The organism is Bradyrhizobium sp. HKCCYLRH3061 (assembly GCF_051168015.1).
Classification (GTDB): Bacteria; Pseudomonadota; Alphaproteobacteria; order Rhizobiales; family Xanthobacteraceae; genus Bradyrhizobium.
In genome coordinates this window covers 1-112,709 of record NZ_JBNPUE010000011.1, presented here as the reverse complement: position 1 = coordinate 112,709, position 112,709 = coordinate 1, and the positions used below count along the sequence as shown (strand labels likewise).

The following is a 112,709-nucleotide window of genomic DNA, read 5'->3' as shown; positions in this document are numbered from 1 at the left end:
TAGATCGAGCCGGTGCGGCTGTTCTTGACCTTGGAGTTGCCCTTGAGGTCGTGGATCGCCAGCAGGCCGGTGACGGCGGCGTCGAGAATGCCCTCCGGCACCTCCTTGCCCTCGGAGTCGAACACGGCGTCGGTGAACATGTGGTGCCCGCAATTGCGGATCAGCAGCAGGCTGCGGCCGTGCAGGGTGAGCGTGCCGCCGGCCGGCGTGGTGTAGCTGCGGTCGCTGTTCAGGGCGCGCGTCAGCGTCTTGCCACCCTTCTCGAAATCGGCCGACAGCGTGCCGTTCATCAGGCCGAGCGTGTTGCGGTAGACCAGCACCTTGTCCTCGGCGTCGACGGCGGCGACGGAATCCTCCATGTCGAGGATGGTCGAGACCGCGGCTTCCAGGATCATGTCGGAGACGCCGGCCGGATCGTCCTTGCCGATGACATGGCTGCGGTCGATCACGACCTCGACGTGCAGGCCGTTGTTGGCGAGCAGGATCACGGACGGCGTCTCCGCCGAGCCCTGATAGCCGGCGAACTGCGCGGCGTCCTTCAGCGCGGTGGCGTTGCCGCTCTTCAGCTTGGCCGAGAGCTGGCCGGCAATGACGCTGTAGGCGGTGACGTCGGTGTGGCTGCCGGTGGCGAGCGGCGCGGCCGTATCGAGGAAGGCCTTGGCCTTGGCGATCACCTTGTCGCCGCGGGCCTTGTTGTAGCCCTTGCCCGCTTCGCTCGGGTCATGCGGGATGGCGTCGGTGCCGTAGAACGCGTCGTACAGCGAGCCCCAGCGCGCATTCGCCGCGTTCAGCGCGTAGCGGGCGTTGGTCAGCGGCACCACCAGCTGCGGTCCGCAGATTTTGCCGATCTCCTCGTCCACATTGGCGGTCTCGACCTTGTGGGTCGCCGGCTCGGGCAGTAGGTAGCCGATCTCCTTCAAGAACGCCGTGTAGGCGCCGAGGTCGAACGCCTTGCCCTTGTTGGCGAGGTGCCAGGCGTCGATCTTGCCCTGCAGGGCGTCGCGGACCGCGAGCAGCTCGCGGTTCTTAGGGCCGAGATCGCGCAGGATCGCGGCCACGCCGGCCCAGAACGCGTCCGGATCGATCCCGGTCTTCGGCGCGGCCTCCTTGGCGATGAAGTCGAACAGAACGGGGGCGATCTTCAGTCCATGGGCGTCGATACGGGTCATGATGAGACGTTTCTCTCTCGGAGGGCGCGGCGTTGCGCGCGAATTGGGCATGCTGAATGGCCGCCTCGAAGGCGGCGTGTGCAGTGCATTTAGCGCCAAAGCGGGAGCCACGGAAGGGGGGGAGGGGTATCGCAGTTGGTCGGGGAGGGCGTCGGTTCCGAGATCGGGGGCGAGGGGCCGATCCTGTCGATCCGGTGTTGCGGAAGCCCGCGGCCCTTGCCCCGGCCTCCGCCGTCATTGCGAGGAGCGAAGCGACGAAGCAATCCAGACTGTCGCTGCGGAGATGGTCTGGATTGCTTCGCTTCGCTCGCAACGACGCCTGAGGTTGCATCTCGCTGCTCATTTGGATCGTGCGCTTGCGAACAGTCGCCAACGTTCTCGCGGCGCCTGTTGGCGTCCGAGCTTTGCCAGTTGAACGCCTCTGCTAACGAGAGGCGCAGGGAAGGCCGGGTGCAGGCTGCACCCATGGCCCGCCTGCAGAAAAAAATGCAGGCGGCAGTCACCACAGGTACGAGCCGGACATCCGGCCTTCCCTGCGCGATGGTCTTACGGTTGCTCCGTGGTCTCCCCGGTGCGCCGGGCTTTCTGGTCACCGTTGCCCGCGCAGCGCGTTGGCGCTGTCGCAGACGTGGCATCAGCGTCGGGATGCCAGGACCCCACGGCTTGGCCGTGCGCCTCGGGACTGTCCGTCGACATGATCGCTCACGCCGCAGCCCAAAGCGCCCACCGCATCCCGCACCCGACGTCCGTGACGGTCGCGAACTGTCCCTCGTGTGGGACGGGATGCGGAGAGATATACATGATTTCCGAAAAAAAGAAAGTAGAATATTTTCGGACAAGGACTGGACAGGGCAAATCAGGTTGAGGGGATTGTGAATTCGGTTTTTCGGAGCAGGCGAATTTGAATAGTGCGCCGTTCATGAAAGTCCGAACGTGCTCCGCTTATCATGAAGTCGACAGCTTCTGACCTCTCAGGATCGGCTACGGCGGAAAACGTATTCGGTCTCTGACGTCGCGCCTTGAAAGCGAGCCGCAGTGCCCCATGAATGGACCCTCTCCCCTTGCGGGAGATGCGAGGTCCCGAATAGTCTCATAAAAACAACGCGATGGACATCCACGGCCCGCCGTTCTGTCCAGGCTGGCCGAGCGCGGGAAAAGCTGTTGATGACGTCGCCGAGCATCGATTCCCCGCCCGTTTAGCGCGTCGCCGGGGACCGGGTCACCCCCGAAAGTCAGTGCGCGCATTGGTGGTATTGTTAAAATCCCTCTGCTTTACTGGGGTCTATACAGGTCTCCCTTCGCTGAGTTCTCCATGGCCACGCCTCGCAAGCGGAAAAGCCGCGCTGACGGCACCGAGCATTACCGGTTCAAGATCGATGCCTATACCCCGGCGACGATCCCGATGGGCCGCCTTGCTCAATACATGAATGAGCTGGCGATCCTGCTCGGCGAGCGCGACTCCGTCCACTTTCGCGGTCTCACCAAGGGCAGCACCATTCTGAACGCGCGCGTTGACCGTGAAGCCGCGCCGAAGGTTCACGATCGTATGGTCGCGGTGCGGGCGGGAGACGCTAACGCTGACGCTCAGCGTGCCTTCAATGCCTTGAACACACTTCTCAGGGCCGACAATGCTGTTGGCGTGTTGCGGGATGCCGCGCCTCGTGGCGCGGTGGTGATCCGCTTTCCCGGCCGCGAGCTGACCGAAGAGAAGTTAACCGTGCGCCAGCAGGGCTCGATCGACGGATTCGTCACCGGGGTGCGCGGCAAGGATGCGACTATCCACGTGACGCTTCAATCAGAAGGTCGGCAGATCAGCGGCTGCGAAACTACCCGCGCTATCGCAAAGCAGCTTGGTGCCAAGCTGTTCGAGCCCGTGCGCCTGTTCGGGCGAGGCCGCTGGGTGCGTGAGGGCGATGGCGAGTGGACGCTTGAGCATTTTCGGATCGAGAGCATTGAGCCTCTGCAGGATGCCTCGCTCGCTGACGCGCTCGCGGCTCTTCGCGACATCCCAACGGAATGGGGTGACGACGCATATACCGAGCTGACCGATGAGCGGAAGGGACGGGGGAGCCGAAAAAATGGTGGTCATTGATTCCACCAACCTGCTGCTGATGCTCCGGCCTGAGACGCGAGTCCCCCGCGGCGCTGACGGAAAGCCGATCGATCGCGCCAAAGAGCGGATCGACTATTTGGTCGCGCGGCTGAACAAGGCAAAATCAAAAATCATCATGCCGACACCTGCGTTGGGTGAGGCGCTCGTAAAGGCAGGAGCTGCGGCCTCGCAGCAGATCGTTGATGAACTGCAAAAGTATGCGGTGTTTAGCATCGAGCCTTTCGATACGCGGGCAGCGCTGGAGGTTGCGGCGATGTCCCGCACAGCTCTTGCAAACGGCAACAAAAAAGCAAACTCAACAGCTCCGTGGCAAAAGGTGAAGTTTGATCGTCAGATTGTTGCCATAGCGAAGGTCCACGGCGTGACTGAAATTTACTCTGACGATAGCGACATTGCTGCTCTTGGCGCGCGTGCGAAGATCAAGGTCATCCGATTGGCAGACTTGCCGCTGCCACCTGAGAAGGACCAGCTCGACCTTCAACTTGAACCGGCGACTGCGGGCGTTGAAGCCATATCCGGCGACGAAGGTTGAGGCGAGTCCGTCTACTCCTTGAGCCAAAAAACGACGACGGATGCCACTTTGGGATCCGGAGTATCCCCCGCATACCAGTCCCACGTCTTGCCATCGTTGTAAGAGATGATGGGGCTTCCGGTTTTGCTATCGCGCCCGTATTTTGGCGCGTCTTCCCCACCGACCAACGCACCGCCTGCATTATAGGCCTTCACGTGCACCTTGTAGCTGCAGCCTTTGTCACCAAGAGGCGCGTGCATGAAGTCGCAGTCTTTTGGCTTGGTGCTCGTCTGAATTTTATCGAAGCCAACTTGGTATTTTACGCCATACCAAAGCGCATTCGTCCAACTGTCCGGAGCAAAGAACCAAAGAGCCGCCAACCCGAAAAGAAAATATACGGCACCGCCATCGTCAGATTGAGCCACGTTTTCAGCTCCCCTAAATAGCTATGCGTCCCGCGTGAAGCCGGCGCAGAGCCAGCCAATGCACCAGAAGCCGAGATAGGCCACGACGGCAATGATGCCGGTGATCATCAACCCGATGCCGAGGTTTGTCACGCCATCGCTTGTCAGGAGGGTCGGCGCTGGCGCGTCGGCGATGGCGATCACTTGGGCGACGGAGTTGTAGGAGAACCTGTATCCACCGGAGCATCCGCCCACGTCATAGTCGAGATCTCTGCTGTATTCGTATTTCGGCTTGAACGTGACGCCACTGCGCGCGAGCCGCGCGATACACTGTGCAGCTTCGTGCTTGTCTACATCAGAGTTGTAACTGTTGATGCCGGCCATAATGGAGGCCGAGACGCCGATCACCACCGTCAGCACAGCGATAACCGCGCCGATCCGCGTGAAGCCGCGAATGAAGCGCGCGCCGGCCGTGAGCGTCAGGCTCGGCTTTTGATAGGGTTTCAGATCATTCATTGATTTTCCCTGCCCCGTGATCGCAGCCTGCATCTCCTTGCGCCGGAATGCCATTGACGGCGCGCTCCAGCTTGGCTCGGCGGTCGTAACGACCGACCACCTTTGAGGCCCGTCGCGGGCCGGTATGCAACCGATGGATGCCGTTATCCCCGGAATACCGCGCGCACAGCTCCTGTCGCCAGCCAACCGAGCCGCCGCCGAGCGTGCGGATGGGCCTGAGATGCCCTCTCCCGCAAGGGGCGAGGGCGCTGTATTGCGTATCGCTGTTGGTCTCATACTGAGGTCGTACGGTGGGCAAAGACGCGCCCGCGCATCGCGCGGGAGCGGCCCGGCCAACATTTGCTTGCTCGGTTTGAGACGGCGGGCACGCGCCGCCGTTTCGGCGCCGCTTTGCCCACCCAACGAATACGAACGAACGCCAGTGCAGCGGACGTGGCCCGCGTGAGCTCTTGTGCGGCTAGTCCTGGATGTCGCTGCGCTCGTGCGGGCTACGGTCGATCCCGGACTACTCCGCCCTCACGCGCGCGACGGCGCCAAACGGAACTCGACGACGTCTTCGGCGCCGGAGAGGTCGCGCGCCATCTGCGCGGTTTCGAACCGGCCGGCGGCCTGCAGCACCAGCTCGAAATGGAATTGGCGCTTCGTCTCGCTGTATTCGTAGCACCAGTCCAGCACGTCGAAGCCATAAGCCCGCATGCATTCGCGCAATTCGGCCTCGCTCGGCTGCAGGCCGTGGCGATAGACGACCGACAGCGACAGCGTGGTCTGGTGCGGCAGCCATTGCTCGACCGCGCCGAGCAGGGTCATCGCAGCCAGAGACAAGGCCGTAGCGCACAGCGCGGTGCCGTAGAGGCCGATGCCGATGATGATGCCGATCGCCGACGTCATCCAGATCGAGGCGGCGGTCGACACGCCGCGGATGGTGAAGCCGTCCTTGATGATGACGCCAGCGCCGAGGAAGCCGATGCCGGTCATCAGGCCCTGGATCACGCGTGTCGGATCGGACACGGTCGGCGACACCGCGATGCCGCCATACCAGCTGCCGGGAAAACCGTTGATCGCCGTCAGCAAGGTCGATGCGACGCAGACCAGCGCATAGGTCCGCATGCCGGCCGCGCGTCCGTGATAGGTGCGCTCGTAGCCCAGCAACAGGCCGACGGCCGCCGCACCCATCAGGTGCAGCAGCAGAATTCCGTTCGTCTCCAGCTCCGCCCTCGACCAATAGGCCGCCAGATGCTCCATCATGCGCCTCGACAGCGTTGCTGCGCGTGCCGTGAACTGTGCGGATGAAGTGCTAATTTCTGCTTGCGGATCGTCCGGCGGCCCGATGGCCAGGCTGGCGTCCAAGAGCGAACCAGCGCACTCCTCCGTAGTTCTTCGGGCAGGATGTGACCACGCTTGGCTGCGGCGATCGCTGTGCGCCGATGTCGCGCGTCATGTCACGAGGCCGACTCGTGGCCGCGCCGCGGACGGCACCTCGGCGAGGCGCTCGCAGGCGGGTGCGATGTTGTCGCTCGATCCCGCCTGCGCCGATTCATTGCCCCCGCACAGTCCCACTTCGGACGTAAAGGCTATCGATAACTAATTGCATCTAGCGGGGTGGGGAGACGCATCATGTCGTTCACTGGGCTGCGGTCGATCGTCCTGTGCCTCGGTCTGCTCGCCGTGCCCGCCCTCGCCGCCGACATGTCGACGGCGCCATACCTTGCGGCGGCTCCGGAAAAGCCGACCTTGCTGCAAATGCTCGCGTCGGCGCTGAAGCCGAAATCCGCGCACCCGGCCGTGCCCGAGTACAGGCCGAGACTCCGCCAGGCCGCGGCGAAGAGGAGGCCGAAGGCCTCAGCACCTGTCGTGACCGAGGAGCCGGTGGCCTCGCCCACTACGGTCGGTGCGGCCGTGGCGGCACCCGCGCAGCTCTCCGAAGTGGAGCTCGCCGCCAAGGGGCTGGAGCTGTTCAACGACGCAAGCCTCTCCGGCGGCGGCAAGGCATCCTGCGCCACCTGTCACTTCTCGACCGGGCACACCAACAACAAGACCTATGTCGGCCTCGACGTGGTCGCCGACGGCGATCCCAACGGCCGCAATACGCCGACGCTGTGGGGCGTCGGCGAGCGTGCGGTGTTCGGCTGGGCCGGCCAGGCGCCGACGCTGGAGGACAGCATCCGCGGCATCATCGTCAACCGCATGAAGGGGCCGGAGCCGTCGCCGGAGACCCTGGCGGCGCTGGTCGCCTATGTGCGCACGCTGAACTATCCGGCCAACTGGCAGGTCAAGGAGGACGGCACGCCGCGGGAGGATGCCAGCGCGGCCGTCAGGCGCGGCTATGAGCTCTATATCGGCGACGGCGGCTGCGGCACCTGTCACCAGCTGCCGAGCTTCGACAAGAAGAGCAAGGACGACATCGGCACCGGCGGCAAGTTCAAGGTGCCGACCCTGCATGCGGCCGCGTCGACCGCGCCGTATTTCCACGACGGCCGCACGGCTTCGCTGCGCGACGCCGTCAAGCTGATGTGGGAGTTCTATGCCAAGAAGATGGAGACGCGGCTGCCGACCGAGGCCGAGCTCGACGATCTCACCGCCTATGTCGGAGCGCTCTGACGCGCCGGACACAAGCGGCATGAGCTCTTAGATGTTGGCGCCGAGATCGGCGATGTCGTCGAACAGCACTCCCGTTCGCGACAGCAGCGCCTCGAGCTCGTCGGTCGCATCGGCGATCCCGCGCGTCGCGGTGTCGATGACGAGCTCCGCATCGAGCGGCGGCTCGTAGTCGGTGCCGATGCCGGTGAAGTTCTGCAAGGCGCCGGCGCGGGCCTTTGCGTAGTGGCCTTTGGGGTCGCGGCTCTCGCAGATCTCGGCGGCGGTGGCGACGTAGACCTCGCGGAACAGGTCGCCGGCCACGCGGCGCGCGGCCGCGCGGTCCTCGCGCGCCGGCGACACCGCGGCGACGATCGCGATGTGGCCGTTGCGGGCGAGATGGGTCGCGACCTCGGCGAGGCGGCGGATGTTCTCGGCGCGGTCCTCCGGCGTGAAGCCGAGATCCTTGTTGAGGCCGGCGCGCAGGGTGTCGCCGTCGAGCAGCACGGGCGCGCCGCCGCGGCTGAACAGCCGCCGCTCCAGCGCACGCGCCAAGGTCGACTTGCCGGCGCCGGGCAGGCCGGTCATCCAGACCACCGCGCCCTTGTGGCGATAGCGGTCGGCGCGCTCCTGCGGCTGCAGGGCCGATTCCACCGGCATGATGTCGACCGGCGCGGCGCGCTTGCCGGCTGCGATCGACAGCACCAGTCCGCCGCCGGCGATGCGGCCCTGCACCTCGATGACGAGGCGGCCGGTGCGCGCATTCTCGGTGTAGGGATCGACGGCGACCGGCTGGGTCAGCGCGATCTCGATCTCGCCGACATGGTTGCGCGCGATCGACGCGTTCTGCTCGTTGGACAGCGAGCCCGGATCGACGGCTTTCTCGATCGCGACCACGCTGCCGCGCGCCTCGCGGGTGCCGAGCCGGACCAGAATGTTGTCGCCCTTCGCGAGCGGCTGGTCGTGCAGCCAGAAGATGCGGGCGTGCAGCCGGCGCGCCGCCTGCGGCTCGCGGCCGACATGGGCGATGACGTCGCCGCGCTCGATGAACAGCTCGCGGTCGAGGGTGATGCCGACCGAGCGGCCTGCGCCTTGCGGCGTGGTCACGGGGGTCTGCGGCCAGCCCTCGACGGTCTTGATCTTGGCGATCTTGCCGGCCGGCATGATCACGATCTCGTCGCCGGCGCGCAATTCCCCGGCCTCGACGCGGCCGGCGACGATGCGGCGATCGTCGAACTTGTAGATCGCCTGCACCGGCAGGCGCAGCGGCAGGCTCGACAGCGGCTTGGCCGGCTCCAGCCCATCGAGCGCCTCGACCACGGTCGGGCCGTCGTACCAGCCGATCCGCGACGTCAGCGCGGCGACGCCATCACCGTCGCGCGCGGAAATCGGGATCACGGCGACCGGCTTGACGCCGAGGCCTTCGAGATGCGCCGAGATCTCGGCTTTGATCGCATCGAAGCGGTCCTCGCCGAAATCGACACGGTCCATCTTGTTGACGACGACCGCCACCTGCTTCACGCCGAGCAGATGCAGCAGATAGCCATGGCGGCGGGTCTGGTCGCGCACGCCCTCGAGCGCGTCGATGATCAGCACCGCGCCGTCGGCCTGCGCGGCGCCGGTGATCATGTTGCGCAGGAATTCGGCATGGCCGGGCGCGTCGATCAGCACGACCTCGCGCGCATTGGTGCGGAAGCGGATCTGCGTGGTGTCGATGGTGATGCCCTGGTCGCGCTCGGTCTGCAGCGCGTCGAGCAGGAACGACCATTCGAACGGCATGCCGCGGCGGGCCGAGACGGCCTGCAGCATTTCGAGCTTGCCCTCGGGCAGGCTGCCGGTCTCGTGCAGCAGGCGTCCGACCAGGGTCGACTTGCCGTGATCGACATGGCCGACGATCACGATGCGGACCTGGGGACGGGTGGTGCCGTTCGGTGTGGCGGGAGCGGCGGCCGGGACTCTCATGTTCATTGCCTCAGGCTCCGCTCACAGATAGCCGGCGACGCGCAGCCGCTCGAAGGCGTCCTCGGTCTCGTGGTCGAGCGCGCGTCCGGCGCGCTCGGGCACCTTGGTGCTTTCGAGCTCGGCGAGAATCTCGGGGATGTTCGAGGCGGTGGACGCGACGGGGAAGGTGATGTCCTGGTCTCCGAGCGAGCGATAGCGCTTGCCGTTCTTCGAGAGGTACAGCGGGATGATCGGGATGTTCTCCCGCGCCGTGTAGGCCCAGATGTCGGCCTCGGTCCAATGCAGGATCGGATGGATGCGCAAGTGAGCGCCCTGCGGCGGCGAGGCGTTGAAGTGATCCCAGAATTCCGGCGGCTGGTCGCGCACGTCCCAATGGCCTTCGGCGCCGCGCGGCGAGAACACGCGCTCCTTGGCGCGCGTCGCCTCTTCGTCACGGCGGATGCCGGCGATCAGGCCATCGAAGCCGTGCTTGGCGAGCGCCATCTTCAGGCCTTCGGTCTTGCGCGCAGCCGAGCGCGCCGCGGGCGGCAAGGTCGGATCGACGGCATCGATCGGCGGGCACGGCTCGATCTTCAGGTCCAGGCCCCATTCCTTCGCGTAGGTGTCGCGGAAGGCGTACATCTCCGGAAACTTCTTGGCCGTATCGACATGCATGGCCGGAAACGGCACGCGGCCGAAGAACGCCTTGCGCGCCAGCCAGATCATCACGTTGGAATCTTTTCCCAGCGACCACAGCAGCGCCAGCTTCTTCAGCCGTGCAAAGGCCTCGCGAAGGATGTAGATGCTCTGCGCCTCCAGCTCATCGAGATGGTCCATCGTCGGCGCGGCGTTGAGGACGCGCGGCATGGAAGATGCTTGCTCGATCTCGGAGGAGGGCAACCGATCTCTGGAAACGTCGTTGGTGAGAATGTGCATGCTATCAGCCATCGCCTGCCTGGGAGAAAATTCTATGGCGAAGCCAAGGAATAATTTTCTCTTTACGTCGTAGGTGAGACACTTATATAGAAAATAATTCCAGTCAACCCCGAAGTGCCGAAGCTGAAGAACGCAATGCAATATCTGCCGGTGTTTCTCGACCTGAAGACCGGCCCCGTGCTGCTGATCGGCGCGGGCGAGCTCGTGCGCGCCAAGCTTCGCGTGTTGCTGTCCGCGGGCGCGCGGATTCGTTGGTTCGCCACCGACGGCGACTTCGATCTCGCGGGTCTGCGCGATGAGCACGGCCAGATCGAGCGCGCCGAAGGCGACCCGCTGAGCGCCGATCTCACTGGCGTCATCGCCGTGCTGTGCGCGGGCGCCGGCGACATCGGCGTGGCGATGTCGGCGCGGGCACGCAGCGTCGGTCTGCCCGTCAACGTGATGGACGACCTCGCGCATTCCAGCTTCATCTTTCCGGCGATCGTCGATCGCGGCGATGTCGTCGTGGCGATCGGCACCGGCGGCTCGTCGCCCGTCGTGGCACGCCGCGTGCGCGAGCGCATCGAGGCGCTGCTGCCGGCGCGGATCGGCGAGCTCGCGGGCTTCATCGGCGACTTCCGCAAGACCATCAATCCGCTGATTGCGGAGATGCCGCTGCGCCGCCGCTTCTGGGAGCGCATCGTCGACGGCCCGATCGGCGCGCTGGTGCTGGCGGGGCGCAAGCAGGAGGCCGAGGCGGCGCTGCACGGCATTGCCGATCCCAGTGCTTTTGCGGGCGCCGATCATGCCGGCCGCAGCAACGGGCATGTGACCCTGGTCGGCGCCGGTCCGGGCGATCCCGATCTTCTGACCATCAAGGCGCTGCGGGCGCTGCAGGACGCCGACGTCGTGTACTACGACGAGCTCGTCACACCCGAGATTCTCGACCGCATTCGCCGCGATGCTTCGCGCGTGCCGGTCGGCCGCAGGGTCGGCAAGCCCGGCATCGGCCAGGATGCCGTCAACAAGCTCTTGATCGAGGCGGCGCGCGAGGGCAAGCGCGCGGTCCGGCTGAAGGGCGGCGATTGCTTCGTGTTCGGCCGTGGCGGCGAGGAGGTCGACGCGCTGCGCAAGGCGGGCGTGTCCTACACCATCGTGCCCGGCATCACCGCCGGCCTCGGCGCCGCCGCGCAGTTCGAGGTGCCCTTGACCTTCCGCAGCAAAGCGCTGCGCATCACCTTCCTCACCGCGCACAAGGAGCGCGATGCCGAGGCGGTCGACTGGTCTGCGCTGACCGACACCAAGATGACCGTCGTCGTCTATATGGGCATGACCGCGGCGCCGGCGGTGCGCGCGGGGCTCCTCGCCGCCGGCCGCTCGCCGCAGACGCCGGTCGGCGTGTTCGCCAAGGTGACGCGCCCCGATGCGCAGGCCGCGGTCGGCACGCTCGATCAGTTGCCGGATCTCGTCGGCCAAATCGATGGCGGCCCGGCCATCCTCATCATCGGCGATGTCGTGGCGCACTCCGCGCCGTGGCGTCAGCAGACCCTCAGTGGCGTGATCGCACAACTCCTGGAACCCGTCTGAATGACCTCCCCGCTGCAACAGAAGATCAAGATCGCCGGTCCCTCGATCATCACCGCGAACCGGACCTGGGACGGCGCGGTGATCTACCGCACCGGCGCCAAGAGCTGGTCGGATGAGCTCTCCGATGCGGCCATCGTGCGCACCGCCGACGAGGCGCGCGCCCTGCTGACCGAGGCGGTGGCCGACGATCTCGGTGCGATCGGTCCCTACATCGCCCCGGTCGAGGTGGGCGCCGACGGTGCGGTCAAGCCCGGCAACATGCGCGAACACATCCGGCTGACGGGCGCCTCCATCGCGCTCCCGGCTCAAGCCTGAAGGCCCTGTCATGTATGCTTATGACGAAATCGACCGCACTTTGGTCAACGAGCGCGTCGCCGAATTCCGCGACCAGGTGAAGCGGCGCCTCTCGGGCGAATTGTCCGAGGACGAGTTCAAGATGCTGCGGCTGCAGAACGGCGTCTATCTGCAGCTGCACGCCTACATGTACCGTGTCGCCATCCCCTATGGCACGCTGGCGTCGAACCAGCTGCGCAGGCTGGCGCATGTCGCGCGGCGCTACGATCGCGGCTATGGCCACTTCACGACGCGGCAGAACATCCAGTTCAACTGGATCAAGCTCGCCGAGCTGCCGGATGCGATGGCCGATCTGGCGGAAGTGGGCATCCAGTCGATGCAGACCTCCGGCAACAACATGCGCAACGTGACCTCCGACCAATGGGCCGGCGTCGCGCCGGGCGAGATCGAGGATCCCAGGATCTGGGCCGAGCTGCTGCGCCAGTTCACGACGCTTCATCCGGAATTCTCATTCCTGCCGCGCAAGTTCAAGATCGCGATCACGGCGTCCGAGCACGACCGCGCCGCGATCAAGATCCACGACATCGGCCTGCGGCTTCTGAAGAACGAGCAGGGCGAGACCGGCTTCGAGGTGCTGGTCGGCGGCGGCCTGGGACGCTCGCCCTTCATCGCCAAGACGGTCAAGCCGTTCGTGCACGGCCATGACATCCTGAGCTATGTCGAGGCGATCCTGCGCGTCTACAACCAGTACGGCCGCCGCGACAACATCTACAAGGCGCGCATCAAGATCCTGGTCCATGAGCTCGGCATCGAGAAGTTCGCGGCCGAGGTCGAGGAGGAGTGGCAGCAGATCCGCGACGGCGTGCTCAAGCTCGACCAGGGGATCATCGAGGACATCCGCTCGCGCTTTTTCTATCCGGCCTATGAGACGCTCCCGCACATGCCGGACGAGCTCAGGCAGGCCGCGCATGATCAGAAGTTCGAGGCCTGGCGCAAGAACTCGGTGGTCCCGCACAAGGTGCAGGGTTATGCGATCGTCACCGTGTCGCTGAAGCCGATCGGCAAGCCGCCGGGCGATGCGACCGCCGACCAGATGGATGCGCTGGCCGACATCGCCGACAAATACTCGTTCGGCGAGATCCGTGTCGGGCATGAGCAGAACCTGGCGCTGCCGCATGTCCGCAAGCGTGATCTGCCGGCGGTGTGGAAGGCGCTCGAGGCGATCGGGCTCGCCATCCCCAACGTCAATCTCGTCTCCGACATCATCGCTTGTCCGGGCCTGGACTACTGCTCGCTGGCGAACGCCCGCTCGATTCCGATCGCGCAGGAGATCACGCGGCGCTTCGCCAACCACGACACGGCGAACCTGATCGGCCGGCTGCACATCAACATCTCCGGCTGCATCAATGCCTGCGGCCACCACCATGTCGGCCATATCGGCATCCTCGGCGTCGAGAAGAACAACGAGGAATTCTATCAGATCACGATCGGCGGCCGTGCCGACGAGGGCGCCGCGCTCGGCACCCTGATCGGACCCGCGGTGCCCTATGCCGAAGTGGCCGATGTCGTCGAGGACATCGTCGAAGCCTATCTTGCGCTGCGCGCGCACCCTGAGGAGCCGTTCGTCGACACGGTGAAGCGGCTCGGGGTCGAACCATTCAGGGAGCGGGTTTATGCCACTCGTTAAGGGCGGACACATCATCGCGGACGCGTTCGTCCGCATCACCGACGATGCCGAGCTGCCGGCAGAGGGTGCGATCCTCGTCCCGGAGACGCGCTTCCTCGCCGGCCCCGACGCGCTGGTCAGCCGCGCCCCCGGCAAGCTCGGCGTGATCTGGCCGAACAATCGCGATGTCGACGATCTCGTGCCCTATCTCGACCGGCTCGCGCTGGTCGCGCTGGTGTTTCCGAGCTTTCGCGACGGCCGCGCCTATACCCAGGCGCGCCTGCTGCGCGAGCGCTATGGCTATCGCGGCGAGCTGCGCGCGACGGGCCAAGTGCTGCGCGACCAGTTCGTGTTCATGCTGCGCGCCGGCTTCGACGCCTTCGAGGTCAAGAAGCAGGCCGACGCCGAGGCCTTCACCGAGACCGTGAAGCGCTATTCGGTGTTCTACCAGCCGGCCGGCGACGGCCGGATCTCCGCGCTGCATCAGCGCCTGCAACTGCGCCATTCGGAGAGTGCCGGGCTGTGAGCACGCTGGCTGCATCGCCTTCCGTTGCGGAGATCCCAGTCGCGGCGCTCGACGCCGCGTTGCGCACCGCTGCGCCGCAGGAGATCATTGCTGCCGCTCTCGGGGCGATCGGGCGCGAGCGGCTCGCCGTGGTGTCGTCGTTCGGCACGGAGTCGGCGGCGCTGCTGAAGGTCACGGCCGATGTCGATCCGGCGATTCCGGTGATCTTCCTCGACACCGGGCACATGTTCGCAGAGACGCTCGCCTATCGCGACCAGCTGATCGAGCTCCTCGGCCTGCGCGACGTGCGCTCGATCAAGCCGGATGCCGCAGCACTGAAGCGTGAGGACGCCGACAACGAGCTGTGGTTCTCCGACCCCGACGCCTGCTGCCGGATCCGCAAAGTCGAGCCGCTGGCGCGCGCGCTGGCGCCGTTCGCCGGCTGGATCAATGGCCGCAAGCGTTTCCAGGGCGGCCTGCGTGCCGCGATTCAAGTCGTCGAGCAGGACGGCGCCCGGGCGAAGTTCAACCCGTTCGCCAATGTCACCCGCGAAGACATCGCGGACATCTATCGCTCCGCGAACCTGCCGCAGCATCCGCTCATGGCCGCCGGCTTCCGTTCGATCGGCTGCATGCCCTGCACCAGCCGCTCCGACACCGGCGAGGACGACCGCGCCGGACGCTGGCGGGGCCGCGGCAAGACGGAATGCGGCATCCACACGGTGGTGACGTCGTCGAGCTAAGAGACACCACAGGATTTCAGGACCGTCGGTAACACTTGTTCGCCGTTGTCGGCCCGGATCACAAAGGTGAAGTTGGTCACAGTGTCCGCCCATATGATCTTGTCGGCGGTCGCGCTGAGATCTGCAGAGTCAGGCGGCGCGAGATCCCAGAGCATCAATCCGGTGCCTGCGAAAGACGAGGCCTTCAGCCCCTCAACCTTGAACAGCATGACGCCGTCCTTCGCCGTCTTGCCGGGCAGATAGGTCGCAGACGCTTTCAGCGTGCGCTGCTTGGCATCCTGCAATTCCGCGGGCCTGTCCTTGAGATTGCGGAGAGGCGGAGGGACAGCACCATCGCGGTCGACGATATAGAGCGCTATGGATTGATCGAGGCAGCGCAGCATTCCCGGATATTTCTTCGTCTTTAGCCGAACGTCGATCCGGGCAACCGGGCCGCCGTCGATCTCGCCGACCCGGAAGCCGGTCCGATCGTCGGCCCGGGCGACCGTGGACATCACCAGCAGAGCGGGGAAAGCGGGCAACACGATTGTCATGATGGCCAGCTTCAGCCAGCGTGCGAGTGCGCTCCCGTCGATCACGTCCCTCGTTGCCACCGCTCTGTTCTCCTGCTGAGGTTGCCGGCTATTTTGCGAACATAAAGTGAACAATGTCAAGCCTCGCCCTGTTGCAATCTTTTCGAGATCGCGCCCTATCGTGGTCACCAGCGCGCCGATGACGGCAATGTGTCGCGGCAAAGAATGCCAATCCCGTTGCGCGGCGCTTCATAGCAAAATGCCCATGTCCTGCCGGAAACAAGAAAATCCGCTTTCGTTGACTCTGACGTGCACATCCGGCGATCTGGCGTGCGCGCCTGCAACATCGCGGGGCCTGGAAATGGAGTGCTCGAATGATGCGGCGTGTTCTGGCTGTGGTCGCGGGTCTGGCATGGGCGGGGTCGGCCTATGCTGCCGACGTGAACCTGCTCAACGTGTCCTACGATCCCACTCGCGAGCTGTATGTCGAGTTCAACAAGGCGTTCGCGGCGAGCTATCAGAAGGAGACCGGCAAGAGCGTCGAGGTCAAGCAGTCGCATGGCGGCTCCGGCGCGCAGGCCCGCAGCGTCATCGACGGGCTGCAGGCCGATGTCGTGACTCTGGCGCTTGCCTATGACATCGGCGCGATCGCCGGCAGGGGGCTGCTCGACAAGGAGTGGCAGAAGCGGCTGCCGCAGAATGCATCGCCCTACACTTCGACCATCGTTTTCCTGGTGCGCAAAGGCAATCCCAAGGGCATCAAGGACTGGGACGATCTGCTCAAGAAGGGCGTCGACGTCATCACGCCCAATCCGAAGACATCCGGCGGCGCGCGCTGGAACTACCTGGCCGCCTGGGGCTATGCGCTGAAGAAGTTCGGCTCGGCCGACAAGGCCAAGCAGTTCGTCGGCGACCTCTATCAGCACGTCCCTGTGCTCGATACCGGCGCCCGCGGCGCCACCGTGACCTTCGTGGAGCGCGGGGTCGGCGACGTTCTGCTTGCCTGGGAGAACGAGGCGCATCTGGCCCTGCGTGAGTTCGGCAAGGACAAGTTCGAGATCGTCGCGCCGCAGCTCTCCATCCTGGCCGAACCGCCAGTTGCGGTGGTCGACTCGGTGGCCGACAAGAAGGGCACGCGAAGTGTGGCTGAATCCTACCTGAAATACTGGTATACAAAGGAAGGTCAGGAAATTGCCGCACGCAACTCCTACCGTCCGCGCGATCCTGAGGTCGCGAAGAAGCATGAGGCTGACTTTGCCAAGGTCGAGCTGTTCACCATCGACGAGGTGTTCGGCGGCTGGACCAAGGCTCAGAAGGAACACTTTGCGGAAGGCGGGATCTTCGATCAAATCTACAAGAATTGATCGAATCATAGGGAACGAGTTGGTGACCGCCGGTCTGCTACGGCCTCGACGGCAAGGCAGAAAAAACGAAGGCAGTAAGCTGGTGTTGCGGCGATCTGCGACATTGCGCGTGAGACGCTGTCCCCGGTCTCGATCGACAAGACGAGACGGGGGGCCGCGGGCGGACACCGACTATCGACACTGATCATCAACGGACCAGGCCTTTTTTTGAACGTACTTGCACCACGCCGCAGCACCTTGCCGGGCTTTGGTCTCACCATGGGACTGACGCTGACCTGGCTGTCGCTGATCGTTCTGATTCCTCTGGCGGGACTGTTCGTCCGCTCGACTGATCTCAGCCTCGACCAGTTCTGGGGCATCGTCACCAGCCGGCGCACCTTGAGCGCGCTCAAGATCTCGTTCGGGCTCGCCTTCGCCGCGGCCTGCGTGAACCTGGTGATGGGCACCATCGTCGTGTGGGCGCTGGTGCGCTACCGCTTTCCGGGGCGCCGCCTGTTCGACGCGATCGTCGACGTTCCCTTTGCGCTGCCGACCGCTGTGGCGGGCGTGGCGCTGACGGCGCTGTTCACCCAGAAGGGCTGGCTCGGCGCGCCGCTCGCCGCAATGGGCATCAAGGTGGCGTTCACGCCGCTCGGCATCTTCGTTGCGATGATCTTCATCGGCATCCCCTTTGTCGTCCGCACCGTGCAGCCGGTGCTGATCGATCTTGATCCGGAGATCGAGGAGGCGGCGGCGAGCCTCGGCGCCGGGCGCTGGCAGATCGTGGCCCGCGTGATCCTGCCGAGCTTGACGCCGGCGCTGCTCACTGGCTTCGCACTCGCCTTTGCGCGCGCGGTCGGCGAGTACGGATCGGTGATCTTCATCGCCGGCAATCTGCCGAACGTCTCCGAGATCGCGCCGCTGCTGATCGTGATCCGGCTGTCCGAATTCCGCTACGCCGATGCCACCGCGATCGCGGTGGTGATGCTCGTCGTGGCGTTCCTGATCATCTTTGCCGTGAACCGGTTGCAGCGCTGGGCGCAGAGCCGGGCGCCCTTGAACTAGGACCCGACATGAGCGTGGAGATGACCCTGCAGGCGCCGTCCGTGGCATCGTCCGCGACCAGCCGGCGCGTCGCGCAGGCAGGCCGACCCGATCCGCGTACCGAGCCGCGCCTGGTCCGCATCGTCATCACGACGCTGGCATTGGCGTTCCTGTCGGTGTTCGTGGTGCTGCCGCTGATCGTCGTGTTCGTGGAAGCGTTCGGCAAGGGCATCGCGGCCTATTTCAGCGCGCTCGCCGATGCCGAGGCGTGGGACGCGATCCGCCTGACCCTGCTGGTGGCGCTGGTCTCGGTCGGAACCAATCTCGTGTTCGGCCTGTGCGCCGCCTGGGCGATCGCCAAGTTCGACTTCCCGGGCAAGACGTTCCTGATCACCCTGATCGATCTGCCGTTCTCGGTGAGCCCGGTGATCTCGGGCCTCGTGTTCGTGCTGTTGTTCGGCGCGCAGGGTTTCTTCGGTCCATGGATGCAGCGCCATGGCCTGCAGATCCTGTTCGCCTTTCCCGGCATCGCGCTCGCGACCGTGTTCGTGACGTTCCCGTTCGTCGCCCGCGCGCTGATTCCGCTGATGCAGGAGCAGGGCACGCAGGAAGAGGAGGCGGCGGTCTCGCTCGGCGCGTCCGGCCTGCAGACCTTCTTCCGCGTCACCTTACCGAACATCAAATGGGGCGTGCTGTACGGCGTGCTTCTCTGCAACGCACGTGCGATGGGCGAGTTCGGCGCCGTCTCGGTCGTGTCCGGCCACATCCGCGGCGAGACCAACACGATGCCGCTGCTGGTCGAGATTCTCTACAACGAATACCAGATGGTCGCCTCGTTCGCGATCGCCTCGCTGCTGGCGATGCTCGCGCTGATCACGCTGGTCGTCAAAACCGTCCTCGAACGGCAACTCGATGAGGGAGGTCCGCGTGACCATTGAAGTCAGGGGTGTCGTCAAGACGTTCGGCACCTTCAAGGCGCTCGACGGCGTCGATCTCAAGGTCGCTGACGGCGAATTGCTGGCGCTGCTCGGGCCGTCCGGATCGGGCAAGACGACCCTGCTGCGCATCATCGCGGGGCTGGAATGGCCCGACTCCGGCGAGATCCTGTTCGACGGAGAGAGCGCGCTCGATCGCGGCGCGCGCGAGCGCCACGTCGGCTTCGTGTTTCAGCACTACGCGCTGTTCCGGCACATGAACGTGTTCGAGAACGTCGCCTTCGGCCTGCGCGTGCAGCCGCGCCGCATCCGCAAGAGCGAGGCCGAGATCCGCGCGCGCGTGAAGGAGCTGCTCGATCTCGTCCAGCTCGACTGGCTCGCCGACCGCTATCCGAGCCAGCTCTCCGGCGGCCAGCGCCAGCGCATCGCATTGGCGCGCGCGCTCGCGATCGAGCCGCGCATCCTCCTGCTCGACGAGCCGTTCGGCGCGCTCGATGCCAAGGTACGCAAGGAGCTGCGGCAATGGCTGCGCACCCTGCATCACTCCATCAACGTCACCTCGATCTTCGTCACCCACGACCAGGAGGAGGCGCTCGAGGTCGCGCACCGCGTGGTGGTGATGGACAAGGGCCGCATCGAGCAGGTCGGCTCGCCGAGCGACGTCTATGACGCGCCGGCGACCGCCTTCGTCCACGGCTTCATCGGCGAGTCGATCATGCTGCCGGTGGAGATCACCGGCGGCGCCGTGCATCTGAACGGACGGCCGCTGGACATTGCTGCGCCTGGCGATGCCGCGGGCGCCTCCACTCTGTTCGTGCGTCGTCACGACATGCTGATCGGTCCGGCTGACAGCGGCACGCTGCATGGTGCCGTGACCCACGTCCGCAGCTTCGGCCCGGTGCAGCGCGCCGAGATCGCGCTGACGGAGGGATCCACCATCGAGATCGACGCGCCACGCGACCGCGACCTCCGCATCGGCGAACGGGTCGGATTGAAGCCACGGCACTATCGGATTTTTGCGGGCGGGTGACGACACGCTGAGCTCAGCCCCGACTATAGGTAGTTGGTCCAAGACAGTCGGCCAAACAGGAAGCCCGGCAACGTCCTAATTGGCGCAGCCGCGCGCCGTAGCCTCCGCTGTCGTCCCGGCGAACGCCGGGACCCATACCGGGTGATGTCGCAGCTAGAAACGGCTGGTCGTCCCGCCTGCCTCGAACCACTCCCTGGGGTTATGGGTCCCGGCGCGGAGGTCGGGACGACACCGGCTTTGGGGCGCCTTGCTCGTCACACGATTGGCAGGGCTAGAGAGGCTTTGTCCCACCCGGCAGGCTTGACCGCGCCGCTCTTATGGTCAACGAACCGTAACCGGCGGGAATGGCCGCAATTGTACCGACGGAACTTACCGCCGATTCACCTTTCAGCCACGGTTGATGTGCAACAACCCGCCTCTCGTATCGGCATAGGGACTGGTTCATTGAAGCATCGGGCACTCGCTTTCTTCTTGGCATTCCTGCTCGCCGGCTGCGCGGCCGAGACGCCGGTCGTGCAGGCGCCGACGATGTATGCCGACATGGCGGTCGCAGGCGCCAAGCTCGATGCTGTCGCTGCCGCGACGATGATCTCGCAATACCGCCAGAACAACGGGCTCGGCACGGTCGAGGTCGATCCCGAGCTGATGCGGCTGGCGGAGTCGCAGTCGCAGGCGATGGCCGACAAGAACAAGCTCGATCATGACGTGCGCGCCCCGCTGGCCAAGCGGCTGAACGGCGCGGGCTACGACGCCACCGTCGCGGTCGAGAACGTGTCGGCCGGCTATCACACGCTGGCGGAAGCGTTTTCCGGCTGGCGCGACTCGCCGCCCCACCGCGCCAACATGCTCAAGAGCGGTGTCACAAAAATAGGCATCGCCGCGAGCTATGCTCCGAACACCAAGTACAAGGTGTTCTGGACCATGATCCTCGCCGCGCCGGACGGCAAGAAGCCGTCATAACGGGCAGGCCCGCTCCGGGCCTGTGCAGCGGAGGCGCGCTCGACGCCGACACGCGTCCCGGTGCAGGGTGCTATCCCTGGGGGTGGATTGACGTCACCGCGAAGTGACGCCACGGTGGCGCCTTGCTTTGCTAATGACCGCAGTAATGACGCAACATCCATTTCCCCCGCTGCCTGCAACTCCAGCCGAATCGCAACGCGTGCTCGTCCTGCAGGGCGGTGGCGCGCTCGGCTCCTATCAGGCCGGCGCCTATCAGGCGCTGTGCCATTTTGATTTCGAACCGGAATGGGTTGCCGGTATCTCGATCGGCGCCATCAATGCCGCGATCATCGCCGGCAACGACCGCGAGAAACGCATCGGCCGTCTCAAGGAATTCTGGGAGATGGTGTCGTCGCCGGTGCCGTGGAAGCCGCTGCTCAATGGCGATCATCACCGCTCGGCTTTCAACGAAGTCAGCGCCGGGCTGATCGCAGCGTTCGGCGTGCCCGGCTTCTTCACGCCGCGCTTTCCGCCGGCGCCGCTGTGGCCGTCCGGAACGCCGCAATCGGTCAGCTATTACGACACCTCGCCGCTGAAGCGGACCCTGGAGCGGCTGGTGGATTTCGACCGCATCAACGATCTGAAGACGCGGCTCTCCGTCGGCGCCGTCGGCGTCACCACCGGCAATTTCACCTATTTCGACAATGTCGAATTCAGCAAGCGGGGCAAGCGGATCGGGCCCGAGCATATCATGGCGTCGGGCGCGCTGCCGCCCGGCTTCCCGCCGGTCGAGATCGATGGCGAGCACTATTGGGATGGCGGCATCGCCTCCAATACGCCGCTCGACTACGTGCTCGACATGGAAACCGATCGCGATCTCCTTATATTCCAGGTCGATCTGTTCTCCGCGCGCGGCGATCTGCCGCGAACGCTGCTGGAGGCCGCGGAGCGCGAGAAGGACATTCGCTATTCCAGCCGGACGCGGATGAACACCGACAAGAACCGCATGATCCACAACACGCGCAAGGCGCTGCGCGAGCTCTACGCCCGGCTGCCGGACGAGCTGCGCAACGATCCGTCGCTCGAGATCCTGTGCAAGGCGGCGCAGGAGAACACGGTGACGGTGGTGCACCTGATCTATCGCAGCAAGAGCTACGAGAGCTCATCGAAGGACTACGACTTCTCCCATGTCGCGATGGTCGAGCATTGGGAGGCGGGCGTGCGCGACGTCCACCAGTCGATGCGCCACAAGGACTGGCTGCAGCGGCCGCAGTCCGGCGAGACCATGGTCACCTACGATCTCACGCAGGACGGCAGTCCCGCTGCCGCCAAGAAGGAGTGAAGCAATGACGACGAATCTGAAGGGCAAGACCGCGGTCGTGACCGGCTCGACCAGCGGCATCGGGCTGGCCTATGCACGCGCCTTCGCCTCCGCCGGCGCCAACATCGTGCTCAACGGCTTCGGCGCGCCTGCCGATATCGAGAAGGAGCGGGCGGCGATCGAGAGCGACTACAAGGTCAAGGCCGTGCACTCGCCGGCGGACATGAGCAAGCCGGCCGAGATCGCCGGCATGATCGCGCTCGGCGAGACCACGTTCGGCGCGGTCGACATCCTCGTCAACAATGCCGGTATCCAGTTCGTCTCGCCGGTCGAGGACTTCCCGCCGGAGAAGTGGGAGCAGATCATCGCGATCAACCTATCCTCCGCGTTCTACGGCATCCGCGCCGCGGTGCCCGGCATGAAGAAGCGCGGCTGGGGCCGCATCATCAACACGGCGTCCGCGCACTCGCTGGTCGCCTCGCCGTTCAAGTCGGCCTATGTCTCGGCCAAGCACGGCATTGCCGGCCTGACCAAGACCGTGGCGCTCGAGCTCGCGACCTTCAAGATCACCTGCAACTGCATCTCGCCGGGCTATGTGTGGACGCCGCTGGTCGAGAAGCAGATTCCGGACACGATGAAAGCGCGCAACCTCACCAAGGAGCAGGTCATCAACGACGTGCTGCTGGCGGCGCAGCCGACCAAGGAGTTCGTGACATCCGAGCAGGTCGCGGCGCTGGCGCTGTTCCTGTGCGGTGACGATGCGGCTCAGATCACCGGCACCAATCTGTCGATCGACGGCGGCTGGACCGCGGCTTGATCGCCGCGCAAGCGCCGGACAAAGCGCCAGTTTCGCGCCGAGGCGGGTTTCGCTTCGGCGCGGTCCGTTCTACAAGCGTGCTTCTCTTGGACGCACGCCCACGGACCTCACCTTGCTGACCACCATCATCGGCCTCGGCGCCGCCACCTGCACCACATGCTCGTTCCTGCCGCAGGTCATCAAGGCCTGGCGCTCGCGCTCGACCCATGACATCTCGATGGGCATGTTCGTGCTGCAGACCACCGGCAACTCGATGTGGCTGCTGTACGGCGCGCTGATCAGCGATCTGCCGCTGGTCGTCGCCAACGCCATCACGCTCGGCCTGGTGGCGGCGATCCTCGGCTTGAAGCTGCGCTACGGCTAGCGGGACGCCAGCCGATCAGCTACGGCGCGCGAAGACGTTCGGTGTGGTGGAGGCGACGCTCTGGCCCGGAGGCAGCACGACCACGGTCGAGCCGAGCTGGACGTGGGTGTAGAGGTCGGCGACGTCGGTGTTGGTCATGCGGATGCAGCCCGACGAGATCGCCTGGCCGATATATTCGGGCTGGTTGGTGCCGTGGATGCGGTACAGGGTGTCCTTGTTGCCCTCGTACAGATAGATCGCGCGGGCGCCAAGCGGATTCGCCGGGCCGCCGGCGACGCGCTTGGGATACGGCCCGAGGCGCGCCTGGATGTCGGCGGTCGGAACCCAGTCCGGCCATTCGGCGAGCTTGCCGACCGTGGCGACGCCGGAGAATGCCATCGCCTCCTCGCCGACGGCGACGCCGTAGCGGATCGCCTTGCGGTCCGGCAGAACGTAGTACAGGAAGCGCGCATCGGTATCGACGACGATCGTGCCCGGCTGCTCCTGCCTTGTGTAGTCGACGATGTGCCGCTGGAACTGTTGCGGGATCTGCGCCTCGGCATAAGGCGCGCGCGACAGCAACTGGCGGTCGCGAGGCGTCAACGCCGCGTCCGACGTCGGCGACAGCGTCGCTTCCATGCAGCCGGCCAGCATCACGGTTCCGGCCAGCGATAGTGCGACCCCCAGTCTCGACATCTCATTCTCCCCCAGCGCGATCAAATCATGTGCCGGGAGGATCGCGCCGATATCAAGGCGCTGCACCCAACACTTGCGTGATCGTCGCGCACGGCGCGTTGCGGCGGCGCTGTGCGCGCAGTTCCGCCAAGGCGAGGCCAAGATGACGCAACAGATGCGTCAACATGGTTTCCTCAAGATGCCTTGCCGAAGGCGAGGACATGCAGCCCGAGCCGCTGCTTGACGATCCGGAACAGCAGCACGGTCTCGAACGCCAGCGACAGCGAGGTCGCGGCCGCGGCGCCGTGACCGCCGAACTGCGGCACCAGCAGGATGCAGAGCACGAGGTTCATGACGAAGGCCGCCGCATAGGCCATCGCGCAGGCGCGCTGCTGGCCCAGCATGTTCAAGAGCCGCTCGACCGGTCCGATCGCGGCGCGCACGACGAGGCCGATCGCGGCGATGAACATGATGTCGTAGCCGGCGGTGAACTGCGCGCCGAACAGAAACAGCAGCGGCTTGCCGAGCGCGAGCAGCACCAGCGTCGCCGCGAGCGACGGCCAGAACGTCCACTTGATGGCATGCGCGACGTAGGCCGACAGCCGCACCTTGTCGCCGAGCGCGTGATATTCGGCGAAGCGATGCGCCGTCGTCGCCGACATCGCGTAGTGGATGAACGACACCAGCGCGAGCGTCTTCACCACCGCGAAATAGATGCCGACCTCCTCGGAAGAGCGGAACTGCTGCAGCACCAGCACGTCGGTGTAGGACAGCAGCAGATAGAAGCTCTCGACCAGGAGGATCGGCAGCGAGATCGCGAGCCAGCCGCGCAGATCATATTGCTTGGGTCCCGGCGCGATGTGGCGGCGGAGCCTGTCGTTCAGCACCAGCATCTGGCCGAGCATCGCGAGCCACACCGCGGCCGCGCTCGCGGCCATCGCCGCGGTGGCGCCGAGATCGAGACCGAGCACGACGGCGCCGGCGGTGAAGCCGATGATCAGCGTCTGGCGGATGATGAATTGCGGCATCAGCCCGAGCGTCATCCAGTCGTGCGAGCGGGCGATGCCGTCCTGGGTGTTGGCGACGACGAAGGCGGGCAGGGTGAGACAGCCGATATAGAGCGGCATGCGCTCGCCGGCGTCGATCCAGGGCGACAGCAGCGCGACCAGGCCGGCGAGCAGCAGCGCGGCAGCCATGGAGGTCGCCAAGGTCAGCCAGCGTCCGCCGGAGAGGAAGCCGCGCAGCAGCGCCTGCTGGCCCGAGGTGCGGTAGTCCGGAATGATCTTCTGCGCCGAGGAGGCGATGCCGACATCGAGCATGCTGCCGAGCAGCAGCACCCAGGTCCAGACATAGACGTAGGTGCCGTAGTCCGAGCCGCCCATCCAGCGCGCGAGCAGTATCTGGCTGAGATAGGCCAGGCCGGCGCTGAGCACGCGGATCAGGAAGATGGTGCCGGCGAGGCGGCGCGTCAGCGATGCCTCGCCGCTGCCGCCGAGCGCGGCCAAGCGCGCCTTCAGGCGGGCCGCGAGGCCGGTCGGTGCGGGGTCATTGCGGGCATCCATCACGGCCACGGCGGGGGTCCGGCTCCACGGCCGCGCGGATGGCGGCGATGGTCCTCCCTATCAACGCAACGTTAAGATTGAGTTGGACCGGCGCCGCGTCGGTCGCGCGGCGCACCAGCCGTCACGGCAGAGTGAAATTGAACTCGTAAGACTTGTCGGGGCCGACCAGCGTGAATTTCAGCGCCGCGCCGTCCGGCTTCACCCCCGGCGGAACGCCGTCGAGCTCGAAGGCGAAGCGCTTGATGCCCGGCATGCCGCTGTCGCGCACGGTCGGGATCGGCAGCGCCCAGTCGGGCGTCGGACCCTCGACATAGAGCTGGACGCTGCGCGGATCGGCGACGGCGACGTCGACGACGACGTCCTTCTGGCCGTCGCGCTTGACGTCGCGGATCGTCAAGGGATTGGCATCGCCGACAGTGGCCGGCTTCGGCACCGTGTCGAGGGCCGCCGAGAGCGTCGTATCTTCGGTGCTGGCGACGCTGGTGAAGGCGAGCTCGGCCTTTGCCTCGACGGGAATGCAGATCTTCTCGCAAACCGCGTAGCTGATGTCGGCGCGCAGGGTCATCGGCTTGTCGGGGGTCTTGGCGACGATGCGCAGCGGCAGCACGACCTGATCATGATAGCCGAGCGAGTGTCCACCGGCGCCGTCATCGAACTTTGTCGGCGCGGGCCACAGAACCGTCACCGCTTCGACGTTCTCCGACTTGGAAAAGTCGAAACGTGGCGGCACGCCGGAATCGCCGGGCGTCCGCCAATAGGTCTTCCATCCCGGCTGCAGCGCAAGGGCGATGCCGCCCAGCATGACCGGACCGCTGCGCGAGCCCGCGAGCAGGCGCACCGCGGAGTGGCTGTCGCGCTGCCAGGGCGAGGAATCCTGCGCCTGCGCGCCGAACGCAAGGCAGGATGATACGACGGTCGCGACCAGCAGTGTGGCAGAGTGGTGAGGAACCAAGGCGGACATGAGACGTCTTTAGAGTGCGGTTCGGGCGCAAACCATTGAAATGCTTGTGAGCAGATTTCCTCGCGAGGACCTGAACCTTGATTGACAGATGCGCATCCCAATATCAGGATATCGATGATCATGAGAGTCCTTGCGGATGAATCCTGAGGCAAAAAGGCTGGGCGACATTCGCCGCAAAGTGACGGGGATCGGGGATCACACCTCTCACGGTGGTTACCTCGACGGCCAGCTGCTGGTTGCAATGCCCGTGATGGGCGATTCCCGGTTCGAGCGCTCGGTGATCTATCTCTGCGCGCACTCGGCCGAGGGCGCCATGGGTATCATGGTGAACCGGCCGGCGGGCAGCATCGACTTCCCTCAGCTCCTGATGCAACTGAATATCATCGAGAAGAGCGATCAGATCAGCCTGCCCGACAGCGCCGAGACGATGAAGGTGCTGAGCGGCGGCCCTGTCGATACCGGCCGCGGCTTCGTGCTGCATTCGAGCGACTACTTCATCGCCAACGCGACCTTGAAGATCAACGACGGCGTCTGCCTGACGACGACCATCGACATCCTCAAGGCGATCGCCAAGGGCGACGGTCCAAAGCACGCGATCCTCGCGCTCGGCTATGCCGGCTGGCGCGCCGGCCAGTTGGAGGAAGAGATCCAGGACAATGGCTGGCTGCATTGCGACGCCGATCCGGAGCTGATCTTCGGCGACAATGTCGACGCCAAATACGATCTCGCGCTGCGCAAGATCGGCATCGATCCCGGCATGCTCTCCAACGCCGCGGGGCACGCGTAGAGGCGATCATCCTGCTGATGGTCCGGCGCGCGCCGGGATCGAAGAAGCGCGTTATCGAGGTATCGCCTGTTTCTCCAACCGTCATTGCGAGCGAAGCGAAGCAATCCAGAGTCCCGCCCGCGACTCTGGATTGCTTCGTCGCTTCGCTCCTCGCAATGACGGCATCTCTCACGACAGTGTGTGAAAGGGCGCTACTCCGCCGCCTGCTGCGCCACCGTCGGTTCGGTGCCGGCGACCGTGGCGCGGCGCATGTCGCGCGGCTGCGACTGGTCATAGCGGCGCACGCGGTGCATGGTCTGCCTGTTGTCCCACATGATCAGGTCGTGCAGCCGCCATTTGTGGACGTAGACGAACTCGGGCTGTGTCGCATGCTCGGTGAGGTCGCGCAGCAAGAGCCGGCCCTCCGGCATGCTCATGCCGATGATGGCGCCGGCATGCGATGACAGATACAGCGACTTGCGGCCGTGCGCGGGATGCGTTCGCACCAGTCGCTGCCTGACCGGCTTGAACATCTCCTTCTCCTCATCGGTGTAGTCGAGGAAGCCGAGCGCGCCGCGCGAATACATCAGCGAATGTTCGCAGACGAGATCCTCGATCTCGTCCCTGGTCTCCTGGTCGAGCGCGTCATAGGCGGCGCGCATGTCGGCGAATTCGGTGTTGCCGCCCTTCGGGTTCACGATGCGCGCGGAGAGAATCGAGTATTTCGCCGGGATCGGCCGGAACGAGCTGTCGGAGTGCCACAGGCAGTTGCCGAGATTGAACAGATGCGTGCGATGGTCCGGTGGCAGCGGCTTGCCATCCTTGCCGAGATTGGAGACGTCGTTGAGGCCAGTGGTTAGGCGGTAGTCTTCCTTCTTGGTGACGGTGCCGCCGCGCGCCTGCTCGCGCTCGCCGAAGCTGAGCGCAAAGCCGAGCTGCTGCGCGTCGGTGAGGTCCTGATCATGAAATACGAGAACGGCGTAGTGATCGATCGCGGCCTGCAGCTGCGCGAGGTCGTCCCCGGCGAGAGGCTTGCGCAGATCGATACCGGACACTTCGCCGACGAAATGCGGGTGCAGCTGTCGGATGGCGATTGCCATGGTGTCCTCCTCGCGTCCTCATGAGGGCGGACTCCTGTCCGCTTCTTCTGATGGAGGCTACGCCGGCGATGTGCGAAGTCAACGCAAGGCGCGGAGCGCCGCGTGCACGGCTGTCATGCCGGGGCGGCAGACATCACGCATTGCGGGCCATCAGCCCGCCATCCACCGGGATCACCGCTCCGGTGAGGAACGAGGCGGCCGGCAGGCTCAGGCTCAAGGTCATGTGCGCCACTTCTTCGGGGTCACCATAGCGGCCAAGCGCGGTGCGGCGCCGCGCATAGACCGCCTTTTGCTCGTCCGGAATGCGCGCGGTCATGGCGGTCGTGATCGGTCCCGGACAGATGCAGTTGACGGTGATGCCATCGCGGCCGAGCTCGACCGCGAGCGCGCGCGTCAATCCGGTCACCCCGGCCTTCGCAGCCGAGTAGGCGCTGTGCAGCGCGGTTGCACCGAGCGCCTCGGTGGAGGCGATGTTGACGATGCGCGGGCTGCTCGAGCGGCGCAGATGCGGCAGCGCGGCACGGATGACGCGCTGCTGTGCCGTCAGCATGATCGCAAGCCCTCTTGTCCAGGCCTCGTCGTAGGCCACGTCGTCGATCGCGACGCGCACCGAGATGCCGGCATTGTTGACGACGATGTCGAGCCCGCCGAAATGCGCCGCGGCCTCGCCAACGACGGCGCTGATGGCGTCGCGGTCGGTGAGGTCGAGCCGCCAGGCACGTGATGTTCCGCCGCAGGCCAGGATATCCGCCACCACCGCGCGGGCTCCGTCCTCATCGATATCGGTGACTGCGACCCTGGCGCCTTCATCTGCGAACACGTGCGCGGTCGCGCGCCCCATCCCCGATGCTGCGCCGGTGATCAGGACGATCAATCCCTTGACCGAGCGGCTGAGTTGCCTGTGCTGGTGCATATTTGCGGCTCACGGAAAAATGCGCATCGCATGCGCGCCGTTGAGATTATCACTGATCGAACGCATTCGGTAGGCACCGATCCGGCATGGCCGAATTCTCGTTGCTGACGACACGGATCAACAAACCGGAGTGATCATGGTGCTCTCCACGACCTTCATGCGCTTGGCATTGGTGATGGGACTCGTTGCGACCACGGCTGCGCGAGCCGAGAGCATCAACGCCGGCGATCGCAAGGCAAGCGCGGTGCGGCCTTTCGAGGCGCGGAGCGTTGCCGAGTTCGATACGCCCTGGGCCATCGCCTTCCTGCCCGACGGGCGGATGCTGATCACGGAGAAGCCCGGCCGGATCTTTCTGGTCACGCAAGGTGGAAAGAAGATCCAGATCGGCAACGTGCCTGCGGTCGCGGCGCGCGGACAGAACGGTCTCCTGGACATTGCGGTGTCGCCGAGCTTCGCGACGACGTCGCAGATCTATCTCACCTACACCGAGCCGAGCAGCGAGGGCAGCCGGCTCGTGCTGACCCGCGCCGTGCTGTCGCTCGCAAACGACAGCGCCGGCCTGACCGACCCCGTCGTCATCTGGCGCCAGACGCCGGCCGGTGGCGGCGGCCAGCCCGGCGGCATCATCGCGTTCGATCCGTCGGGAACGCATCTGTTCCTGACCGTCGGCGACCGCATGCAGCCGAACAGCGCACAGGATCCACGCCAGGCGCGCGGCAAGGTGCTCAGGCTCAATCTCGACGGCGCGACTCCGTCGGACAATCCCATGGCCGAGGACAAGGGCGTGCCGGCCCAGACGTGGACCAGCGGCCACCGCAATCCGTACGGGCTCGCCTTCGCATCAGATGGCAAGCTCTGGCTGCACGAGATGGGACCGCGCGGCGGCGACGAGCTGAACCTGATCGAGCCGGGCAAGAACTACGGCTGGCCGCTGGTGTCCAACGGCGACAACTACGACGGCACGCCGATCCCGCGGCATGCGACGCGGCCCGACCTCGCGCCGCCGCCGCTGTATTGGGATCCCGTGATCGCGCCGGCCGGCCTCGTCTTCTATGATGGTCCGATGTTTCCGCAATGGAAGGGATCGGCATTGATTGGAGGCTTGCGGGCGCAGGCGCTGGTCCGCGTTGCCTTCCGGCCCGATGGTCAGCCTGACGAGGCCGAGCGCTGGGACATGGGCGAGCGCATCCGCGATGTCGCCGTGGCGCCGGACGGGGCCGTCTGGGTCATCGAGGACGATTCGCCCGGCCGCCTGCTTCGGCTGACGCCGATGAATTAGCTGCGCAGCAGCATTGATGCGAAAGGTGCCGATGCCGGTGTCGCCACAGCCGCGATGCCGTTGACAGGGCCTGCGCCGATCCCCACACCATCCGACAAACAACAATGGAAGGAGTGGGGAGATGAACGCACTCGATTTCACGGGACGTTCGGTGCTGGTGATCGGCGGATCGAGCGGCATCGGCAACGGCATCGCGCAGGCGTTTCGCGCGCAGGGCGCGCGCGTCGACATCAGCGGCACGCGGGCGAGCGCTGCCGATTATGCCGAAGGAGAGGGCTCCGATCTCGCAGGGGTGAACTACCATCAGCTCGATGTGAGCGATCCCGGCGCGATCGAAAGCTTCGTGCCGCGGCTCGATCGGCTCGATGTGCTGGTGCTGGCGCAGGGCGCGGTGTTGTACCGCCGCGGCGAATTCGCCATGGAGGGCTTCCGCAAGGTGGTCGAGGTCAACCTCATCAGCCTGATGGCCTGTGCGACGAAATTTCACGGCCTGCTGCGCGATGCCAGGGGCGCGCTCATCATCGTCTCGTCGACTGCGGCCTATCATTCGACCATGGGCAATCCGGCCTACAACGCCTCGAAGACCGGCGCGATGGGATTGACGCGAACCCTGGCTGAGGCGTGGGCGGAAGACGGCATCCGCGTCAACGGGATCGCGCCCGGGCTCGTCGACACCAAGATGACCAAAGTGACGACCGCCAATCCGAAGCGCCTCGAGGGCGCGCTGCAGCGCATCCCGCTGCGGCGGCTGGGGACGCCGCAGGACATGGCCGGTGCGGCGCTGTTCCTGGCCTCGCCACTGTCGTCCTACATCATCGGCCAGACCCTCGTCGTCGACGGCGGCCTGATTTTGTAGTCGTTCGGAACCTGCGCCGCGCTGGCCGGTTAGCAGGCCAGCAATCCCGCACAGTGCAGAGAAGGAGAGCGGCAATGGATCAGGATCGGCTGACCGGTACGGCCAAGGATGTCTCAGGCAAGATCGAGGGCGGCGTCGGCGAGATGTTGGGCGACAAGAGCACGCAGGCCTCGGGCCGTGCACGCGAGGCCGCGGGCGTCGTGCAGAACATGTATGGCCAGGCCAAGGACGCGGCGCGCGAGGCCGGCGATGCGGCGATGGATTTCGCCAAGGATAAATTCGGTAACGGCTCCGAGACGCTGCGTGACGGCACGCAGGCCCTGACCAAGCGGGTTCAGGACAATCCGATGGGCGCGCTCCTGGTCGCCGGCGGCATCGGCTTCCTGCTGGCGATGCTGATGCGCTCGCCGAGTCGGCCGCAGCCGCCGCAGCGCTGGCGCTACTGAATCCGTAAGTCCCCCTGACGATCAGATGACAATCGGCCCGCATTCGCCGCGAATGCGGGCCGATCTTGTTGTGGGCATTTCGTTTCGGACGATCGCGTCGATCACCCCTGGCGCTCAGGCGCGGCCACGATCAGCGTCCCTGGGACTCCAGCGCTGCCGCCGAGCGGCCGACCGATGCTGGCGGCCGCGGCGGCACGTTCGGATTGCGCGCGGCAGGGGGCCGTGCCGGCTGCTGAGGCGCGCCGAAGCCGAAGAATTCACGGACGCCCTGACCTGGCTGATTCGGCTGCTGTGCCTGGGCTGGCGGCTGCTGGCCGGGGGCCGTCGGCGCGGTCAGCCGCTTCTGTCTCGGTGGCGCCGGTGTCGGCGCGGCCGGCGTTGCTTCCGCCGGCGTGGTCGCTGCCATCGGCGCTTCGGGCCGGGTCAGCTCCTTCGGCGGCTCCTTGGCCTGTTCGCGGCCGACCTCGCGGCGGGGCCAGACGAAATCGTCGGCGCGGCCGGCCGGCGGGCTCAGGGCCTCGCCCTTGACCAGGGTTCGGGCCGCCAGCGCGTCGACCGCCGCAGGTCGGGAGCCGGGGCCGCCCAGCAACTGGTCGGTGCCGACGGATGACGCCACCAGCGGCAGGATCGGGCCGGCGACCGGCCGCGGCGCCGGCTGGCCGGGCACGGCATTGGCGTCCGGCGTCGCCGGCTCGTTTGGCAGCTCGAGCGGCGCAGAACGGGCCGCGAGCAGCCGGTTGATCTCTCGCTCGGCATAGTGGGCGAGCTTGCGCGCGCCCGGCTTGGTGAAATAGACGCCGTCATAGGAGCGCAACTGGCGGATCTGGCCCTCGAAGTCCGGGCCCTTCTGCAGGAAGCGGCCGGACTCGTCGACGAAGCCGTCCCAGACATCGACATAGGTGATGCCGGCCTTGCCGGCGGCATCGCGATACAGCGAGTCGAGGAACAGCGTGTCCGCGGTGCCCTTGGGACCGCGAACCGCGGGCAGGCCGACCCAGAGCACGGGCACGCCCTTGCTCTTGGCGATCGCGATCATCTCTTCGATCTTCTTCGCATACAGCTCGACCCAGCGCTCGTCCCGGAACTCATAGAGGCCGCCCGGCGAGCGGGCGGCCTTCTCCGGTGCCGCGACCGCGGGCGTGTCGTTGTCGACCTCGTCCTGCGGCAGATCGGTATCGGCAGCCTTGTCGTCGGGCTTGGCCGCCGTGTCGGCCTTGCCGTCCGGCTTGGCTTCGCCCGGCTTGGCCTCACCGGGCTTTGTCTCGCCGGGCTTGGCCTTGGCATCCTTTTTGGCCTTGTCGCCCTTCTTGTCGTCCGGCTTCTCGGTCTTCTCCACCGCAGGCTCGCGCAGCGAGATGCGGTCGTTGAGGCCGAGCATGATGACGATGGCGTCGGCGCGCTCGGTCGCCAGGATGCCCTTGGCGGCGGCGGCCCAGTCGGCCGGCTCGCCCCTGGGCTGGTACTTGATGAGGCCCGACGTGGTCCTGATCCTGCGGGTCACGCCCATGTCGGGCTGCTCGGCATAGGCCTCTTCCAGGCCATAGGCGAGCCAGTCGGCCATGGCGTCGCCCAGCACCAGCACGTAGCGGTCCGGCGCGCCGTCACGCTTTTCCGGCGGCGGCGCCTTGGAATAGTCCTGGATCACCCGCTTGGGCTGTTGCTGCGGGAACGGAGCGAAGAAGTCGCCGCCGAACCAGCCTCCGCCACCTCCACCGCCGCGCGGGGCCGGGCGGGGCGAAGCGAACGGGTTGAAGTTGAAGAACTGGGCCGAGGCGGGGCCGGCGATGCCGACGAGCATGGCGATGACGACCGCCAGCACGACCAGCGGGCCGGGCTCGTTCAACAGCTTGAGGATGGACTTCAGCTTTGACATGCGCACCCGTCGCGCGGCGTGATCGTGACGATCCATATAATAGGACGCGAATCAGGCCGCAAACGGGCATTCACCGGATGGTGTTGACGGCGCCGGTAATCACCCCAGAAGGTTACCGGCAGGGCAGGTTGGGCTGCGATCAGCGCGCCCGCAGCCGTTCGAGCACGTCCGAGGTGGCAAATCCGTCCGCCGGCGCCCCGATCGAGGCCTGGAAGTTCCGCAGCGCCTCGCGCGTCTGCCCACCGAACTGGCCGTCCGGCGTTCCGCGGTAAAATCCGCGCTCGGCGAGCAATTGCTGCAGCTCGAGCCGCTCGCCGCGCGACAGCGTTCGCTCCTCGCGCGGCCAGGCCTGAACGAACGGCGGCGCGCCGCGCAGGCGGTCAGCGAAGTGTCCGATCGCCAGCGCATAGGCTTCCGCAGGGTTGTATTTCATGATGACGCGGAAGTTCTGCAGCATCAGGAAGCCGGGGCCCTGGGCGCCGGCCGGCGCCAGCAGATAGGCCTTTTCGGCGCTAGTCGGGAACGGCTGACCATTGGCCCGTCGCAGGCCGAGCTGTTCCCACTGGCGGAAGCTCATGCTCTTGGCGCGGTCGGCGAGCATGTAGTTGAAGCCCTGGGGCACCACGACCTCGTAGCCCCAGCTCTGGCCGCTCTGCCAGCCGTCCTTCTTCAGATTGTTGGCGGTCGAGGCGATCAGGTCGGCCGGATTGTCGACGACGTCGCGGCGGCCGTCACCATCGGCATCGACGGCGAAGCGCTTGAACGCGGTCGGCATGAACTGGGTCGGGCCGAAGGCGCCTGCCCAGGAGCCGCGCAACTGCTCGGGGCGCAGATCGCCGCGATTGAGGATTTCCAGGGCGGAGAGGAACTCATCCTTGAAATAGGCCTGGCGGCGGCCGATGCAGGCGAGCGTCGCGGTCGACTGCAGCACGCTGCGGTCACCGATCTGGGTCGAGTAGTTGGACTCGATGCCCCAGATCGAAGCGACGATGTAACGGTCGACGCCGTAGGCACGCTCGGCCGCATCGAACTGCGGCTTGTACTTCGCCAGCACCTCGCGGCCCTTCGCCAGCCGGTTGTCGTTCACCAGGATGTCGAGATAGTCCCAGATCGATTTGGTGAATTCGGGCTGCGCGTCGAGCAGGTCCATGATGCGCAGGTCCGGCGACAGGCCGGCGGTAAAGCGCTGGAAATTGTCCTGCGTGATGTTGCGCCTTGCGGCATCTGGCCACATGCCGGCGACGCAATTGTCGAAATTGCCGGCGGCCTCGCGGATCGCCGCCGCCGTCATCAGCGGATGGCCGGAGGCGCCGTCCTCGCCGCTCCACGGCTGCGGCCCGCCGGCGGCAGGGGGCTGGTTGGGGGCGGGGTTGCCCTTGGTCAAGGTGCCCGTGAACAGGCCGTCGAGAAAGTTCAGCGGCCCGCCGCCGGATTGCGCGACAGCGGAACCGGACACCACCGTCAACGCCGTGACCAGAACCGCCGCGCCGGCACCCGCCTTCAGAGCTGTCAGCATCACGTTCCGTCGCATCATGTCTCGATCCAGATCGCATGGAAGATCGGCCTCCACGAGGCCCGGTCCTGCTTAACGGGAGATTAACAAGGTTAACGATTTCCGTAGCGAAATTTAGCCGTTCGGTCCATGTCGAGCGGAACACCGGACCAACATCCGCCTTTGTTCTCGGCTGCAAACGAGCTACCTAAAATGCGATCGATTTCGCATTCATATCGCCACAAGGTCTAGTCATCCCCATGAAGATCCGCAAAGCCGTTTTTCCGGTCGCCGGTCTCGGCACCCGCGTCCTTCCCGCCACCAAGGCGATGCCGAAGGAAATGCTGACGATCGTCGACAAGCCGCTCATCCAATACGTCTTCGATGAAGCCAAGGAGGCGGGCATCGAGCATTTCGTGTTCGTGACCGGGCGAAACAAGACCGCGATCGAGGATCATTTCGACCGCATGTACGAGCTCGACGCGACGCTCGCGGCGCGCGGCAAGAAGACCGAGATGGAAATCCTGGCGCGCGACCAGCCGGAGGCTGGCGCCGTCAGCTTCACCCGCCAGCAGGCCCCGCTCGGGCTCGGCCATGCCGTGTGGTGCGCGCGCGACATCGTCGGCGACGAGCCGTTCGCGGTGGTGCTGCCGGACGAACTGGTGCTGAACGCGCCGGGGTGCCTGGCGCAGATGATCGCCGCCGCGAACAAGCTGCCCGAGAAGAGCAATGTGCTCGCGGTGCAGGAGGTGCCGGCCGACCAGACCCATCAATACGGCATCTGCGGCGTCGGCAAGCGTGACGGCAAGATCTTCGAGGTCGACGGCATGGTCGAGAAGCCGGCCAAGGGCACCGCGCCGTCGAACTTCTCGATCACCGGCCGCTACATCCTGCAGCCGGAGATCTTCAAGATCCTGGCGACGCAGGAGCGCGGCGCCGGCGGCGAGATCCAGCTCACCGACGCGATGATCGGGTTGTCCAAGACGCAGAAATTCTACGGCGTGGATTTCGACGGCGAGCGGCACGATTGCGGCTCGAAGTCCGGCTTCCTGAAGGCCAACATCGCCTTCGCCATGGCGCGGCCCGACCTGCGCGATGGCCTGCGCGAGGACATGAAGCGCTATCTCGACGGCAAGGGCTGAGGCCAAGCCGACGAGAAATGCCGCGCCTTCGAGACAGTTGGTGGCATCACGCCGCCAGCGAGGCCGCGGGTGACGGGTTATGCACCGCTGCGCTGGCGCAGCGGTTGCGGCCCGCGGCCTTGGCCATGTAGAGGGCGCGGTCGGCGGCATTGAGCAGGCCGGTCCAATCCGTGTCGCGCGACGGCGTGACACTGGCGGCACCGATGCTGATCGAGGTGGTGCACGCCTCTCCCGCCCACAGCTTGACCTTACTGCGGATCGTCTCCGCGACGCGCAGCGCATCCGCTTCCGAGGTCCCCGGCAGCAGCACCGCGAACTCCTCGCCGCCATAGCGCGCGGCGCAATCGCCGGCGCGCCGCACCGAATCGGAAATGCACACGGCAATGCCGACCAGCACCTGGTCGCCGGCCTGGTGCCCGTGGGTGTCGTTGTAGCTCTTGAAGTGATCGGCATCGATCATCAAGAGCCCCAGCGGCGCGCCGGCGCGCTGCGCCCGCCGCCATTCGAGCTCGATAGTCTCGTCGAACTTGCGCCGATTCTTCAGACCCGTCAGCGGATCGGTGGTCGCGAGCTGCTCCAGTCTGGATTCGACCTTCGCCCGGAGCTGGATCTCGCGCGCGGCGACCTGCGTCGCGGCCAGGACGAACACGATCAGCGCCAGCATCATCGCGCCGATCTGCGCAGCTTCGTTGCGCCAATAGGCGAAGACGCTGTCCCACGACTTGCTGGCGATCACGACCAGCGGCTCGGTGCCGTTGCGCCAGACCAGGAGCCGCGGCAGATCGTCCAGCGCGCCATGGCTGCTCGACCAGCCGGCCGGCTCGGTGAGCGCGCGGGTCACGGCCGGCGCCCGCGCCAGGTTGCGTCCGATCGCGGCAGGATCGAATGGCGCGCCGACGATGACGGTGCCGTCGCGCCGGAGCACGGTGATGTTGTCGCCCGTTCCGAGCGTGAGCCGCGCGAACAGGTCGCGGAAATAGCCGAGGCGGATCGAGCCGGCGACGACGCCGGCGAAGCGTCCGTCCGGCGTCGAGATGCGGCGACTGAGAACGATGGAATATTGGCCATGATGCTGGGCGGGCCGCCCGACATAGAGCCCGGTGTCGGGCCCGTCGCGATGCACCTGGAAGAAATCGGCGTCGCTGCGGTCCTCCGGCAGCGGGTCGAGCGTCGACGATTCGAGCGACAGCCGCCCGCGGGCGTCAAAGACCTGGATGATGCCGAAATTCTTCGCGGTCGACGAACGGTCGAACAGGATCAATTGGCGGACCGGCTTGCTGACCTCGTTGATTTCGGGCAGCAACATGTTGCTGGCCACAGCCCGCAGCGAGAGATCGTAGAGCTCGACGTTGCGGCTGATGTCGGCGCCGATGCTGGCGGCCATGTTCTCCAGCGCCTGCCGGGCGCGGACCTCCTCGCTCCGGCGCAGGTCGATCATGACGCTGGCGCAGATGGCGGAGAAACCGATGATGGTCGAGATGGAGCAGGTGATCAGCGTGCGCGCCGAGAGCCGCCAAGGCTGCGTCGCCCGGCCCGTTCGGCGTGTCCAGCGCATCGGCTCGTCCCGTCCCCGTGAAACCCCGTCCGTAGACTGACGGATCAGGCCGAAGTAACGCATGTTAGGTTAACGAGCGGTTGCGTTCGCTGCGCCTGTCGTCAAGGCGGCCGCACACACGCTGGTATGAGGGAGTCGAGACTTGCCGGACTATGATGCGCTTCGAGACTATCTCAAGCGGCAGACCCGCCCCGAACTGGTGCTCAGCCTCGAGGAGATCGAGGAGCTGATCGGCGACGGCCTGCCGCGCGCCGCGCAGCGCGCCTCGTGGTGGGACAGCCTGCGGAGTCCGCAGGAGAAGATGCCGCAGCGCGAGGCCTGCCTGGCGGCAGGCTATGTCGCGACCCGGCTGCCCGATGGCAAGGGCGTCCGCTTCCGCAAGCTGAAGCCGGAGCGCTGAGCTGCATCAGTGTCCGCGCAATTGGCCTGCATCCTGCTTTCCGGGCGGTGCTGCAGTGTGGTTGAGCTTTCAGGGCGCGATCGAGCCCGCATTGTGACTGAGGATCTGGAGAGACGGACATGAACGAGCAGGACCTGCGCCACGAGATCGCCGCGGTCAAGGACGGGCGGCTGTCGCGCCGCGACTTCGTGCAGCGGATGCTGGCGGCCGGACTGACGGCGCCGCTGGCCGGCATGATGCTGGCGCATTCGGGAGTGGCAATGGCGGCGCAGGAATTCCCCTACAAGCCGACCAAGGCGGGCGGCGGCGGCGCGCTGAAGCTCCTGTTCTGGCAGGCGCCAACCCTGCTCAATCCGCATTTCGCCATCGGCGCCAAGGACCAGGAATCCGCGCGCGCCTTCTACGAGCCGCTGGCCGGCTGGGACGCCGACGGCAATCTCGTCCCGGTGCTGGCGAGCGAGATTCCCAGCGTGGCCAACGGCACCGTCGCGGCCGACGGCACCTGGGTCATCTGGAAGCTCAAGCAGGGCGTGAAGTGGCACGACGGCCAGCCGTTCACTGCCGACGATGTGATCTTCAACTGGCAATATGCCACCAATACCGAGACGTCCGCGGTCACCATCGGCGACTACAAGGACATCAAGACGATCGAGAAGATCGACGACCACACTGTTCGCCTCGTGTTCAGCCAGCCGACGCCGCAATGGTTCACGCCGTTCGTCGGCGGCCGCGGTGCCATCATTCCGAAGCATCTGTTCGGCGACTACGTCGGCGCCAAGTCGCGCGAGGCGCCGAACAATCTCAAGCCGGTTGGAACCGGTGCCTATCTGTTCGTCGACTTCAAGCCGGGCGACATCCTGACCGGCAGGCTCAATCCCGACTACCACGTTCCGAACCGGCCGCACTTCGACACGCTCGAGATCAAGGGCGGCGGCGACGCGGTATCGGCGGCACGCGCCGTGCTGCAGACCGGCGAATATGACTACGCCTGGAATCTGCAGGTCGAGGACGAGATCCTCGTCAAGCTGGAGACCGGCGGGACCGGGGTCGCCGAGATCGTGCCGACCGGCAATCTCGAATTCATCCTGCTCAATGCCACCGATCCCAATGTCGAGGTCGACGGCGAGCGGTCGAGCCTCAAGACCAGGCACCCGCTGTTCTCGGACCCGGCGGTGCGCGAGGCCATCAACCTCCTGATCGATCGCGCATCGATCCAGAAATTCGTCTATGGCCGTGGCGGCATCGCCACGGCGAACTGCGTCAACAATCCCGCGCGCTATCGCTCGCCCAACACGCGCTTCGAGTTCAACATCGACAAGGCGAACGAGATCCTGGAGAACGCCGGCTGGAAGAAGGGGGCGAGCGGGATTCGGGAGAAGGACGGCAAGCCGCTCAAGCTCGTCTTCCAGACCTCGACCAACGGGCCGCGGCAGAAGAACCAGGCGATCGTCAAGCAGGCCTGCCAGAAGGCCGGCATCGAGCTCGAGCTGAAGTCGGTGGTGGGTTCGGTGTTCTTCTCCAGCGACGTCGCCAATCCCGACACCTACACGCACTTCTATTGCGACATGGAAATGCTGATGATCACGATGGCGTCGCCGGAGCCGCAGGCCTTCATGACCCAGTACGTGTCGTGGGAAGCGGCCAGCAAGGCCAATAAATGGCAGGGCCGCAACGTCTCGCGCTGGCAGAGCAAGGAATATGACGATCTCTACAACGAGCTCACGCGCGAGCTCGATCCGGTGAAGCGTGCGGCGCTCTACATCAAGCTCAACGACACGGTCTGCGCCGGTCGTCACGTGCTGCCGGAGCTCAATCGTCCGCGCGTCAGCGGCATCCGCAAGGGTCTGCAAACCCATTCCTCGGGATGGGACAACGACCTCTGGCAGCTGCCCAACTGGTATCGCGAGAGCTGAGCACTCCTTACGGCGTCCCGGTGCGGGGCGACCGTCGTTGACGATGTAGTTCCATTTTCCGGGATGCTCTGGCAGTCATTCTTCCCGCATCTGCGAAGTGCGACAATCGATCCATTCTTTATTGCGGAATTGGCCCGGATTCTGCTTTGACAGTCGCTTCGAAGGCTGATCCAATTTTGTGCAGTTCCCGATCGATGCATGACGGGGACGCGTTTTTGGCATTCAGCACCACTTTGGAGTCGATGAATGAACGAGCGTGACCTCCGTAGCCAGATCGCTGATGTCAAAGCAGGACGCCTGTCACGGCGCGAATTTGTGCAGCGGATGATTGCCGTGGGGCTGACCGCGCCGCTGGCCGGCGCGATGCTCGCCCATTCCGGCGTTGCGATGGCCGCCGAGCCGATCGCATACAAGCCGACCAAGGCCGGCGGCGGCGGCCCGCTCAAGCTGCTGTTCTGGCAGGCGCCGACTTTGCTCAACCCGCACTTCGCCAACGGCACCAAGGATCAGGAGGCCTGCCGGCTGTTCTACGAGCCGCTCGCCGGCTGGGACGCCGACGGCAATCTCGTGCCGATTCTCGCGGCCGAGATTCCGAGCAAGGAGAACGGCCTGCTCGGCGCCGACGGCCTGTCGGTCACCTGGAAGCTGAAGCAGGGCGTGAAATGGCACGACGGCAAGCCGTTCACCGCAGACGACGTGATCTTCAACTGGGAATATTCCGTCAATCCCGACACCGCTGCGGTTTCGATCGGCAGCTACCGGGGTATCAAATCGGCAGAGAAGATCGACGACCATACTGTCAAGCTGACGTTCAAGCAGCCGACGCCGTTCTGGGCGGATGCCTTCGTCGCAGCCTACGGTCCGGTGATTCCGAAGCATCTGTTCGCCGACTATATCGGCGGCAAGTCGCGTGAGGCGCCGGCAAATCTGAAGCCGGTGGGCACCGGCCCGTACGTCTACGTCGATTTCAAGCCCGGCGATTCCATCTCCGCCAAGCGCAACCCCGATTATCATCAGGAAAACCGGCCCTATTTCGACACGGTCGAGGTCAAGGGCGGCGGCGACGCGGTGTCGGCGGCACGCGCGGTGCTGCAGACCGGTGAATACGACTACGCCTACAATCTCCAGGTCGAGGACGAGATCCTGACCAAGCTGGAGGCCGGCGGCCAGGGCAAGGCGCAGCTCACGGTGACCGGTCACATTGAATATATCGCGCTCAACGTCACCGATCCCTGGACCGAGGTCGACGGCGAGCGCGCGAGCATCAAGACCAAGCATCCGGTGTTCTCCGATCCGGCCGTGCGCAAGGCGATCAACCTGTTGATCGATCGCGCCTCGGTGCAGAAGTTCATCTACGGGCGCGCTGGCGTCGCGACGCCGAACTTCCTCAACAATCCCGAGCGCTTCCGCTCGCCGAACAACAAGTTCGAGTTCAACATCGACAAGGCCAATCAGATCCTGGAGGAGGCGGGCTGGAAGAAGAACTCGTCCGGCATTCGCGAGAAGGATGGCAAGCCGATCAAGCTGGTATTCCAGACGTCGATCAACGCGCCGCGCCAGAAGAACCAGGCGATCATCAAGCAGGCTTTTCAGAAGGCGGGCATCGAGGTCGAGCTGAAATCGGTCGTCGCGTCGGTGTTCTTCTCCTCCGACGCGGCCAATCCCGACACCTACACCCATTTCTACTGCGACATGGAGATGTACCAGACCACCATGCCGCAGGCGGATCCGCAGTTCTTCATGAACCAGTTCACCTCATGGGAGGTCTCGAACAAGGAGAACAAGTGGCAGGGCCGCAATGTCTCGCGCTGGCAGAACAAGGAATACGACGAGACCTACAAGCAGGCCTCGAGCGAGCTCGACCCGGTCAAGCGCGCGGCGCTGTTCATTAAGCTCAACGATCTCGTCGTTCAGGACAATTACATCCTGCCCGAGATCAATCGCCGCAACTGCATCGGGTTGAAGAACGGGATGGTCGCCAACAAGAGCGGTTGGGACAACGATCTCTGGCAGATCGCCAACTGGTATCGCGAGACCTGATTGCGCCACCAGCATGATTAGACATCTGAGAGGCTGAGCGATGGGAAACTACCTCCTCAGGCGCCTCATCGTCGCGGTGCCGAGCCTGCTCGGCATCAGCGTCATCCTGTTCGTGCTGCTGGCGCTCGCACCGGGCGATCCGTTCGGCGAGCTCGCGAGCAACCCGAACATTCCCCCGGAGGTCCGCGAGGCGCTGCGCGTCAAGTTCGGCATGGATGACCCGATCATGGTGCGCTACTTCCACTGGCTGATTGCGATGATGCATGGCGACTGGGGCTTCTCCTTCGCCAGCCGCGTCAACGTCGACACACTGATCCTGCAGCGCATTCCGGCTACGCTCTACGTGGTCGGAACCGCTCAGCTCCTCGCGCTGATCGTGGCGATTCCGGTCGGCGTGCTTGCAGCACGCCGGCCCTATTCGATCTTCGACCAGATCGCCAACACCTTCGCCTTCATCGGCTTCTCGCTGCCGACCTTCTTTACCGGGCTGCTGCTGATCCTGATCTTCAGCGTCAATCTCGGCTGGTTGCCATTCGTCTATCGTGCCGACATCCAGGCCACGGGCTGGATGTGGTGGTGGGAAAACTTCAAGCAGGCGGTGATGCCGGTCACCGTGCTCGGCCTCTACCAGGCCGCGTCGTATACGCGCTACGTGCGTTCGGCCGTGCTCGACGTCATCAAGCTCGATTATGTCACGACGGCTCGCTCCAAGGGGCTCGACGAGAGCAAGGTCATCGTCAAGCACGTGGTGCGCAACGCGCTGATTCCGGTGGTGACGCTGGTGGCGCTGCAGATGCCGACTGTGTTCGGCGGCGCCATCGTCACCGAGCAGATATTCCGCATTCCCGGCATCGGCTCGCTCCTGATCAGCGCGATCCTCGCGAACGATACGCCCGTCATCATGGCGGTGACCTTCGTGTTCGCCTGCCTCGTCGTCCTCTTCAACCTTATCGCCGATATCCTGTATGGCTGGCTTGACCCACGCATCTCCTTCCGTTGAGACGCCGCTCGCGCCGGCTTCGACGAAGCGCCGATTCTCGCCCGGACGAGATGCGGTCAGGCGCTTCCTGCGTCACCGCCTCGCGGCCGCCAGTATTGTCGTGCTGGCGCTGCTGGCGCTTGCGATCGTCGTTGGCCCGTGGATCTGGCGCGTGCCGATCAACGAGATCGATTTCACCGCGCGGCTCGCGGCGCCGTCCTGGGACCATCCGTTTGGCACCGATGATCTCGGGCAGGATCTCCTGGCGCGCATGATCTATGGCGGCCGCATCTCGCTCGCCGTCGGCTTTGCGGCAATGGCGGTCGGCCTGTTCGTCGGCGTGGTCATCGGCGCCATTGCCGGCAACTCCAAGGGGCCGGTCGATGCCGCGCTGATGTGGCTGACCGACCTGTTCCTGTCGCTGCCGCAACTGCCGCTGCTGCTGCTCGTGATCTATCTGTTCCGCGACCTGCTGAAGGGCCTCGTCGGGCCGGAGGGCGGCACCTTCGTCCTGATCGTGCTCGTGATCGGCGGCTTCCGCTGGATGCCGGTGGCGCGGCTGGTGCGCGCCCAATTCCTGTCGTTGCGCGAGAAGGAGTTCGTCGAGGCCGCGCGCGCGCTCGGCGCCTCCAACGCCCGTCTCGTCGTCCGTCACATCCTGCCGAACGCGCTGGGACCCGTGATCGTCGCCGGCACCATCGACGTCGCGGCGGCGATCATCGCGGAATCGACGCTGTCGTTCCTCGGTCTCGGCTTCCCGCCGGACATTCCGACCTGGGGCCGGCTGCTGTTCGACGCCAAGGACTATCTCGACATCGCGCCGCATTGGGCACTGTTCGCCGGCGGCGCGATCTTCCTTACGGTCATCGCGATCAACTTCATCGGCGATGGCCTGCGCGATGCGCTCGATCCGCGGAAGGTGATGTGATGGACGCGCGCGTAGCTCCGCTGCTCGAGATCAAGGGGCTGAAGACCTATTTCAACACCGACGAGGGCGAGGTCCAGGCCGTCGACGGCGTCGACATCTCGATCGGCAGCGGCGAGACCCTGTGCGTGGTCGGCGAGTCCGGCTCCGGCAAGACCGTCACCGCGATGTCGGTGCTGAAGCTGATCGCGATGCCGCCCGGCCGCATCGCCGGGGGCCAGATCCTGTGGCAGGGTCGTGACCTGGTGTCGCTCGGCTCGTCCGAGATGAACAAGATCCGCGCCAGCGAGATCGCGATCGTGTTCCAGGAGCCGATGACCTCGCTCAACCCGGTGTACACCGTCGGCGACCAGATCGCCGAGGTGATCCGGCTGCATCAGGGCCTGTCCAAGAAGGCGGCGATGGATCGGGCGGCGGAGATGCTGGCGCTGGTGCAGATCCCCAATCCGAAAGCCCGCGTGCACGATTATCCGCATCACTTCTCCGGCGGCATGCGCCAGCGGGTGATGATCGCGATGGCGCTGTCGTGCAACCCGAAGCTCCTGATCGCCGACGAGCCGACCACCGCGCTCGACGTCACGATCCAGGCGCAGATCCTCGATCTGCTGCTCGACATGAAGGACCGGCTCGGCATGTCGATCATGCTGATCACCCACGCGATGGGCGTCGTCGCCGAGGTCGCCCAGCGCGTCGTGGTGATGTATGCGGGCCGGGTGGCCGAGGAGGCGCCGGTCGATCGTCTGTTCGCCAATCCGCGCCATCCCTATACGCAGGGCCTGATCCGCTCGATCCCGCGCATCGATCTCGACGCGGTCAGGAAGAGCCGGCTGGAGAGCATTCCCGGCAGCGTGCCGAAGCTGGTCAATCCGCCGGAGGGCTGCCGCTTCGCCTCGCGCTGCCGCTTCGCCATTCCCGATTGCAGGACCGCGCAGCCTCTGCTGCGCGAGATCGAGCCCGGCCACAAGGTGGCGTGCATCCGCGCCGAAGAGACGTTGCTGTGATGACCGAAGCTGCCATTGCCACGCCCGCCGCACCCGCGCCGCTGCTCAGCGTACGCAACCTGACCAAGGCGTTCCCGATCCGGGGTGGGCTCTTGAAGCGCCAGATCGGCAGCGTGCGCGCGGTGGACGGCGTCAACTTCGACATCGAGCCGAGCGAGACCTTCGGCCTCGTCGGCGAGTCCGGCTGCGGCAAGTCGACCACCGGGCGCTGCGTCCTCAGGCTGATCGAGCCGAGCTCGGGCGAGCTGAATTTCGAAGGCAAGGACGTCATCGCGCTGTCCGGCGAAGGCCTGCGCGCGCTCCGCCGCGACATCCAGATCATCTTCCAGGACCCCTATGCCTCGCTCAACCCGCGCATGACCATCGGCGCCATCATCGGCGAGGCGCTGACGATCCACGGGCTGGCGACTTCACGCGAGCAATACGAGGCGCGCATCGTTCATCTCTTGGAGACCGTCGGCCTGCAGGCCGATCACATGACGCGCTATCCGCACGAGTTCTCCGGCGGCCAGCGCCAGCGCATCGGCATTGCGCGTGCGATCGCGGTCGAGCCCAAGCTGATCATCTGCGACGAGCCGGTGTCGGCGCTCGACGTTTCGATCCAGGCCCAGGTCATCAACCTGCTCGAGGACCTGCAGCAGAAGTTCGGCATCGCCTATCTGTTCGTCGCGCACGACCTCTCGGTCGTCGAGCACATCAGCCGCCGCGTCGCGGTGATGTATCTCGGCCGCATCGTCGAGACCGCGCCGTCACGCCAGCTCTATTCGGCGCCGAAACATCCCTACACGGAAGCGCTGTTGTCGGCAGTGCCGATCCCGGACCCGAGCATCAAGCGCAAGCGCGTGCGGCTCAAGGGCGAGGTGCCGAGCCCGATCAATCCACCATCGGGCTGTCACTTTCACACCCGCTGCCCGATCGCCAAGGACGTCTGCAGCAAGGAAGTGCCGCCATTGAAGGCGAGCGCCGAGGGGCATCTCGTCGCCTGCCATTTCCGTTGAGGCGGAGGTCGGCGCGCTACGCCGCCTGACGGTCCGAGACCAGCGCCGTCAGCCGCGCCGATTGTTCCGGGTTCAGTGCGAACTGCACCAGCGCGGTGCGGTCGCCGACGCGGGTCACGGTCCCCGGCAGATCGGACACCATGCCGGTGATGGCAAGCGTCACCGACGTGTTCATCGTCAGACGAACCGGAACGGCTTCGAGCAGGGCGCCGCCGAGCGAGAGGTTGCGCACGGTGACGGGGATCGCTTCGCCGTTCACCTGCAGCGTGCCCGGGCGATTGATGTTGAGCCGCGTCGACAGCCGGCGATCGACGTCGGCCGTCGAGGTCCGGATCACCCGCACCAGCTCGGTGCGCAGTCGCTGTACCTTGTCGGCGACAACGGTCGAGCCGTCGCGGATGTCGGTCGAGCGCCGGCCGGCCTCGCTGGCCTCGCGCGAGACCTCGGCGATCTGGCTCGCGACCTCGCGCGCGGCGGCGGACGTCTCTTCGACCGTGCGCGAAATCTCGATGGTCACACCGTTCTGCGCCTGGATCGCATCGGCAATGCCGGAGGATACGGCTTCGACGTTGCGGATGACTTCGCCGATCGCCCCGATCGAGGTGACCGAGGCGCGCGTCGAGTCCTGAATCTCGGCAATCTGCTGCGCGATCTCGCTGGTCGCCTTGGCGGTCTGTTCGGCGAGCGATTTCACCTCGGAGGCGACGACCGCAAAGCCACGGCCGGCATCGCCGGCCCGGGCGGCCTCGATGGTGGCGTTCAGCGCCAGCAGATTGGTCTGGCCGGCGATCTCGCTGATCAGACTGGTCACGGCGCCGACCTTGTCGGCGGCCTCCGACAGCTTCGCGATGGTGGCCTGGGCGTCGGACGAGGCGGCGACGGCCTTGCGCGTGAGCTCGCGCGACGAGCTGACCTGGCTGGAGATCTGCGAGATCGAGGCGGCGAGCTGGGCGGACGCCTTGGCGACCGTCTGGGTGGTGGCGAGAGCCTGCTCGGCCGCCGCCGCAACGCTGCTCGAGTTGCGCTCCAGCGTCAGCGCACTGTCGGTCATCGACTTGGCATTGTCGGCCATGTGGCCGGTGCCCTGCGCGACCTCGCCGACCGCGTTGCTGGCGGCCTGCTCGACGGCTTCGGCCATCTCCTGCAGCGCCCTGGTCTTGATGCGCTCGGCGACCTGGCGCTGCTCGTCTTCGAGCATCGCGGTCTGCCGCGCCTTCTCCTCGGTCTTCTGCCTGAACTGCTCGATCGAGCGCGCCATGTCGCCGAGCTCGTCGCTGCGGTTCTGACCCGGCAGCTTGATGTCGAAGTTTCCGTTGCCGAGCTCGGTCAGCGCGCCGCTCATCGCGGCCAGCGCCGATGACATCCGCCGCGCGATGATCAGCGTGATCGATCCGATGATCAGCATCACCAGCATGGCGGCAATGAACACGCTGCGCTTGCTCTCCCACATCTGGGCTTCGAGATCGTCGACATAGACACCGGTGCCGATGATCCAGCCCCAGGGCTCGAAGCCGGCGACATAGGACATCTTCGGCTGCGGCGCATCCTTGCCGGGCTTCGGCCACATGTAGTCGACGACGCCGGCGCCCTGACGCTTGACGACATCGACCATTTCGACGAACAGCCGCTTGCCGGTCGGGTCCTTGTTGTCAGCGAGGTTCTGGCCATTCAGCTCCGGCTTGATCGGATGCATGACCATCTTCGGACCCATGTCGTTGATCCAGAAATAGTCGCCGCTGCCGTAGCGCAGCTTGCCGATCCGCTCGGCCGCCTTCTTCTGCGCGACCTCGGGCGCCACCTTGTCGCGCGCGATCGCGTCATATTCCTCGCGGGCGATGCTGACTGCCGTCTGTGCCAGATGGCTCAGCTCGCTCTGCCGCTGATCCTTGAGAGCGGTCTCGAGGTTCTGGCTCTGCGTTGCGGCGAGCCCGACCAGTCCACAGAATGACAGGCCGATGATCGCGTAGATGCGGAGGGCGAGAGAGAAACGCGGCTTGGCCATGGGGCGGTCCGGACAAATGAGGGAGCTAGATGCAAGCCATTTTAAGGATTCGCAGTTGATGCCCGGTTAAGTGTGACTGGTAGCTAATTGCCGTATTCGCGAGGCGTTTCCGTAATTATACGTGCGACATTTTGTGAGTGAGTCGAGTAGTCGTGTAGTTCCGGATCAGGACATGTCGGGCCTGATCAGCTCGGTCGCGGTTTCATCCTTCAGTCGTGCGACCAGATCGGCGCGGCGGCTGAGCACCGCGCGCTGGTTGATATAGCCCTTGTCAGTGATCTCGCCGGCATCGAGCAAGGGCGGCTCCGCCATCAACAGCGCACGGCTCGCATAGCGCGACGAGCCGACCGCGTCAGTGCGAAGCCTGGCCAATCCTCGCGCGATGGCGGTGCGCACCGACGGATGCGCCAGAACGTCGCTGGCCGGGACCGTCTCGGCCAGCCCAGCAGCGCTGCGGCACGCTGCGATGTTGGGCACGACGAGAAAGTGCACCTCGTCGGTGCCGTGGCCGGCGATCACGATATCCTGCGCCAACGGTGCCAGCGCCGCGATGCCGGCGACGCGTAGCGCGCCGACGTTCACCCATGTCCCGGAGCTGAGCTTGAAATCCTCGGTGATGCGGCCGTCGAAGAACAAGCCGCGCTCCGGATGCTCGGGATTGGCGAGCTTCACCGCGTCGCCGATCCTGTAGAAGCCCTCCTCGTCGAAAGCCGCGGTCGTGATCTCGGGCGCCTTCCAATAGCCGGGCATCACGTTCGGCCCGCGCACGCGGACCTCCAGCTTCTCGCCGGTCGGCACCAGCTTGAGCTCTGTGCCGGGGATGGGCACGCCGATGTTGCCGGCGCGCTCGGCGAAGAAGTGGCAGTCGGTCGCGAGCGGCGATGTCTCGGTGGCGCCCCACGCCGACACCAGCGGTGCAGGACGGCCGATCGTGGCCCGGCTCATCTCATTGAGCGCATCCCACAGATTTTGCGGCAGGGCCGCGGCCGCATAGAGGATGCACCTCACGCCGGAGAAAAATCTGCGGCGCAGATCGTCATCGGACCTGAGTGCCGCGACCAGCATGTCGAAGCCGCGCGGCACGTTGAAATAGATCGTCGGCACCAGGCTGCGTAGATTGGCGAGCGACGTCTCGAACAGGCCGGGCGCCGGCTTGCCGCTGTCGATGTAGATCGACCCGCCGTGGCTCAGCACCAGGTTGAAATTGTGGTTGGCGCCGAAGGTGTGACTCCATGGCAGCCAGTCGACGATGACGGGGCCGCCCTCGACCTCGCGCAGGAACGTCCATAGCTGCGCCTTGGCCTGCTGGCTCATGGTCAGCATCCGGTGCGTGTTGATCACCGCTTTCGGCTGCCCGGTCGAGCCCGAGGTGAACAGCAGCTTGGCCACCGTGTCCGGCGTGACCGCGGCGAAGGCGCGGTCGACCTCGGCGCCTGGCTTCGTCGCGAGCAGGGTCTGCAGCGGCACCGCGCTCGTTCCATCGCCATCGCCGGCGATGATCGTTGCCCGGTGCAGGCCGTCGATGGCCGCGAGCGCGCTCGCGAACGGCTCGCGCTGCGCGACGAAGATGGCGCCTGGATCGAGCAGACGGATCATCGCACGCAGCTTCTCGTGATCCGTCGACATCAGCGAATAGGCCGGCGAGATCGCGCAGACGGGGACACCGACATGTTGCGCGGCGAGCGCCAGCACGGCATGGGCGATGCTGTTGTCGGAGAGGATCGCGAGCGGACGCTCGGGACCCAGGCCCTGGGCGAGCATCCAGGCCGCGGCGGCGCGGACCTGCATCAATGTTTCGCCGTAGGTGAGCCAGGTCCAGTTGTCGCCACGGCGTTCGGCCAGGAACGTGCGATCCGGGAAATGGCGGCCCCAATGCTCCAGCCATTCGCCGGTGCAGCGCGCGGCCGGCTGCAGCGGCATGCGCGAGCGCAGGATGATCGTGCCGTCGTCGCGCCTGACAGCCTCGATCGACGGCTCGGCGAACATCGCAGGCTCGGAGGCGCGGCGTTCTGCATCAGCCATGGCGTGTCTCCGGGCTGCGGGACGTAATCGCGGAAGCCGCAATGCGGGAGGAGGCGGGGAGGGAGGATGCCGCGCGGCAGGCGCCGCGATCGGGTGCCATCTGCCGCCGCATTGCGGTCGCAATGCAGGCAGCCGTCGTCGTCTTTGACGGCATGCGTTTCCCTCCCATGGTGTAGTCGTTGAGTGCGAGACTAACAGAATGGTTGTACTTTGCAATTATTGTGGATGTGACCAATCGGGGCGGCTTGCCCTGGCGACGGCATCGGTCTAGGCAGGGATGCTTCATGTCAGCGAGCCAGCATGCCCAAGAGCGCGAGCGCCGGAGCGCAGCGAGACGCAACCAGCCGGGAGTCCGGGATCGGTCTCGGTGAGCTCGAGAACCATCTCGGCTATTTCGTCCGCCGCCTGCAGCACTGGATCTTCCGCGACGTCAACGCCGCGCTCGCAACGATCGACCTCGACGTCATCCTCTATTCGATCCTGGAGACGATCGCCGCCAATCCCGGCGCCGCGCAGATCGCGATCGCCGGCGCGCTGGGCATCGAGCGCGCGCGCATGGTCGCGCTGCTCGACGACCTGCAGCAGGCCGGCCTGATCGTGCGCGAGCGCTCCGCGCACGACCGCAGGGCCCATGCGCTCGGCCTGACGCCGCGTGGCCGCCTGATCCTGAAGAGGGCCAATGCCCTGGTCGCCGCGCACGAGAAGCGGGTGGCACGCCGGCTCGGTGCCGACAACTATCGCCGCGCGCTCACGGCGCTGTCGCAGTTCGAGACGGACTAGGCTCGTCGCGAACGGGCCATGTCGCGAGCCTTCTGCCCCGCAAGCACGCATTGGTCATCACTCACACGGCACCCTTTACGCGGTACCGTGGTAACTCTACCTCAAACGAGGCAAAAGGAAAGATGCATCCTGAGGCTGTTGCCATCATGGATGCATTGCGGCCCTCAGCTCGCCGCTTCCAGCCGCTCTTCGGTCAGCAGCCGCATCGCGGCATCGGCATCCATCGGCTCGCCGAAGGCGTAGCCCTGGGCGTATTCGCAGCCGAGCTGGTAGAGCTCGACGGCATCGGAGTCGGTCTCCGCGCCTTCGGCCACCACGTCCATGCCGAGGTCGTGCGCCAGCGCGATGATCGATTTGAGGATCACGGGACGGGTGCCGCGCGCGGTGGTGCGCACGAACGACTGATCAATCTTCAGCGTGTCGAACGGGAAGCGCTGCAGATAGGCGAGCGAGGAATGGCCGGTGCCGAAATCGTCGATCGACAGGCCGACGCCGAGCTCGCGGATGCGCGCCAGCATCTGCGCGGCGTGCTCGGGGTTTTCCATCACGAGCGATTCCGTCAGCTCGATCTTGAGCGAGCCGCGTGCCACCGACGAGCGCGCCAGCACCGAGCGGATGTCGTGGATCAGGTCGTGGCGGAGCAGCTGGCGCGAGGAGACGTTGACGCTGGCGAAGATCGGCTCGCGCAGCCGCGTTGCGCGCTGCCACACCGAGAGCTGCCGCGCGGTCTGGTCGAGCACGAAGGTGCCGAGATCGACGATCAGGCCGATTTCTTCCGCGATGGTGATGAACTCGATCGGCGACATCCGGCCGAGCTTGGGGTGATCCCAGCGCGCGAGCGCCTCGAAGCCGGCGACCGAGCGATCCTCCAGCCGCACGATCGGCTGGTACAGGATCGTGATCTCCTGGCGCTCGATCGAGCGGCGCAGCTCGCTCTCCAGCGTCAGGCGGTCGTTCTTGCGCGCGCGCATCGCCGGCTTGTAGACGTCGATGCGGTCGCCGCCGATGCGCTTGGAGTGATACATCGCAAGCTCGGCATCCTTGATGATGTCCTCTGACAGCTGCGTCTGCGGATCGGACAGTGCGAGCCCGATCGAGGCGGTCAGGAAGATCTCGCGCTCGTTGAAGGCGATCGGCGCGCGGATGGTCTTGCGGATGGTCTCGGCGAACGCGGTGATGCGGGCGGGGTCCTGCTCCGACAAGAGGATCAGGCCGAACTGATCGCCGGCCAGCCGCGCCAGCGTGTCCTGGGGCTTGAGGATGCGCGACAGCCGCCGCGCCAGGGTCAGCAGGATGGAATCGCCGACCGCGATGCCGACGGAGTCGTTGACCTGCTTGAAGCGGTCGAGATCGATCACCATCAGGGTCGGCCGCATGGCCGGCATCGATTTGGCGAAATTGGCGACGGCGGCAAGACGATCGATGAACAGCTTGCGGTTGGGCAGGCCGGTCAGATTGTCGTGCACGGAATCGTGGAGTAGGCGCTCCTCGGCATTCTTGAACTCGGTCACGTCCGTCAAGGTGCCGACCACGCGCGAGACCTCGCCGTCGGAGCCGACCACGGGGCGCGCCTTCAGCGCGAACCACATGAAATGGCCGTCGGGCGTGCGCAGCCGGAAGTCCTGCACCAGGCGGCCGCGGCGCTGGTCGAGGACACTGTCGAGCGCGGCGCGGAAGCGGTCCTGATCGAGGGGATGCAGCACCTCGAGCCATTTGGCGGCCGGGCCTTCGAGCGTGCCGCGCTTGAGGCCGAGCAGGCTCTCGGTCTCCGGGCTGGTGAACACCTTGTCGGCGGAGACGTCCCAGTCCCAGATCAGGTCGCCGGAGCCGGCCAGCGCCAGCGCGCGGCGTTCGACGTCGGAGACGATGCCGGTGGTGGCGCCGCCGCCGGCGAAGGCGTGCTGCATCACCGTGAAGCCGATCAGCATCACGATCAGCACCAGGCCGCCGAGCAGGGCCGGACCGACGATGTCGTTGGTGACCTGGCCCGCGACCGTCATGCCGGCGGCGGCGACCCACACCGTGAGCAGGAACCAGGTCGGGATCAGCAGCACCGCGCGGTCGAAGCCGTGGCTGGAGAGATAGACGATCAGCGCAAAGCCGAGCACGGCGATCAGCAGCAGCGACATGCGCGCGATGCCCGAGGCCACCGCCGGGTCGAACAGCGCCACCGCGACCAGCGAGCCTAAGAAGAACAGCCAGCCCAGCGTGATGTGCGAGTAGCGAACGTGCCATCGCGACAGGTTGAGATAAGCGAACAGGAACACCAGCAGGGTCGCGGCGAGGATCGCCTCGCCGGCCGCGCGCCAGACGCGCTCGGCATTGTTCGACATGTCCAGGACCTTGCCCCAGAAGCCGAAATCGACGCCGATATAGACCAGCACCGCCCAGGCCAGCGCCGCGGCCGCCGGAAACATGATGCTGCCCTTGACCACGAACAGGATCGTGAGAACGAGGGCGAGAAGTCCGGAGATGCCGATCACGATGCCCTGGTACAGCGTGAACGAGTTGACCTTGTCCTTGTAGGCCTCGGGCTCCCACAGATAGAGCTGCGGCAGCTTGTCGGTGCGCAGCTCGGCCACGAAGGTGACGACCGAGCCGGGATCGAGGGTGACGCGGAAGACGTCGGCGGTCGGGCTCTCCTGCCGCTCCGGCAGGTCGCCGACCGAGGGCGTGATGGTGGCGATGCGCGACAGGCCGAGATCTGGCCACAACACGCCGGAGCCGACCACGCGGTAGTGCGGTGCCACGATCAGGCGGTCGAGCTGGTCGTCGGTGTTGTTGGCCAGCGCGAACACGATCCAGTTCTGGCCGCCCTCGCGGGCCCGCACCTCGATGCGGCGGACGATGCCGTCGGTGCCGGGCGCGGTCGAGACCTGGATGCGGTCGTTCTCGCTGCGCTGATGATCGAGGATGCCCGTGAGGTCGATCGCAGGCGCGTCGCTGCGAACGCTGACGGCGTCAACGGCCTGAGCGGGGGCAGCGGCACCACACATCACGAGGCCCAGCGCCGCCAACGACGCGAGGCACCTGATCAGACGCAATGTCAAATCTCCGCGTTCGACACCAATCCAAAGCGAAACAAGCCAAATCGAAAGAGGTCGTCGCCGGGCTAATTGGAGCCGTTCCAGGCACGGTTCAGATGTGCGCGATCATTGGCACGAAAGCGAGGAGAATCAAAGAGTTTCCAAACACGCTCTGTTTAGACTGCGCCTAGATTTCCAACACAATTTTGCCAATATGTTGGCTGGTCTCCATGCGTGCATGCGCTTTCGCGGCGTCCACGAGGGGAAAGGTCGAGTCCATCAGCGGCTTGATGCGGCCCTCGCGCAGGAACGGCATCACCTTGGCCTCGATCGCCGCCACCATCGCCGCCTTGTCGGCGTTGCTGCGCGGGCGCAGCGTGGATCCGGTATGGGTCAGGCGCTTCACCATCAGCTTGACGAAATTGACTGACGCCTTGGGGCTGGCGAGGAAGGCGATCTGGACGATACGGCCATCGATCGCCGCGGCGTCGTAGTTGCGCTCGATGTAGTCGCCGCCGACCATGTCCAGGATGACGTCGGCACCCTTGCCGCCAGTCGCCTCCTTGACCACGGCGACGAAGTCCTCCGTCTTGTAGTTGATAGCTCTGATGGCGCCGAGCTTGACGCAGGCGTCGGCCTTGTCCTGCGAGCCGACGGTGACCAGCACCTTGGCGCCGAATGCCGTGGCGAGCTGGATCGCCATGGTGCCGATGCCCGAAGAGCCGCCATGGATCAGCAGGGTCTCACCCGCCTTCAGACCGCCGCGCTCGAATACGTTGTGCCAGACCGTCATCAGGGTCTCGGGCAGGGCGCCGGCCTCCAGAATGGAGAGTGAGGAGGGGACCGCCATCGCCTGCGCGTCTTGTGCGATGCAATATTGCGCATAGCCGCCGCCGGCGACCAGGGACATCACGGTGTCGCCGAGCTTGTGCCGGACCGCGCCCTCGCCGAGCGCCACGACCTCCCCGGCCACTTCCAGCCCGGGCAGGTCACTGGCGCCGGGCGGCGGCGGGTAGCTGCCGGAGCGCTGGGCGACGTCGGGACGGTTAACGCCGGCGGCCTTCACCTTGATCAGGATCTCGCCGGGGCCCGGCTTGGGGAGGTGCCGGGTTTCCGGCTTGAGCACCTCGGGTCCGCCCGGCTGGCTGATGGCGACCACGGTCATTTGCGCGGGCAGCTGTTCCATGAGAAATCCTTCGGCGAGGGCTGAAAGCGATGCTGCCGCGTGCTTAAGCCAGCCGGGGCATGGCTGGCAACCGGGAGGAGGTTGAGATGGCCAACGAGGACGACGATCGGCCGCGCAAGGCCGTTTCGCACGAGATCGGGCAGGATCTGTCGATGCTGTCGGTCGAGGAACTGACCAGCCGGGTGGCGCTGCTCCGCGCCGAGATCGAGCGCATCGAACAGGCGGTGGCGAAAAAGCGCGCCTCGCGTGATGCCGCCGCCAGCATCTTCAAGTCGTGAGCCTCGCGGCCGTGGAAACACGGTCGGCCAGTGGCCGACATAGCTAACGAAGATTGAAAAATTTTCGCCATTTACGGTTGATTAAGCTTTCGCGTTTACAACCGGAACCGTCCTCGTTTGGACACCGAGTGGCTCCTGTCCACTCTGTTTGACGCCTCCCTGTTATCAACTTCAAAGCCGCCGGAAACGGCGGCTCTTTTTTTGCGCCCGCACCGAGCCGGGCGAACCGGGCGGTCGCCCGTGGCGCGCTCGTCCATCCGCAGGCGGGCGATCGTGGAACGATTGTCGTACCTGCTCATTGCGCCCGTGCCGGTCTTCGGTCGCCAGCAGGTCACGCGCGAAAATCCCGTGCGCCGCGGCAGGCGTGACGATCCTCCTTCGACGACTGCAAACTATTGCCGTGATCATGGTTGCTAGTTGAGCTGATCGTGCGACTCGGCCTGAAACGGCCGTGTCGCAGTCGCAAATGGTACGAGGGCACGGCATGGCCCACGCCGTGGAAACCATAAAAGGCGTTGCTGCTGGACTCTCGAAACCGGCCGCGCAATGATTTGTTCATCATACCGGCGTCGTTGCCGGGTTGCGTAAACAGTCGCGTTTAAGAGGCGTTAACCATGTCGGACCGTTTGCTGAGCGATGGCGCTCTGGTTCAGTTCAACGAGCGGCTCACCAATTCTGCTGCATTCGGCGCGCTGTTCCGGGAAGGCATGGATCTGGTCGAGGAGACCGCCGCCTATCTCGATGGCGACGGCCGCAACGAAGCCAAGGCGCTCGACCGCGCCGTCAGCCTGACCTACGCCACCGAGAGCATGCGCCTCACCACCCGCCTGATGCAGCTGGCGTCCTGGCTGCTCCTGCACCGCGCGGTGAAGGAGGGCGAGATGACCCTGAGCCAGGCCAACCGCGAGAAGACCAAGGTCAAGCTGACCGCCGCAGATCCCGGGCCGGATGATCTGCTGGAGAAGCTGCCGCAGCAGCTGCAGAGCCTGATCTCGCGCTCGATGAGCCTTCAGGTGCGGGTCCGCCGGCTCGACTCGACCATTCATTCCCCGCCGCCGGACCAGAGCGCGATCGGCAATCCGCTGGTCCCGCATCTCAACCGGCTGAAGGCTGCGTTCGAGCAGTAGGCCGCGGCATCGGGCGGCCCTGCCGGGCCGCTCGCCTCACCCGGAGGTCTCGTTGCGTCCAGCCCAGAAACAAAAACGCCCCCGTGTCCGGGGGCGTTTTGCTGTGAGCTGTCCATGGGCGCAGGCCAGGATGGCCGGTGCCGAGGGCCCAGGAAGGATCAATCCTTCTTGAGGAAGCCCTGGAACTTCTTCTGGAAGCGCGAGACGCGGCCGCCGCGATCCATGATCTGCTGGGTGCCGCCGGTCCAGGCCGGGTGCGACTTGGGGTCGATGTCGAGGTTGAGCTTGTCGCCCTCTTTGCCCCAGGTCGAGCGGGTCTGGTACTCGGTGCCATCGGTCATCACGACCGTAATCGTATGATAATTCGGGTGAATGTCGGCTTTCATGGCTGATCCTGCGGCACGATGCGAGGACATGATGCGGCGCGGCCGCGCCTGATCCTGTCGTCACTGAAGGGGGACAATTGGCCGGCTCTATAGCCCAAGGTTCTGCCCAAAACAAGCCAAGGTCGCGGTTGAACACCTTGGTACGTTTCCGGATTTGCCAAGCCCGGCCCGGCAGGCCTATCAGGACGGCAGATCGGTATTTGGAAGAATTCTCAGGTGGCCCATGAGCGCAGTGGAACGGCTTGACGAACGGCAGGGCGCTGCCACGGGGCAGGATCCGGTCGGAGATGCCGTTGCGGCCGTCGAGGCATTGGCCGAGCCGGCAAGCCCTGTGCGGCGCTCGAAGCTGCGCCCGCTGCTGGCGCTGTCTCCCTATGTCCTGCGCTATCGCGGCCGCGCCCTCCTGGCGCTGATCGCGCTCACGGTCGCGGCCCTGACCACGCTGCTGGTGCCGATCGCGGTCCGCCGCATGATCGATTTCGGCTTCACGCCGAAGGGCATCGAGCTGATCAACAGCTATTTCAGCGTCATGATCGCCGTCGTGGCGGTGCTCGCGCTGGCAAGCGCGGCCCGCTACTACCTCGTCATGACGATCGGCGAGCGCATCGTCGCCGATCTCCGGCGCGACGTGTTCGCGCATCTGATGTCGCTGTCGCCGTCCTTCTTCGATTCCGCTCGCTCCGGCGAGCTGGTGTCGCGGCTCACCGCCGACACCACCCAGATCAAATCGGCGGCGGGCGCCTCCGTGTCCATCGCGCTGCGCAATCTGCTGCTGTTCATCGGCGCCACCGCGATGATGGTGATCACGAGCCCGAAGCTGTCCGGCTTCGTGCTGCTGGCGATCCCGCTGATCGTGCTGCCGCTGGTGGCGTTCGGGCGCTGGGTCCGGCGGCTGTCGCGCAACGCCCAGGACACGCTCGCCGACGCCTCGGCCTATGCGTCCGAGCTGATCGGTTCGATTAGGACCGTGCAGGCCTATACCAGCGAGAAGCTCGCTGCGGCGCGTTTCGGCGGCGAGGTCGAGCAGGCCTACGAGGCGGCGCGGGTCTCGACCCAGGCGCGCGGCGTGCTCACCGCGATCATCATTTTCATCGTCTTCTCCAGCGTGGTCGCGATCCTCTGGGTCGGCTCGCACGACGTGTTGACCGGCGCGATCAGCGCCGGCCGGCTCGGTCAGTTCGTGCTCTACGCGGCCTTTGCCGCCGCCGGTCTCGGCCAGCTCTCGGAGGTCTGGGGCGAAGTGTCGGCGGCGTCCGGCGCGGCCGAGCGGCTGTTCGAGCTGTTGCATGTGCAGCCGGAGATCACGGCGCCCGCGCAGCCGCGCCCGATGCCGGAGCCGGCGCGCGGCGACCTCGGCTTCGACCACGTCAGCTTCGCCTATCCGAGCCGCCCCGACGTCCGCGTCCTCGATGACGTCTCGTTTGCGATCAGCGCCGGCGAGAAGGTCGCGATCGTCGGCCCCTCCGGCGCCGGCAAGAGCACGCTGTTCCATCTTCTGCTGCGCTTCTACGATCCGGCCTCCGGCTCGATCTCGTTCGACGGTGTGCCGGTACGCGCGGCCGACCCGCGCAAGATGCGCGAGCGCATCGCGCTGGTGCCGCAGGAATCCGTGGTGTTCGCGACAAGCGCGCGCGAGAACATCCGCTTCGGCCGGCCCGAGGCGACCGACGCCGAGGTCGAGCGTGCCGCCGATCTCGCTCATGCCAGCGAATTCATTCGCCGCCTGCCGAACGGCTTCGACGCGGCGCTGGGCGAGCGCGGCGTCACGCTGTCCGGCGGTCAGCGCCAGCGCATCGCCATCGCGCGCGCCATCCTGCGCGATGCGCCGCTGCTGCTGCTGGACGAGGCGACATCGGCGCTCGACGCCGAGAGCGAGACGCTGGTGCAGACCGCGCTCGAGGGGCTGATGAAGGACCGCACCACCCTGGTGATCGCGCATCGCCTCGCGACGGTGCTGTCCTGCGACCGCATCCTGGTCATGGACCGCGGCCGCATCGTCGAGCAGGGCACGCACACGTCGCTGGTTGCGGCCAACGGCCTCTATGCGCGGCTGGCGCGGTTGCAGTTCGAGGGCGTGTAGTTTCGGCAACACCGTGGATGAGCGGCAACACTCTCGGAATTCTTGTTCCCGACCCTGCAACCTTTCTCCCGCTTTATACGTTCCCTGCCGGAACAGATGGCGCGCCGTCCTGCTGCGCGCCCAACCGCACAGGAGCAACGCGCATGCCTTATCGCCGTGGCAGTTTTGCCCTCACCCCACCCTCGTTCGTCATCTTCGCGATCGCGCTGGTGCTCGCGCTCGTCGCGATGCTCGCGCACTACATGCACGCGTCGGTGCCGCTGCTGTCGGCAGCGCACGCCTTCGATGCGCTGGCGATTGCCTTCGTGGTGCTGACCATCGGCGTGCTGTTCCGCGGCGTGTAGTTGCTGGCCACCCCACACTCGGTGTCGCCCCTGCGAAAGCAGGGGCCCATAACCACAGGCAGATGTTTGGCTGGCAAATGCCCGTCACCGCCATTGTTCGCAACACATCTGCTGCGGAGTATGGGTCCCGGATCTGCCCTCGCTTCGCTCGGTTGTCCGGGACGACAGCAGAGCATGCGGCTGCGAGGCCGAGTGTCGGCAACTAAGGCGTCCACGCCATCCGCAGCACCGGGCGGCCCGAGGTCAGGTTGACGTCCTCGCCGGCTTCAACAAAGCCACAGCGCTTGTAGAAGCTGATTGCTCGCGCGTTATCCTTGTTGACCAGCAGCGTGATGCCTCCAGGGGATCGCTCCTTGGCAGCGTCCACTAATTGCGTCGCGAGCGGTGAGCCCCAATACCGCGGCGAGACCACCAGCTGATCGAGATAGCCCGTTGCATCGATCGTGACGAATCCGGCAAGTGCACCTTCCGCCTCACCGACGATCACCTCCGCCTTCGGCACCAGCTCATTGCGCCAGCGCTCACGCCACCACGCAGCGCGCGCGGCAAAATCGATGGCGGGATAGGCGAGCTGCCAGGTCTCCTGCCACAACGCGATCGCCGCGTCCTCGTCCTCGGCGCGATAGGGGCGGAGGGTGGAGTTCGACGTCACCGCTCCGTCAGCTTCAGCTCGATACGCCGGTTGCGGCGGAACGCTTCCTCGGTGTTTGCAGGATCCAGCGGCTGGAATTCGGCGAAGCCCGCCGCGACCAGGCGCTGGGCCGGTACGCCGAGCGAGATCAGATATTGCACCACCGAGATGGCGCGCGCCGAGGACAATTCCCAGTTCGACTTGAACACCGGGCTGTTGATCGGACGAACGTCGGTGTGGCCGTCGACCCGCAGCACCCAGGAGATCTCTGCGGGGATCTGCTTGTCGAGGTCGACCAGCGCGGTCGCCACCGAGTTCAGCTCCTGCTGGCCCTCGGGCAGCAGGGTGGCCTGTCCGGTGTCGAAGAACACCTCCGACTGGAACACGAAGCGGTCGCCGACGACGCGGATGTCGGGACGGTTGCCGAGGATGGCGCGCAGCCGGCCGAAGAACTCCGAGCGGTACCGGGTCAGCTCCTGCACCCGCTGTGCCAGCGCGACGTTGAGGCGCGAGCCGAGATCGGCGATGCGGCTCTGCGATTCCTTGTCGCGCTTCTCCGAGGCATCGAGCGCATCCTCGAGCGCGGCGAGCTGGCGGCGCAGTGCGCTGATCTGCTGGTTGAGCACCTCGATCTGGGCCAGCGCCCGCGCCGTGACCTGCTTCTCGGAGTCGAGCGCCCGGTTGAGCTCGTTGGCGCGGCCGGCGGCATTGCTGCCGGCATTGGCGAGCCCGTCATAGAGGCCCTTGACGCGGTCGCGCTCGGCCTCGGCGTTCGCGAGCCCGGCGCGCAGCTGCGCAACCTGGTCGTCCAGCGAGAGCTTGCCGAGCTTCTCCAGGGACAGCATCTCGTTGAGCTGCGCGATCTTGGCGTTGAGCTGCTCCAGCGCCTTGTCCTTGCCGGTGACCTCCTGCGACAGGAAGAACTGCACCACCAGGAACACGGTCAGCAGGAACACGATCGACAGCACCAGCGTCGACAGCGCGTCAACGAAGCCCGGCCAGTAGTTGAGGCCGGAATCTCCGCGGCGGGTACGGGCAAGCGCCATTCAGCGTCTCCTAGCTCGTCTAGTAGTTCGGCCTGGGCCGGCCGACGGAGCAGCTCAACTCTTCTCCGTCTGCCGCGCCAGCCGCTCCAGCAGCCGCTTGATCTCGCGGTTCTGCTCGCCCTGGCCGTCGGCCCATTCGCGGATCATCTGCTGCTCGGTGCGCATGTGCCCGACCAGGCCCTGGATCGCCTCGGCGAGGTTGGCCATCGCCGCGGTGGCGCCGCGGTTGGAGCCTTCTTCCATGGCGGTGCGCAGCCGCTCGATGGCAACCGAGAGGTCGGCACCGGTGTCGCCGCTGCCGCCATATTCCCGCACGGTGCCGGCGAGCCAGTCCTCCAGATCGGTATAGAAGCGGTTCTGCGCCTGGCTCGATTGCAGGTCGAGGAAGCCGAGGATCAGCGAGCCGGCGAGGCCGAACAGCGAGGACGAGAACGAGATGCCCATGCCGCCCAGCGGCGCGGCAAGGCCGCCCTTCAGCGTGTCGAACAGCGCACCGGCGTCGCCGCCGACCTTCAGCCCTTCGATCACCTTGCCGACCGAGCCGACCGTCTCGATCAGGCCCCAGAACGTGCCGAGCAGGCCCAGGAACACCAGGAGGCCGGTCATGTAGCGCGAGATGTCGCGGGCCTCGTCGAGCCGGGTCGCGATAGAGTCGAGCAGATGGCGCATGGTCTGCTGCGAGATCGACATCCGCCCGGAGCGCTCGCGGCCGAGGATGGCGGCCATCGGCGCCAGCAGGACCGGGTGGCGCGGCACCGCCAGGCCGGGATCGGCGATGCGGAAATTGTTGACCCAGGACACTTCCGGATAGAGCCGGACCACCTGTCGGAACGACAGGATGACGCCGATCAGCAGCACGGCCCCGATCAGGGCGTTGAGGCCGGGATTGGCGAAGAACGCCATGACGATCTGCTTGTAGAGCACGACGCCGACCAGGGCGCACAGCACCAGGAAGACCAGCATCCGCACCAGGAAGATCCGGGGCGTGGACAGCTTGGTCCGTTCGACGTCCATCGCGGAGCGGGAGGGGGAGCCTTGAGGCATTGTCGATGACATCCGTTGCGGGGACCGGTCCCTGAAATCCACTATGGCACAGCAGCAGCGGGAAAAAAGCCGCGATCGGCGCAATCCCGTCCCCTGCGCGGAACTATGGCTGAAACCGGCGGGCACCCGCGGCGTAGTTAGTCCCGTGGCTCATATCTAGCGGGAACGCCCTGGCTTTGTCATGACCGTCGTTGAATATCTGCAAGCGCTGCTGGCGATGGCCGTGGCGATGTCGGTGCTGATGGGGCTCGCCTGGGTCGTGCAGCAGCGCAGCGGCAACTCCGGCTGGGTCGACACCATCTGGACGTTTTCCGTCGGGCTGGTCGGCGCCGCCGGCGCGATCTGGCCCGCCGGCGGCGCCGCCCCCAACGCGCGGCAATGGCTGGTCGCGGTGCTGGTAGCGGTCTGGTCGCTGCGGCTCGGCGGCCATGTTGCGGCGCGCAGCCGCGGCATCTCCGACGACCCGCGCTACGCGGAGTTTGCCCGGCAATGGGGCGCGGCCGCACCGCGAAAGATGTTCCTGTTCCTGCAGCAGCAGGCCTGGGGCTCGATCCCGCTGGTGTTCGCGATGTTCGTCGCCGCCCATGCGCCGGCCGCCGAGCTGCGGCTGCAGGACTATCTCGGCATCCTCGTGCTGTTCGCAGGGATCGCCGGCGAGGGCGTCGCCGACGCTCAGCTCAAGGCGTTCCGTGCCGATCCCGTCAACAAAGGCAAGGTGTGCGACGTCGGCCTGTGGCGCTGGTCGCGCCATCCCAACTATTTCTTCGAATGGGTGTGCTGGCTGTCCTACCCGGTCATCGCGCTGTCGTTCGACCACCCGTGGGGCTTCGCCAGCCTGCTCGCGCCGCTGTTCATGTACTGGATCCTGGTCCACGTCACCGGCATCCCGCCGCTGGAGCAGCAGATGCTGCGCTCGCGCGGGGATCGCTACCGGGCCTACCAGGCGCGCACCAGCGCGTTCTTTCCCCTGCCGCCAAATCACTTTGCGAAGTAACGGAGCCGCAGCATGAGCTTCATCTCGACCATCATCGGCGCCGCCGAGCGTGTGCCGCTGCCCGATGCCGTCATCCGCTCGGCGATCTCCGAATTGTGCGCGCGCACGGCGGCGCGGCTCGGCGGGGCCGATGCGATGGGTGACGCAGAGTTCGCCCGCCTGCTGACGACGCGGCCGATCGCCGAGCATACCGACGCGGCGAACAGCCAGCACTACGAGGTGCCGGCGGCGTTCTTCGCCCGCGTGCTCGGGCCGAACCGCAAATATTCCTGCTGCTTCTACAAGGAGCCGGTCTCGACCCTGCAGGAGGCGGAGGAGGAGGCGCTGCGCCAGACGGTGGCCAATGCCGATCTGCAGGACGGCCAGAGCATTCTGGAGCTCGGCTGCGGCTGGGGCTCGCTGTCGCTGTTCATGGCCCGGCAGTTCCCGCGTGCGAAGATCACGGCGGTCTCCAACTCACATTCGCAGCGCCGCGCGATCGAGGAGATGGCGGCCGCGCGCGGCCTGCTCAATTTGCGGGTCGTCACCGCCGACATGAACGGGTTCGCTCCCGACGCGCGGTTCGATCGCATCGTCTCGGTGGAGATGTTCGAGCACATGATGAACTGGCGCGAGCTGCTGTCGCGGGTCCGGGCATGGCTCCTGCCGGATGGCCGGCTGTTCATGCACATCTTCACCCATCGCACCGCATCCTACCTGTTCGACCGCAACGATCGCGAGGATTGGATCGCGCGGCACTTCTTCACCGGCGGCATCATGCCGAGCCACGGGCTGATCCGGCAGTACGACGATCTGTTCGCGGTCGAGAAAGAATGGCGTTGGAGCGGCGCGCATTATCAGCGCACGGCGCGGGACTGGCTCGCCAATTTCGACGCCGACCGCGACCGCATCCTGCAGGTGCTGCAGCCCGTCTATGGCGACGACGCGACGCTTTGGATGCGCCGCTGGCGCTGGTTCTTCCTCGCCACCGCGGGTCTGTTCGGCCATGACGACGGCCGCGAATGGGGCGTCAGCCATTACCGTCTGCGGCCGGCCAACTAATTTGTTCGCTGCGGCGGGATGCCGCAGCGCCGTCATGGGATTCGCGTTTCGCTCTGCGGAACCTGCCCGGAACTTGTTGCCACAAAGCGCTCACAATCAGGTGAGTCGCGAAAAAGCTAAATCTATCAGCTACGTAGTTCGTGTGACATCAAGCCGCCCAGGTTCCGCGTTGCGTCGCAGCAGCTGTTTTCTATGTTGCACGCAAGGCGAGCGCCAGAATGGCGCCATGACCGGGCCATCCGGTCGACTGGTTTTCATCATCATCGAGGGGGCTCCTCCACTCATGTCTCGTTTTCGCGCGTCGCTGGTCAGCAGTGCATTGATGCTCGCGGCCGCCGCGCCGCTGCTGGCCGGCTGCAACGACCCCATCCAGGCTCAGGCCTCCGCCAATGAGCAGATCGTCATCCCCGAGGTCGGCATCGTGACCGTCGAGCAGAAGGCGCGCGCGATCGTGCGCGAGCTGCCCGGCCGCATCGCGCCGACCCGCGTCTCCGACGTGCGCCCGCGCGTCTCGGGCATCGTCGTCGAGCGGCTGTTCCGTCAGGGCAGCGAGGTCAAGGCGGGTGATCCGCTCTATCGGATCGATCCGCGACCCTTCGAGGTCGAGATCCTGTCGAGCCGTGCGGCGCTGGCCAAGGCCGAAGCGGTGCATGAGCGCGCCGTGCAGCAGGCGAATCGCATCGCGCAGCTGTTCAAGGAGCGCGCGGCGCCAGCCGTCGAGAACGAGAAGGCGATCTCGTCGGAACGCGAGGCTGCGGCCGATATCGAGGCCCGCAAGGCCGATCTCGCGCGCGCCCAGCTCAATCTCGACTACGCGACCGTGCGCGCGCCGATCGACGGTATCGTCGGCGCGGCCCAGGTCAGCGAAGGCGCCATCGCGGTCCAGAACGAGACCTCGCTGGTCACGATCCAGCAGCTCGACCCGATCTATGCCGACTTCACCCAGTCTGTGAGCGAGCTGAACCGCCTGCGCCGCGCGTTCGAGTCCGGCGATCTCGACCAGATCTCGCCCGACGCGATCAAGGTCCGTCTCGTGCTCGACGACGGCACGCCGTACTCGATCCCGGGCAAGCTGTTGTTCTCCGACGCCAAGGTCGATGCCGCCACTGGTCAGGTCACCCTGCGCGGCGAGTTCGCCAATCCCAAGCGCGAGCTGCTGCCGGGCATGTATGTCCGCGTCCGCATCGAGCAGGGCATCGACAGCGACTCCGTCGGCGTGCCGCAGCAGGCGGTGCAGCGCAACGCTGCCGGCGGTTCCGAGGTCTACGTGATCCGCGACGACAACCGCGCGATCGCCAGGCCGGTGCGCGCCGGCCCGACCCAGGATGGCCTGGTGCTGATCACCGACGGTCTGCGCGCCGGCGACAAGGTCGTGGTCGACGGCTTCCAGAAGTTCGCCGCCGGCGACAGGGTCGCTCCGCAGGTCTGGACCGAGGTCAGCGCCGCGACGCAGCTCGAATCGAAGTCGGCGACGCGGTAAGTCGCCATGCCGAGCTTCTTCATCGACAGGCCCATCTTTGCCTGGGTGGTCGCGCTGTTCATCTGCCTGATCGGCGCGATCGCGATTCCGCTGCTGGCGGTCGCGCAATATCCGATCATTGCGCCGCCTTCGATCTCGATCTCGACCAGCTATCCCGGCGCCTCGCCCGAGAACCTCTACAACAGCGTGACGCGGCTGATCGAGGAGGAGCTCAACGGCGCCTCCGGCATCCTCAACTTCGAATCCACCAGCGACTCGCTCGGCCAGGTCGAGATCACCGCCAACTTCGTGCCGGGCACGTCGACCAACGACGCCTCGGTCGAGGTGCAGAACCGCCTCAAGCGCGTCGAGGCGCGGCTGCCGCGCGCTGTCATCCAGCAGGGCATCCTGGTCGAGGAAGCGTCCGCAGCGGTGCTGCAGATCATCACCCTGCAGTCGACCGACGGCAGTCTCGACGAGGTCGGCCTCGGCGACTTCATGATCCGCAACGTGCTCGGCGAAATCCGGCGCATCCCCGGCGTTGGCCGTGCCACGCTGTATTCGACCGAGCGCTCGCTGCGCGTCTGGCTCGATCCGGCCAAGCTGATCGGCTACGGCCTGACCGCCGACGACGTCACCAAGGCGATCGGCGCCCAGAACGCCCAGGTCGCCTCCGGCAGCATCGGCGCCGAGCCCGCGACGACCTCGCAGCGCACCTCGGCGCTGGTGCTGGTCAAGGGCCAGCTCGATTCACCCGACGAGTTCAGCGCGATCATCCTGCGCGCCAACCCCGACGGCTCGACGGTGCGGCTGCGCGACGTCGCGCGCGTCGAGATCGGCGGCCTCAGCTATCAGTTCAACACCCGCCTCAACGGCAAGCCGACCGCCGGTCTCTCGGTGCTGCTGTCGCCGACCGGCAATGCGCTGGCGACCGCTGGTGCGGTCGAGGCCAAGATGAAGGAGCTGTCGCGCTTCTTCCCCTCCAACATCACCTATGAGATTCCCTACGACATCACGCCGGTGGTGAAGGCCTCGATCAAGCGGGTGCTGATGACCCTGGTCGAAGCCGTCGTGCTGGTGTTCGTGGTGATGTTCCTGTTCCTGCAGAACATCCGCTACACCATCATTCCGACCATCGTGGTGCCCGTGGCGCTGCTCGGCACCTGCGCCACCTTGATGCTGGTCGGCTACTCCATCAACATGCTGACGATGTTCGGCATGGTGCTCGCGGTCGGCATCCTCGTCGACGACGCCATCGTCGTGGTCGAGAACGTCGAGCGCATCATGACCGAGGAGGGGCTGTCGCCGAAGGAGGCGACGCGCAAGGCGATGGGCCAGATCACCGGCGCCATCATCGGCATCACCCTGGTGCTGATGGCGGTGTTCGTGCCGATGGCGTTCTTCCCCGGCTCGGTCGGCATCATCTACCGGCAGTTCTCGGTCACCATGGTGGCGGCGATCGGCTTCTCGGCGCTGCTGGCGCTGTCGCTGACGCCGGCGCTGTGCGCGACCCTGCTCAAGCCGGTCACGGCCGGTCACGGTCACGCGAAGAAAGGCCTGTTCGGCTGGTTCAACCGCTTCATGGACAACAGCCGCAACCGCTACACCGGCGTGGTCGGCGGCGCGCTGAAGCGCACCGGCCGGCTGATGCTGATCTATGCGATCTTCCTGGTCGGGCTGACCTTCGCCTTCATCCGGTTGCCGGGCGGCTTCCTGCCGGTCGACGATCAGGGCTTCATCACGACGGACGTGCAGACGCCGGCGGACTCGTCCTACGCGCGGACGCAGGCGGCGGTGGAGGCGGTCGAGAGGTATCTCGCCAAGCGCGCGGGCATCGAGGACGTCACCTTCCTGACCGGGTTCAGCTATGCCGGCCAGGGCGTCAACACCGCCCAGGCCTTCATCTCGCTGAAGGACTGGTCGGAGCGCGGCAAGCATGACAGCGCCGCGGCACTGGTCGCCGACATCAACCGCGATCTCGCCGGCTTGCGCGACGCCAAGATCACCGCGCTGCAGCCGCCGCCGATCGACAATCTCGGCAACTCCTCCGGCTTCAGCTTCCGCCTGCAGGACCGCGGCCAGAAGGGCTATGCCGCGCTGACCGCGGCCGCCGACCAGCTGATCGCCGAGGCCAATGCCAGCCAGGTGCTGCAGAAGGTCTTCATCGAAGGCCTGCCGCAGGGTCCCCAGGTCAATCTGATGATCGACCGCGAGAAGGCCGGTGCCTTCGGCGTCACCTTCGAGGACATCAACAACACGATCTCGACCAATCTCGGCTCGACCTACGTCAACGACTTCCCCAACCGTGGCCGCATGCAGCGCGTCGTGGTGCAGGCCGACCGCATCAGCCGCATGAACGCGGACGACATCCTCAACTACAGCGTCAAGAACGCCAAGGGACAATTGGTGCCGTTCTCGTCGTTCGCGACCATCCAATGGGCCAAGGGACCGACCCAGATCGCCGGCTTCAACTACTATCCGGCGATCCGCATCTCCGGCGAGGCCAAGCCGGGCTACACCTCGGGCGATGCGCTCAAGGAGATGGAGCGGCTCGCCGGCAAGTTGCCGCGCGGCTTCGGCTATGAATGGACCGGACAGTCGCTGCAGGAGAAGCTGTCGGGCTCGCAGGCGCCGCTGCTGCTCGGTCTCTCGGCGCTGGTCGTGTTCCTGTGTCTCGCTGCGCTCTACGAGAGCTGGACGATCCCGCTCGCGGTGCTCCTGACCGTGCCGCTCGGCATCCTCGGCGCCGTCGTCGCCGCCAATCTGCGCGGCCTGTCGAACGACGTGTACTTCACGGTGGCGCTGATCACCATCATCGGCCTCGCCGCAAAGGACGCGATCCTGATCATCGAGTTCGCCAAGGATCTGCGCGCCCACGGCAAGCCGCTGGTCGCGGCGACGATCGAAGCCTGCTCCTTGCGTTTCCGCCCGATCATCATGACCGGCCTCGCCTTCGTCTGCGGCGTGCTGCCGATGTCGATGGCGACGGGCGCCGGCGGTGCCAGCCAGCAGGCGCTCGGCACCAACGTGATGGGCGGCATGATCGCGGTGGTGATCCTGGCGCTGCTGATGGTGCCGGTGTTCTTCGTATCCGTGCAGCGCGTGCTCGCGGGCGATCGGGAGAAGACGGAGCCCGCGGCGGGGCGCGAGGTGTACGGGCCGCCGGCGCCGGCGAAGCCGTAGGCGATCGAATTACCTCGCTCGATCAAGCGAGCCGCAATCTCGCCAAGCCGTCGGTGCGCTCCCCTCCCCCTTGCGGGGAGGGGTTGGGGGTGGGGGTCCACCAGTCCCGCTCAATGTGATGAAATCTACTCCCATCCACGACGCGGCTCATTTGCTTGAGCGAGAAACGCAAGCCGCTTGCTCATTCGTGGGCGCCCGAAGATATGTTCCCTTATCGGCGTTCGGAGTTCGCGGACCCCCACCCCCGACCCCTCCCCGCAAGGGGGAGGGGAGAGCACCGCCGGCGCTGGGACATGATGCTGCAATCCCCGCGACTGGAGTTTCTTGGTCCGTCCGTGTATGCTGCGACGACACGTGACGGGTACGGCATGTCGATGGTCTCTCGCAAATCTGTTCTCGCGTTGGTGTTCGCTGCTCTCGGCGCCTCAGCCGCCCACGCCCAATCCGGTCCCGTCAAATATTGGCTGCCGGGCTGGCCGGTCGGCTTCAGCGACTCCGGCAGTCTCGAGTCCTACGGCGACTACCCAAGCTTCACGGGCAGCGGCAGGGACAGCGGCTTCTTCGCGCGGAGCTACAGCGTGACGAACAATTGGGCGGCGCTGTCGGGCGTCGGCCTGAGCTCGAACCTCGTCAACCGTTACGGCGGGCTCGGGTCGTACACGACCGAGGGCGCGCAATACGGCTACACCTTCAAGAGCGGCGTCAGCTTCTATGGCGGCTTCGAGACGCTGAAATACAATCCCGGCCTCGGTGGCCCGTTCGCGACGTTCGACGGGCGCTCGACCTCGACGCCGGCCTACGCGATCAATGGCGGCGTCGAGTTCAAGCCGACCTCCAATGTCAGCCTGTCGCTCGGCTTCAGCTACGCCGGCCAGTCGTCCGATCGCGTCGACAGCGACATCAACTCTCCGGCGCTGCCAGGTGCCACGCCGCAGGCCTTCACCAGCGGACGGCGATACTAGGCGCGGCCAGCCTCACCCTCGGTGTCGTCCCGGACAAGCGCGCGTCACGCGCGCGCCGATCCGGGACCCATAACCCCAGGGAGACGTGTGAGGCATTCTGGTCGACCCATCTTGCTCGATCAAAACGGCCGGTGGCTATGGGTCCCGGCTCAAGGCCGGGACGACACCGCATGTGAGGCGAGCGGTTTGGCAAACCGTAAGAAGGCGGCCGGTGGCCGCGCAGAATCAAGCTACGCCGCCGCTTTCAGCACCTTCACCAGCTCGCGGTGGATGACCTCGTTGCCGCACACCACGTGCCCGGTCGCCAGCGCGTCCTCCTTGCCGTCGATGCCGGACACGGTGCCGCCGGCCTCGCGCACCAGGACCATACCGGCGGCGATGTCCCAGGGCTGCAGGTCGCGCTCCCAATAGGCGTCGAAACGGCCGGCGGCGACGAAGGCGAGGTCGAGCGAGGCGGCGCCGAAGCGGCGGAGCCCTGCGACCTTGACCTGCAGCGAGGTCATCTCGCGCAGGAACAGCTGGTGATCGCCGCGGCCGATATGCGGCAGGCCGCAGGCGATGACGCATTCATGCAGCTGTTTGCGCGCGGCGACGCGCAGCCGCTGGTCGTTGAGGAACGCGCCCTTGCCGCGCTCGGCGATGTAGAGCTCGTCATTGGCGGGATTGTAGATCACGCCGGCGATCACGGTGTCCTCGCGCTGCAGCGCGATCGAGATCGCGAATTGCGGGATGCCGTGCAGGAAGTTGGTGGTGCCGTCGAGCGGGTCGACGATCCAGGTGTGCGACTTGTCGCTGCCTTCGCGCTTGCCGCCCTCCTCGCCGAGGAAGCCGTAGCCGGGCCGGGCCTTGGAGAGATCCTCGTAGAGCATCTCCTCGGCCTTCTTGTCGGCGCGGGAGACGAAATTGGCCGGCCCCTTCAGCGACACCTGCAGGTGCTCGATCTCGCCGAGATCGCGCTTGAGGTTGCGGCCGGCGCGGCGCGCGGCCTTGACCATGACGTTGATGAGGGCGGAATGGATCATGAGCTCGATGCGCTGGGCTGACCGCACCTCGCGGTGCGCGCCTTCCCCGGAAGCGGACGAAGGCGGGTGAAATGGCTGGCTGTGGGTGCCCTGCCGGGGCGGCCGCGTCAAGGCCGGATCAGCGGCCGATCACTTGATGGTGCCCAGCCAGTGCTTGGCGGCCTGTTCGCCCTTGGCGCGGTCTTCGGGGGGCATGTCGGCGAATTTCTCGTCGAGCTTGGGATCGCCCTTGCCGGCGGTCTTGGCCACCAGGTGCCATTTGTAGGCCTCGACCTTGTCCATCGGGGTGGCGATTCCATACAGCAGCACCCACGCCAGCCGGTTCTGGGCGACCGGGCTGTTCTGCCGCGCGGCCCGGCGCAGCAGCGCGATGGCCGCGGGCTGGTCCTTCGGCACGCCGGTGCCGTTGAACAGCGCGATGGCGTATTCGACCTCGGCGTCGATATTGTCGGCGATCGCGGCCGCCTTCAGCAATTGCGCGGCCTTTTCGAGGTCTTTCGGCACGCCGGTTCCTTCCTTGTAGAAGGTCGCCAGCGCGTATTGCGCCTCGGCATTGCCGGCATCCGCAGCCAGGCGCAGCAGCTCGGCCGAGCGCCTGAGGTCCTGCGGCAAGGTCTGGCCGTCGAGATAGAGCAGCGCGAGATTGTAGGCCGCCTTCGGCTCGCCGAGCTTGGCGGCGGAGGCCAGCAGCTTGACCGCCTCGAGCTTGTCGACAGGGCCGCCGCGCCCGGCCAGCCGCATCATCGCCAGCGCGAACATCGCCTCGCGGTCGCCGGCCTCGGCGGCCCGCTTGTACCAGATCGCCGCCTTGTCGTAATCGCGGCGGATGCCCTGGGCGTTTTCGTAGAGCTGGCCGAGCATCGCCATGGCCTTGGGATCGCCGGCCTGCGCCCGCGGCGTGGCGAGATCGAACGCGGTCTTGTACTGGCCGCGCTGATAGGCGCCGTAGACCAGGTCGACATTGGGATCATTGGCGGCGGGCGGTGGCGTCGCGGCCGGCGCCGGGGCGGCCGGCTTGGCCGACGGGGCGGGGGCCGGCTTCTTTGCCGCGGACGTTGCCGGCGGCTTGGCCTTCTCGGCCGCCTTCTCCGCCGGCCGTTCGACCGGCTTGGGCTTTTCCGCCGGGGCCGGCTGCAGGGCCGGCGGCGTCAACGAGATCTGCGCGCGTGCGCCCGGCATCGCCATGGCGAGCGCAGCAACGACACATGTCAGGCGCAGGATCGTCATCGGCCGCCGTTCAGCTCTGTCCTGGCGCGTCGGCTGGCGCGGCCGTATGGGCGCTGCGGATCGCGGTGCTGATCTCAGCAAGCGCCGCGGCCGGGCCGCGGGCGTCGTTCCAGACGAGGTCGTCGACCAGCACGAAATCGGCTCCCGCCGCGACGAAGTCCGCGGCCTCCTTGAGCGAGATCGCATAGCCGACGCAGGGCGGCTCGAACAGCTCCGCCCACCAGGCGAGGCGCTCGTTGACGGCATCCGGCGAGGGCCGCCGTCCCTGCGCATCGCGCTCGCCGAACAGCACATAGTCGGCGCCGAGCTCGCCGGCGCGCATCGAATCATGGCGTGTGGACAGGCCGCCGCAGCCGGCGATGCGGTCCGGCTTCAGGCCGGGCAGCGCCTCCTCCAGCGCGGCGATGCCGGTCAGGTGCGCGCCATCGGCGCCGGCGCGGGCGACGATGTCGGGATGGCCGTCGATCAGCAGCGCTGCGCCGGCGCCCTGGATCGCCGGCGCCAGCGTCTTGACCATCGTGATCATGCTGCGCGGATCGCTGTCCTTCAGCCGCACCAGCACCGCAGCGATGTCGGCGCTGGCGAGGATCTCGGGCAGGCCGGCGGCCAGCGCCGCCGCATCGGTCACGACCGGCGTTGCCAGATAGAGGCGCGGCGCGGGCCGCGCGGATGTCGTCTTGCCGGACACTAGGCGGCCTCTTTCTCGAGCGCTGCGGTCCACTGGCCGCGGCTGGCAAGCGCGTTCATGCGGGCGCGGTGGGTGAAGGCGCGCTGGCCGGCGGGGATGTTCGCCGCCCTGCCTGCCCATGCCTGCTGCGGCGCCGCCTGCAGCGCGCGGCCGTAGGAGAAGGTCAGCTTCCAGGGCAGCGGTCCGAGCCGGTTCATCGCGTCGAGATGCGCGGTCGCGCTCTCGTCGGATTGTCCGCCGGACAGGAAGGCGATGCCGGGCACCGCCGCAGGCACGCATTCCTTCAACAGTTGGACGGTCCTTTCGGCGACCTCCTGCACCCCGGCCTGGTCCGGCGACTGCTTGCCCGCGACCGCCATGTTGGGCTTCAGGATCATGCCTTCCAACGCGACGCGCTGGATGCGCAATTCACGAAACACCTCGTTCAGCACGCGGCGCGTGACGTCGAAGCAGCGACCGATGTCATGATCGCCGTCCATCAGCACCTCCGGTTCGACAATCGGCACGATGTTCGCTGCCTGGCACAGGGCGGCATAGCGGCCGAGCGCATGCGCGTTGACATGGATCGCTGTCATCGAAGGGATGTTGTCCTTGTCGATATCGATCACGGCCCGCCATTTGGCGAAGCGCGCACCCAGCGCGTAGTACGTCGCCAGCCGATCCGCAAGCCTGTCGAGGCCGACCGTGACCCGCTCGCCGGGGCAGCCGGACAGCGGCTGTGTTCCCTCATCGACCTTGATGCCGGGAATGGCGCCGGCCGCTTCGATCAGCTTCACCAGCGGGGTGCCGTCGGCGGCATGCTGCCGGATGGTTTCGTCATAGAGGATGACGCCGGAGATGAACGACATGCCCTCGCTGCGAAACAGCATCTCGCGATAGTCGCGGCGGTTCTGTTCGGTCGAATCGACCTTGATGGCATCGAAGCGCTTCTTGATCGTCCCGGTGGATTCATCGGCGGCGAGGATGCCCTTGCCCGGTGCAACCATGGCAAGGGCCGTGGTGTTCAGTGCGGAGAGATTCATGCTTGGCTCCAGACGCACCTGCCCTGCCCATCAAAATAGACGGTTCTCGGGCGGATGCCGAGCAAACATTGGCCGCCGGTGAGGCGGACTCTCGAAGAGGTGAAGGGGAGGTTGCTGATCGGAGCAAGCGATCACGTCACCGGTGGTCGGCTTCCCTCCCCCTTGCGGGGAGGGGTTGGGGGTGGGGGTCCACACGCACTGAACTCAGTGAGTTACGCGTTGAGATCGTAAGTGGTGAACGCTGTCGCGCGCACGCGTTCGGCCACTTCAATCGCAAGCGCGATGGTCGATATGCGCCTTCGATCTCATCACTGATAGTACGCCCCGGACCCCCCCGACCCCTCCCCGCAAGGGGGAGGGGAGCTTACCGCCGTTGCGGCGGCTGCTGGGGTCGAGAAGCTCAACGCAGCGCGGCGGCAGCTGCCTCACGCCACCTTCGGAGCCAGCTCGCCCTTGGCGTACCGCTTGGCCATCTCGGCCGTGGTCAGCACGCGCTTGATCTTGGAGGCCTGGCCGGCGGTGTTGAACTCCTGCAGGCGCTGCTTGCACAGCTTGGCCATCGCCTCCATCGCCGGCTTCAGGTACTTGCGCGGATCGAATTCCTCCGGGTGCTCCGACAGAACTTTCCGGATCTGGCCGGTCATCGCCATGCGGTTGTCGGTGTCGATGTTGATCTTGCGCACGCCGTTCTTGATGCCGCGCTGAATCTCGCTGACCGGCACGCCCCAGGTCGGCTTCATCCTGCCGCCATAGGCGTTGATGATCTCCTGCAGGTCCTGCGGCACCGAGGACGAGCCGTGCATCACGAGATGCGTGTTCGGCAGCTTGCGATGGATCTCCTCGATCACGTTCATGGCGAGGATGTCGCCGTCGGGCTTGCGCGTGAATTTGTAGGCGCCGTGCGAGGTGCCCATCGCGATCGCGAGCGCGTCGACCTGGGTCTCACGCACGAACTTCACGGCCTCGTCCGGGTTGGTCAGCAGCTGGTCGTGCGACAGCTTGCCTTCGGCACCGTGGCCGTCCTCCTTGTCGCCCATGCCGGTCTCGAGCGAGCCGAGCACGCCGAGCTCACCCTCGACCGAGATGCCGCCGAGATGCGCCATGGTGGCGACCGTCTTGGTGACGCCGACATTGTAGTCCCAGTCAGCCGGCGTCTTGCCGTCGGCCTTCAGTGATCCGTCCATCATCACCGAGGTGAAGCCGGACTGGATCGCGGTCATGCAGGTGTCGGGACCGTTGCCATGGTCGAGATGCACGCACACCGGAATGTGCGGATAGATCTCGGTGACCGCGTCCATCATGTGCTTGAGCATGACGTCGTTGGCATAGGAGCGGGCGCCGCGCGAGGCCTGGATGATCACCGGAGCGTCGACCGCATTGGCCGCCTCCATGATCGCCAGTGCCTGCTCCATGTTGTTGATGTTGAAGGCCGGGACGCCGTAGTCATTTTCCGCCGCGTGGTCGAGCAATTGACGCAACGTGATACGAGCCATGACTGGAACTCCCTGATTAAGAATTGGACGGTGCGGCAGGATGCGCACGTGTCGAAACTGCTGCACCGTGCATAACGCGGTGGTCGGGAGATTCCAAGGGTTGCGGGCGACGCAGGCGACCAGGCAGCACTATCGGGCACCACTGAAGGTTGGCGGTGAAATCCGTCGCAACGGGTAGCGCGGTGGGGCCGACTCAGGTCTTCCTGGTTTCGAGAGCCGCGATGCGCTCTTCGACCTCACTGACCCGCTCGTCGAAGTCGCTGGCGGCCGCACGCATCATGACCAGCATGCCGGCGGCATCGCGACGCTGCTTGCGGATCAAAGCTTCCATCCGCTCGTGTTCGGCTCGATTGTCTTGCCTGAACTGTCCAACCTCGATCCGAAGCGCAGCAATGCTCTCCTGAATCTTTATCAGGATCGAGTGCACGGCGTCTGTCGGAGTGTCAGCCATGAATGGAACATAACAGAAACATCCATGGCCGACAAGCTCTGAGGATCAGGCCTTCAGCACTTCCACGCCCGGCAGCGGCTTGCCTTCCATCCATTCCAGGAAGGCGCCGCCGGCGGTCGAGACGTAGCTGAAGTCGGCGGCCACGCCGGCCTGGTTGAGGGCCGCGACGGTATCGCCGCCGCCGGCCACCGAGACCAGCTTCTTGGTCTTGGTGCGTTCCGCTGCGTGCTTGGCGGCGACCATCGTGCCGCGGTCGAACGGCGTCAGCTCGAAGGCGCCGAGCGGACCGTTCCAGACCAGCGTCGCGGCATCGTCGATCGCGGCATGGATGCGTGCGGTCGATTGCGGGCCGACGTCGAGGATCATGCTGTCCGGCGGGATCGCGTCGAGGCCGTAGGCGAAGGACGGCGAATTGGCCGCGAAGTGATAGGACACGGTGGCGTCCACCGGCAGGATGATGGCGCAGTTCGAGGCTTCCGCCTTGTCCATGATCCTGAGAGCAGTCGCCGCCAGATCCTTCTCGGCCAAGGACTTGCCGATCTGCACGCCCTGGGCATGCAGGAAGGTGTTGGCCATGCCGCCGCCGATCACCAGCGCATCGACCTTGGTGACGAGGTTTTCCAAGAGGTCGATCTTGGTCGAGACCTTGGCGCCGCCGACGATCGCGATCACCGGCTTGGCGGGCCGTCCCAGCGCCTTGTCGAGCGCGTCGAGCTCGGCCTGCATGGTGCGTCCCGCATAGGCCGGCAGCTTGTGGCCGAGGCCTTCGGTCGAGGCATGGGCGCGGTGGGCGGCGGAGAAGGCGTCGTTGACCCAGATGTCGCCGAGCTTGGCGAGCTCGGCCACGAAGGCCGGATCGTTCTTCTCTTCCTCCTTGTGGAAGCGCGTGTTCTCCAGGCACAGCACGTCGCCGTCCTTCATCGCGGCGATCGCGTTTGCCGCCGGCTCGCCGATGCAGTCGTCGGCGAAGGCGACGGGGCGCTTGATCACCTGCGAGAGCGCGGCGGCGACCGGCTTCAGCGAGTCCTTGGCGTCGCGGCCCTTGGGCCGGCCGAAATGCGCGAGCAGGATGACCTTGCCGCCCTTGGTGGCGATCTCGTTGATGGTCGGCGCGACGCGCTCCAGGCGCGTGGCATCGCTGACGTGACCATTCTCCATGGGCACGTTGAGATCGACGCGCAGCAGCACGCGCTTGCCTTTGACGTCGACGTCGTCGAGCGTACGGAATTGTTTCATGAGGTGCCTCCCAGGCGGTCATGCCCGGCCTTGTGCCGGGCATCCACGTCGTCCTTCTATGGGCATAAAACGCGGATGGCCGGGACAAGCCCGGCCATGACAGTCAATTTTGTTAGAGCAGCTTGCCCATCGCGACGGCGGTGTCGGCCATGCGGTTGGAGAAGCCCCACTCGTTGTCGTACCAGGACATCACGCGTACGAGGTTGCCGTTCATGACCTTGGTCTGGTCCATGTGGAACGTCGAGGAGTGCGGATCGTGGTTGAAGTCGATCGAGACGTTCGGCGCGGTGGTGTAGCCGAGCACGCCCTTGAGCTCTTGCTCGGCGGCGCGCTTCATCGCCTCGTTGATCTCCTTCGGATCGGTGTTGCGCTTGGCGACGATCTTGAGATCGACCACCGAGACGTTTGGCGTCGGCACGCGGATCGCGACGCCGTCGAGCTTGCCCTTCAGCTCGGGCAGCACCAGGCCGATCGCCTTGGCCGCACCGGTCGAGGTCGGGATCATCGACATCGCAGCGGCCCGGCCGCGATAGAGATCCTTGTGCATCGTGTCCAGCGTCGGCTGGTCGCCGGTGTAGGCGTGGATCGTGGTCATGAATCCGGTCTCGATACCGACGGTGTCGTTCAGCACCTTGGCCACCGGCGCCAGGCAGTTGGTGGTGCACGAGCCGTTGGAGACGACCAGATGCTCCTTGGTCAGCGTGGTGTGGTTGACGCCGTAGACGATGGTGGCGTCGGCGCCGTCGGCCGGGGCCGAGACCAGCACGCGCTTGGCGCCGGCGGTCAGGTGCGCGGAGGCCTTGTCCTTGGAGGTGAAGATGCCGGTGCATTCCAGCGCGATGTCGACGCCGAGATCCTTCCACGGCAGCTTCGACGGATCACGCTCGGCGGTGACCTTGATCTTGCCCTGGCCGATATCGATCGTGTCGCCGTCGACGGTCACGGTGTGCGGGAAGCGGCCATGCACGCTGTCGAAGCGCAGCAGGTGGGCGTTGGTCTCGACCGGGCCGAGATCGTTGATGCCGACCACCACGATGTCCTTGCGGCCCGATTCCGCGATGGCGCGCAGAACGTTGCGGCCGATGCGGCCAAACCCGTTGATCCCGACCCGGACTGCCATTTTCGTCTCCTTCAATGACGTTTATCGTTCAATGACGTTTCTCGTCCCTCGTAGCCGGCCCCTGGCAAGGGCTCTACGAGGGTTTGGACCTGTTGACGCCCGGTTCTGCCGGGCGGGAGCGGACGATATGGCCCTTTCGTAGTCCTTTTTTTGCGCTCGCTCAACCGTCGCGAATCAGGGATCCGCCAGCGCGGCTGTCCGGTCGCTCAGACGTGATGGACGGCCGCGCGGGGGGACCGAAGGCCTTACGCCAGCCGCTGTACGGCGGCCTCGACAGCCGCCTCGGCGGTGATGCCGAAATGCTTGTAGAGCTCCTTGGCCGGGCCGCTCTCGCCGAACGAATGCATGCCGATGAAGATGCCGTCCTGGCCGATCACCGCGTCCCAGCCCCAGCGCACCGCGGCCTCGATGGCGATCTTGACCGGCGCCTTGCCGATGATCGCGGCCCGGGTCTCGGCCGGCTGCTCCAGCAGCAGCTCGAGCGACGGCACCGAGACGACGCGGGCTGGGATGCCACGGTCGGCGAGCTGCTTCTGCGCGGCGACCGCGATCTCGACCTCGGAGCCGGTCGCGAACAGCGACACCTTGGCTTCACCTTGCGCCGCGACCAGCTCATAGCCGCCGCGGCCGCAGGGATTGTCAGCCGGCGCCGAGGTGCGCAGTTGCGGCAGGTTCTGCCGCGTCAGCGCCAGCACGGTCGGGCCGTTGGTGCGGTTCAGCGCCAGCTCCCAGCACTCGGCGGTCTCGACCGCGTCGGCCGGGCGGAAGACGCGCATGTTCGGCATCGCGCGCAGCGCGGCGAGATGCTCGACCGGCTGATGCGTCGGGCCGTCCTCGCCGAGGCCGATGGAGTCGTGAGTCAGCACGTAGACGACGCCGGCGCCCATCAGCGCCGACAGGCGCATTGCGCCGCGCGCGTAGTCCGAGAACACCAGGAAGGTGGCGCCGTTCGGCGCGAAGCCGCCATGCAGGAAGATGCCGTTCATGCACGCCGCCATGCCGTGCTCACGGATGCCGTAATGGATGAAGCGGCCCTTCGGCGTCTTGGCCGAGAACGAGGTCGCGGACTTCGCCTTGTTGTTGTTGGAGCCGGTGAGGTCGGCCGAGCCCGCCACGAACTCGAACGGCATCGCCGCGGCGATCACCTCGATCGCGGCCTCCGAGGACTTGCGGGTGGCGACGTTGAGCGGGGTCTCCAGCAGCGCCTTCTTGTGGTCCTTCAGCGCCTTCGCCAGCCCAGCGGGGCGCTCGTGGCGCAGCCGGCGCTCGAACTCGGCGCGCTTGCGCGGGCCCATCTCGCCGAGCCGGGTCTCCCACTCCGCCCGTGCGGGTGCGCCGCGGCGGCCGGCCTCGCGCCAGGCGGCGAGCACGTCGTCGGGCACCGAGAACGGCTCCTGCGAAATGCCGAGCTTCTCCTTGGCGCCCTTCAGCTCTTCTGCTCCCAGCGCCTCGCCATGCACCTTGGAGGTGCCGGCCTTGGTCGGCGCGCCATAGCCGATCGTGGTCTTGCAGGCGATCAGCGACGGCTTCGACGACTTCTGCGCCCGTGCGATCGCGGCGGCAATCGCCTCGGGATCATGGCCGTCGATCAGCTCGGCGGCCCAGCCGGCAGACTTGAAGCGCTTCACCTGGTCGACCGAGTCGGCGATCGACAGCGGGCCGTCGATCGAGATGCCGTTGTCGTCCCACAGCACGATCAGCTTGTTGAGCTTCCAGTGCCCGGCCATCGCGATCGCTTCCTGGGAGATGCCCTCCATCAGGTCGCCGTCGGAGGCCAGCACGTAGGTGTGGTGGTCGACGATCTTCTTGCCGTATTCCGCCTGCAGCATCTTCTCGGCCAGCGCCATGCCGACCGCGGTGGAGATGCCCTGGCCGAGCGGGCCGGTGGTGGTCTCGATGCCCTTGGTGCGGAAATTCTCCGGATGGCCGGGGGTCAGCGAATCGACCTGGCGGAAGCGCTTGATCTGGTCGAGCGTCATCTCCTCGTTGCCGGTCAGATACAGCAGCGCATAGAGCAGCATCGAGCCGTGGCCGGCCGACAGCACGAAGCGGTCGCGGTCCGGCCAGGCGGGCGCTGCGGCATCGTATTTCAGCACGCGGGTGAACAGCACGGTGGCGACGTCGGCGGCGCCCATCGGCAGGCCGGGATGGCCCGATTTCGCCTTTTCGACGGCATCCATTGCGAGCGCGCGGATGGCGTTGGCCATGCGGGAATGATCGACCTGCGTCATGCTGGAATCCGTCCAAACGTGAAATGCTGATGACAGGGACGCCGCCGGTATTGCTGGCGGGCCGGGATTTTGCGGGCTGATTAGCACCTCGGTTCCGGGAATCAAAGGCAATGCAACGTCCCGGACGTCCCAAAAGTTGCTTAGTAGTGCATAGTTTCGGCCGAGCGTTGCGCTTGGCTCGCCCAGCACGTAAGATTTTGCCCGTAACCGCTTGCCGGACAGCGCTTTTGTCGCGTCCCGCTGGCTCCGAGGGCCTCGCATCCGCGCCATGAACGATCACCCTGCCAAACTTGCCGGCCAGGTGGAACCCGGCGCCGCCGATCTCGAGGCGGCGACGCGGCGACTGATGACGGCCCTCGACGCGCTGGAGAGCGCGGTCGAGCGGCGGCGCGAGGCGGATCGTGACGAGGACGAACTGGCGACGCGCATCCAGGCGCTCGGCGCCGACCGCTCGCGTCTCGCCGACGAGCTCGACGGCTCCTTGATGAAGACGCGCCGGCTCGAGCGCACCAATCGCGAGATCGCCGAACGTCTGGACACCGCGATCGGCACCATCCGCGCCGTGCTCGCTGGCGGCGACGGGCAGGACGCCGCTGAAGACGATGAGGACGAAGAATGAGCCACATCAACGTCACCATCAACGGCCGCCAATATCGCATGGCGTGCGAGGAGGGCCAGGAGCTCAGGCTGCTGAAACTCGCGGAGAGTCTGGAATCGCGCATCACCAATCTGCGCGGCAAGTTCGGCGAGATCGGCGACGCCCGCCTGACCGTGATGGCTGCGCTCACCGTGTGCGATGAGCTGATCGACGCCAATCAGCGCGTGCAGATGCTGGAGCAGGAGCTGGAAGGCCTGCGCAACGTGCGCAACCAGGCGAGCGACCGCGCCCGCGCCACGCAAGTCGCGGTGGCCAAGGCGCTGAACGCCGCCGCCGAGCGCATCGAGCGCACCACGCAGGTGCTCAACCGGACCATCGGTGGCGGGGTGGCGATCGGATAGGGCGGAACTAACAAGTCAGTCCTAGTGCAGTCAACGTGGACCGCCTCATTTCGCGGTGCTTATGAGTGTGCCCTCGCCCCTTGTGGGAGAGGGCATGTATGACAGTGCGGCGAGCGCGGTTGGGTGAGGGGTCTCTCGCGGCGAGCGTTGTTCGTGGAGAGAAACCCCTCACCCAACCGCGTGCGTGGATAGGCCGGCGATGCCCTCTCCCACAAGGGGCGAGGGCGCTGTATCTGAGAGCACGCTCTTCCTTCGCAGCCTCACTCACGCTCGCGCGAGTTGCGCCTCGATGGCGGCCTTGTCGATCACCGACCATACTTCCGCGATCCTGCCGTCGCGGAATGCGTAGAACACGTTCTCCGTGAAGGCGACCCGCCGGCCGTTGACCGGCAGCCCGAGGAACGCGCCACGCGGCGTGCAGTCGAACTCCAGCCGGCTTGCGACGCGAGGCGGCTCTGACAGCAGCAGGCCGATGTTGAAGCGAAGGTCGGGGATATCGGCGAAGTTTCCCACCAGCATATCGCGATAGCCGTTGAGCCCGAGCTGCCGGCCGTTGTGAACGACGTGGTCGTGCACGAAATCGCCGAGCACCGGCCAAGCCTGCGCATTCAGGCACACGATGTAGGCGCGATAGTGATTGGCGAGCTCGGGTCCGGTCATGGCGCTGCTTCCGTTCGAGACGAGAGCAGGCAACCTCTCGCAGCGGCAACGGTTCCGAACAGGGATCAAAGACCTTCTATGATCAATGCGATGGTTTCCAACGGCAATGCCGCGCCTACTGCGCCGATGACCAGACCGACGAGGCCGAGGACGACGGCACCGATCCAGCCGCCCGAATGAAAGCCGACGGTTGCACCGACGAAGGCTCCCGTCGCAAGCGTACAGATGGCCCAGAGCGTGTGAAGGATGAGTCCGATCGTCCTCAGCATGCGTGATATCGCCTGTCAGCGGTCTCACCCGTCCCCTTCCGATGGGTCGCGCGGATACGCCATTGTGCGGCAGCGAAGCCGATCACGTCATCGCGATGTGTTCGTGTTGCGAGCGCTTGTCGTTCTTTCCTATGTCCTCTACCCATTGGTCAGGCGGAGCGATCGAATCCCGCGAGACAAGCGGGATCATCCGCGCATCAGGGAGGTGCCCATGAAGACGCTGCTCAAAGCGGCCGTAGCCACAGCCTTCACCATGATCATCACGCAGCTCACCGCCGCGCCCCTGCCGGAGGCCAGGCCCGACGAGGTCGGCTTCTCGCAGGCGGGGCTCGCCCGCATGGATGACTTCTTCGCCCGCGAGATCGCCGCCAGGCGCGTGCCCGGCGCCGTCGTGGCGATCGCGCGTGACGGCAAGCTCGTGCACTACAAGGCCTACGGCCAGCTCGATCCGGTGAAGGGCACGCCGATGCCGCTCGACGCGATCTTCGCCCTGGCCTCGATGACCAAGCCGATGACCGCGGTGGCGGGGCTGACGCTGATGGAGCAGGGGCGACTGCCGTTGCAGGCCAGGCTCGCCGACTACTATCCGGCCTTCGCCGACATGAAGGTCGGCGTCACCCAGGAGAACGGCGCGCTGCTGCTGGTGCCGCAGGCCCGCCCCATCCTGATCCACGATCTCTACCGCCACACTTCGGGCCTGATGTATGGTGGCCGGCCGGACAGCTCGAGCCCGGTGGCGCGGCTCTATCCCGACGGCACCGCGCCCGCGATCGAGGGCGACACCCAGGCCTTCATCGAGCGCCTCACCAGGCTGCCGCTGGCGCATCAGCCTGGTTCGCAGTTCGAATACGGCTTCTCCATCGACGTGCTCGGCGCCGTCATCGAGAAGGTCAGCGAGCAGCGGCTCGGCGAATATCTTTCAGCCAATGTCTGGAAGCCGCTCGGCATGGTCGACGCGACCTTCGCGCCGACCGACGCACAACGCCCGCGGCTGGCGCATCCGTTTCCGAACAATCCGCTGACCGGCAAGCCGCAGGCGATCAAGCTGCTGGATACGTCGACGAAGTCGGACTGCGGCGGCGCCTGCTCGTTCGCCACCATCGGCGACTACGTCCGCTTCGGCCAGATGCTGCTCAATGGCGGCGAGCTCGATGGCGCGCGCATCCTGAGCCCGAAGACGGTGCAGCACATGACCTCCAACCATCTCGGGCCGGAAATCAAGAACACCGTCGCCAATGTCGAGCCGCATCGCGCCGGCTTCAGCTTCGGGCTCGGCGTCGCCGTGCGCGTCAGCGAGGGTCTGTCTGCGGTGCCCGGCAATCCCGGCGAGTTCAGCTGGAACGGCGCCTATGGCACGCAGTTCTTCTGCGATCCGAAGGAGCGCCTCGTCGTGGTGGTCGGCACCGCGGCGCCCGGCGACCTGCGCAAATATTATCGCGAGCAGGTGCAGGACATCGTGTACGGCGCGATGGTGAGGTAAGATAGCGCATGCTGACAATCCATCATCTGGGGAAGTCCCAATCCGAGCGCATCGTCTGGCTCTGCGAGGAGCTGCAAATACCCTACGAGCTGAAATGCTACACGCGCGACGCCAGGACGGTCCTGGCGCCCGCGGAGTACAAGGCGCTGCACCCGATCGGCGCCGCGCCGGTCATTACCGACGGCGATCTGGTGCTCGCCGAATCCGGCGCCGTTGTCGACTACATCATCTCCAAATACGGCCAGGGCCGGCTGCGGCCAGGCCCCGATGATCCGAACTTCGCGCCATTCCTCTACTGGTTCCACTTCGCCAACGGCACCTTGCAGGCGGCGATGGGCCGGCTGATGATCCTCAACCGTCTCGATCTGCCCGACGACAATCCCATGCTCGGCGCGATGCGGGCGCGGGTCGATCGCGCCTTCGCGGCCGTCGAGGCGCGCTGCGGCGAGGCGGACTACCTGGCGGGGGCGGCGCTCACCACCGCCGACATCATGACCGTGTTCTCGCTGACGACGATGCGCTACTTCCTGCCTTACGATCTCAGCCCCTTCCCCAACATCCGCGCCTATCTGTCACGCATCGCCGCCCGCCCGGCCTATCAGCGGGCGATGGAGAAGGGCGATCCGGGGATGAAGTTGTTGTTGAGTTGATTGCAAGCAAGTTTGCGCGATCGCTCACGCGGCTGGCTCGGTGTACCTCGCCCCGCTTGCGGGGAGAGGTCGGATTGCATCGTCAGATGCAATCCGGGTCAGGGGGTACAGGTCTCACCAAGGACGCTCCCTGCGCGTCTGCCCCAACTCACACTTCCCGTGTGGCGGCCGCTCACCCCAACCCTCTCCCCGTAAGAACGGGGAGAGGGAGCCGACTGCCCGAGCCGCTATTGGCGGTCCCCCTCATCTCTGCCGCTTGCGGCTCCAGTCCAGGAACGAGCGATACAGCTCCTCCTTCTCCGCCTTCGAGGTCGGCGCCTTGGCCTGCGATTCGAGAAACGCCTCGAAGCGGTCCTGTTGCGAGAGACCGCCGGTCGCGGCGGGCGCCAGGCCGACATTGGCCTCCTTCTTCATCCGTTCCAGCACGGCGTCGACATACGGATAGCGCTGCCAGCCCGGCACCTGGGCCTCGAGATTGAGATCCTTCCAGCCCGGATGGAACGGCGGCTGCTGCAGCCGCGCGAGGTTGGTGAACAGCGTGTCGACGAAGCGGTTGACGCGGTCGGCGCGGTCGCTGCCCGGCTTCCAGTTGTAGACGGCCAGCACCGACGGCACGGCGATGGTTTCCACGGCGGTGTCAGGTGCGACCAGCCCTGGATAGGTGTCGGCCTTGATGCTGGTCGGATAGTAGAAATCCGAGAATTGCTGCGTGTACGGCACCGGCACGAAGTGGAATCCGGGATCCGCCTTCTTGCCGCTGAACAGCTCGCCGGGCTTGGAGGCGACATAGACCATCGCGGCGATCTCGCCCTTGTGCAGCTTCTCCAGCGCGACAGGGCCACCGACCGCGACCGGCTCTATGTCGATGCCGAGGCGCCGGAAGATCAGCGGGCCGGTGTGGGCGGCGGCGACGCCCGCCGTGCCCACCGCGACCTTCTGGCCCTTCAGGTCCTGCAGCGTCTTGAACTCGTCGCGCGCATAGATGTGCACGTCGGAGATGAAGAAGCGCAGCACGTAGCGGATGCGGTCGTTGATGTTGGAAAGACCGGCCTGCCTGGCGTAGAAGTCGAAGGCGTCGGCATAGGTGATCGCGACGTCGACGCCGCGCAGATAGAGCAGGTCGGCGATGTTCGAGGTGGTGCCGCGCGTCACCATCGGGATCAGGCGCATGTTGTCGCCATCGTCCATCGTCCGCGCCATCTCGCTGGCGAAGCGCACGAAGCCGCCGTCGGGCAGGCCCGCGGCCAGGCCGACGGTCCATTGGTTCATGCGCGTCTTGATGGCGGCTTCGTCCGAGGCGCTCCGCGGCTCGCGGGACTCTGAGACCCGAGGCTCGACGGTCCGCCGTTCCGACGCGCGCGCAGGCTTGATCGAGAGCGGAGCGGCGGACTGCTCTTGCGCGCGCACCGCGCCGACGGGGGTGAGCAAGGCAGCCGAAAGCGTTGCCAGCGCCAGCAGCGCCGGCCGGGCGAGTACTCTGTGCATGTGAATAGTCCCCGATCGCGTCTGCTCGCCATTCCCCCGAGCAGACTGATGACACAGATCAATCCAAGATCGTATCTCAATGAGCCCTAAACCTGGCAGTTTTGGGGCAAGAACTACTTAAGGTTTCAGGTAGCTCCAGCCGCTCTCCTGCAATTCCATCAGCCTCACTGCGCCCGAGGGCACCAGGCTCGCTTCGGCGACGATCGCAATCGGATGTCCTTCGCGTTTCTCCATGCCGCGTTTGGTGATGTTGCAGGCGGAGAATTTGATCTTGGCGGGAAAGCTCAGCTCGGCGATCTGCTTGAGCCGGTCCTTCACCGGCGAGGTATCCTCGCGCAGCATGTTCAGCCCGGGTCCATAGGTGACGAGCTCGATCTCGACCTCCTCGCCCTTCTCCTTGAACGTCTCCATGATGTTGGTGGCGTTGTTCAGCGCCAGATTCATGATCGCCGGATCGTTCTGATCGACCTGGATCGCGACGCGATGCATCTTGACGTCGGCGGCGAGGCCCGCTCCAGCCGACACAATCAGCAGCGCGCACGCGGCCGTGACAGTTGTGAGATTGAAGCGCATGCCAGGACTCCAACGTACGATACGGGGCATTCGGATGTGGGCATGATCTGCCACAACTTCAGCTTCCAGTCGATGGGCCTGAATCGTGGCAAGACTATGCGCTGCCGACGCGGCGCTGCCGCGGGAGCGCCGTCATCGCCACGGCGTCATTGCGAGCGCAGTGGCGAAGCAATCCAGGCTGCAACTGCGGAGAGATCCTGAATTGCCTCGGCGCAAAGCGCGCGAGGCCGGGACGACGGCGGAATGTTAGGGCGGCGGCACGTGAGCAGATGCACGCGGTGAACTGCACGACGGGCAAGCCGCGCATGTCGATCATGCGCAAACTGCCCGTCGCGTTACGATGTCGCAGGCTACGTCGCTTGCCGTGTCGGGCAAATCAGGCGGATGCTTCCGCTCGTCCTGCTGCCGCATGAGGGGCGTGTCGCGACCGTCACGAGACGTTGGCAGTGGGATGCGATGGGCGTGGATTGCCGCAGCGTGAGTCACATCGCGCGGACGAACGGCGATGCACGTACGGTCAAGTCGCGTGGTCCTGACACCCCGATGCTGGTGTTACCTTTGCGACGACGCTTGAGGCGTCGCGCAGAGCATGGTGGCCAACAAGCCCGGCGCACCAGGGAGATCGCGAAGCAGCCGTTCCAACCGTCGCGCAGGGAAGGCCGGGCGTGTCCGGCTGCACCTGTGGTACCTGCCGCCTGCATTTTTTGAGCAGGCGGGCCACGGGCGTCAGCCGACGCCCGGCCTTCCCTGTGCCCTCTGTTCACGGAGGGCGACCGAAGTTCAACAGCTCGGACGCTACGCGCCGCGAGGAGTCGAAGCCATGGCCGACGCCGAATCCACCGTGATCTGCACTGGAATGAAAGGCCCCGCGGCAATCGGCTCAGCAGGGATCAGCCCGGCTGCCGCCACCTCACCGCTGTCGTCGCCCGCGAAAGCGGGCGATCCAGTACGCCGCGGCCTCTCGGCTGAGCCACTGCCGTCACGGCGGACTGGGTCGCCCGGTCAAGCCGGGCGACGACACCGAGGATGGGCGACGGCGTCCCGTCCCAATCCGTCGGCACCGCTGGCAAAATCACCCCGCCATGGTTACATTGCGCCGGCGAGGCTGCGACGCGCGTCCGGAACCAACATATCCCCGGGGCCTTATCGATCCTTTAGGGAACTGTCCCTGGCCAGGTCCGTGGACCTGGACATATGGTGCCCACCTACTTTCGTAGGGAACTCCGGGATCGAGCGTTTCAACGGCGATTGCGGCTTCGCGCTTGTCTCTCTCCTCTTTGTATCTCTCCTCTGCCCCTTCGATTGCCGACCTGCTGCGTTTCTGAGAACGTTGGAGTGCCCGCGTCCGCGCGCTCTTGACGGAGGTCCCGCCGCATGCCGATGAAGGCCGTCCAGCACACCAAGCAGCAGCTGCGGGCTGCAGCGCTGGCCGCGCGCGATGCGCTGAGCGACGAGGCGCGCAGCGCCGCCGCCCAGGCCATCGCGGTGCGCGGGCTGCCGTTCGCGCTGGAGCCGGGCCAGGTGGTCTCGGGCTATGCGCCGATTCGCAACGAGCTCGATCCGGTGCCGCTGATGCGCGTGCTGGCAGCGAAGGGCGCGCGGCTGGCGCTGCCGGTCATCCTGGCACGCGGCCATTCGCTCTCCTTCCGGGCGTGGTCGCCGGGCGATCGGCTGACATTGGGCTCGCTCGGCATCCCCGAGCCGTCGCCGGTCGCGGCCGAGCTGGTGCCGGACGTGATGCTGGTCCCGCTCGCCGCCTTCGACCGCACCGGCCACCGCATCGGCTATGGCGGCGGCTACTACGACTACACCTTCTCGCACTTGCGGAAGACACATCATCTCATCGGCGTCGGGCTCGGCTTTGCCGTGCAGGAAACCGAGGCCGTCCCGGCCTTGGCCCACGACGCGGCGCTGGATTATGTGCTAACCGAGCGCGAGACCTTGGATTTCCGGAGCAATTGAGTTGCGAATTCTCTTCGTCGGCGACGTCGTCGGCCGGGCCGGCCGCAGCGCCGTCTCGGACCACCTTCCAGGCTTGATCCGCGATTGGGCGCTCGATCTCGTCATCGTCAATGGCGAGAACGCGGCCGGCGGGTTCGGCATCACCGAGGCGATCTATCAGGAGCTGGTCGATGCCGGCGCCGACGCGGTCACGCTCGGCAACCACTCCTGGGATCAGCGCGAGGCGCTGGTGTTCATCGAGCGCGCGCCGCGCCTGGTGCGCCCCGCGAACTATCCGGCGGGCACGCCCGGCCGTGGCGCCGCGCTGATCGATGCCAAGAACGGCGCCCGCGCGCTGGTGGTCAACGTGCTCGGGCGCGTGTTCATGACGCCGTTCGATGATCCGTTCGCGGCTGTCGGCCGCGAGCTCGGCGCCTGCCCGCTGCGCGAGGCGGCGGATGCTGTTGTGGTCGACGTGCATTGCGAGGCCTCCAGCGAGAAGCAGGGCATGGGCTATTTCTGCGACGGCCGCGCCAGCCTCGTCGTTGGCACCCATACGCATGTGCCAACGGCCGATCACCAGATCCTGCCCGGCGGCACCGCCTACATGACCGATGCCGGCATGACCGGCGATTACGATTCCATCATCGGCATGCAGAAGGACGAGCCGTTGCGGCGCTTCCAGTCGGGCATCCCGTCGGCGCGGTTCGAGCCGGCGACGGGCGAGGCGACGTTGAGCGGGGTGGCGGTCGAGACCGACAACGGCACCGGGCTTGCGATCAAGGTCGCGCCGGTGCGGATCGGCGGCCGGCTGTCGCAGACGAGGCCGGCGTTCTGGGGAGGATGAGAGCCTGCGTCAGGCCTTGAGGCGAAAGCCCATCCGGAACGCGCCCCAATGCCGCCCCTTGATGACGATCGGCGCGGACAGGTCCTTCATCAGCACGAACTGCCCGCCGCCCATGTCGCGGCGGTAGGTCTGGAGCAGAAACGGCTTGTTGCTGGCGGCGGCGACCTTCTTCACCGCGCGGTCGTCGAACAGCCGGCGGTTGCGGCAGTTGGCGTTGTTCCAGACCGGATCGGGCCCCTGCGGCCTGCGGTAGTTCGGATTGTGCGTCGGCAGATAGCCGCCGCGGGCCCAGGCGACGCAGAACACGATGCGCGGGTCGCTGCCCTGGATCGGGTCCTGGATCGCGGGCAGCACGCGGTCGGTGAACTCGACGTAGCGCGTCATGTACTGCTTGGGATTGGTGCCGGGGATCTCGCGATAGGTCTCGTCCATCAGGTCGGCGAGCGTGATCTCGCCGCGATCGATCGCCGCCTCGAAGGTCGCCGAGATCTGCCGGGCGGTCTCGACGACGGTCTTGATCAGCGGCGCGTCCGTGGTCTGCACGCCGCTTTCGGCGATCAGCCCGATCAGCGCCTCGGAATGATCGAGCAGCTTGGCGATGCGGCTGTCGGCCTGTTTGAGCTCGACCGAGGACTGGTCGACGCCCTTGGCGAGCTCGTTGAGCTCGCTGATCACGGCGTCGCAATGCGCGAGGTTGGAGGTCGCGGCCTTCGCCACGCCGTCGATCTCCTGGCCGACGCTGGTGAAGCCGTCCTGGACGCGGACGATGATGCCGCCGATTTGCTGGGCGCCTTCACCCGCTGTCTTGGCGCGCGACGAGGCCTGGCCGCTCTCGCCGAGCAGGCTCTTCACCTGCGAGTCGAGCCCACGCAGGGTATCGCCGATCTCCTGGGTGGCTTGGCGCGTCGCCTCGGCGAGCGACTTCACCTCGCTCGCGACGACGGCGAAGCCGCGGCCGGCGCTGCCGGCGCGCGCGGCCTCGATGGTGGCGTTGAGCGCCAGCAGGTTGGTCTGCTTGGCGATCGCCTCGATCGCCACCGAGACCTTGGCGACCTGCGACAGCGCATCGCCGACCGAGCCGAGCCGCTGCTCGATGCGCTCGACGGACTCGACCAGTTCGGCGATGTGTCGCACCGCGGTGTCGACCACGTTGCGCGACTGGGTGATGTCGCCGACCGCGGCGGTCGTGGCCGATTGCACCGCCTGCGAGGCGGTGGCGATGTCGTGATTGGCCGCGACCATGGTCTTGGCCGTGGCCTGCAGATGCCCGAACCGCTGCGACTGGTAGCTGACGCGGTTGGCGACCTCCTGGACGTTGCCGGCGACGTCGGCGAGCTCGACGCCGAGGCCCCCGATGCGGTCGGCGATCTCGTCGATCAGCCGCTCGGCGCCGGTGCGCGCGTCGTGACTTTCCAGAATGGCGCGTTGCGCGACCGACATGTCCAGACTCCCGGGCTTGATAGGATCAGAAAATCGCCGCTTGGCTCACAATTTGTAGGCGGTGCGGAAGCCGCCCCAGTGCCGGCCGCGGACGCGGATCGGTACGTCGATTTCGCGCATCATGATGGTGTTGCCGTTGCCCATGTCGCGCGCGTAGCTCTGGATCAGATAGGGCCGCTGGTTGCGCCCGGCCGCGAGCCCGGCCGGATCGTTGAAGATGCGGCGGTTGCGGCTGTTGGCGGTATTGAAGGCGACATCGCCCGGCCGCTGCGGATGCGAATAGATCTTGTTGTGCACCGGCAGATAGCCGTTGCGGTCGATCGCGACGCAGAACGCCAAGCGCTGATCCTTGGCCAGGAAGGCCTCCTGGAACGCAGGCAGCGCGCGCTCGGCCCAGTCGAGGATCCGGCTGCGATGCTGCTGCGGATTGGTGCCGGGGATCTCGACATAGTTGGTGTCGAACATGTCCTCGATCGTGACCTCGCCGCGCGCGACGGCGCTCTCGAACATCCGGTTCAGCTCGGTGCCGGCTTCCATGGCGCGGGTGACGAACTCGCTGTTCTCCTCGTGCAGCGCCCAGAGCTTGTCCTCGATCTTCTCGCGCAGTTCGGCACTTGGCGCATCGAACCGCGCCTGGGCGCCGGCCTTGACCTGCTCGGTGACGCGCAGGCGGCACGGACCGACGTCCTCCAGCACGGCGTCGAGACGCTCGTTCACGGGCAGGCGGCTGGCATCTGGGCCGGTGATCAGAAGGCCGTCGTTGGAAATCTCATAGACCGGCGCATCGATCGTACGTGCGCCCGACTTGATCGCGAGCTTGAGGTGACAGGGCAGACGCTCGCTGCCGCTGCGCACGGGCCGATCGCCCTGCCGCAGCAGCACGGCGCAGCGCGCCTTCAGCTTCTGGGCGTACATGGTCACGGCGCGCCCGGCGTTCGTGACGCGCTCGCCATAGCTCTCGGCCTGCTGGGTGGCGCTGCCGATGTCGGCGGCGCTGTCGACCACCGAGGATATGAACTGCGAGGCCTGGGCCGCATTGTTCGACATCTCGCCGGTGGTCTGGTTCTGTTCGGCGACGGCGCCGTTGACGTTGGTGAAGACGGGGCGGATCGCCTCGATCGCCTGGGCGATGCGGTGGACGGCGTCGGCCGAGCCGGCGGCGTCCTTCTGCAGTGCCTCGATCTTGCGCGTGATCTCCTCGGTCGCGTTCTGGGTCTGCACGGCGAGGGCCTTGACCTCGGTCGCGACCACCGCGAAGCCGCGGCCGGCCTCGCCGGCGCGGGCGGCCTCGATGGTCGAGTTGAGCGCGAGCAGGGTGGTCTGGCGCGCGATCTGGGAGATCAGGTTGACGACGTTGCCGATCGCCGCCGAGGATTCGCGCAGGCGGTCGACGTTGGCCTGGGCTTCCGTGGCGGCGGCGCTGGCCTGGTCGGCGAGCTGGCCGGCGTCCTGGACCTGGGCACGGATACCGTGGGCGGACTGGGTCACCTTCTCCGCGGCGTGGGCGAACGTCGCCGCCGTTCCTTGCGCGGCGCTGCTGCGCCCGCTCAGCGCATCGGCGCGCTGGCGAATGTCCGTCAGCGTCCCCGCCGTCGCCTCGGCGCCGCTGGCGACCGCATCGGCGGCGCGCTCGAGCTGGCGAATCATGCCGCCGAGTTCCAGCTCCAGCAGGTCGAGAATGGCCTTGGCCGAATCGGCATCCGACGACGTCGGCGGCTCCGGCGCGGCCACCGGCTTCGGTTCGGCCACCGGATCGGGCGCAGAGGGTCGTCTTGCAAGGAAACCAAACGCCATGGGGTGGGCCCCGGTGCGGGTGAAAAGGTGCAGAGGGGCGGGATCGTTGCACTTGACTGTGAAGCCATGGTTAACATTGGCTTATGCTGCAGGGCACCCGTCCGGCTTCCCGAAGAGGGCAGCCACCGCAGAATCCACCTCAAATCTTTGATTTTGCCGATTCCCGGCCTATAAGGCCGCGCTTCCCCCATTGATCCCCTACGATTGCAAGAGACCTCGCATGGCCGGCCATTCCCAATTCAAGAACATCATGCATCGCAAGGGCCGGCAGGATGCGATGAAGTCCAAGCTGTTCGGCAAGCTGGCGCGCGAAATCACCGTCGCCGCCAAGCTCGGCACGCCCGACCCGGCTATGAACCCGCGGCTGCGCGCCGCCGTGGTCGCCGCCCGGGCCGAGAACATGCCCAAGGACAATATCGAGCGGGCCATCAAGAAGGCGCTCGGCGGCGAGGGCGACAATTATGCCGAGATCCGCTACGAGGGCTATGGCCCGGGCGGCGTCGCCGTCATCGTCGAGGCGCTGACCGACAACCGCAACCGCGCCGCCTCCGATATTCGCTCCTATTTCACCAAGTCCGGCGGCAATCTCGGCGAAACGGGTTCGGTCTCGTTCATGTTCGACCGCGTCGGGATCATCGAGTTCGACCGCAGCGTCGCCTCTGACGACGCGGTGCTGGACGCCGCGATCGAGGCCGGCGCGGATGACGTGATCTCGGGCGAGGGCGGCCACGAGGTCTATGCCTCGCCGGACAGTTTCCACGAGGTCGCCAAGAACCTCGAGGCCAAGTTCGGCGAGCCGCGCAAGGCGGCGTTGACCTGGAAGCCGCAGAACACGGTGGCGGTCGACGACGAGACCGGCGAGAAGCTGTTGAAGTTGATGGACCTCCTGAACGAGCACGACGACGTCCAGAACGTCTACGCCAATTTCGAGATTTCGGACGCGCTGATGGCGAAGATGGGCGGTTGACGGACGCTTGACCACGTCGTTCGTGCGTTCCGTTTATGTTTCCATCGGTGCGGCGCAAGGCTATCTCTGAACCCATGAAAGCCCAGCCGATTCGCGCAGCCGTCCGCATCATCGGGATCGATCCTGGCCTCCGCCGCACCGGCTGGGGCGTGATCGAGAGCGAGGGCAACCGCCTGATCTATGTCGGCTGCGGCTCGGTCGAGCCGCCGGACGACCTGCCGCTGGCGAACAGACTTCTCGCCATCCACGAGGGTCTCGCCAAGGTCCTGAATGACTTCCAGCCGCTGGAGGCCGCGGTCGAGCAGACCTTCGTCAACAAGGACGGCGTCGCCACCCTGAAGCTCGGCCAGGCTCGCGGCATCGCGATGCTGGCGCCAGCGATGTTCGGAATTTCGGTCGCCGAATACGCCCCCAACCAGGTCAAGAAGACCGTGGTCGGCGCCGGGCACGCCGACAAGGGCCAGATCGCGGTGATGCTGAAGATCCTGCTGCCGAAGGCCGAGCCGCCGTCGGCCGACGCGGCGGACGCGCTGGCCATCGCGATCACCCATGCCCATCACCGCCAGGGCCAGGCGCTGCGCATGAAGGTGGCCGGGCTATGATCGGCAAGCTGAAGGGGCTGATCGACTCCTATGCCGAGGACTTCGTCATCCTCGATGTCGGCGGCGTCGGCTACCAGGTGCACTGCTCGGCGCGCACCTTGCAGGCCTTGCCGTCGCCCGGTGAAGCCGCCACATTGTCGATCGAGACCTATGTGCGCGAGGACCAGATCAAGCTGTTCGGTTTTCGCTCGGATGTCGAACGGGAATGGTTTCGCCTTTTGCAGACCGTGCAGGGCGTCGGCGCCAAGGTCGCGCTCGCCGTCCTCGGCACTCTGCCGCCGGCCGATCTCGCCAACGCCATTGCGCTGCGCGACAAGGCCGCGGTGGCGCGCACGCCGGGCGTCGGTCCGAAGGTCGCCGAGCGCATCGTGACCGAGCTGAAGGACAAGGCGCCGGCGTTCGCCGATGTCGATCCCGGCGTGGTCCGGCTGTCCGGCGCGATCGAGGAGTCCCGCGCGCCGCAGCCGATTGCGGACGCGATTTCGGCGCTCATCAATCTCGGCTACGGCCAGCCGCAGGCGGCCGCCGCCATCGCCGCCGCCTCGCGTACGGCCGGCGACAAGGCCGAGACCGCCCAACTCATCCGCCTCGGCCTCAAGGAGCTGGCGAAGTAGGTCGCCGCACCGGGCGAGCAGAAGGACAACGATCTTCACCATGGTGAGCAAGAAGGACAAGGAGCTGATCGAGGCGGCCGCATCAGCGGTGAAGAGCCGCTATCGCAACGATTGGCAGGAGGTCGGCGCAGCCATGCGCACGCGCGACGGCCGCATCATCACGGGCGTCAACATCGATGCCTATCTCGGCCGCAACGCCGTCTGCGCCGAGGCCATCGCGATCGGCCGCGCCATCACGGAGTACGGCGACCACGGCATCGAGACCATCGTCGCGGTGCGCCATCCCAAGCCCGGCGAGCCCGGCGAGGTCGCCGTGGTCTCGCCCTGCGGCACCTGCCGCGAGCTGATCCACGACTATGATGCCAAGGCGCGCGTCATCGTGCCGTCGAACGGCAAGGGGCCTGCGGCGGTGACCATCGGCGAGCTGCTGCCGAACAAGTACAGGCGCGGCAACGAATGAAGCCGCCTGCGCGCATGGTCAGTCCGGAGCGGCGCTCCGATGATGTCGGCGACACCGCGCTGCGTCCGCAGCAGCTGTCGGAGTTCGTCGGCCAGCAGCAGGCGCGCGCCAATCTGTCGATCTTCATCGAGGCGGCGCGCAAGCGCGGCGAGGCGCTCGACCATGTGCTGTTCGTCGGCCCGCCCGGCCTCGGCAAGACGACCTTGGCGCAGATCGTGGCGCGCGAGCTAGGTGTCGGCTTCCGCGCTACCTCGGGTCCGGTCATCGCCAAGGCCGGCGATCTCGCGGCGCTGCTGACCAATCTCGAAGAGCGCGACGTGCTGTTCATCGACGAGATCCATCGTCTCAGCCCGGCGGTCGAGGAGGTGCTCTATCCCGCGATGGAGGACTTCCAGCTCGACCTCATCATCGGCGAGGGACCGGCCGCGCGGTCGGTGAAGATCGATCTGTCGAAGTTCACCCTGGTCGGCGCCACCACCCGCGCGGGCCTGCTGACCAATCCGTTGCGTGACCGCTTCGGCATCCCGATCCGCCTGAACTTCTACACCGTCGAGGAGCTCGAAGGCATCGTCACGCGCGGTGCCCGCGTGCTCGGAGTCGGCATGACCGCGGACGGCGCCAACGAGATCGCGCGGCGCGCCCGCGGCACCCCGCGCATCGCCGGCCGGCTGCTGCGCCGTGTGCGTGACTTCGCCTCGGCGGCAAACGCGGACGCGATCGATCGCGCCATCGCCGATCACGCGCTGAGCGCGCTGGAGGTCGATGCCGCCGGGCTGGACGCGATGGACCGGCGCTATCTCTCGACCATCGCGCTGAACTACGGCGGCGGCCCGGTCGGCGTCGAGACCATGGCGGCGGCGCTGTCGGAGCCGCGCGACGCGATCGAGGACATCATCGAGCCCTATCTGATCCAATGCGGCTATCTGCAGCGCACGCCGCGCGGCCGGCTGCTGACCACGCACGCGTTCAAGCATCTCGGCCTGGCCGAGCCGAACCGCGATCCCAGCCAGTTCGGCCTGTTCGGCAATGAGGACGATGATTAACGAAACTGCTGACAATCTGCACAGACGCACCCGAAATCGGTTGCAATGATCAGGGAGAAGGGAGCCGCTGCGAGGAGTTTATCGATGCTGTCACGCCGTCGCTTTCTGTCATTCTCAGGCGGTCTTGCCGCGACCGGTTTTTCGACTGCGACCTATGGCGTCGGCGTCGAGCCGCTCCGTCTCGGCGTCACCGACTATCACATCCATCCGCACAACTGGCCCGCTGGGCTGAGACTGAAGATCGCAGCGATCGCCGATATCCATGCCTGCGATCCGTGGATGTCGCTGGTGCATATCGACGGGATCGTCCAGCGTGCCAATGCGCTGCAGCCGGATCTGATCGTCCTGCTCGGCGACTACGTCGCCGGTCATCGTCATCACATCGGACACATCGATGCCGCCGCCTGGGCGCCGGTGCTCGGCGGCCTGAAGGCGCCGTTGGGCGTGCACGCCATCCTGGGCAATCATGATTATTGGGATGATCGAACCGTGCAGCGCGACGGCCGCGGCGCGCCCTATGCCCAGAAGGCGCTCGAGGCCGCCGGCATTCCCGTCTACGAGAACGACGTCGTGCGCCTCGCCAAGAACGGCCATGCCTTCTGGCTTGCCGGCCTCGGCGATCAGTTGGCCTACATGCCGGCGCGCCGCTTTCGGCCGATGCCACGGATCGGCATCGATGATCTCGCAGGCACGCTGCGCAAGGTGACGGACAGCGCCCCGGTCATTCTGCTGGCGCACGAGCCCGACGTCGCGCTCCGCGTGCCGCCGCGGGTGGCGCTGCAACTGTCGGGGCATACGCATGGCGGCCAGATCCGCCTGCTCGGCTGGTCGCCGGCCGTGCCCGCGCGCAATGGTGTCAATCTGGCCTACGGCCACATCCGCACCCAATGCGACGTGATCGTTTCCGGCGGCCTCGGCTGCAGCATCATGCCAGTCCGGATCGGCATGCCGCCGGAAATCGTGCTGGTCACTGTCGGCAGGGAACCCGTCGAGGTGACGTCCTAGGCTGCTCTCGCCGGCCTGCTCTTGCGCTGGCCGTTGAACTGGGCGAAACGATCGCCATGTCCGGCTATCGAGGGCGTCCCTTGACCCATCATCATCTCGACGGCGAGATCCGCGACGGCCGTCACCACATGCAGGTCCGCGTCTACTACGAGGACACGGATTTCTCAGGCATCGTCTACCACGCCAACTACCTTCGTTTCATGGAGCGCGGCCGTACCAATCACCTGAGGCTGATGGGCGCCGAGCAGCACGCGCTGTTCGCGGAGGCGGCAAGCGAAGCCCCGGGTTTCGCCTTCGTGGTGCGCTCGATGACGCTCGACTTCCTGCGGCCGGCCCGTATGGACGACGTGCTCGACGTCGTCACCTGGCCCGTGGCGGTGAAGGGGGCGTCGATCACGCTGGCGCAGGAGGTCAGGCGCGGCGAGGAGGTGCTCGTCAAGGCCGACGTGAGAGTCGCGTTCATCAGCGGCGGCAGGGCGCAGCCGATACCGAAAGCGCTGCGCGACCTGATGAAGGCGGACATCGCCTAAAGACGTGCTAACGGCGGGGCGGGCGGAGGGATGAAGATGCGCCTGCCGGCGATCGCGACCTCGCCGCCGTCCAGTCGGCCGCGCCATTTGCGCCGCGAACGCGGCGACAGCTCCGAGAATAGGCTATTTCAGCCGAAGGCGGCTGCAACGGAGGGACGTGGCGGCCAACGTCGCTGCCATTGGCATGCTCGCAGTGCTTGCCGCGCCCGTCGCATCGCGCTGAGTCGGACGGGCGTGATCGGAGTTGCCTAGCCCGTCCAGCACTGTCCTCCGCGGAGCAACGTGCGGGACGGACACGCGGCGCCTACGGGCAGAACCAGGCCGGTCCGATCTGCATGCAGCCCCGGCGGTGATGGTCGTGCGGGCGGAAGCGATAGCGGTGCCAGCCGGCAGGAGGACCGTGACGCCGTCCGTCGTGGCCGCGATAGCCGTGACGTCTTTGCTCGTGCTCCCAGCGACCGTCTCCGTTGCCGTGATCCCGCTGCGCAAGGCGCATCGGAGAAGCAGCCGCTTCGCCCTCATCTGCCGCGGCGGCCATCGGCGCCGCCGAGGCTCCGACGGAGCTGACGAGAAGGATGGCGGAGAGTGCAACGATGGTTGCTCGCATCAGGGGCTCCAATTCATTGTCGAGGCTGGGTTGTGCCGGTTGAAGGACGCGGGTCGGCTTGGCTGCACGGCAACGCCGCGCCGGCTTTGCGGATTTCGTTCCCGCGAGTGTCGGCAACGTATGGCCACGGGGCGCGTTCCCCACGGATCGCCGCGAGAGGCGCGTCAAACTGCCCCTGCGCGGGCCGGGGTCCAGCGCTGCTGCGCGCATGTGCGGGGATGGACGTGACTGTGCTGAACTGCGACGCGAGGCGGCGGATCACGCTGCGCTGATCCGCCAGACGGACTGCCGCTCAATCAGACCGAGGCCGGGGGGCACTCGCGCGTTGAAACCGTCAGTATCGCCCGCCGCTGCGCTCTTGTTGCTTGATCCAATCCGACAAGGTCCGGGGCGACGATCCTTGTCCGGGGCGCGATGGCTTCGCGGTGGCAGTCCTGTTGCTCCGGTTCGTCGTCTCGGTCGGCCCGCGCGGGCGCGTCGCGGCATGGGCGCCCGAGACGCCTCTCGGGGCCGTTGCGAGCTTCTCCGCTTCCTCCTTCTCCAGCCGCAGCTTGCGCAGCCGCTCCATCTTCTCGCGCTCCGGATCGACCGGCGGCGGTGGCAGCTCGCGCTGGCGGGCTTCCTCGGCGGAGATCAGCAGACCCATGATGGCGCTTTCGCCAAGGGCCTTGCAGGCTTCGAGGCGGTGCAGACCTTCGACCAGGACAAAATGGTCCTTGTCGCGGCGGACGAGGATCGGCTCGCGCTGGCCGGCCTCCAAAATGCTTTCGGCCAGCGCGTCGACCGCGTCCTGCCTCAGCGCCTTGCGCTTCTTGTCGGGGACGTGGATCCTGTCGATGGGGAAGCTTTCCGGTGCGGACACAGTCGAAACTCCGTCGTGGGCGCGCCGTCCGGCGTCAGGGTCGGAGGGGGCACGATCCCCCGATCCGCACCGCGGAGGGAGGCAGACCGGACACGCGCGACTACAATAGAGACATTCGCCATCTCGCCGCAAGGAGCGGGTGACGGGGCGTAATGGCTCCTGTCAGACGGCAAGGTGGATCATGCGGTGAGGGGCGCCCATCGGCCGCGCTCGAAAGTCGCTCGCGCGTCAATTCATGCTGCTATGCTGCATCCCTCATACAAGGAGGACGCCGCTCATGACGACACGCACACTCGTTGCCGCGCTGGCCGGGATTGCCCTCGCGTTGCCGGCCGCTGCCCTCGCGCAGGAGCCGCCGGTCGAGGAGCAGCTCGTCAATGCGATGAACAAGGTGTTCGGCGTGCACGCCGGCTTTCGCGCCAATCACGCCAAGGGCGTCGTCGTCGAGGGCAAGTTCAAGCCGTCGGCCGAGGCGGCGACCTTGAGCAAGGCGTCGCTGTTCAGCGGCGGCGAGGTTCCGGTCACGGTGCGGTTCTCGGACTCCACTGGCGTGCCGAACCTGCCGGACGGCTCCGGCGACGCCAATCCGCACGGCATGGCGGTGAAGTTTCATCTCGCCGACGGCAGCGACATGGACCTCGTGATCAACTCGCTGAAATTCTTCCCTGTCTCGACGGGGGCGGAGTTACGCGATTTGTTCCTGGCGATCGCGGACTCCGGACCGAGTGCGGCCAAGCCGACCAGGCTCGAGCAGTTCATCGCCAGCCATCCCTCGGTGCCGGCGGCGCTCGGCACCATCGCGACGCCGGACAGTCTTGCCGACGAGGCCTATTTCGGCGTCAACGCCTTCGTCCTCGTCAACAAGGCCGGCGAGAAGCAGGCGGTGCGCTGGCAGATGCTGCCGGAGAAGGTCGTGCATATCGACAAGGAGGACGCGGCGAAACGCGCGCCGGACTTCCTGATGGCCGAGCTGCCGGCGCGGCTGAAGCATGGGCCGGTGACGTTCCGCTTCAAGGCGCAGCTCGCCGCGGCCGGCGACGACACCAGGGATCCGGCAAAGCCGTGGCCTGACGATCGCAAGCTGGTCGAGCTCGGCGTGCTGACGATCGACAAGGCGGTCGAAGACAGTGACGCGGCGCAGAAGAAGCTGCTGTTCCTGCCGGGCCAGCTCACCGACGGCATCGAGGCCTCCGACGATCCGATGATCGACATCCGCAACGGCGCCTATGCCATCTCGTTCTCGCGGCGCAATCCGTGATGCCGATGGCATGACACGAAATCGGCCGCGCGCCGCCGCGCCACATCCGGCCGCAATCATGGATGTTTCGCGGCGCGCTGCTCCGATGAATTGCCGCGACGTCGACGAAGGTCCGCCCCATTCGGTGCGATTGCGGCGGCCTTTGCCGCTTTCTCTTCTGATCGATGACGTCGCGCTGGCTGCGCAATAGCGGCGAAACCAAGGGCAGGACTTGTCGACGCGCATGGATAGCCGAGCGTCGGCGCGTCGACGGCGAAGGCGACCGCACAGACCAAGTACCGCCCTCTTCGCTGTAGTGCAATCGGAGCGTGTGGTTGATGTGAAGGCCGACGATCGCGAGGTGCGCGCGATCAGGACGCATGCCGCCGAGCGCGCTCTGCGCTTGCTGTGAGTTCGGTGCGGACGTTCGTCTACTACGAACTCATGAGCCGCTGCGGCATCGCGTCTCGCGCCGTTTGTCGCAATCGTGTCGCGCGCTGCTTCATTTTGCCAGAATCCTGCATCTTGCGTGCAACAGTCAAAGCCGAATTTCGATCGCGTCGGCGTCGCGATCTGCATTCCTTCCGAATGACATTTTTCAATTCAGTTCGCGACACAATCTCACCCTCCTGATGCGGCCGCCGTTTGTTGCGGCACGTGTTCAGGAGTTGTGAGTTCGATGCGTCGCGTATTTGGCGTATGCCTTTGCCTATCTACTTTCGCAGGAAGTACGACATCGGTCTGGGCGACTGATCTCGCCTTGCCTCCCCCGCTCCCGCCGCCCGACGTCTTCGCCTACAGGTGGAGTGGCTGCCATGCCGGCGCGAACGCCGGGATGGCCTGGTCGCGTCAGCAGCAGACGTGGAGCCAGGTCGCCAATGCCGCCGCCGCGCCGGTTCAGCCCGTGCAGCAGCCGGTCGGCAACGCAAACAACCCGCCGGTGGTCAAGCCGCCTGTGGTTGCAAACCCCGCGCCGAACTCGCCGCCGCCGAACAACCCCGGCGGGAACAACGGCGGATGGAAGCCGCCGCCGCATAAGCCGCCGGGCAAGCCTCCGATCTGCGAGCGCAACGACAAGGGCTGGTGGCAGCCCGGCAAGCAGTATCATGGCGACAAGGATCACGGCTGGCCGAACGACAAGCCGTCCTACAAGCCCGATCACGACGGTGGTCATCATTGGCCACAGGTTGGATCGAAAGGCGGCGACAACAAGTCTTCCTGGCCGTCGGCTCCATCCAAGAACAAGGACGACAACTACAACGACGTCAAATATGGCAGCGGCTGGTTCGACAAGCCTCACGACGACGACCATGGCAAGTCGAGCGGCTGGTCGCAGCTGCATTCGAGCGGCTACTCCGACCGATCGGCTTGGCTGCACCGTGATCGGCAGGACGATCACGACAAGCCGGCTTCCGGATGGGGTGGAAAGAAGGACGACGGCACCGACAAGCCGCTTGGCTTCGGCTGGTCGAAGCAGCCGATGAAGAGCGAGCGTGACAGCTACGCCTGGATGAAGCCGGACGACCGGAACGACGACAAGCATGGCGGCTACGGCTGGGGCGGCAAGCCGCACGACAATGACGACGGCAAGGGCGGCTATGGCGACAAGCAGCCCGACAAGGATCATTGGCAGCAGCAGGGCGGCAACTACCATCATGGCGGATGGCCGCATCATCCGGACAAGCCCTGGCCGCCGAAGAATCCGCCGCCGAACAATGGCGGCGGTCAGCCGAACCCGCCGCCACAGGGCAACAATGGCAATCCGCCGGCGCAGAATCCGCCGCCGGTGGCCGGCGGCGGCAACGTGGCGCCGCTGCCCGTCGCGGCCGTGCAGATTCCGACCGCCATCTCCAGCAATGGCAGCGACGTCGTCGGCGGCCTGCAGCTCGGTTGCGACTACCAGATGGACCGCTTCGTCGTCGGCATCCAGGCGATGGCCGATCTCGGCATCATCAACGCGTCGAGCCAGCTCGGACCGGCGCTGACGATGAACACGCGAACCAGCAACCTCTACACCGCCACGGTGCGTGCAGGCTATCTCGTGACGCCTGAGATCCTGGCCTATGTGCGCGGTGGCGCGGCGTGGACACGGACCAATGTTTCGGTCGTCAACACCGCCACCGGACAGTCCGCCAGCGTGGCGTTCAACCGCAGCGGCTGGACGGTCGGCGCCGGCGTCGAGTGGATGTTCGCGCGCAACTGGTCGGCCTTCGCCGAGTATGATTACGCCGATTTCGGCACGGTGACCGGCACGCTGCCGGGCGCCGCCGCGATCACCGGCGGGCCGAACGTCGTCAGCCAGAAGACCCAGCTCCACACGGCGATGATCGGCGTCAACTACCGCTTCGAGATGCTGTCGCGCGGCGGCCGCTGAGATCAGTGGCGGACGCATCGCATCCAACACGATAAAGGCCGCCTGGATCGTCCAGGCGGCCTTTTCGCTTTTGTCGGCCGGCGTTCAGCTGGCGCGCACCGAGGTCAGGAACTTGCCGACCTCCTCCCTCAGTCGGCCGCTGTCGCGCGACAGCAGCTTGGCCGCGGACAGCACCTCGGATGACGCGGTCCCGGTGTTGCTGGCGCCGCGCTGCACGTCGGTGATGTTCGACGAGACCTGCTGCGTGCCCTGGGCCGCCTGCTGGACGTTGCGCGAGATCTCCTGCGTCGCCGCGCCCTGTTGCTCGACGGCGGCGGCGATGGTGGCCGAGATCTCCGACAGCCTTTCGATGGTCTCGCTGATCTCGCGGATCGCGCCGACGGACTCCTGAGTGGCGGTCTGGATGCCCGCGATCTGCTGGCCGATGTCCCCGGTCGCCTTCGCGGTCTGCTCGGCGAGCGCCTTGACCTCGGTGGCGACCACGGCGAAGCCGCGTCCGGCATCGCCCGCCCGCGCCGCCTCGATGGTGGCGTTGAGGGCGAGCAGGTTGGTCTGGCCGGCGATGCTGTTGATGAGCTCGACGACGTCGCCGATGCGCGCCGCCGCCTTCGAGAGCTCGCCGACCCGTCCGGTGGTGGAGCGTGCCTGCGTCACGGCTTCGTTGGCCATGCGCGCGGATTGCTGCACCTGGCGGCTGATCTCGGTCACCGAGGAGGCCATCTCCTCGGTGGCGGACGCCACGGACTGCACGTTGGTCGACGCTTGTTCCGAGGCGACAGCGACCGTGGTCGCGAGCGACTGCGCCCGCTCCGCGGTCGCGCTCAACGATCCGGCCGACGTCTCCAGCGTGCCCGAGGCGGCCGACACGGTTTCGACGATGCCGCCGACCGACGCCTCGAACTGATCCGCCATCGCGTTCATCGCGTGGCGCCGCTGGGCGTCGGCGGCCGCCTGGTCCTCGGCGCGCTGCGCGATGCTCTGCTTCAGGTCGCCCTGCATCGCCTTCAGGGAGGTGGCGAGGGCGCCGACCTCATCCGCCTGCTCGATGGTCAGGGTCTGGTTGAAGTCGCCTTTGGCGATGCCATTGGCGAATACGGCGCAATCCCGGATCGGACGGGCAATGCCCCGTGCCGCGACCCAGATGAGGAAGATCGCAAGCGCCGTGATCACCGCTCCGACCCCGAGCTGCCACAGCGTGTTGCTGGTCGAACGGCCGCTGAGCGAGGCGTCGAGCTGCCGTGCCGAGGCGAGTACCACGTCGCGCGGGATCGAGATCACGACCGACCAGGGCGTGTCGGTGAGACCGAATGTGATCGGGGCGTAGATGTCGACATTGGGATTGCTGGGCTCGTCGAGGACGGTGCCCTTGCCGGTGCGGACGATGGCGGCGCTGTCGGTCCAGCGCGAGTCGGCCTCGGCGGCGGGCCTGCCGATGACGTTCTGATTGGCGCTGTCGGCGACGACGAGGCCGGTGTCGTTCAGGATCACGACCTTGCCCTTGCCGTCGAACAGGGAGGTGTTGATCTTGACCGCCAGCCTCTGCACGAAGTCCAGATTGTAGTCGGCGCCCGCAACGCCGCGGAATTTGCCGTCGATCATGACGGGCACCGACATCGTGGCCAGGAACACCGGCTTGCCCTGGACGATGTAGGGCAGCGGCCCGAGAATGTTCTCCTTCCCGGTGGTGCTCGGGTTGATGTACCAGGCGCCCTTCACGAGGCCATTCTGATGGCGCTCGCTGCTGTCGTACTCGACCAGCGGCTGGACGGCGATCGCGCCGCCGGCGCTTCGCGTCCAGTAAGGGAGAAAGCGGCCGGTGTGATCGGAGCCCATCTCCTTGTTGGCCTTGAAGGTGCTATCGTTGCCGTCGAGCGCATCGGGCTCCCAGGCCGAGTAGGTGCCGTTGAAGGCGGGATTGAGCTCCAGGACACGCCGCAGCACGGCGTTGAGCTGCGCGCGGCGTGCGCTCGCGGCGGTCCCGGTCTTGGCATCGGCCAGAACCGCAAAGGACTGCGCCAGCGTGCGCGCCGCGTCGAACCCGACCTCCAGCTCGGCCTTGATGACGTTGGCCTCGGTGGAGGCCCGATTCATCAGGCTCTCCTTGGTCTGGCGATCGACCAGCTGCATGACCTCGTGGTTGACGTACTGGTTCATGCTCTGCGTCGAGAACAGGCCGTAGCCGATCAGGATGACGCAGGTGAGCGCGAGGCAGAAGCCGGCGATCAAGGCGATCTTGGTCTGGATGGAGCGTATTGTCGCAAAGGATAGGCGCATGTTTCCCTCTCATATTGCTTCGCGAGACCGGCAATGACGTTCGTCGGTGCGAAGCGCGTGCGGGAACCATCCGCAACGGGGATTAACGCGTTTTGAGAAACTGGATTCGTGCGGGGGCTTCCGGCCCCATTCGGGCGAGAGAGTGTCGCAGCCTTGCGACACCCCCGTAGTCATCCGGGGCCTCTGTGCCGGTGCGACTGCCCTCACCGACGGAGGAGGGGCGCTCTCGCTGCGCTTCCCCGGACACCGCTCGGTGCAGTCGTGCGCCGTCCGGTGACAAGTCGCGCACACCGCGGACAACGCGGTCTCGTTCGTCCAGGTGACCTGTTTCGCCGGGAAGCGCCTTGCACCGCCTGGTGCCCTCGGGGGCCGCGGCCGCCTTGCGGCACCTGTCATGGCCGATGCGAAGGGAGCTGCCGTCGAACGAGCCGCGTCCCTGCGTCGTCCAGATCGTCTGCTCGCCGCCGGTCACCGCGGTGGCAGCGGCGATGCGGGGGACTTCGGTAGACATGTGCTCCTGGTCATGAGCCGGAATTCTTCGGCGGACAGACGTTGCCCGGCCCGACATCCGGCTCCGCCGAAGAGTGATGCTGCATGATCTTTCCGTTGTGAAAGATGTAGGTGTAGCGTGCGCGTAGCAGGATCGGGGTGGGCTGCCCGTTCAGCGCGAACTCGTAGAGCCCGTTTGCAAATGTGTAGTCGCAGCCGCCGATCTCCGCCTTGTTCGGATCGACCGTGACTCTTGGCTTCTTCTTGAGGAAATCTACGAAATACTTCCTGATGTCTGCTTCATTGGTCAAGGGACCGTTGGCGCAGGTTGGCAGCAGGACCGCGTCTTTGGGAGCATAGGTCCTGAGAACCGGCGCCGGATCCGTTGACGAGGAGTTGTTCAACGCCTCCGCCCAGTTCGCCACGAGGCGGCGGACCTGATCGGTTTGGCATTGAAGCCGGCCCTTCCGCGACCAGCCCTCGGACGGAAAGGCGAGAAGGAGGAGGGCAGCAGATCCAAGCAGGGCGATGTGTTTCATGACGTGGCCTCGTCGCGGCATTCGTGGCAGGCTCGGTCGGGCAACGGTGCCCTTGGCCTTTCATTCGACGGATCGTGTGATGGCTCGAATGAGGACGCGGACGGGCATTCGCGAGGGGCGTCTCAACTCACTCCACGTGCACGATCAAGCAAGGTCGGACGCCGATGATGCAATGGCGATGGTCAGACTAGCGGGGCGAAGGTTTTCACGTAAAGATAGCAAATATTAATTGATACATCTCTTGAGTGTGTCGGACATCAGCCTTGGATAGAGCAGGGGACGTCGGGAGCACCGCAGCAGGGCCATCTTCGTGCGTATTCTGGTGGCGACCGGCTTCATCACCGTTCCTTGACGCGCGTCAAGGAGCGGTGCTGTATTTGCTCCAATATGCCGCCAAGTCGGGCTGCGCGTGGAACGCAGGGCCTGGGGGAGAGAGCCGGGAGGACGGACATGGGGCGTTCGCCCGGGAATGCCCATTCGGATCGCGTGCTCGACGCCCTCGCCAAGGGCGATGCGAAGCCTGACGACAGGCCGGGAAACAGAGCTGACAGCAAAGCAGACAAGACCACGCCGGCGGTCTCGGCGCTCGCGGCGTCATGGCGCCGCTCCGGCCATCTGCATGCGCTCGATCCTGCCACCCCGAAGCTGCCGGCCCGGCTGACGGCCGCCGAGATCGCTGATGCGCGCGCCCGGCTCGGGCGGCTGCTCGCGATCGCGCAAGCGAGCCTCGACCGGCTGTTCCTGGCGGTCGGGGGCGTCGGCTGCTCGGTGCTGCTGGCCGATGCCGAGGGCACCGTGCTCGAGCGCCGCGGCGCGCGCGGCGACGACGCCACCTTCGAATCCTGGGGCCTGTGGACCGGCGCGGTGTGGAGCGAGCGGCACGAGGGCACCAACGCGATCGGCACCTGCCTGGTCGAGAAGCGGCCGCTGACCATCGACCGCGACCAGCACTACCTGTCGCGCAACGCGCGCCTGTTCTGTACCACGGCGCCGATCTTCGACGAGCATGGCCAGCTCAAGGCCGCGCTCGACGTCTCCTCCTGCCGTGCCGATCTGACCGAAGGCTTCAGTCGGCTGATCGCGACCACCGTCGCGGATGCCGCGCGGCTGATCGAGGCGGAGAATTTCCGCCAGGCCTTTCCACACGCCCGCATCGTGCTGACGCCGGACAGCGAGCGCGAGATCAACTCGCTGCTGGCGGTCGATCGCAACGACCTCGTCATCGGTGCCACACGGGCGGCGCGGCGGGCGCTCAACCTGTCTCCGTCCGCGCTGGCGCGCCCGGTGCCGGCCGGCGACCTGATCAAGGACACGACCACCGGTGGCGACGACATCGACGCCGCCGAGCGCGCCGTGCTGAAGCGCGCGCTGGCGCGCGCCGGCGGCAACGTCTCGAAGGCGGCGAAGGAGCTCGACATGTCGCGCGCCACCCTGCACCGGAAGATGAAGCGGCTCGGGCTCGAGCGATGAACGCGCCGCGACTGTCGAATCGCAGCCAACATGTCGCAGAACTGCGACACTTGTTCGGACGCGCTCGTTTCAGCCTCTGGTCTGTCGTGCCGGTTTGATCGAGCCTCCCTGCAACGCCGTGTGCATCGGCGTGAATGGGAGAGAGAGATGACCAAGGTTGACGTCAATGCGGCGCTCAAGCCGCCTTTCGCTGCGCGTTACGACAACTTCATCGGCGGCGCCTGGAAGGCCCCCAACGCCGGCAAATATTTCGACAACATCTCGCCGATCACCGGCCAGCCGGTGTGCCAGATCGCGCGCTCCGATGCGTCCGACATCGAGGCCGCGCTCGACGCCGCGCATGCCGCCAAGGACGGCTGGGCCCGTACCAGCGTGACCGAACGCGCGATGGTCCTCAACAGGATCGCCGACCGCATGGAGGCCAATCTCGACAAGCTCGCGCTCGCCGAGACCTGGGACAACGGCAAGCCGATCCGCGAGACCACCGCCGCCGACATCCCGCTCGCCATCGATCACTTCCGTTATTTCGCCGGCGTGATCCGCGCCCAGGAAGGCTCGATCGCCGAGATCGACCACGACACCATCGCCTATCACTTCCACGAGCCGCTCGGTGTCGTCGGCCAGATCATTCCGTGGAATTTCCCGATCCTGATGGCGGCGTGGAAGCTCGCGCCGGCGCTCGCCGCCGGCAATTGCGTCGTGCTCAAGCCGGCCGAGCAGACGCCGGCCTCGATCCTGGTGCTGATGGAGATCGTCGGCGACCTGCTGCCGCCGGGTGTGCTCAACGTCGTCAACGGCTTCGGCCTCGAAGCCGGCAAGCCGCTGGCGTCGTCGAACCGCATCGCCAAGATCGCCTTCACCGGCGAGACCTCGACGGGGCGCCTGATCATGCAATACGCCTCGCAGAACCTGATCCCGGTGACGCTGGAGCTCGGCGGCAAGTCGCCCAACATCTTCTTCAAGGACGTCTGCGCCGAAGATGACGACTTTCTCGACAAGGCGATCGAAGGCTTCGTGATGTTCGCGCTCAACCAGGGCGAGGTCTGCACCTGCCCGAGCCGCGCGCTCATTCACGAGTCGATCTACGAGCGCTTCATGGAGCGCGCGCTGCAGCGCGTCGGGGCGATCGTGCAGGGCAGCCCGCTCGATCCGGCGACGATGATCGGCGCGCAGGCCTCCTCCGAGCAGATGTCCAAGATCCTGTCCTACATCGACATCGGCAAGCAGGAGGGCGCGCAGCTCCTGATCGGCGGCGAGCGCAATGTGCTCGGCGGCGATCTCGCCGGCGGCTACTACGTCAAGCCGACGGTGTTCAAGGGGCACAACAAGATGCGCGTGTTCCAGGAGGAGATCTTCGGACCCGTGGTCTCGGTCACGACCTTCAAGACCGAGGACGAGGCGCTGGCGATCGCCAACGACACGCTCTACGGCCTGGGTGCCGGCGTGTGGAGCCGCGACGCCAACACCTGCTACCGCTTCGGCCGCAACATCCAGGCGGGGCGCGTCTGGACCAACTGCTATCACGCCTACCCGGCGCATGCGGCATTCGGCGGCTACAAGCAGTCCGGCGTCGGACGCGAGACCCACAAGGTGATGCTCGACCACTACCAGCAGACCAAGAACATGCTGGTCAGCTATAGCCCGAAGAAGCTCGGCTTCTTCTGAGGCAGGGGGCGCCGGGCCGGTCGGGCATGAGCGCCCCGACCGGCCCGTGCGCGTCTCATGAGGTTGCGGGGCGTCACGTACGCACCTCCTGGTCCTTGTGCCACATCTTCCAACAAGGCGACGGCCGACGCGATCCTCCGGCCAGCGGTCCGCACCGATCGCCGGCCATCGAGCCGGCGCGCCCCGTCCCCGCCGCGGGCGCCACCTGTATTCTGGCGGGGGCTCCCAGTTAACGCGATGTTTCACAGTTAACGTCAGATTGAGGCCGGGAGGCGGACAGCCTTCTCCTGGGCCCGGCGAAAGCCGGCCGATGGGGTCCTGGCGACACCTGGCCGCACGCCGGGCGGCGCCGGTTGTGCCCGCGCGTCGACCGGACCGGCCGTACGTGCGAGGCCATCCCGTCTGTCCGCCCCGCAACGTGATGACCGCAAGGAGGACCAGCCATGGCCCACATTGTGAAACCGACCGGCATCGAGCACATGCTCGGCGAAGAGGATCTGATCGTCTCGAAGACCGACCGCAAGGGACGCATCACCTATGCCAACGACGTCTTCATCCGCATGGCCAGGTATAGCTATGACGAGCTCCTGGGAGCGCCTCACAGCCTGATCCGCCACCCCGAGATGCCGCGCTGCGTCTTCAAGCTGCTGTGGGACACGCTGGAGGCCAAGCGCGAGATCTTCGCCTATGTCGTCAACCTGGCCAAGGACGGCAGCCATTATTGGGTGCTCGCCCATGTGACGCCGACGCTGGACGACCAGGGCGAGATCATCGGCTACCACTCCAACCGCCGCAGACCCGAGCGTGGGCCGATCGAGCGCCTCAAGCCGATCTACAAGACGCTATGCGACGAGGAGGCGCGCCACGCCAATGCCAAGGACGGCCTGCGCGCAAGCTTTGACCTGATGGTCGCGGCGATCAAACAACAAGGCGTTGAATATGATGAGTTCGTGCTCTCTCTCTAAGGCCCAGATCGCGATCGCGGCCGCGGCGCTGCTGGCACTCGGCGGGCTGGCCTGGCTCGTCGTCGCCGGCGCGACCCCGCCCGCCGCAGGCGGAGCGCTGCTCATCGCTGTTGCGCTGCTGCTCGGCCTTGGCTTGTGGCAACTGCGGGTGGCATCTGCCGTGATCGCGGAGGCGGCCAAGGTCTGTCACAGCGCAGCCAAGGGCAATCTCGAGCCGCGGCTGCTGAGCCGGCGCCAGCACGGCGACATAGGTCTGTTGCAGAAATCGATCAACGACATGCTCGACATCACCGACGCCTTCGTGCGCGAGGCGTCGGCGTCGATGGACTATGCCAGCCGCGGCAAGCATTTCCGCAAGATCATGGTGCGGGGCCTGCCTGGCGCATTCCGCCGCTCGGCGGCGATCATCAACCAGGGCACCGACGGCCTCGGCCGCCGGGTGGTCGACATTGCGGGTCTGGCACGGCAGTTCGGCACGCAGCTCGATCAGATCGTCGTCAGCCTCGTCGGCGCGGCGGGGGATCTCGAGTCCGACGCCGGCCACGTCGCGACGGCCGCGACGGAAACCAGCCGCCGCACCGAGGATGTGATCGCGGCTTCGGGGCGCGCGTCGTCCAATGTGCAGACGGCGGCGGGCGCGGCGGATCAGCTCGCGTCCTCGATCGCCGAAATCGGCCGGCAGGTCTCACGCTCCACCGAAAGCGCGGGGCGTGCGGTCGGTGAGGCCAACCGTGCCGGCGGCGAGATCCGCGAGCTTGCCGATGCGGCGGTCCGGATCGGTGACGTGGTCAAGCTGATCAGCGAGATCGCTGAACAGACCAACCTCCTGGCGCTGAATGCGTCGATCGAGGCGGCGCGGGCCGGCGATGCCGGGCGCGGCTTTTCCGTCGTTGCGGCCGAGGTCAAGAGTCTCGCCGACCAGACCGCCAAGGCGACCGAGGAGATCAGCGCCAAGGTCAACGAGATGCAGCACTCGACCTCGACGTCGGTCGCGGCGGTCGAGGCGATCGCGCGGACGATCGCCGAGATCGACGAGATCGCGTCCACCATCTCGGCCGCGGTCGACCAGCAGGCGGCGGCGACGCAGAACATCGCGCACAACGTTCAGGAAGCCTCGTCCGGCACGGCACGGGTCGCGTCAGACGTCGGCGCGATCAGCAGCGCTGCCGCCGACACCGGCCGGATCGCATCGCGAGTCAACAATGCCTCCGAGCGGGTCCATGGCGAGGTCGAGACGCTGCGTCGCGAGGTCGACCAGTTCATGAAGCGGCTGATGGCCACGGGATAGCCTGGAGTTGCGCGTCGTCACGCGCGCACCACCGGGCCCGTGCGCCCCATCTTGCGGCAACGCGACGTCCGTCTGACGGCCAGTCGCACGAAAGCGTCCGGCCGGCGCGGGCGCCGGCTTGGATCCCGCTCTTGGCTCACTCAGCCCATTTCGTGGCTGTCGGCCGCTTCATCGCCAGCGATCTTCAGCCCAACTGTGCCAGCAGCGCATCGCGCGCTTCGGAAATGCGCCGATAAAGGTCATTGCTGCCGCCGGCGTCAGGATGTGCGGTCTTGGCCAGCCGGCGGAACGCATCCTTGATGTGCGTAGCCGTCAGCGTGCCCTGCAGGGGCAGCTCGAGGACCGCGCGAAAGGCGTCGTCGTTCCGGTCGCGTGCGAGCCGATCCCACAGGGCGCGACGCGCGGCCCGCGCCTCGATGCGCAACGCATCCTGATCCTGTCGCCAGCGTCGTTGTGACATGACGAGGCAGGCACCGAACACGACCCGGCCCTGCGTCTCCAGCTCGTCGAAGCTGAACGGCCCGACGGCGTCGTAGGGCGGCGCGAGCTGCGCGAGCCGGCCCGTTGCACCTTCGACAATGGCGCCGAGCCGGACCGTGTCGACGATCCCCACCGAGCCATTCCAGATCACCCAGTCCGCGGCGCCCGTCATGCTGCTGAACTCGTCGATATGGCGTCCGTTCGCAGCACGGACAGGGAAGTGCCTCGCGGTTGCTCTCGTCTTCGATGTGCCGATCAAGCCGGAGCACGCGCCGGCTTGATCGGACCGACATCGACCTGGATCTCGCCGCCTTCGACCTGCAGGGGATAGGCGTGCAGCGCGTTGCGGACCAGATGCGTGACGCACTTGCCGCTGCCGCCGTCGAAGCCCCATTGATGGAGCGGGCAGGTGATCGTCTTGCCGTCGAACGTCGCCTCCGTCAGCGGCACGTCGGCATGCGGGCAACGGCCGCGAAAGGCCTTCAGCTCGCCGCCGGCGGGCCAGAGCAGCAGCACGCTCTTCTTGCCGACCTGGTACAGGCCCATGCCGCCTTCGGCCATGGCGGTTGTCGGACAGACTGCGGTGAAAGCCATCGGATCGCCTGCTGATTGATGCCGTCAGGCAGGCCCACGCAAGTTCCGGACCAGCGGGGAGGGCGATCTGCACCGCCCGATCAAGTGGATCATTGTCGCAAATGCGACAGACGTGGACTGCCATGCTGATTGTCGTGACGCCCGTGGACTGCACCCCTCAAGTGAGACACGATAATCTCAGTGACAGGCATTCCGAGGATGACCTGTGGCAGCAAGAGGGAAGACCCGTCGGTTTCCGACGGCTTATAAGCTGAAGGCGATCAAGCGTGTCGAACGAGGCGAAGGCGTTCTGCCTGTGGCTCGGGACCTTGGGATATCGCGCAAGAT

At 66.2% G+C, this 112,709-nt stretch carries 102 protein-coding genes and 1 other RNA gene (1 of these 103 running past the window's edge); 59 read left to right on the top strand and 44 right to left on the bottom strand.

Annotation, left to right across the window (positions count from 1 at the left end; translation table 11 throughout):
* Positions 1 to 1,169, bottom strand: the 5' portion of a protein-coding gene (locus ACQR2C_RS19010) for a malate synthase G (RefSeq protein ID WP_434881841.1). It extends 994 nt beyond the left edge of the window; the window shows 1,169 of its 2,163 coding nt (coding positions 1–1,169); the start codon lies at positions 1,167 to 1,169; the stop codon falls past the left edge of the window.
* A gap of 1,312 nt (positions 1,170 to 2,481) precedes the next feature.
* Here ACQR2C_RS19010 and ACQR2C_RS19005 point away from each other — a divergent pair.
* Together ACQR2C_RS19005 and ACQR2C_RS19000 are read left to right on the top strand one after the other, a co-directional pair.
* Complete coding sequence (locus ACQR2C_RS19005) at positions 2,482 to 3,261, top strand: hypothetical protein (RefSeq protein ID WP_315804723.1); 780 nt, start codon at positions 2,482 to 2,484, stop codon at positions 3,259 to 3,261.
* On the top strand, positions 3,248 to 3,814 hold the full coding sequence (locus tag ACQR2C_RS19000) for a PIN domain-containing protein (RefSeq protein WP_434881840.1): 567 nt from the start codon (positions 3,248 to 3,250) through the stop codon (positions 3,812 to 3,814). Before ACQR2C_RS19005 ends, ACQR2C_RS19000 begins: the two co-directional genes overlap by 14 nt.
* An 11-nt stretch (positions 3,815 to 3,825) precedes the next feature.
* On the opposite strand, the gene ACQR2C_RS18995 is transcribed toward ACQR2C_RS19000, so the two are convergent.
* The 3 genes from ACQR2C_RS18995 to ACQR2C_RS18985 all read right to left on the bottom strand — a co-directional run bounded on the left by ACQR2C_RS18995 (position 3,826) and on the right by ACQR2C_RS18985 (position 5,958).
* Positions 3,826 to 4,218, bottom strand: a complete 393-nt coding sequence (locus ACQR2C_RS18995) for a hypothetical protein (RefSeq protein ID WP_315804725.1) — start codon at positions 4,216 to 4,218, stop codon at positions 3,826 to 3,828.
* A gap of 21 nt (positions 4,219 to 4,239) precedes the next feature.
* Positions 4,240 to 4,767, bottom strand: a complete 528-nt coding sequence (locus tag ACQR2C_RS18990; RefSeq protein WP_315804726.1) for a hypothetical protein — start codon at positions 4,765 to 4,767, stop codon at positions 4,240 to 4,242.
* Between the two features lie 462 nt (positions 4,768 to 5,229).
* Positions 5,230 to 5,958, bottom strand: coding sequence for an MgtC/SapB family protein (locus tag ACQR2C_RS18985; RefSeq protein WP_315804727.1), 729 nt, complete (start codon positions 5,956 to 5,958; stop codon positions 5,230 to 5,232).
* Positions 5,959 to 6,327: 369 nt separating this feature from the next.
* On the opposite strand from ACQR2C_RS18985, the gene ACQR2C_RS18980 reads away from it, so the two are divergent.
* Positions 6,328 to 7,311 (top strand): cytochrome-c peroxidase, encoded by a 984-nt coding sequence (locus ACQR2C_RS18980; protein WP_316177269.1) that lies wholly within the window; start codon positions 6,328 to 6,330, stop codon positions 7,309 to 7,311.
* 27 nt (positions 7,312 to 7,338) lie between these two features.
* On the opposite strand, the gene cysC is transcribed toward ACQR2C_RS18980, so the two are convergent.
* The gene (gene cysC / locus ACQR2C_RS18975; RefSeq protein ID WP_434881839.1) at positions 7,339 to 9,255 is read right to left on the bottom strand and encodes an adenylyl-sulfate kinase; all 1,917 of its coding nucleotides are present in this window, start codon (positions 9,253 to 9,255) and stop codon (positions 7,339 to 7,341) included.
* 15 nt (positions 9,256 to 9,270) lie between these two features.
* Entirely contained in the window at positions 9,271 to 10,065 is a 795-nt protein-coding gene (cysD, locus tag ACQR2C_RS18970; protein ID WP_315804843.1) for a sulfate adenylyltransferase subunit CysD, read from the bottom strand.
* A gap of 234 nt (positions 10,066 to 10,299) precedes the next feature.
* On the opposite strand from cysD, the gene cysG reads away from it, so the two are divergent.
* From cysG to ACQR2C_RS18945, 5 genes are read left to right on the top strand one after another with little or no spacing between them, the layout of a single operon-like run.
* Positions 10,300 to 11,730 (top strand): siroheme synthase CysG, encoded by a 1,431-nt coding sequence (cysG, locus tag ACQR2C_RS18965; RefSeq protein ID WP_316216481.1) that lies wholly within the window; start codon positions 10,300 to 10,302, stop codon positions 11,728 to 11,730.
* Positions 11,731 to 12,045 carry a DUF2849 domain-containing protein gene (locus ACQR2C_RS18960; protein WP_315804731.1) on the top strand — a complete coding sequence of 105 codons (315 nt, stop codon included), beginning with the start codon at positions 11,731 to 11,733 and terminating at the stop codon, positions 12,043 to 12,045. It begins immediately after the preceding gene.
* Between the two features lie 10 nt (positions 12,046 to 12,055).
* Positions 12,056 to 13,711, top strand: coding sequence for a nitrite/sulfite reductase (locus ACQR2C_RS18955; RefSeq protein ID WP_434881838.1), 1,656 nt, complete (start codon positions 12,056 to 12,058; stop codon positions 13,709 to 13,711).
* The gene (locus ACQR2C_RS18950; protein ID WP_316177277.1) at positions 13,698 to 14,216 is read left to right on the top strand and encodes a DUF934 domain-containing protein; all 519 of its coding nucleotides are present in this window, start codon (positions 13,698 to 13,700) and stop codon (positions 14,214 to 14,216) included. The genes ACQR2C_RS18955 and ACQR2C_RS18950 overlap by 14 nt, the downstream gene beginning before the upstream one ends.
* Complete coding sequence (locus ACQR2C_RS18945; protein ID WP_434881837.1) at positions 14,213 to 14,938, top strand: phosphoadenylyl-sulfate reductase; 726 nt, start codon at positions 14,213 to 14,215, stop codon at positions 14,936 to 14,938. The genes ACQR2C_RS18950 and ACQR2C_RS18945 overlap by 4 nt, the downstream gene beginning before the upstream one ends.
* On the opposite strand, the gene ACQR2C_RS18940 is transcribed toward ACQR2C_RS18945, so the two are convergent.
* A complete protein-coding gene (locus ACQR2C_RS18940) occupies positions 14,935 to 15,672 on the bottom strand; it encodes a hypothetical protein (RefSeq protein ID WP_316177281.1) in 738 nt (245 codons plus the stop codon). The genes ACQR2C_RS18945 and ACQR2C_RS18940 overlap by 4 nt on opposite strands.
* Before the next feature lie 152 nt (positions 15,673 to 15,824).
* Between ACQR2C_RS18940 and ACQR2C_RS18935 the strand changes: the two genes are divergently transcribed.
* From ACQR2C_RS18935 to ACQR2C_RS18900, 8 genes are all read left to right on the top strand, one after another.
* On the top strand, positions 15,825 to 16,814 hold the full coding sequence (locus ACQR2C_RS18935) for a sulfate ABC transporter substrate-binding protein (RefSeq protein ID WP_434881836.1): 990 nt from the start codon (positions 15,825 to 15,827) through the stop codon (positions 16,812 to 16,814).
* Between the two features lie 207 nt (positions 16,815 to 17,021).
* Positions 17,022 to 17,858, top strand: coding sequence for a sulfate ABC transporter permease subunit CysT (gene cysT / locus ACQR2C_RS18930; protein ID WP_315804737.1), 837 nt, complete (start codon positions 17,022 to 17,024; stop codon positions 17,856 to 17,858).
* Positions 17,859 to 17,866: 8 nt separating this feature from the next.
* Positions 17,867 to 18,775: a sulfate ABC transporter permease subunit CysW gene (gene cysW, locus ACQR2C_RS18925; protein ID WP_315804738.1), complete on the top strand. Its 909-nt coding sequence runs from the start codon at positions 17,867 to 17,869 to the stop codon at positions 18,773 to 18,775.
* A complete protein-coding gene (locus tag ACQR2C_RS18920) occupies positions 18,765 to 19,802 on the top strand; it encodes a sulfate/molybdate ABC transporter ATP-binding protein (protein WP_315804739.1) in 1,038 nt (345 codons plus the stop codon). Before cysW ends, ACQR2C_RS18920 begins: the two co-directional genes overlap by 11 nt.
* 444 nt (positions 19,803 to 20,246) lie before the next feature.
* Complete coding sequence (locus ACQR2C_RS18915) at positions 20,247 to 20,762, top strand: CAP domain-containing protein (protein WP_434881835.1); 516 nt, start codon at positions 20,247 to 20,249, stop codon at positions 20,760 to 20,762.
* A gap of 145 nt (positions 20,763 to 20,907) precedes the next feature.
* Positions 20,908 to 22,083 (top strand): patatin-like phospholipase family protein, encoded by a 1,176-nt coding sequence (locus ACQR2C_RS18910; protein ID WP_316177286.1) that lies wholly within the window; start codon positions 20,908 to 20,910, stop codon positions 22,081 to 22,083.
* A 4-nt stretch (positions 22,084 to 22,087) separates the two neighbouring features.
* Complete coding sequence (locus ACQR2C_RS18905) at positions 22,088 to 22,879, top strand: 3-hydroxybutyrate dehydrogenase (RefSeq protein ID WP_315804742.1); 792 nt, start codon at positions 22,088 to 22,090, stop codon at positions 22,877 to 22,879.
* Positions 22,880 to 22,991: 112 nt separating this feature from the next.
* Positions 22,992 to 23,243, top strand: coding sequence for a SemiSWEET transporter (locus ACQR2C_RS18900; RefSeq protein WP_006614646.1), 252 nt, complete (start codon positions 22,992 to 22,994; stop codon positions 23,241 to 23,243).
* Between the two features lie 15 nt (positions 23,244 to 23,258).
* Here the strand turns inward: ACQR2C_RS18900 and ACQR2C_RS18895 are convergent, their stop codons facing one another.
* The 3 genes from ACQR2C_RS18895 to ACQR2C_RS18885 all read right to left on the bottom strand — a co-directional run bounded on the left by ACQR2C_RS18895 (position 23,259) and on the right by ACQR2C_RS18885 (position 26,420).
* Complete coding sequence (locus ACQR2C_RS18895; protein ID WP_315804743.1) at positions 23,259 to 23,918, bottom strand: L,D-transpeptidase; 660 nt, start codon at positions 23,916 to 23,918, stop codon at positions 23,259 to 23,261.
* Between the two features lie 173 nt (positions 23,919 to 24,091).
* Positions 24,092 to 25,468 carry a lipopolysaccharide biosynthesis protein gene (locus tag ACQR2C_RS18890; protein WP_434881834.1) on the bottom strand — a complete coding sequence of 459 codons (1,377 nt, stop codon included), beginning with the start codon at positions 25,466 to 25,468 and terminating at the stop codon, positions 24,092 to 24,094.
* Positions 25,469 to 25,580: 112 nt separating this feature from the next.
* Complete coding sequence (locus tag ACQR2C_RS18885; protein WP_434881833.1) at positions 25,581 to 26,420, bottom strand: protein-disulfide reductase DsbD domain-containing protein; 840 nt, start codon at positions 26,418 to 26,420, stop codon at positions 25,581 to 25,583.
* Between the two features lie 136 nt (positions 26,421 to 26,556).
* Between ACQR2C_RS18885 and ACQR2C_RS18880 the strand changes: the two genes are divergently transcribed.
* Positions 26,557 to 27,207: a YqgE/AlgH family protein gene (locus tag ACQR2C_RS18880; protein ID WP_315713870.1), complete on the top strand. Its 651-nt coding sequence runs from the start codon at positions 26,557 to 26,559 to the stop codon at positions 27,205 to 27,207.
* Positions 27,208 to 27,398: 191 nt separating this feature from the next.
* Here ACQR2C_RS18880 and ACQR2C_RS18875 read toward each other — a convergent pair whose 3' ends face one another.
* Positions 27,399 to 28,286, bottom strand: coding sequence for a TauD/TfdA dioxygenase family protein (locus tag ACQR2C_RS18875; RefSeq protein ID WP_434881832.1), 888 nt, complete (start codon positions 28,284 to 28,286; stop codon positions 27,399 to 27,401).
* A 133-nt stretch (positions 28,287 to 28,419) separates the two neighbouring features.
* Positions 28,420 to 29,199, bottom strand: coding sequence for an SDR family NAD(P)-dependent oxidoreductase (locus ACQR2C_RS18870; protein ID WP_434881831.1), 780 nt, complete (start codon positions 29,197 to 29,199; stop codon positions 28,420 to 28,422).
* A 136-nt stretch (positions 29,200 to 29,335) separates the two neighbouring features.
* Here ACQR2C_RS18870 and ACQR2C_RS18865 point away from each other — a divergent pair, with 136 nt between their 5' ends.
* From ACQR2C_RS18865 to ACQR2C_RS18855, 3 genes are all read left to right on the top strand, one after another.
* On the top strand, positions 29,336 to 30,478 hold the full coding sequence (locus ACQR2C_RS18865) for a PQQ-dependent sugar dehydrogenase (protein WP_434881830.1): 1,143 nt from the start codon (positions 29,336 to 29,338) through the stop codon (positions 30,476 to 30,478).
* Between the two features lie 121 nt (positions 30,479 to 30,599).
* The gene (locus ACQR2C_RS18860) at positions 30,600 to 31,334 is read left to right on the top strand and encodes an SDR family NAD(P)-dependent oxidoreductase (RefSeq protein ID WP_434881829.1); all 735 of its coding nucleotides are present in this window, start codon (positions 30,600 to 30,602) and stop codon (positions 31,332 to 31,334) included.
* Positions 31,335 to 31,408: 74 nt separating this feature from the next.
* Positions 31,409 to 31,780: a CsbD family protein gene (locus tag ACQR2C_RS18855; RefSeq protein WP_434881828.1), complete on the top strand. Its 372-nt coding sequence runs from the start codon at positions 31,409 to 31,411 to the stop codon at positions 31,778 to 31,780.
* Positions 31,781 to 31,910: 130 nt separating this feature from the next.
* On the opposite strand, the gene ACQR2C_RS18850 is transcribed toward ACQR2C_RS18855, so the two are convergent.
* Both ACQR2C_RS18850 and ACQR2C_RS18845 read right to left on the bottom strand, forming a co-directional pair.
* The gene (locus tag ACQR2C_RS18850; protein ID WP_316177302.1) at positions 31,911 to 33,653 is read right to left on the bottom strand and encodes a DUF459 domain-containing protein; all 1,743 of its coding nucleotides are present in this window, start codon (positions 33,651 to 33,653) and stop codon (positions 31,911 to 31,913) included.
* Between the two features lie 139 nt (positions 33,654 to 33,792).
* Positions 33,793 to 35,187: a lytic murein transglycosylase gene (locus tag ACQR2C_RS18845; RefSeq protein ID WP_315804752.1), complete on the bottom strand. Its 1,395-nt coding sequence runs from the start codon at positions 35,185 to 35,187 to the stop codon at positions 33,793 to 33,795.
* A gap of 218 nt (positions 35,188 to 35,405) precedes the next feature.
* Between ACQR2C_RS18845 and galU the strand changes: the two genes are divergently transcribed.
* A complete protein-coding gene (gene galU, locus ACQR2C_RS18840) occupies positions 35,406 to 36,287 on the top strand; it encodes a UTP--glucose-1-phosphate uridylyltransferase GalU (protein WP_315804753.1) in 882 nt (293 codons plus the stop codon).
* Positions 36,288 to 36,333: 46 nt separating this feature from the next.
* Here galU and ACQR2C_RS18835 read toward each other — a convergent pair whose 3' ends face one another.
* Positions 36,334 to 37,842: a sensor domain-containing diguanylate cyclase gene (locus ACQR2C_RS18835; protein ID WP_315804754.1), complete on the bottom strand. Its 1,509-nt coding sequence runs from the start codon at positions 37,840 to 37,842 to the stop codon at positions 36,334 to 36,336.
* 142 nt (positions 37,843 to 37,984) lie between these two features.
* Between ACQR2C_RS18835 and ACQR2C_RS18830 the strand changes: the two genes are divergently transcribed.
* The 7 genes from ACQR2C_RS18830 (at position 37,985) to ACQR2C_RS18800 (ending at position 46,098) form a co-directional block, all read left to right on the top strand.
* Positions 37,985 to 38,242 (top strand): DUF7662 domain-containing protein, encoded by a 258-nt coding sequence (locus tag ACQR2C_RS18830; protein ID WP_316177305.1) that lies wholly within the window; start codon positions 37,985 to 37,987, stop codon positions 38,240 to 38,242.
* Between the two features lie 119 nt (positions 38,243 to 38,361).
* Entirely contained in the window at positions 38,362 to 40,155 is a 1,794-nt protein-coding gene (locus tag ACQR2C_RS18825; RefSeq protein WP_434881827.1) for a peptide ABC transporter substrate-binding protein, read from the top strand.
* Between the two features lie 246 nt (positions 40,156 to 40,401).
* Positions 40,402 to 42,195, top strand: coding sequence for a peptide ABC transporter substrate-binding protein (locus ACQR2C_RS18820; RefSeq protein ID WP_434881826.1), 1,794 nt, complete (start codon positions 40,402 to 40,404; stop codon positions 42,193 to 42,195).
* Between the two features lie 40 nt (positions 42,196 to 42,235).
* Positions 42,236 to 43,195 (top strand): ABC transporter permease, encoded by a 960-nt coding sequence (locus ACQR2C_RS18815; protein ID WP_316177308.1) that lies wholly within the window; start codon positions 42,236 to 42,238, stop codon positions 43,193 to 43,195.
* Entirely contained in the window at positions 43,161 to 44,102 is a 942-nt protein-coding gene (locus tag ACQR2C_RS18810; RefSeq protein ID WP_315804759.1) for an ABC transporter permease, read from the top strand. Before ACQR2C_RS18815 ends, ACQR2C_RS18810 begins: the two co-directional genes overlap by 35 nt.
* Positions 44,102 to 45,100, top strand: a complete 999-nt coding sequence (locus ACQR2C_RS18805) for an ABC transporter ATP-binding protein (protein ID WP_434881825.1) — start codon at positions 44,102 to 44,104, stop codon at positions 45,098 to 45,100. Before ACQR2C_RS18810 ends, ACQR2C_RS18805 begins: the two co-directional genes overlap by 1 nt.
* Positions 45,100 to 46,098: an ABC transporter ATP-binding protein gene (locus ACQR2C_RS18800; RefSeq protein WP_434881824.1), complete on the top strand. Its 999-nt coding sequence runs from the start codon at positions 45,100 to 45,102 to the stop codon at positions 46,096 to 46,098. The genes ACQR2C_RS18805 and ACQR2C_RS18800 overlap by 1 nt, the downstream gene beginning before the upstream one ends.
* 16 nt (positions 46,099 to 46,114) lie before the next feature.
* Here the strand turns inward: ACQR2C_RS18800 and ACQR2C_RS18795 are convergent, their stop codons facing one another.
* Together ACQR2C_RS18795 and ACQR2C_RS18790 are read right to left on the bottom strand one after the other, a co-directional pair.
* Positions 46,115 to 48,100: a cache domain-containing protein gene (locus ACQR2C_RS18795; RefSeq protein WP_315804762.1), complete on the bottom strand. Its 1,986-nt coding sequence runs from the start codon at positions 48,098 to 48,100 to the stop codon at positions 46,115 to 46,117.
* A gap of 165 nt (positions 48,101 to 48,265) precedes the next feature.
* Positions 48,266 to 50,122 (bottom strand): feruloyl-CoA synthase, encoded by a 1,857-nt coding sequence (locus ACQR2C_RS18790; RefSeq protein ID WP_434881823.1) that lies wholly within the window; start codon positions 50,120 to 50,122, stop codon positions 48,266 to 48,268.
* A gap of 300 nt (positions 50,123 to 50,422) precedes the next feature.
* On the opposite strand from ACQR2C_RS18790, the gene ACQR2C_RS18785 reads away from it, so the two are divergent.
* Positions 50,423 to 50,902 carry a MarR family winged helix-turn-helix transcriptional regulator gene (locus tag ACQR2C_RS18785; RefSeq protein WP_434881822.1) on the top strand — a complete coding sequence of 160 codons (480 nt, stop codon included), beginning with the start codon at positions 50,423 to 50,425 and terminating at the stop codon, positions 50,900 to 50,902.
* A 164-nt stretch (positions 50,903 to 51,066) separates the two neighbouring features.
* Here the strand turns inward: ACQR2C_RS18785 and ACQR2C_RS18780 are convergent, their stop codons facing one another.
* On the bottom strand, positions 51,067 to 53,946 hold the full coding sequence (locus tag ACQR2C_RS18780; RefSeq protein WP_315804765.1) for an EAL domain-containing protein: 2,880 nt from the start codon (positions 53,944 to 53,946) through the stop codon (positions 51,067 to 51,069).
* A gap of 169 nt (positions 53,947 to 54,115) precedes the next feature.
* Positions 54,116 to 55,114 (bottom strand): NAD(P)H-quinone oxidoreductase, encoded by a 999-nt coding sequence (locus tag ACQR2C_RS18775; RefSeq protein WP_316216497.1) that lies wholly within the window; start codon positions 55,112 to 55,114, stop codon positions 54,116 to 54,118.
* 86 nt (positions 55,115 to 55,200) lie between these two features.
* On the opposite strand from ACQR2C_RS18775, the gene ACQR2C_RS18770 reads away from it, so the two are divergent.
* Positions 55,201 to 55,392: a DUF1192 domain-containing protein gene (locus ACQR2C_RS18770; protein WP_315713892.1), complete on the top strand. Its 192-nt coding sequence runs from the start codon at positions 55,201 to 55,203 to the stop codon at positions 55,390 to 55,392.
* Positions 55,393 to 56,006: 614 nt separating this feature from the next.
* The gene (locus ACQR2C_RS18765; protein ID WP_315804767.1) at positions 56,007 to 56,519 is read left to right on the top strand and encodes a DUF1465 family protein; all 513 of its coding nucleotides are present in this window, start codon (positions 56,007 to 56,009) and stop codon (positions 56,517 to 56,519) included.
* Between the two features lie 158 nt (positions 56,520 to 56,677).
* Here ACQR2C_RS18765 and rpmE read toward each other — a convergent pair whose 3' ends face one another.
* On the bottom strand, positions 56,678 to 56,905 hold the full coding sequence (gene rpmE, locus ACQR2C_RS18760) for a 50S ribosomal protein L31 (RefSeq protein WP_012046762.1): 228 nt from the start codon (positions 56,903 to 56,905) through the stop codon (positions 56,678 to 56,680).
* 223 nt (positions 56,906 to 57,128) lie between these two features.
* Between rpmE and ACQR2C_RS18755 the strand changes: the two genes are divergently transcribed.
* Entirely contained in the window at positions 57,129 to 58,985 is a 1,857-nt protein-coding gene (locus ACQR2C_RS18755; protein WP_434881821.1) for an ABC transporter ATP-binding protein/permease, read from the top strand.
* A gap of 143 nt (positions 58,986 to 59,128) precedes the next feature.
* A complete protein-coding gene (locus ACQR2C_RS18750) occupies positions 59,129 to 59,329 on the top strand; it encodes a hypothetical protein (protein ID WP_006614616.1) in 201 nt (66 codons plus the stop codon).
* 202 nt (positions 59,330 to 59,531) lie between these two features.
* On the opposite strand, the gene ACQR2C_RS18745 is transcribed toward ACQR2C_RS18750, so the two are convergent.
* From ACQR2C_RS18745 to ACQR2C_RS18735, 3 genes are read right to left on the bottom strand one after another with little or no spacing between them, the layout of a single operon-like run.
* The gene (locus ACQR2C_RS18745; RefSeq protein WP_434881820.1) at positions 59,532 to 59,981 is read right to left on the bottom strand and encodes a GNAT family N-acetyltransferase; all 450 of its coding nucleotides are present in this window, start codon (positions 59,979 to 59,981) and stop codon (positions 59,532 to 59,534) included.
* On the bottom strand, positions 59,978 to 61,006 hold the full coding sequence (locus tag ACQR2C_RS18740) for a peptidoglycan -binding protein (protein ID WP_315804770.1): 1,029 nt from the start codon (positions 61,004 to 61,006) through the stop codon (positions 59,978 to 59,980). The genes ACQR2C_RS18745 and ACQR2C_RS18740 overlap by 4 nt, the downstream gene beginning before the upstream one ends.
* Before the next feature lie 54 nt (positions 61,007 to 61,060).
* Entirely contained in the window at positions 61,061 to 62,050 is a 990-nt protein-coding gene (locus ACQR2C_RS18735; RefSeq protein ID WP_315804771.1) for a flagellar motor protein MotA, read from the bottom strand.
* A gap of 181 nt (positions 62,051 to 62,231) precedes the next feature.
* On the opposite strand from ACQR2C_RS18735, the gene ACQR2C_RS18730 reads away from it, so the two are divergent.
* The 5 genes from ACQR2C_RS18730 to ACQR2C_RS18710 all read left to right on the top strand — a co-directional run bounded on the left by ACQR2C_RS18730 (position 62,232) and on the right by ACQR2C_RS18710 (position 69,689).
* Positions 62,232 to 63,044 (top strand): DUF1295 domain-containing protein, encoded by an 813-nt coding sequence (locus ACQR2C_RS18730; RefSeq protein WP_434881819.1) that lies wholly within the window; start codon positions 62,232 to 62,234, stop codon positions 63,042 to 63,044.
* 12 nt (positions 63,045 to 63,056) lie between these two features.
* Complete coding sequence (locus ACQR2C_RS18725) at positions 63,057 to 64,085, top strand: SAM-dependent methyltransferase (RefSeq protein WP_434881818.1); 1,029 nt, start codon at positions 63,057 to 63,059, stop codon at positions 64,083 to 64,085.
* A gap of 283 nt (positions 64,086 to 64,368) precedes the next feature.
* Positions 64,369 to 65,565 carry an efflux RND transporter periplasmic adaptor subunit gene (locus ACQR2C_RS18720; RefSeq protein WP_434881817.1) on the top strand — a complete coding sequence of 399 codons (1,197 nt, stop codon included), beginning with the start codon at positions 64,369 to 64,371 and terminating at the stop codon, positions 65,563 to 65,565.
* Positions 65,566 to 65,571: 6 nt separating this feature from the next.
* On the top strand, positions 65,572 to 68,727 hold the full coding sequence (locus ACQR2C_RS18715; RefSeq protein WP_316216503.1) for a multidrug efflux RND transporter permease subunit: 3,156 nt from the start codon (positions 65,572 to 65,574) through the stop codon (positions 68,725 to 68,727).
* Positions 68,728 to 69,095: 368 nt separating this feature from the next.
* Entirely contained in the window at positions 69,096 to 69,689 is a 594-nt protein-coding gene (locus ACQR2C_RS18710; RefSeq protein ID WP_316177319.1) for an outer membrane protein, read from the top strand.
* 230 nt (positions 69,690 to 69,919) lie between these two features.
* Here the strand turns inward: ACQR2C_RS18710 and ACQR2C_RS18705 are convergent, their stop codons facing one another.
* The 9 genes from ACQR2C_RS18705 to tkt form a co-directional block, all read right to left on the bottom strand.
* Positions 69,920 to 70,711, bottom strand: coding sequence for an inositol monophosphatase family protein (locus ACQR2C_RS18705; RefSeq protein WP_434881816.1), 792 nt, complete (start codon positions 70,709 to 70,711; stop codon positions 69,920 to 69,922).
* Between the two features lie 129 nt (positions 70,712 to 70,840).
* Positions 70,841 to 71,938 (bottom strand): tetratricopeptide repeat protein, encoded by a 1,098-nt coding sequence (locus tag ACQR2C_RS18700; RefSeq protein ID WP_434881815.1) that lies wholly within the window; start codon positions 71,936 to 71,938, stop codon positions 70,841 to 70,843.
* Between the two features lie 10 nt (positions 71,939 to 71,948).
* On the bottom strand, positions 71,949 to 72,626 hold the full coding sequence (locus tag ACQR2C_RS18695) for a thiamine phosphate synthase (protein ID WP_316216506.1): 678 nt from the start codon (positions 72,624 to 72,626) through the stop codon (positions 71,949 to 71,951).
* Positions 72,626 to 73,648, bottom strand: a complete 1,023-nt coding sequence (locus tag ACQR2C_RS18690; protein WP_434881814.1) for a class I fructose-bisphosphate aldolase — start codon at positions 73,646 to 73,648, stop codon at positions 72,626 to 72,628. Before ACQR2C_RS18690 ends, ACQR2C_RS18695 begins: the two co-directional genes overlap by 1 nt.
* Positions 73,649 to 74,073: 425 nt before the next feature.
* On the bottom strand, positions 74,074 to 75,141 hold the full coding sequence (gene fba / locus ACQR2C_RS18685; protein ID WP_315804780.1) for a class II fructose-bisphosphate aldolase: 1,068 nt from the start codon (positions 75,139 to 75,141) through the stop codon (positions 74,074 to 74,076).
* 193 nt (positions 75,142 to 75,334) lie between these two features.
* On the bottom strand, positions 75,335 to 75,592 hold the full coding sequence (locus ACQR2C_RS18680; protein ID WP_434881813.1) for a hypothetical protein: 258 nt from the start codon (positions 75,590 to 75,592) through the stop codon (positions 75,335 to 75,337).
* 45 nt (positions 75,593 to 75,637) lie between these two features.
* Entirely contained in the window at positions 75,638 to 76,828 is a 1,191-nt protein-coding gene (locus tag ACQR2C_RS18675; protein WP_434881812.1) for a phosphoglycerate kinase, read from the bottom strand.
* Between the two features lie 112 nt (positions 76,829 to 76,940).
* Positions 76,941 to 77,948 carry a type I glyceraldehyde-3-phosphate dehydrogenase gene (gap, locus tag ACQR2C_RS18670; RefSeq protein ID WP_434881811.1) on the bottom strand — a complete coding sequence of 336 codons (1,008 nt, stop codon included), beginning with the start codon at positions 77,946 to 77,948 and terminating at the stop codon, positions 76,941 to 76,943.
* Between the two features lie 245 nt (positions 77,949 to 78,193).
* Positions 78,194 to 80,179, bottom strand: a complete 1,986-nt coding sequence (tkt, locus tag ACQR2C_RS18665) for a transketolase (protein ID WP_434881810.1) — start codon at positions 80,177 to 80,179, stop codon at positions 78,194 to 78,196.
* A 268-nt stretch (positions 80,180 to 80,447) separates the two neighbouring features.
* On the opposite strand from tkt, the gene ACQR2C_RS18660 reads away from it, so the two are divergent.
* A complete protein-coding gene (locus ACQR2C_RS18660; protein ID WP_434881809.1) occupies positions 80,448 to 80,798 on the top strand; it encodes a DUF4164 domain-containing protein in 351 nt (116 codons plus the stop codon).
* Positions 80,795 to 81,178, top strand: coding sequence for a cell division protein ZapA (locus ACQR2C_RS18655; RefSeq protein ID WP_315804786.1), 384 nt, complete (start codon positions 80,795 to 80,797; stop codon positions 81,176 to 81,178). The genes ACQR2C_RS18660 and ACQR2C_RS18655 overlap by 4 nt, the downstream gene beginning before the upstream one ends.
* Before the next feature lie 264 nt (positions 81,179 to 81,442).
* Here ACQR2C_RS18655 and ACQR2C_RS18650 read toward each other — a convergent pair whose 3' ends face one another.
* Positions 81,443 to 81,838 carry an ester cyclase gene (locus ACQR2C_RS18650; RefSeq protein WP_316177335.1) on the bottom strand — a complete coding sequence of 132 codons (396 nt, stop codon included), beginning with the start codon at positions 81,836 to 81,838 and terminating at the stop codon, positions 81,443 to 81,445.
* A gap of 65 nt (positions 81,839 to 81,903) precedes the next feature.
* Positions 81,904 to 82,107 (bottom strand): hypothetical protein, encoded by a 204-nt coding sequence (locus ACQR2C_RS18645; protein WP_316177337.1) that lies wholly within the window; start codon positions 82,105 to 82,107, stop codon positions 81,904 to 81,906.
* A gap of 211 nt (positions 82,108 to 82,318) precedes the next feature.
* On the opposite strand from ACQR2C_RS18645, the gene ACQR2C_RS18640 reads away from it, so the two are divergent.
* The gene (locus ACQR2C_RS18640) at positions 82,319 to 83,587 is read left to right on the top strand and encodes a serine hydrolase domain-containing protein (RefSeq protein ID WP_434881808.1); all 1,269 of its coding nucleotides are present in this window, start codon (positions 82,319 to 82,321) and stop codon (positions 83,585 to 83,587) included.
* A gap of 8 nt (positions 83,588 to 83,595) precedes the next feature.
* Positions 83,596 to 84,237 carry a glutathione S-transferase family protein gene (locus ACQR2C_RS18635; RefSeq protein ID WP_434881807.1) on the top strand — a complete coding sequence of 214 codons (642 nt, stop codon included), beginning with the start codon at positions 83,596 to 83,598 and terminating at the stop codon, positions 84,235 to 84,237.
* A 243-nt stretch (positions 84,238 to 84,480) separates the two neighbouring features.
* Here the strand turns inward: ACQR2C_RS18635 and ACQR2C_RS18630 are convergent, their stop codons facing one another.
* The gene (locus ACQR2C_RS18630) at positions 84,481 to 85,722 is read right to left on the bottom strand and encodes a TAXI family TRAP transporter solute-binding subunit (RefSeq protein WP_315804791.1); all 1,242 of its coding nucleotides are present in this window, start codon (positions 85,720 to 85,722) and stop codon (positions 84,481 to 84,483) included.
* Between the two features lie 117 nt (positions 85,723 to 85,839).
* Entirely contained in the window at positions 85,840 to 86,295 is a 456-nt protein-coding gene (locus ACQR2C_RS18625; protein ID WP_434881806.1) for a DsrE family protein, read from the bottom strand.
* Positions 86,296 to 87,394: 1,099 nt separating this feature from the next.
* Between ACQR2C_RS18625 and ssrS the strand changes: the two genes are divergently transcribed.
* The 3 genes from ssrS (at position 87,395) to ACQR2C_RS18610 (ending at position 89,083) form a co-directional block, all read left to right on the top strand.
* Positions 87,395 to 87,556, top strand: a non-coding RNA gene (gene ssrS / locus ACQR2C_RS18620) — 6S RNA.
* Positions 87,557 to 87,675: 119 nt separating this feature from the next.
* Positions 87,676 to 88,257, top strand: coding sequence for a 5-formyltetrahydrofolate cyclo-ligase (locus ACQR2C_RS18615; RefSeq protein ID WP_434881887.1), 582 nt, complete (start codon positions 87,676 to 87,678; stop codon positions 88,255 to 88,257).
* Between the two features lies 1 nt (position 88,258).
* Positions 88,259 to 89,083, top strand: a complete 825-nt coding sequence (locus ACQR2C_RS18610) for a TIGR00282 family metallophosphoesterase (RefSeq protein WP_315804793.1) — start codon at positions 88,259 to 88,261, stop codon at positions 89,081 to 89,083.
* Between the two features lie 9 nt (positions 89,084 to 89,092).
* On the opposite strand, the gene ACQR2C_RS18605 is transcribed toward ACQR2C_RS18610, so the two are convergent.
* Positions 89,093 to 90,523, bottom strand: coding sequence for a methyl-accepting chemotaxis protein (locus ACQR2C_RS18605; protein WP_434881805.1), 1,431 nt, complete (start codon positions 90,521 to 90,523; stop codon positions 89,093 to 89,095).
* A gap of 45 nt (positions 90,524 to 90,568) precedes the next feature.
* A complete protein-coding gene (locus ACQR2C_RS18600; protein ID WP_434881804.1) occupies positions 90,569 to 92,317 on the bottom strand; it encodes a methyl-accepting chemotaxis protein in 1,749 nt (582 codons plus the stop codon).
* A 220-nt stretch (positions 92,318 to 92,537) separates the two neighbouring features.
* On the opposite strand from ACQR2C_RS18600, the gene ACQR2C_RS18595 reads away from it, so the two are divergent.
* The 7 genes from ACQR2C_RS18595 to ybgC all read left to right on the top strand — a co-directional run bounded on the left by ACQR2C_RS18595 (position 92,538) and on the right by ybgC (position 97,538).
* Complete coding sequence (locus tag ACQR2C_RS18595) at positions 92,538 to 93,284, top strand: YebC/PmpR family DNA-binding transcriptional regulator (RefSeq protein ID WP_315804796.1); 747 nt, start codon at positions 92,538 to 92,540, stop codon at positions 93,282 to 93,284.
* 74 nt (positions 93,285 to 93,358) lie between these two features.
* Positions 93,359 to 93,886 carry a crossover junction endodeoxyribonuclease RuvC gene (gene ruvC, locus ACQR2C_RS18590; RefSeq protein ID WP_012046730.1) on the top strand — a complete coding sequence of 176 codons (528 nt, stop codon included), beginning with the start codon at positions 93,359 to 93,361 and terminating at the stop codon, positions 93,884 to 93,886.
* The gene (ruvA, locus tag ACQR2C_RS18585; protein ID WP_315804797.1) at positions 93,883 to 94,500 is read left to right on the top strand and encodes a Holliday junction branch migration protein RuvA; all 618 of its coding nucleotides are present in this window, start codon (positions 93,883 to 93,885) and stop codon (positions 94,498 to 94,500) included. Before ruvC ends, ruvA begins: the two co-directional genes overlap by 4 nt.
* A gap of 40 nt (positions 94,501 to 94,540) precedes the next feature.
* Positions 94,541 to 94,960, top strand: a complete 420-nt coding sequence (locus ACQR2C_RS18580; protein WP_315804798.1) for a cytidine deaminase — start codon at positions 94,541 to 94,543, stop codon at positions 94,958 to 94,960.
* Positions 94,957 to 96,003, top strand: a complete 1,047-nt coding sequence (gene ruvB, locus ACQR2C_RS18575) for a Holliday junction branch migration DNA helicase RuvB (RefSeq protein WP_315804799.1) — start codon at positions 94,957 to 94,959, stop codon at positions 96,001 to 96,003. The genes ACQR2C_RS18580 and ruvB overlap by 4 nt, the downstream gene beginning before the upstream one ends.
* A gap of 84 nt (positions 96,004 to 96,087) precedes the next feature.
* Positions 96,088 to 97,008: a metallophosphoesterase gene (locus ACQR2C_RS18570; protein ID WP_315804800.1), complete on the top strand. Its 921-nt coding sequence runs from the start codon at positions 96,088 to 96,090 to the stop codon at positions 97,006 to 97,008.
* A 56-nt stretch (positions 97,009 to 97,064) separates the two neighbouring features.
* Complete coding sequence (ybgC, locus tag ACQR2C_RS18565) at positions 97,065 to 97,538, top strand: tol-pal system-associated acyl-CoA thioesterase (RefSeq protein ID WP_315804801.1); 474 nt, start codon at positions 97,065 to 97,067, stop codon at positions 97,536 to 97,538.
* A 304-nt stretch (positions 97,539 to 97,842) separates the two neighbouring features.
* Here ybgC and ACQR2C_RS18560 read toward each other — a convergent pair whose 3' ends face one another.
* Both ACQR2C_RS18560 and ACQR2C_RS18555 read right to left on the bottom strand, forming a co-directional pair.
* The gene (locus ACQR2C_RS18560) at positions 97,843 to 98,145 is read right to left on the bottom strand and encodes a hypothetical protein (protein ID WP_315804802.1); all 303 of its coding nucleotides are present in this window, start codon (positions 98,143 to 98,145) and stop codon (positions 97,843 to 97,845) included.
* Positions 98,146 to 98,479: 334 nt separating this feature from the next.
* On the bottom strand, positions 98,480 to 99,007 hold the full coding sequence (locus tag ACQR2C_RS18555; protein ID WP_315804803.1) for a ParB N-terminal domain-containing protein: 528 nt from the start codon (positions 99,005 to 99,007) through the stop codon (positions 98,480 to 98,482).
* A gap of 277 nt (positions 99,008 to 99,284) precedes the next feature.
* Here ACQR2C_RS18555 and ACQR2C_RS18550 point away from each other — a divergent pair, with 277 nt between their 5' ends.
* Together ACQR2C_RS18550 and ACQR2C_RS18545 are read left to right on the top strand one after the other, a co-directional pair.
* The gene (locus ACQR2C_RS18550) at positions 99,285 to 100,265 is read left to right on the top strand and encodes a catalase family peroxidase (protein WP_315804804.1); all 981 of its coding nucleotides are present in this window, start codon (positions 99,285 to 99,287) and stop codon (positions 100,263 to 100,265) included.
* Between the two features lie 814 nt (positions 100,266 to 101,079).
* Complete coding sequence (locus ACQR2C_RS18545; RefSeq protein ID WP_315804805.1) at positions 101,080 to 102,618, top strand: outer membrane protein; 1,539 nt, start codon at positions 101,080 to 101,082, stop codon at positions 102,616 to 102,618.
* 84 nt (positions 102,619 to 102,702) lie between these two features.
* Here ACQR2C_RS18545 and ACQR2C_RS18540 read toward each other — a convergent pair whose 3' ends face one another.
* Both ACQR2C_RS18540 and ACQR2C_RS18535 read right to left on the bottom strand, forming a co-directional pair.
* Positions 102,703 to 104,892 carry a methyl-accepting chemotaxis protein gene (locus tag ACQR2C_RS18540; protein WP_315804806.1) on the bottom strand — a complete coding sequence of 730 codons (2,190 nt, stop codon included), beginning with the start codon at positions 104,890 to 104,892 and terminating at the stop codon, positions 102,703 to 102,705.
* 521 nt (positions 104,893 to 105,413) lie between these two features.
* Positions 105,414 to 105,920: a hypothetical protein gene (locus tag ACQR2C_RS18535; protein ID WP_434881803.1), complete on the bottom strand. Its 507-nt coding sequence runs from the start codon at positions 105,918 to 105,920 to the stop codon at positions 105,414 to 105,416.
* Between the two features lie 450 nt (positions 105,921 to 106,370).
* On the opposite strand from ACQR2C_RS18535, the gene ACQR2C_RS18530 reads away from it, so the two are divergent.
* From ACQR2C_RS18530 to ACQR2C_RS18515, 4 genes are all read left to right on the top strand, one after another.
* Positions 106,371 to 107,390: a helix-turn-helix domain-containing protein gene (locus tag ACQR2C_RS18530; RefSeq protein ID WP_434881802.1), complete on the top strand. Its 1,020-nt coding sequence runs from the start codon at positions 106,371 to 106,373 to the stop codon at positions 107,388 to 107,390.
* Between the two features lie 147 nt (positions 107,391 to 107,537).
* Positions 107,538 to 109,055 (top strand): aldehyde dehydrogenase, encoded by a 1,518-nt coding sequence (gene adh / locus ACQR2C_RS18525; RefSeq protein ID WP_315804808.1) that lies wholly within the window; start codon positions 107,538 to 107,540, stop codon positions 109,053 to 109,055.
* Between the two features lie 443 nt (positions 109,056 to 109,498).
* Positions 109,499 to 110,020 (top strand): PAS domain-containing protein, encoded by a 522-nt coding sequence (locus ACQR2C_RS18520; RefSeq protein ID WP_434881801.1) that lies wholly within the window; start codon positions 109,499 to 109,501, stop codon positions 110,018 to 110,020.
* A complete protein-coding gene (locus ACQR2C_RS18515; RefSeq protein ID WP_315804846.1) occupies positions 109,998 to 111,308 on the top strand; it encodes a methyl-accepting chemotaxis protein in 1,311 nt (436 codons plus the stop codon). The genes ACQR2C_RS18520 and ACQR2C_RS18515 overlap by 23 nt, the downstream gene beginning before the upstream one ends.
* A 184-nt stretch (positions 111,309 to 111,492) precedes the next feature.
* Here ACQR2C_RS18515 and ACQR2C_RS18510 read toward each other — a convergent pair whose 3' ends face one another.
* Together ACQR2C_RS18510 and ACQR2C_RS18505 are read right to left on the bottom strand one after the other, a co-directional pair.
* The gene (locus ACQR2C_RS18510; RefSeq protein WP_434838620.1) at positions 111,493 to 111,960 is read right to left on the bottom strand and encodes a J domain-containing protein; all 468 of its coding nucleotides are present in this window, start codon (positions 111,958 to 111,960) and stop codon (positions 111,493 to 111,495) included.
* 83 nt (positions 111,961 to 112,043) lie between these two features.
* A complete protein-coding gene (locus ACQR2C_RS18505) occupies positions 112,044 to 112,382 on the bottom strand; it encodes a Rieske 2Fe-2S domain-containing protein (protein WP_434881800.1) in 339 nt (112 codons plus the stop codon).
* Positions 112,383 to 112,587: 205 nt separating this feature from the next.
* On the opposite strand from ACQR2C_RS18505, the gene ACQR2C_RS18500 reads away from it, so the two are divergent.
* Positions 112,588 to 112,709 (top strand): transposase (locus ACQR2C_RS18500; RefSeq protein WP_434881886.1); only part of this gene is annotated, 122 nt, incomplete at its 3' end.

Excerpts from the sequence above, each read along its gene's own strand:
- ACQR2C_RS19005 (WP_315804723.1), top strand. The coding sequence starts at position 2,482 with ATGGCCACGCCTCGCAAGCGGAAAAGCCGCGCTGACGGCACCGAGCAT.
- ACQR2C_RS19000 (WP_434881840.1), top strand. The coding sequence starts at position 3,248 with ATGGTGGTCATTGATTCCACCAACCTGCTGCTGATGCTCCGGCCTGAG.
- ACQR2C_RS18990 (WP_315804726.1), bottom strand. The coding sequence starts at position 4,767 with ATGGCATTCCGGCGCAAGGAGATGCAGGCTGCGATCACGGGGCAGGGA.
- ACQR2C_RS18985 (WP_315804727.1), bottom strand. The coding sequence starts at position 5,958 with ATGATGGAGCATCTGGCGGCCTATTGGTCGAGGGCGGAGCTGGAGACG.
- ACQR2C_RS18980 (WP_316177269.1), top strand. The coding sequence starts at position 6,328 with ATGTCGTTCACTGGGCTGCGGTCGATCGTCCTGTGCCTCGGTCTGCTC.
- cysC (WP_434881839.1), bottom strand. The coding sequence starts at position 9,255 with ATGAACATGAGAGTCCCGGCCGCCGCTCCCGCCACACCGAACGGCACC.
- cysD (WP_315804843.1), bottom strand. The coding sequence starts at position 10,065 with ATGGACCATCTCGATGAGCTGGAGGCGCAGAGCATCTACATCCTTCGC.
- cysG (WP_316216481.1), top strand. The coding sequence starts at position 10,300 with ATGCAATATCTGCCGGTGTTTCTCGACCTGAAGACCGGCCCCGTGCTG.
- ACQR2C_RS18960 (WP_315804731.1), top strand. The coding sequence starts at position 11,731 with ATGACCTCCCCGCTGCAACAGAAGATCAAGATCGCCGGTCCCTCGATC.
- ACQR2C_RS18955 (WP_434881838.1), top strand. The coding sequence starts at position 12,056 with ATGTATGCTTATGACGAAATCGACCGCACTTTGGTCAACGAGCGCGTC.
- ACQR2C_RS18950 (WP_316177277.1), top strand. The coding sequence starts at position 13,698 with ATGCCACTCGTTAAGGGCGGACACATCATCGCGGACGCGTTCGTCCGC.
- ACQR2C_RS18935 (WP_434881836.1), top strand. The coding sequence starts at position 15,825 with ATGATGCGGCGTGTTCTGGCTGTGGTCGCGGGTCTGGCATGGGCGGGG.
- cysW (WP_315804738.1), top strand. The coding sequence starts at position 17,867 with ATGAGCGTGGAGATGACCCTGCAGGCGCCGTCCGTGGCATCGTCCGCG.
- ACQR2C_RS18910 (WP_316177286.1), top strand. The coding sequence starts at position 20,908 with ATGACGCAACATCCATTTCCCCCGCTGCCTGCAACTCCAGCCGAATCG.
- ACQR2C_RS18905 (WP_315804742.1), top strand. The coding sequence starts at position 22,088 with ATGACGACGAATCTGAAGGGCAAGACCGCGGTCGTGACCGGCTCGACC.
- ACQR2C_RS18895 (WP_315804743.1), bottom strand. The coding sequence starts at position 23,918 with ATGTCGAGACTGGGGGTCGCACTATCGCTGGCCGGAACCGTGATGCTG.
- ACQR2C_RS18885 (WP_434881833.1), bottom strand. The coding sequence starts at position 26,420 with ATGTCCGCCTTGGTTCCTCACCACTCTGCCACACTGCTGGTCGCGACC.
- ACQR2C_RS18880 (WP_315713870.1), top strand. The coding sequence starts at position 26,557 with ATGAATCCTGAGGCAAAAAGGCTGGGCGACATTCGCCGCAAAGTGACG.
- ACQR2C_RS18875 (WP_434881832.1), bottom strand. The coding sequence starts at position 28,286 with ATGGCAATCGCCATCCGACAGCTGCACCCGCATTTCGTCGGCGAAGTG.
- ACQR2C_RS18870 (WP_434881831.1), bottom strand. The coding sequence starts at position 29,199 with ATGCACCAGCACAGGCAACTCAGCCGCTCGGTCAAGGGATTGATCGTC.
- ACQR2C_RS18865 (WP_434881830.1), top strand. The coding sequence starts at position 29,336 with ATGGTGCTCTCCACGACCTTCATGCGCTTGGCATTGGTGATGGGACTC.
- ACQR2C_RS18860 (WP_434881829.1), top strand. The coding sequence starts at position 30,600 with ATGAACGCACTCGATTTCACGGGACGTTCGGTGCTGGTGATCGGCGGA.
- ACQR2C_RS18855 (WP_434881828.1), top strand. The coding sequence starts at position 31,409 with ATGGATCAGGATCGGCTGACCGGTACGGCCAAGGATGTCTCAGGCAAG.
- ACQR2C_RS18850 (WP_316177302.1), bottom strand. The coding sequence starts at position 33,653 with ATGTCAAAGCTGAAGTCCATCCTCAAGCTGTTGAACGAGCCCGGCCCG.
- ACQR2C_RS18845 (WP_315804752.1), bottom strand. The coding sequence starts at position 35,187 with ATGATGCGACGGAACGTGATGCTGACAGCTCTGAAGGCGGGTGCCGGC.
- galU (WP_315804753.1), top strand. The coding sequence starts at position 35,406 with ATGAAGATCCGCAAAGCCGTTTTTCCGGTCGCCGGTCTCGGCACCCGC.
- ACQR2C_RS18835 (WP_315804754.1), bottom strand. The coding sequence starts at position 37,842 with ATGCGCTGGACACGCCGAACGGGCCGGGCGACGCAGCCTTGGCGGCTC.
- ACQR2C_RS18825 (WP_434881827.1), top strand. The coding sequence starts at position 38,362 with ATGAACGAGCAGGACCTGCGCCACGAGATCGCCGCGGTCAAGGACGGG.
- ACQR2C_RS18820 (WP_434881826.1), top strand. The coding sequence starts at position 40,402 with ATGAACGAGCGTGACCTCCGTAGCCAGATCGCTGATGTCAAAGCAGGA.
- ACQR2C_RS18815 (WP_316177308.1), top strand. The coding sequence starts at position 42,236 with ATGGGAAACTACCTCCTCAGGCGCCTCATCGTCGCGGTGCCGAGCCTG.
- ACQR2C_RS18810 (WP_315804759.1), top strand. The coding sequence starts at position 43,161 with ATGGCTGGCTTGACCCACGCATCTCCTTCCGTTGAGACGCCGCTCGCG.
- ACQR2C_RS18805 (WP_434881825.1), top strand. The coding sequence starts at position 44,102 with ATGGACGCGCGCGTAGCTCCGCTGCTCGAGATCAAGGGGCTGAAGACC.
- ACQR2C_RS18800 (WP_434881824.1), top strand. The coding sequence starts at position 45,100 with ATGACCGAAGCTGCCATTGCCACGCCCGCCGCACCCGCGCCGCTGCTC.
- ACQR2C_RS18795 (WP_315804762.1), bottom strand. The coding sequence starts at position 48,100 with ATGGCCAAGCCGCGTTTCTCTCTCGCCCTCCGCATCTACGCGATCATC.
- ACQR2C_RS18790 (WP_434881823.1), bottom strand. The coding sequence starts at position 50,122 with ATGGCTGATGCAGAACGCCGCGCCTCCGAGCCTGCGATGTTCGCCGAG.
- ACQR2C_RS18785 (WP_434881822.1), top strand. The coding sequence starts at position 50,423 with ATGCCCAAGAGCGCGAGCGCCGGAGCGCAGCGAGACGCAACCAGCCGG.
- ACQR2C_RS18775 (WP_316216497.1), bottom strand. The coding sequence starts at position 55,114 with ATGGAACAGCTGCCCGCGCAAATGACCGTGGTCGCCATCAGCCAGCCG.
- ACQR2C_RS18770 (WP_315713892.1), top strand. The coding sequence starts at position 55,201 with ATGGCCAACGAGGACGACGATCGGCCGCGCAAGGCCGTTTCGCACGAG.
- ACQR2C_RS18765 (WP_315804767.1), top strand. The coding sequence starts at position 56,007 with ATGTCGGACCGTTTGCTGAGCGATGGCGCTCTGGTTCAGTTCAACGAG.
- rpmE (WP_012046762.1), bottom strand. The coding sequence starts at position 56,905 with ATGAAAGCCGACATTCACCCGAATTATCATACGATTACGGTCGTGATG.
- ACQR2C_RS18755 (WP_434881821.1), top strand. The coding sequence starts at position 57,129 with ATGAGCGCAGTGGAACGGCTTGACGAACGGCAGGGCGCTGCCACGGGG.
- ACQR2C_RS18750 (WP_006614616.1), top strand. The coding sequence starts at position 59,129 with ATGCCTTATCGCCGTGGCAGTTTTGCCCTCACCCCACCCTCGTTCGTC.
- ACQR2C_RS18740 (WP_315804770.1), bottom strand. The coding sequence starts at position 61,006 with ATGGCGCTTGCCCGTACCCGCCGCGGAGATTCCGGCCTCAACTACTGG.
- ACQR2C_RS18735 (WP_315804771.1), bottom strand. The coding sequence starts at position 62,050 with ATGCCTCAAGGCTCCCCCTCCCGCTCCGCGATGGACGTCGAACGGACC.
- ACQR2C_RS18730 (WP_434881819.1), top strand. The coding sequence starts at position 62,232 with ATGACCGTCGTTGAATATCTGCAAGCGCTGCTGGCGATGGCCGTGGCG.
- ACQR2C_RS18725 (WP_434881818.1), top strand. The coding sequence starts at position 63,057 with ATGAGCTTCATCTCGACCATCATCGGCGCCGCCGAGCGTGTGCCGCTG.
- ACQR2C_RS18720 (WP_434881817.1), top strand. The coding sequence starts at position 64,369 with ATGTCTCGTTTTCGCGCGTCGCTGGTCAGCAGTGCATTGATGCTCGCG.
- ACQR2C_RS18715 (WP_316216503.1), top strand. The coding sequence starts at position 65,572 with ATGCCGAGCTTCTTCATCGACAGGCCCATCTTTGCCTGGGTGGTCGCG.
- ACQR2C_RS18710 (WP_316177319.1), top strand. The coding sequence starts at position 69,096 with ATGTCGATGGTCTCTCGCAAATCTGTTCTCGCGTTGGTGTTCGCTGCT.
- ACQR2C_RS18705 (WP_434881816.1), bottom strand. The coding sequence starts at position 70,711 with ATGATCCATTCCGCCCTCATCAACGTCATGGTCAAGGCCGCGCGCCGC.
- ACQR2C_RS18700 (WP_434881815.1), bottom strand. The coding sequence starts at position 71,938 with ATGACGATCCTGCGCCTGACATGTGTCGTTGCTGCGCTCGCCATGGCG.
- ACQR2C_RS18690 (WP_434881814.1), bottom strand. The coding sequence starts at position 73,648 with ATGAATCTCTCCGCACTGAACACCACGGCCCTTGCCATGGTTGCACCG.
- fba (WP_315804780.1), bottom strand. The coding sequence starts at position 75,141 with ATGGCTCGTATCACGTTGCGTCAATTGCTCGACCACGCGGCGGAAAAT.
- ACQR2C_RS18680 (WP_434881813.1), bottom strand. The coding sequence starts at position 75,592 with ATGGCTGACACTCCGACAGACGCCGTGCACTCGATCCTGATAAAGATT.
- ACQR2C_RS18675 (WP_434881812.1), bottom strand. The coding sequence starts at position 76,828 with ATGAAACAATTCCGTACGCTCGACGACGTCGACGTCAAAGGCAAGCGC.
- gap (WP_434881811.1), bottom strand. The coding sequence starts at position 77,948 with ATGGCAGTCCGGGTCGGGATCAACGGGTTTGGCCGCATCGGCCGCAAC.
- tkt (WP_434881810.1), bottom strand. The coding sequence starts at position 80,179 with ATGACGCAGGTCGATCATTCCCGCATGGCCAACGCCATCCGCGCGCTC.
- ACQR2C_RS18660 (WP_434881809.1), top strand. The coding sequence starts at position 80,448 with ATGAACGATCACCCTGCCAAACTTGCCGGCCAGGTGGAACCCGGCGCC.
- ACQR2C_RS18655 (WP_315804786.1), top strand. The coding sequence starts at position 80,795 with ATGAGCCACATCAACGTCACCATCAACGGCCGCCAATATCGCATGGCG.
- ACQR2C_RS18650 (WP_316177335.1), bottom strand. The coding sequence starts at position 81,838 with ATGACCGGACCCGAGCTCGCCAATCACTATCGCGCCTACATCGTGTGC.
- ACQR2C_RS18645 (WP_316177337.1), bottom strand. The coding sequence starts at position 82,107 with ATGCTGAGGACGATCGGACTCATCCTTCACACGCTCTGGGCCATCTGT.
- ACQR2C_RS18640 (WP_434881808.1), top strand. The coding sequence starts at position 82,319 with ATGAAGACGCTGCTCAAAGCGGCCGTAGCCACAGCCTTCACCATGATC.
- ACQR2C_RS18635 (WP_434881807.1), top strand. The coding sequence starts at position 83,596 with ATGCTGACAATCCATCATCTGGGGAAGTCCCAATCCGAGCGCATCGTC.
- ACQR2C_RS18630 (WP_315804791.1), bottom strand. The coding sequence starts at position 85,722 with ATGCACAGAGTACTCGCCCGGCCGGCGCTGCTGGCGCTGGCAACGCTT.
- ACQR2C_RS18625 (WP_434881806.1), bottom strand. The coding sequence starts at position 86,295 with ATGCGCTTCAATCTCACAACTGTCACGGCCGCGTGCGCGCTGCTGATT.
- ACQR2C_RS18615 (WP_434881887.1), top strand. The coding sequence starts at position 87,676 with ATGAAGGCCGTCCAGCACACCAAGCAGCAGCTGCGGGCTGCAGCGCTG.
- ACQR2C_RS18605 (WP_434881805.1), bottom strand. The coding sequence starts at position 90,523 with ATGTCGGTCGCGCAACGCGCCATTCTGGAAAGTCACGACGCGCGCACC.
- ACQR2C_RS18600 (WP_434881804.1), bottom strand. The coding sequence starts at position 92,317 with ATGGCGTTTGGTTTCCTTGCAAGACGACCCTCTGCGCCCGATCCGGTG.
- ACQR2C_RS18595 (WP_315804796.1), top strand. The coding sequence starts at position 92,538 with ATGGCCGGCCATTCCCAATTCAAGAACATCATGCATCGCAAGGGCCGG.
- ruvC (WP_012046730.1), top strand. The coding sequence starts at position 93,359 with ATGAAAGCCCAGCCGATTCGCGCAGCCGTCCGCATCATCGGGATCGAT.
- ruvA (WP_315804797.1), top strand. The coding sequence starts at position 93,883 with ATGATCGGCAAGCTGAAGGGGCTGATCGACTCCTATGCCGAGGACTTC.
- ACQR2C_RS18580 (WP_315804798.1), top strand. The coding sequence starts at position 94,541 with ATGGTGAGCAAGAAGGACAAGGAGCTGATCGAGGCGGCCGCATCAGCG.
- ruvB (WP_315804799.1), top strand. The coding sequence starts at position 94,957 with ATGAAGCCGCCTGCGCGCATGGTCAGTCCGGAGCGGCGCTCCGATGAT.
- ACQR2C_RS18570 (WP_315804800.1), top strand. The coding sequence starts at position 96,088 with ATGCTGTCACGCCGTCGCTTTCTGTCATTCTCAGGCGGTCTTGCCGCG.
- ybgC (WP_315804801.1), top strand. The coding sequence starts at position 97,065 with ATGTCCGGCTATCGAGGGCGTCCCTTGACCCATCATCATCTCGACGGC.
- ACQR2C_RS18560 (WP_315804802.1), bottom strand. The coding sequence starts at position 98,145 with ATGCGAGCAACCATCGTTGCACTCTCCGCCATCCTTCTCGTCAGCTCC.
- ACQR2C_RS18550 (WP_315804804.1), top strand. The coding sequence starts at position 99,285 with ATGACGACACGCACACTCGTTGCCGCGCTGGCCGGGATTGCCCTCGCG.
- ACQR2C_RS18545 (WP_315804805.1), top strand. The coding sequence starts at position 101,080 with ATGGCCTGGTCGCGTCAGCAGCAGACGTGGAGCCAGGTCGCCAATGCC.
- ACQR2C_RS18540 (WP_315804806.1), bottom strand. The coding sequence starts at position 104,892 with ATGCGCCTATCCTTTGCGACAATACGCTCCATCCAGACCAAGATCGCC.
- ACQR2C_RS18535 (WP_434881803.1), bottom strand. The coding sequence starts at position 105,920 with ATGAAACACATCGCCCTGCTTGGATCTGCTGCCCTCCTCCTTCTCGCC.
- ACQR2C_RS18530 (WP_434881802.1), top strand. The coding sequence starts at position 106,371 with ATGGGGCGTTCGCCCGGGAATGCCCATTCGGATCGCGTGCTCGACGCC.
- adh (WP_315804808.1), top strand. The coding sequence starts at position 107,538 with ATGACCAAGGTTGACGTCAATGCGGCGCTCAAGCCGCCTTTCGCTGCG.
- ACQR2C_RS18520 (WP_434881801.1), top strand. The coding sequence starts at position 109,499 with ATGGCCCACATTGTGAAACCGACCGGCATCGAGCACATGCTCGGCGAA.
- ACQR2C_RS18515 (WP_315804846.1), top strand. The coding sequence starts at position 109,998 with ATGAGTTCGTGCTCTCTCTCTAAGGCCCAGATCGCGATCGCGGCCGCG.
- ACQR2C_RS18510 (WP_434838620.1), bottom strand. The coding sequence starts at position 111,960 with ATGACGGGCGCCGCGGACTGGGTGATCTGGAATGGCTCGGTGGGGATC.
- ACQR2C_RS18505 (WP_434881800.1), bottom strand. The coding sequence starts at position 112,382 with ATGGCTTTCACCGCAGTCTGTCCGACAACCGCCATGGCCGAAGGCGGC.